This window comes from Psychrobacter sp. AOP7-B1-25 (assembly GCF_052376195.1).
In the GTDB taxonomy this organism is placed as follows: Bacteria; Pseudomonadota; Gammaproteobacteria; order Pseudomonadales; family Moraxellaceae; genus Psychrobacter.
The window spans coordinates 1-115,343 of record NZ_JBQSVK010000006.1; the positions used below are offsets into that span (position 1 = coordinate 1).

Sequence of the window (115,343 nt, forward strand, 5' to 3'; positions counted from 1 at the left end):
CAACTAACCAGATCTTAAAAGCATTTTTAAAATCAAAAGGTGTGGCTGATGAAGATATCATGGAAGAGTACACTCCATTTGGCTTTAGTAACTATCAAACCATCGTCTCCAACGTCAAAAAATTCTCAACGGGCAAAAAGACAGCTGTAATATCGACCATCAATGGCGACTCAAACGTTCCGTTCTATCGTGAGCTTGCCAACCAAGGTATTAACGCCTCAGACATTCCAGTGATGGCATTCTCAGTCGGTGAAGAAGAACTACGCGGTATCGATACCAGCTTGTTGCAAGGTCATTTGGCGGCGTGGAACTACTTTATGTCAATCAAAAATCCAACCAATAACGATTTCACCAAACGCTATAAGCAGTATGCGCTAGACCAAAATCTACCCAATGCTGAAAAAGTCGTAACCAATGACCCAATGGAAGCCACTTATGTCGGTATCAACATGTGGAAGCAAGCTGTTGAACAAGCTGGCACTACCGATGTCGACAAAGTGCGTATTAGCATGGCAGGACAGACGTTCGATGCGCCATCAGGCTACACGCTAAAAATGGATGAAGAAAATCATCATCTATGGAAGCCTGTCATGATTGGCCAAATTCGTGCTGATGGACAGTTTGATACGATTTTTAAAACGCCAGAAGTCATTCAAGCACAACCTTGGAGCGAGTATATTCCTAAATAAACTGTCCTCTAAGTAAGGTGATACTGAAAAATACATGGATAGTAAGTGGGTAGTAGGCGGATGGATAAGCGACACCAATAAAAACTAAGCGCCTACTTTCCACATTTATTTTCAACACTTACTCTCAATTTTTAAATACCTCCAAACCTTATAAATACTTCTGTCATTTATTCTACTAATCAGTGGAGACTAAGGGTTTGTTGTCTGTGAAAAACAGGGAGCCGCACATGCAGCACCATACTTTACGCCCGTTTGTAGAGCCAACATCGTCCAAAAATGGAAATAACCCACAAGCATCAGCCAGTGAAGTCATGCAGCATGCGGCTCGTTTTTCAATTTATTCGCCTCTGCGATTACTTGCATTGATGGCATTATGCATAACAACTTTCACCACCACAGCGTATGCGGATCATAATGGTCAAATACATGACCACGATACAGATATCGCACATAGTGAGCAATCGTTGGTCTCACCTGAGAGCATTACTGCTTCTACTCAAAACATCACAGACACTTCAACAGCAACTATCAACTCAGGCGATTCAATCACGCAGTTTGTGGCAGGTAATTTTAGTAAGCGTCAAGCCATGTTAAGTGAGTGGCCAGGATCAGTTGAGAGTTTAGATAGCTTGGTGGAGTTCATTGCCAATGATGAACTGTATCAAGGCAACAGTGGCCAAGCTTATTTACTCAATGCAGATGATCAACTATTTACTTATCCTGACAAAAAGGAAACTTCAGACTGGCCAAGTGATTTATCACAAGTCACACTGACCAATGCATTACGCTCAGCGCTTATTTTTGGTCAAGCGAAGGTCAAGCTAGCCTCTGACAAGCCAGCACAGCGTTTACAAGCTGTGGAAATTTTGGCTAACAACATCGATCAAGTCGACCCAGCCATTATCACCACTGCAGCAGCAAATGAAGACAATGCCAATGTTCAAAAAGCATTGACGGCTCTACAGGCTCGTATAGATTTCAAAAACGGCGATCTGCCTACTCAGATTGTAGCTGTAAACTTACTCGCAGATAGCGATAGTCCACAAGTATTAGTCGATATTCAGTCCGCCCTTGCCGCTGATAATGTAGATACCACACTGAAAGCGGCGCTTATCGATGCAGAGTCGAGTGTGTCACGCCGTATTGAAATCAGCACATGGACAGGTCATATTTTCACAGGTATGAGCACTGCCAGTATTTTATTGCTTGCCGCTCTTGGCCTTGCGATTACCTTTGGTTTACTTGGCGTGATTAATATGGCGCACGGTGAGCTAATCATGATTGGTGCTTATACCACCTATATGGTGCAAAACTTATTTCAAGCTTATATGCCAGATATGGCGGGCTGGTATCTACTTGCTGCCATTCCAGCGGCATTTTTAGTCAGCGCCATCATCGGTATGATCATTGAGCGCATTGTCATTCGCCCATTGTATGGGCGTGAGCTAGAGACTTTATTAGCCACCTTTGGTGTGAGTCTCATCCTGATGCAATTGGTACGGATGATTTTTGGTGCTCAGAATGTTGAAGTCAGCAATGTGGCATGGCTCAGCGGTGCATATCAAGTATCATCAAGCCTTGTACTTCCTTACAACCGTATCGCCATTATCGTATTTACGGTCATTGTTGTGGCGCTCTTAGTGTACTTACTCAACAAAACACGCTTTGGTTTATTTATACGAGCTGTCACCCAAAACCGTCAAATGGCTCGCTCTGTCGGTATTCCCTCTGCACGTATCGATATGATGGCATTTGGTTTGGGCTCTGGGCTCGCTGGTATGGCTGGCTGTGCACTTGCCCAAGTAGGCAATGTAGGTCCTGACCTAGGTCAAACTTATATCATTGATACTTTTTTAGTCGTTGTGGTGGGCGGTGTCGGACAAGTATGGGGTGCTGTACTAGCTGCCTTGGGACTTGGAGTCAGCGGTACGGTACTTGAGATTGGTATCGGTGCGGTATTGGCAAAGATTGTGTTGTTGGTTCTTGTGATTTTGTTTATTCAGAAACGGCCACAAGGTTTATTTGCACTTAAAGGCCGCTTTGTCGAATAAGGAGACTCCTATGATACTGACCAAATTACTGTCTGATACGCCGCGTAGTGCTGTTTTGATTGGATTATGTTTTGCCGTACTACTAGTACTACCTTGGCTACATCTTATGCCTGAGACTTCGCCTTTTCATCTATCGGCCTACTGGATTACTCTCATTGGCAAAATAATGGCACTGGCCATGGTAGCGTTAGCGCTGGATCTCGTCTGGGGCTATGCTGGCATTTTGAGCTTGGGACATGGCCTATACTTTGCCTTGGGCGGTTATGCATTTGGCATGTACCTCACACGAGAAACAGCAGGCGATGGCTTACCTGACTTTATGCGTTTTTTGAGCTGGACTGAGATGCCATGGTACTGGGCTGGTACGCAGCACTTTTGGTGGGCAGCTGCTCTAGTAGTATTAGTGCCTGGCTTAGTTGCTTTTATTTTTGGTTTCTTTGCCTTTCGCTCCAAAATCAAAGGCGTTTATTTTTCTATTATCACCCAAGCGATGGTCTATGCAGCGGCCTTACTGTTCTTCCGTAATGAGACAGGTTTTGGCGGTAACAACGGTTTCACTGGTTTTACAACGCTTTTAGGCTATGACATTACTGCTGCTTCTACCCGTGCGGTGCTATGCTTTTCTACTGCTCTAGCATTATTGGCATCTTATATTGGTCTGCGTTATTTGATGAATCAGCCTTATGGTCGTGTGCTGGGTGCGATTCGTGATAGCGAAAACCGCTTGCAGTATTTAGGTTATCGTACGTTGTGGTACAAGCTATCTGCTTGGGTATTATCAGCTGTCATTGCTGGCATCGCAGGTGCGCTATACGTACCGCAAGTAGGGATTATTAACCCAAGTGAAATGAATCCTGTGAACTCAATTGAAATAGCCGTTTGGGTAGCGACTGGTGGTAGAGGAAGTTTAATTGGCGCGATACTAGGTACTGGTGTAGTCAATGCTGTAAAAACCTACTTTACGGTCGCCTATCCTGAATTTTGGCTGTTGATACTGGGCGGGTTATTCGTCGTCGTTACGTTATTTTTGCCCAATGGCATTATGGGCTTGTTCGATCGCTTCAAAAAGGAGAAACAGTGATGCTAAGTGATAAACCATCAACGACCGAACAGCTTATCAATGAGTATGGGCGCAACCATGGCGGTACTGGTCGCACCCATCCAAAGCCATCAGGCGTAGACTTTAGCCATGGTATTGCATTGTATTTAGAGGACTTAAGTGTTTGGTTCGATTCGTTTCGAGCACTTAATAATTTATCCCTGTATATCGAAGAAGGTGAGCTACGCTGTATTATCGGACCGAATGGTGCAGGTAAAACCACGCTAATGGATGTCATTACTGGTAAAACCCGTCCTACTGAAGGCAGCGTGTTTTTTGGTCAAACCCACAATCTTGCCAGCTTATCTACTGAACAGATCGCTGAAGCAGGCATCGGACGTAAATTCCAAAAACCGACTGTCTTTGAAAACTTTACGGTGATGGATAACTTACTACTTGCCGCGCCGAAAAACAAACGTGTGGTCAAAAGCTTGTTTAACAAACTCAATGCCGATACTCGCGATACGCTCGACGCTACCCTTGAGCAAATTCGTTTGACGGACAAAATCAATAAGCCTGCTGGACTACTCTCTCACGGTCAGAAACAATGGTTAGAAATTGGCATGCTACTGATGCAAAGCCCAAAACTGATTTTGCTTGATGAGCCTGTGGCAGGTATGACTGACGCGGAAACTGAGCACACTGCCGAGCTGTGTCTACGCCTCAAAAAGAACCATACCTTAGTAGTGGTCGAGCATGATATGACCTTTATTGATGCCATCAGTGAAAAAGTCACAGTATTGGCACAGGGAGCAATATTGGCTGAGGGTACGTTGGCCGAAGTGCAAGCAAACGAGGCCGTGATTGAGTCCTATTTAGGTCGATAATTGCCATAGTACTGCTATCGATATTCGAACCATTTATTCAATTAACAATGAAGCCAATGAACGACTACTTCCTTCAATATATTAGAAAAGTTGAGCGTTTAGGAGACAGCCATGTTGCAAGTTAACAATATCAATCAATATTACGGCGGCAGTCATATTTTGCGAGACGTCTCACTTACAGCACCCATCGGCGAATGCAGTGTGGTACTTGGACGTAATGGTGTGGGCAAAACCACCCTACTTAAATGCCTAATGGGTATCCTACCCATCAAATCAGGACAGATTTTGCTCAATGACAAAGACATCAGTAAAATGTCGCCAGAGCAGCGCGTCCGCTCAGGTTTGGCTTATGTACCACAAGGTCGCGATATTTTTTCGACACTGACCGTAGAAGAAAACATCTTAATCGGCATGGCAAAATTCTCACGTAGCAAGTCAAAACAAGTACCTAAGCATTTGTATGATATTTTTCCAGTACTCGATGAGATGAAACATCGCCGCGGTGGTGACCTATCGGGCGGTCAGCAGCAGCAACTGGCCATCGCGCGCGCCCTAGCATCTGAGCCAACGGTGCTGATTTTGGATGAACCCACTGAAGGCATCCAGCCTTCCATTATCAAAGATATTGGCCGAGTGCTACGAGACTTAGCGGACAAAGGTGACATGGCAATTGTACTGGTTGAGCAATTTTATGAGTTTGCAGAAGAGCTGGCTGACAATTACACCGTGCTATCACGTGGCAAGGTAGTGTCACAAGGCGCAGGCGACACAATGGTCGAAAACAAAGTACAGGATCTGGTCGCCATCTAATATTATTTAATAATACAACTTGGTAGTGAACGATAGATAATAAACTGCATTTTTATCCTAAGCTGCTAGCTACCAAGGTTGCATATCATCACAAAACCTTTTCACGATTACAGTCATTTGTCCTATTTCATTCATTACCTTACTTGCTTCCTACCCTATACATTCCTCACTGTATCAGAAACTCAATTTGTCCATTTCACTGAGTAGCGTCATAGCAATTATGTATGCTGGGCGCATGAAATTTGCTATTATAGTCAGCATTTTAATATCAATATTATGATGCCCTTATGATGATTCATCCTCAGTACGATCCCGTAGCATTAGCCATTGGACCTGTCGAAGTCCATTGGTATGGGCTGATGTATTTACTGGCATTTGCTGCCGCTTACGGCCTAGCATGGTATCGCAGCACCAAACGCGATAATTGGAATACCGACATGGTATCCGATTTGGTCTTCTTTGGTGCGCTTGGCGTCATTTTAGGTGGCCGTGTTGGCTACGTCTTGTTTTATCAATTCGGTGAATTGCTACAAAACCCTGCCTATCTTTTCAAAGTCTGGGAAGGCGGCATGTCATTCCATGGTGGCTTGATTGGTGTCATGCTCGGTATGCTATATTTTGCTCGTAAGTATAAAAAGACACCCTTTCAAGTATTGGATTTTGTCGTGCCATGCGTACCAACTGGCCTATTGTTCGGACGTATCGGCAACTACATAAATGCTGAGCTGTGGGGCCGTGTCTCTGACGGTGGCTATAATTGGCTGACCTACTTCCCGCAAGCAGCGGCAGCTGACATGCAGCAGTTACAGGCCAATCCTGAGCTGCAAGAGCTAATGACTGAAGTTAATGGACAGTATCTGCTGCCTCGTCATCCTTCACAATTGTATGAAGCACTTGCTGAAGGTTTATTACTGTTCTTGTTCTTATGGTGGTACTCCTCAAAACCACGCCCTCGTATGGCAGCAACAGGTGTGTTTATGTTGGGTTATGGCGTTAGCCGTTTCATCATCGAGTTCTTCCGTCAGCCAGATGTTGACCAAGGGTTCATTTTGCTAGGCTGGGTGACCAAAGGGCAAATGCTAAGTGCGCCGATGATAATTATTGGCTTTATCCTACTAGTATATGCTTACAAACGCGGCATCTATGACTGGGGTAAACAGGCTGCTTATTAAGCCCTATATCAAACAGTATATTAAACAATACCGACGAGCATTTTTATGATTAACAGCACTAATGAGCAAGGCTATTTAGACTTGCTCAAACACGTTTTGACCACAGGCACCGAAAAAGGCGATCGTACTGGCACTGGTACGCTCAGTCACTTTGGCGCACAGCTACGTTTTGACTTAGCATCAGGGTTTCCATTATTAACCACCAAAAAAGTCCACTTTAAATCCATCGCTTATGAACTATTTTGGTTTTTGAGCGGTAGTACTCACGTCGATTATCTGCAAGCTAATGGCGTACGCATTTGGAATGAATGGGCTACTGCAGAGCAAACGGCACGCTTCAACCGTCCTGCTGGTGATTTGGGACCTGTCTATGGTCATCAATGGCGTAATTATGGCGCAACTCAAGACAGTGCTGGTAATTACAATGCTGATGGTGTTGATCAAATCACTCAAGTCATCGAACAAATAAAGACCAACCCTAATTCACGCCGTCTGATCGTGTCTGGTTGGAATCCTGGCGAAGCGGACCAAGTTGCCTTACCACCTTGTCATACCATGTTTCAATTCTTTGTTGCAGACAATAAGCTGTCATGCCAGCTCTATCAGCGTTCAGCAGATTTATTTTTAGGCGTGCCATTTAATATTGCCAGCTATGCGCTGCTGACCCACATGGTTGCGCAAATTTGTGGTCTAGACGTTGGTGAATTTATCTGGACCGGTGGTGATTGTCACATTTATCAAAACCACCGTGAGCAAGTTGAGCTACAGTTGACGCGTTCACTATATACACTACCAACCTTGACGCTCAACCCTGATATTGATGATATTTTTGCCTTCACCTATGAAGACGTTAGCGTCGAAGGTTACGAATCACACCCTGCTATTAAAGCGAAAGTTGCGGTATAGTATTTGTCTGATTGACTACTTTACACAAGATTAAAACGTTAAAAGCGAATAAAAAGGACAGATTATGAGTTATGCCCACACCGAAGTTGCCCAAATCGCAGCCATCAGTAGCAACCGCTGTATCGGTAAAAACAATGAGCTACCGTGGCATATCTCAGAAGATTTGCAGCACTTCAAAAAAATGACGACCAAAGAAAATGACGACGGTGTACAAGGCATCGTGATTATGGGCCGCAAGACATTTGAGTCGATGGGTAGCAAGCCATTACCAAAGCGTGTGAGCTTCATTGTCACAACACAAATGGATTATGCTGAGACAAAAGGTCTCGCAGATAGCAGCAATGCTTATGTAGTACACAATCTAGACGACGCACTGACACAAGCGGCTAGCCTTGCTCATGGCGCACACCTCGATACGATATGGGTGATTGGTGGTGAGCGAGTATTTAGCGATGCTTTGATGTATACGGACCGTATTGAGCTGACTCATGTAGATACTGACATCGTTGACGGTGATGCATTTTACCCTGAGCTACCAGAACGATTTAAAGTAGCAGACGAATCTGATCAAATGCACGACGAAAAAAGTGACTTAAGCTTTAAATTTACCACTTACAAAGTAGAAGCCTAGCATCGTTTAGTCTTTATTCAACTTGAGAGGAGAAACCAGATATGCAAAATTAAAAAAGCCCAGCAACGCTAATTGCTGAGCTTAAAAAACATTTAAATAATACAACTGTGGAGTCAGACTCCATTGTTAGCATATTAAAAATATTTTATATACCTGTAGGAAGGTGCCTATATTTTATAGTAAATGCTAATAAGTGTCTATGTCTCCACAGTTATGAATTCCTAATCATAATTATGGAGGTCATCATGGCCATTCAATGCGGTTATCCTAGAGCTGTGCATGTTCGTTGGTATTTACGCTATCGATTCAATCGTTGGGAACGCGTTTGCGAGCACTGCCGCAGCTATCCAAACCAGCAGTTAAGTTTTGATTTTTAGCGATCAGAAAGCTCAACCTGCTAAAAAGTATTAACGTTAAAGCGACAACAGATTTAATTCTGTTGTCGTTTTTTATATGCACCATTGAGCTATATCTATTTACTCGTGCAATACCTTATAAACTGTTTTTGCGAGCACAGGACCAATACCTTGCACGCCTGATAGCTCTTGTTGGGACGCCCCAAGCAATTGCTGCATACCGCCAAAATGATTGAGTAAATCACGACGACGTTTCTCACCCAGCCCAGGTATTACCTCTAGTACCGACGATGAACGGCGTTTATCACGTTTCTTACGGTGAGCGGTAATCGCAAAACGATGCGCCTCATCACGAATATGCATCAGCAAGTGCAATGCTTTGCTATCCATTGGTAGATCTAAGGGCTCATGATCAATAAAGTGTAATACCTCTAACCCAGCCTTGCGCCCTTCCCCTTTTGCCACACTAATGAGCAAGGTATCGCCAAGAATACCCAACTCAGTTAATACTTCTTTGGCAATGCCAAGCTGACCTTTACCACCATCAACCAATAGCAAGTCCGGCAATGGCTGTTTCTTATAACGTCGAGTCAGCACTTGTTTCATCGCTGCATAGTCATCGCCGCCTTGGATGTCATGGATAGCGTACTGACGATAGTCTCGACGACGCGAACCACCTTGATCAAATACCACGCAACTACCGATGGTCGCTTCACCCATCGTATGTGAAATATCAAAACATTCGATGCGATCAATCGTCCGATCTGTGACAGTTGCTAGTACATCTTTTAGTGCGCCAAAGCGTGCATGTAGCTCTAAATAATCGCCAAGCTTGGTTTTTAGTGCATTACTGGTATTGAGTGTTGCTAAGTCCAACCATTCTGAACGATGCTCGCGTACGTTGGTCTTAATGGCTACTTTATTACCAAAATGCGTTGCCAATGCTTCGCTTACTGCTACCTGATCTGGTATCTGATGGCTCAATATTATTTCGGCAGGCAAATCGTCAGTCACTTGGAAGTAAAAGGACGTAATAAAAGCTGATAGATTGTCTGCTAACGACTCACTACTATCAACATCAGGGAAATAATTTTTACCACCTAATACTCGACCGCCACGTACGGTCAGTACGTTGACACAGGTCATACCAGCCTGACTAGCAATGGCAATCACATCTGCCTCACCTTGTACGGTATAGACCGCTTGCCTTGCTTGTACTTCGCGTAGCATGGATAGCTGGTCGCGATAAAATACTGCCTTTTCAAAATCTAATGCTTCAGCAGCACCTTCCATCTTTTCAATCAGCGTACTATGAATATCGCTAGAATCGCCCTTTAAAAAACGAATGGTATTATTCACATCTTCTGCATATTCCTCGGGCGAAACCAAACCCACACAGGGTGCACGGCAACGCTTGATCTGATACTCAAGACAAGGACGCTGACGCTGCTTAAAAAAGGTGTTGGTACATTGACGCATTTGAAACATCTTTTGCATCAATACCAGCGTTTCTTTTGCCGCATGTGCAGAGGGAAACGGGCCAAAGAATCGACCTTTTTGGTGGTTGCCTTTGCCACGACCGTAAGCCAAGCGAGGATAAGGCTTATCGGCTGAGATAAACACATAAAGATACGATTTATCATCTCGCAGAAGCACGTTGTAAGGTGGGCGATGCTCTTTGATTAGGTTCTGTTCGAGCAACAGCGCCTCGGTCTCACTACGCGTTATGATAGTCTCTATATCATGAATACGCGCAACCAATGCTCGCGTCTTTGGATGATCGATTGTTTTGGCGAAATAGCTATTCACTCGGCTTTTAAGCGACTTAGCTTTGCCAACGTATAATATATCGCCGTTCTTACCCAGCATCTTATATACCCCTGGCAAGTTAGGCAGACGCTTAATCAAATGCTTAAGGCGGGCTTTTTTATCATCGACAGGACTCGATTCTGAGACATTAACCATAGAATTTATTGCTCTTAAAAATCTTAGTAATATTGCTAGTTATGGGGCGGTAGTCATTGTTTTACAAGCCAATTATTATCGCAGCGCTACCCACAAAAAAGCCAGCTTTCGCTGGCTTAGTTTGTTCTATTATCGTTTGTTCAGCAACATGCTATCAATGACGGAAGTTAGCCATCAATGCTGGGATACCTGGTAGCATACCAACAATAGCCATAACGCCTGTCAGTACCACAAACATAATACCTGGTATGATCCAGCGGCTCATCTTAGTCAAATTGGCACTACGCTCTTTAGAACCGATCAAGCCTAGGTTATCGAGCAACAACGTAAGCGACCAACCAAAGGCTGGGTTCACCAATGCTGAAGCAAACACTACAATAGCAGCAGACTGCGTCGTTTTACCTTCACGCGTCATCTCCATGCCAGCTTCCAATAACGGAATAAACACACCAACGATCAAGGCCACACACATCACTGGCTGCCAAATGGCCAAATCCATCGGATAACCCCAAACACCTGCGATAATACAAAACAATGCCGTTAATAAAGCACCGGCAGGGATCGGACGTTTAGCAATTGCTGCTGGGACAATGTAAGTACCCCACGATGACGCAAAGTTAGCACCGCCCAATACAGAACCCGCCACCTGACGAATTGAAGCGCTGGTCATTGTATCATCAATATCCATTAGCACTTTTTCAGTACGTTTAGGGTAGCTGATTTTTTGGAATACCTGATGACCTAAGAAATCTGGCGACCACATTGCCACAGCCAAAATAGCAAACGGCAGGACCACAATGAAACTTTCTATCGTAGGCAGACCTAGCATCCAACCTGTGTTTTCACCCCACCAATACATTGGGTTCATGTTTGGTAGACCTGGTGCCGTTTTAAACTCGAAAGGAGCACCCAATGCAAAGGCAAGACCACCACCTAACACACAGCTTAACGGTACAGCTAGCCAGCGTTTTTGCCAATGCTCAAGCAGTGCATATAACAGGATAGTCGCCAGAATAATAAAGAAAGCGATATGCGACATACCAATCCCTTCTGCCCAAGCAAAGAGATTTTTGACCTGTGACGTGGTACCGATAAAGCCCAAGTAAATCAAGAGGCCACCGCACACGCCTTTGCTGGTCAGATTTGCCAGTAGACTGCCCCCTTTACTAATCGCGAGGAGCAAACCAAAAGCACCGATAAGCAAACCAAAAGCCATCGGGTGCCCACCAGCTGCCACTACAATAGGAATCAAAGGAATGAGCGGGCCGTGAGTACCAGCAAGATTGGCAGTCGGAAGTAAAAAACCTGAAAATAAAATAATAAAAAAGGAGACGATCAATAACTCGTAGCGTACGTTTTCTAAAACAAATGCGTCGCCCAAACCAAGTGGACCTGCAAAGGTTGCTGCAATGGCGCCCACCATAACAACTTTACCAATGGTTGCAGCCATCGCTGGGATAGTATCTTCGAACTCAAAACGGTAATCACGGAATGGTAAATTGGGACGCCAGCGTTTCGGCTGCATGATTTGTAGTTCATGGTTTAAATAAGTATCACGGCTGTCAAAACTAGAACTCGGCTTATGTAAATCTACATAACTACCTTGTAGTTGGCTGTCGTGGTTTTTATTCGAGGTCGGCGGATTAGACCCTGAAGAAGGGGTCTGAGGATTACTCATCACATTTCCTTGTGTCGATTACATCTTTGATTGACTATACACGTTCTGACCTAATGTCATAGACCAAAGCGCCTATTACAAACTGCGAACTATTGTATGTCATGACTTGATGAAATGCGAACCTAAAACCACTTAAAGGTACTATGTATCTCATCCCAATCTATAAATTAAAGTTTTCATTTAAGACAAAATTGACTTTAATAGAAAACCATTAGGAAAAAAACTTTCAATATAGGCTGTATATTAAAATAAATGACTATTTTATTGATAATAATTTACATCTAGACAATTTTTTATCAAATAATTGAATAGCAAAGATAATTATAATAAATAGCGTCTGCTATCTATGAGTAGCCATAAATATGTCAATTCAGTTACGCTTTAGCGCTAGCAGGCTGAATAATTTTTAATTATGATAAATACTTTTTATTGGTTTATTTCTAAGTAACACTAGTCAAAACTACATTACTGATAACATTAAAAAATTGAGAAAAGGCAACAGGACAAATTTATGAGTGTATTACCTACCAATCTTGAGACTTTAAAACGTCGGGCAAAGCAAAGCATTATGCCATTGCTGACACCGCATTTATTGAGGTTACGCCTTAATACCTATGCACCATACATTGGCGCTGGTATTAAAATCGAGCATCTCAGTCTCGATCAAGGTTTGTGTGTGGTAAGCATGGGACTAAACACGCTGAATAAAAATATCGTCGGCACTCAATTCGGTGGGAGCTTATATTCAATGGTTGATCCTTTCTATATGCTCATACTGATGCATCAATTGGGTAGCAACTATGTGGTTTGGGACAAAAGCTCACATATCGATTTTGTTGCGCCTGGTAATAGCAAAGTCACTGCTCGCATGAAAATACCTAGTTCTGAAATCATTACTATTCAAGAGCTCGCAAAAGAAGGTGAAGCCGTTTTTCGTGAGTATAAAGTCGACATCTTTGATGAACAGCAAAAGCTAATTGCGACCATTACCAAAATGTTATACATCAGACTACGTAAATACAGTAAGTCCAAAGAGCAAGTAAGCCGTATCGATACACCTACCGCTGAATAGAACTTGTCTTTTAACTGATGATAGATAAGTTATTAAGACTTAAATTTATTGAAGTTCTATATACAAAAACCCCAATCTAGCTTTCGCATAGATTGGGGTTTCGTCTTTTTTGGTATGGCCCGCTTATTTATAAATAAACCTATGAATAAGGGCTTGTATCTACTATTACCTTGTCTTGGACTAACACTAAAATTATAGAATTAGCCCAAAGCGGCAAACTTGTGCTTAGATACCAGGTGCAGTATCAACTGCATCAGGTACGCCAGCGTCAGTCTTTTTCTTAGCTGGACGTGGCGCAAGTTTTTCGCGGATACGTGCTGATTTACCAGAACGCTCACGTAAGTAGTACAGTTTCGCACGGCGAACAGCACCACGACGTTTCACTTCGATGCTATCGATGATTGGAGAATGCAATTGGAATGCACGCTCAACGCCAACGCCGCTTGAGATTTTACGTACGGTAAACGCTGAGTTTAGACCGCGGTTACGCTTAGCAATTACAACGCCTTCAAAAGCCTGTAAACGCTCACGCTCACCTTCACGTACTTTTACTTGTACCACAACGGTATCGCCGGGTGCAAAGTTTGGGCGCTCAAGCAATTGAGCGTTTTCGATGACCTGAACCAATGGATGCTTGTTGCTCATGAGAGTTATCTCCTCACATTAGATAATAGAGGCTTGACGCATATCACCTGTTTGTAATAATTAATCGCATCTCTTTATAGTGAGACACAACGTAAATGGGTTATAACCAACGGCCATTATGCTATGACTCGTTTTATTATTGCTCAAAATTCTATTTCTTAACTGTTTACCCAGCTTACTAACGATAAAACCAGATTTCAAAAATCTACTTTTTATCTGCTTTTGCCAGTGCTTTTAGCCACTTCGTTTGTTCTGCCGTTGGGGTAAACGCTTGCCATAAATCTGGACGACGCGTTTGCGTACGACTGACTTGCTGAGCAAAACGCCACTTGGCAATATTGGCATGATGCCCTGAAAGCAATACTTCAGGAACTGCCATGCCTTCAAACTCATGCGGCTTAGTATAATGTGGACAGTCAAGCAAGCCATCGACAAAAGAGTCTTGCTCTGCTGACTTGTCATCACCCATGATATCAGGCAGACGACGTATCACACTATCCATCAGCACCATTGCTGGCAACTCGCCACCAGTCAACACATAATCACCCAGCGATATTTCCCTATCAACATATTGTGAAAGTAAACGCTCATCGATACCTTCATAACGACCACATAATAAAATCATGCCATCGTAATCAGTCATATTAACGACGCTACTTTCACTAAGCGTCTGTCCTTGTGGTGACATATAAATCATTGGACAGTGCTCACTATCAATACGGCAACCATATTGACTGGCACGCAACCGTGCATCCTCAATGGCTTTCGATAATGGCTCAGCCATCATCACCATTCCAGGACCGCCCCCATAAGGGCGCTCATCAATACGGCGATAGTTGTCGGTGGTATAATCACGTGGATTAATGCATTCAATCGTAACTTGCTCTTGAGTCACTGCCCGGCCCGTGATTCCAAACTCACGAATCGTGGCAAACATCTCAGGAAAAATACTAATTACGGCAAAATACATCTGATGTCTACTTGCGTTAAGGCTAAAACAATCGGTGTGAATATCAAGGGACTCTAGCTAAAAGCTAAAATCGATATTAATAGTCACTTGGCCATGCCACAAGTACTGTTTTTTCAGTCATATCGACCTCTACTACAGTTTGCTTATGCCATGGAATCAGGCGTTCTTCATTGTCTAAACTGTCTGAATTTGCCGTTACACGCATGATGTCATGGGCACCGGTTTCAAACATTTCAGTGATATTACCTAGATACTCATCCTGCTCGTTCATCACGCGCAGACTGACCAAATCCGACCAATAATATTCATCTTCAGCTGTTTCAGGTAGGACGTTTTGTTCGACCCAAACGGTAACACCGTTCATGGTCTCAGCAACATTACGATCAGGAATTTGCTCAAACTGAGCTACAATTCCTGTTCCTTGCTCACGCCAAGCTTTCACAGTCAAAGGTTTCATGCCAGTGGCAGTTTTCATCCACCACGGCTTCATGTCGAATATTGCTGTACGGTCATCCGTATCACTAAATACCCAAAGCCAGCCCTTGATGCCATAAGGCTTCTTAAGCTGACCAATTTTCATAAGGGCACTAGCGTTTGGAGTGGATGACATAGCAGCTAACCTAACAATGGTTAAAACAGCAATTGCAAAAACAATTGCGTTAAAAGCGATAAACAGTTAATGGCGCACCCTGGTCAGACCAGTTACGCTATGTATTCTAAAATCTATAACAACAAAAACTTAAGCAGTTGCTTCAGTTTGAGCTGCAGACTTGTTGTAAGCTTTTACTAATGAAGCAACGCGATCTGAAGGTTGTGCACCTTTTGCGATCCACGCATTGTACGCTTCCATGTTTAGGCGTACTGCTTCTTCAGACTCTTTAGCGAGTGGGTTAAAAAAGCCGATGTTTTCAATATAGCGACCGTCACGCGCGCGGCGTTGATCAGCAACAACTACTTGATAAAATGGGCGTTTCTTGGCACCGCCCCGTGCTAAACGAATAACAACCATGTGAATTCTCTCTTTCGCAGGTATACCAAAAAGGGCATAATTATACCACAGTCTTTATTTGTTGAAAACATAAACTGTGCATATTTAATTATTTATTAACAATAGCTTAAATGTCGAGCTGAGTAAAACATAACCGATGATAGTTGCTCATTTTTAGAGTTTTTCTTTAGTTTCTATGAATCTCTCTGAAGAAACTACAGTGGCTAAATATACTGAACCCAAAGCTTAACTTTATAGCCACTCTAATAGTTATGTAGCTCAATCATTGATTGCATACTGTATCAGTACTATTTATTGGTTATGCTATTCTATGATATGCCGCTTTAAGTTAATGCTCATACTAGCCTTAAGACAACTATATTTAGAGAAACACAAGCTATATCACAATAACTTTTATTTTACTCTGTTGGACACATATGATCTCTCCAAGCTCAAAGCCACGTCGCAAAGGTTGGCTGCCACGCTCTTATTCCAACACTTGGCTAACGACCTTGATGGTTGCCTTCATCGTACTTATCAGTGTAAGCCTATCGATTTTATTTTTTTGGCGCAGTCTTTATTTGCCAGAACTAAAAAATCATGCTCGTTATCTGACAAGTGAGTTACAACTGATCAATAGCGTCAATAAAGATTGGCAAGATCGCCCCGAAGTACGCCAATGGGTTTACCAGCACTCTCATGTCGTCGTAGTAAACAACCCTAGCGACTTTCCGGAAGTTGCTGATAAGCCATTCGTAAGCTTTTTTACTGACGTATTACAACGTGAAATCGGTGCACAGCTTGGTCGACCCGTAGAGGTCTATTTTAAATTTAAGCCAACGCCTCAGCTATGGGTACAAGATAGCCGTGATAACAGCTTTTGGATGCGCGAACCTGTGGTCTATTATTCACAGTATAGCCCGACATTACTGGTTCTATTCTTGATTGGACTGCCTATCCTATCGCTGCTAACAATTATCTTATTGGCACGTCAATTAAATCGTCCTTTACGCTACCTACAGCGAGCAGCTACTAATTATATTCGCCTCGGCCATGCAACCACACTGCCCACTCAGAAAGGCCCTACAGAAATACGTCAGGTTAATATGGCATTTAACCGTCTGTTTACGACATTGAATCAAGCGCAAAAAGAGCGAACAATCATGCTCGCTGGTATATCACACGATTTGCGGACACCGTTAACGCGTATGCGCTTGACGGCAGAAATGCTACCAGATGACTTTTTTCGTGAAGGGCTGATTTATGATATTGAAGACATGGATGCTATTTTGGAGCAATTCATCTCATTTATGAAAGACGGTTCTGATGAGCCAGTCAGTCTGACCAATTTAGACACCATATTTAACGAAGTTATGGTGCAGTTTGCCCCAATGAAGTTTGTATATGAATCAGAATGCGATAAGGTCGTTCCTGTACGTCCGTTATCCATCAAACGTATGATCATTAACTTGGTCAATAATGCTAATCGTTATGGTAAACCACCTATTTATCTCTCGGCAACAGTTGTACCGACATTTATAGAAACTGTTGAGGACGAAAATACAGATGTGGTCAGTGAAAATGTGGTGAATAAAGAAGCACAAGAACAATTAGTAATTTGTGTGCGAGATTGCGGTGATGGCGTCGCTGATGATCAATTAGAACGGATCATGCAACCGTTTGAACGTGGCGAGACTGCACGAACTACTCAAGGTAGTGGATTGGGCCTTGCTATTGTGGATCGTATTGCACGATTACATCACGGTACTGTTGAAGCGATTAACCACCCTGAAGGTGGGCTACAAGTATGCATACGTATTCCCCTACTCTCTAAAGTGGCTGGAGATACCACATTAGCTGCTGACGTAGAGGAAGTGTCTGAAGTAGACTGCACAGCACCAGAGTCAAAATAATGATGAGACTTCAATTTGAATAAGTAAACACGTAAAAACTAATCTTTGCTACCAATCATTGGCGGAATATACTCGGCACTGTTCGTGAAAGCTAGTGGCTGAGTAATCTCGTCTTGAGCTGCTTTTAACGTTTGGGTTGTTGATGGCTGTTTTAAGAATAAGTAATAGCCTAGCGTAATCGCATTCAATACAACCAAGCCACCAAATAAATATGGCATCCTATGCTCTCCTATGACAGTGTTCAACTGTCCTAAAAATAGTGACGAATGCGCTATCGAGTTATAAAGGTATATAGTGTCAAGGCATTAAAATGACACTTATCCTCTTTAATAACATAGTGCATCATTGCGACTTGAACCGATAGCTTACTCTTATGATTTAATCTGACAACTTAGTATCAAAGTCGCGCTCGCTTTTTTCTTGCGTTAATTCATCAGCAGCGAGAATTTGTGTCAACGGCTTAATAGGCCATGTCATCACGAATCTTGCTCCGCCTAACTCACGACTCTCATCCACCTTCATACTACCATTAAACCAAAAGGCAATACGCGATACAATAGACAAGCCTAGACCATAGCCACCTGATGCGCGTGTACGGCTATCATCTAAGCGCGAGAATGGAATAAATACTTTTTCACGATCTGCTTCAGGAATACCATGTCCATCGTCTTCGACACTGACGAAGGCATTGCCTTTCTTGACGCCTGCACTAATGATGATAGTTGTTTCTGCGTAGCGTAACGCATTACCTGCAAGGTTCTGAATCACACGGTGTAAGTAGCGTCTATCTGCCACTGCCGTCACTTTTGCATTTGGTAAACTGGCCACTATTTTGATAGGCTTGCCTAATGCATTGGTTTCGCGTTCGATTTGCTCTAATAGCTCTCTTAGATTTACCGGTTCTAAATCTAACTTTGGCGACCCTTCCTCTAGCTTTGCATAGGTCAAAATCTCATCGATCAAACCATTCAGCGACTCAATATCTTCATCAATATAGTCACGCTGCATAAAGCGTGAGTCTTCATCATCCGTATCAGCAAGCATATCTACCGCAAATCGAATACGAGCCACTGGCGTACGAAGCTCATGCGATACTGCTCTAGTAAGCTCTCGTTGTGACTCGATCAAGCGCTTGATGTGTGAAGTCATGGCATTGAATGTCGCTGATAAGCGCGCTATTTCATCTTGACCTATTACCTGCACTTGAATATCAAGGTTGCCTTGGCTAACCTCGTTCACACCTACCTGAATTAATTGTAGCTTACGTTCGAGTGGGAAGATGAGCGCATACACACCCAAGCTGATTAAGAACATACTGATAAGGATCATACTGATAATTAAGTTGAGCGGAAACCAATTAAATAAAGGTATGGGCCCAATCAGAATTGCCATATCATTGATTTCAGATGGTACCACCACCCTAATAGCAGAGTTACTCGTACTACTGTTAGTATCTTGCAACGATATAACGACTTCGTCACGGCGTAAGCGTGCCATCTGATCTGAATCTAACTCAAGTGTATTTGCCGCTTCAAAAGCTAAAGGAAAAGAGAACTTTTTCTCCAGTTCAGCCAAACGTGTGCGCTTGTCTGATAGCGTCATATGATAAGACAGATCATCTAACAGGAATACCGCAATTGCTCGTACTTGTTGCTCCGTAACCTGTGAGATTCTCGCTGTCAAAACACTTTCGTTACCAGGCAAACGATAATAAACATCTGCATGTACAGGTTGGCTAACATAACGTACAACGGTATTATCATTTTCGAAGCTGCGCAATTCACTAGCACTAAAGTCTACTTCATTGATCGGCAACACCTTAAAGGTAGCACCAAACAAACTACTCGCATCTGATAACCAGTATTCACGTTCTTCTTCACTATTTTGGTGAGAGATTCCCTCACTTACCAAATGAAAAGCACCCGTTGCCATACTTTCACGATAGGACTGTACACGCTCCTTATTGATGGTGTCCATCAATAACTGTGCAAACAACGCCACACATAAGCAGACTATAAGTAGTCCAGCATAAATACGAACAAAAATACTGTGTTTTAAAGAAGAGACTAATGACATACGTGCCGTGACCAACTTAATAAGTAGAGATTACTAATATCATCTAATACATAAACAGTGATATATAACAATATCGAGCATTATTGACTAGAGATAAACTTTAACTACCACATTTTAATTCATATGCAGCAATCGTCCAAAGACTTATATGTATTACATATATTTAGTCAGCGTCTATATAATGGGTTAATTAAACCACATAACACTGCATTTAAGTTCAAAAATTAAAATTTAGCCACAAAAAAACCAGCATCGTTGCTGGTTTTTTCAAATAGTGTTTAATAATTAATCAACATACAAAAGCAAAACTATTAGTTGCCTTCTTTTACGAATAGATAGCCTTTGCTACGTACTGTCTTAATACGTTTTGGATTTTCTGGATCATCACCAATTTTTGGACGAATACGTGAGATGCGTACATCGATTGAACGATCTTGGCCATCATACTCAATGCCGCGTAGACGCTCAAAAATATCTTCACGAGATAGAATACGGCCTGCATTAGAAGCAAGTAGCCATAGTAGATCATATTCAGCGCTAGTAAAATCAACCAACTCTTCACCTAGATGCACTGAACGACCGCCATTGTCGATTACTAACTCACCGAACTCTAGACGTTGTGGCACATCTTCTGAAGGTGCATTTTCTGAGCGGCGCAATAGCGCGCGAATACGAGCAAGCAATACACGTGGCTGAGCAGGCTTGGCAACATAATCGTCAGCACCCATCTCAAGACCCAATACTTGATCCATGTCTTCAGTACGTGCGGTCAACATCAAAATTGGGTTTTGATAATGCGGGCGCACTTCACGGCAAACTGTCAGACCATCACTACCAGGTAGCATGACATCAAGTACAACCATATCTGGTTGCTCATTGACGATACGGCGAATAGCACGATTACCATCAGTTTCAATTGCTACTTCTAAACCATTTTTGACCAAGTAATCTTGAGTCAACATGGCCAGACGTTCATCATCTTCAACAATCAAGATTCGGGGGGTATTGTCTTCTTCAGTCGTTGTCATTGTTATATCCTCTAATACATCTAATTTAAAAGCAGTAAAAGTAAAAGCGGTAAAAATTAATAGCACCCTATAGTGGCACAATTTATGTTCGTATAGCTGTTACAAACTTAGTAGCACAGTATACTATTAAATGGTCAGCTTCCTATACTATAGCTGATAGTCGGTAACAAAACCTATAAACTACCTCTACCAAAACTTTAGTTTACGTCCAAAAATTCTGCTACTTACTTTACTGGTACTTAATAGTTTCTATTATTTATAGCTTGCTAGTTAAATGAACTGTCAAGCTAACATTATCGCGTACAATTACTGCTCGTTACTTATAATACGTTATCTCTAATATAACCATATATTATCGTTGTCGCTAGTGTCTTTTTGAGAAAAGCCTAATAGACAATGATTCATTGATAGTGGCTCATTGATAGTGACGAGGTATTTCCCCACTGATGGTTTAAACGGCCATACGTCACAGCCAAAAATGATCATGTTCATTTACCACGAAACAGTTAATTTCATAATCAATATACATAAAAAAACAGCCCATGATGGACTGTTCATTTATGATTGCTAAAACAATAGCTGTAAGCAACTGTTTAAAGCTATCAGTAATAAATTACGCGCGGTTTTTGTACTTACGAAGGGTCTGTAATTGTCCTACTGACTCTGCAAGTGAGGCCAAAGCCGCATTAGTTTGTAGTGTATCAGATTGGTTAACTAGCATTTGCTCAGCTTTTCTACGTGCTTCAACAATTTTGCTTTCGTCAAGATTGTGTGCACGCATCGCTGTATCAGCCAATACAGTAACCATTTTAGGCTGTACTTCTAGTACACCACCTGAGACGTAAATCACTTCTTCTTCACCGTTTGGCGTTTGCACTCGCATTGCACCTGGCTTTAGCAAAGTAATAAGCGGTGTGTGACCTGGCAATACACCAATCTCGCCTTCGGTACCAGTAGCTATTAACATGCTAATTTCGCCTGAATACAACTCTTCACGAGCACTTACGACGCGACATTGTAACGTTGCCATACTTAATTCCTTACCATCAAAGCGCGATCAAAAAACAGTAAAAACTGCGATGCGTTACTGAAGAGTAGATATAAGATTCATATTATACCTACTCATTAGCTCATACAACTTAAGCTGCAGAAGACTTCATTTTTTCAGCTTTAGCGACTACTTCATCAATGCTACCAGCCATGTAGAATGCCTGCTCTGGTAGGTCATCGTATTCACCAGCGATGATTGCTTTAAAGCTAGCAATGGTATCGCGTAGTGCTACATATTTACCAGGTGCACCAGTAAAGACTTCAGCTACGTGGAATGGTTGAGACAAGAAGCGCTGAATCTTACGAGCACGATAAACAACCAGTTTATCTTCTTCTGATAACTCATCCATACCCAAGATAGCGATGATGTCTTTAAGTTCTTTATAACGCTGTAGAACTTCCTGAACACCACGAGCAACATTATAATGCTCTTCACCAATTACTTGTGGATCTAGCTGACGCGACGTTGAATCGAGTGGATCAACCGCAGGATAGATACCTTGTGAGGCGATATCACGGCTTAGTACGACTGTTGCATCCAAGTGAGCAAACGTTGTAGCAGGTGATGGATCGGTTAAATCATCCGCAGGTACATATACAGCCTGAACTGAAGTAATAGAACCTGACTGAGTTGAAGTAATACGCTCTTGTAGCAAGCCCATTTCTTCAGCTAGTGTTGGCTGATAACCAACCGCTGATGGCATACGACCAAGCAATGCTGATACTTCAGTACCGGCTAGTGTATAACGGTAGATGTTATCAACAAACAGCAATACGTCACGACCTTTACCAGTGGCAGGATCTTTAGTATCACGGAAGTACTCAGCCATGGTCAAACCAGACAGTGCAACACGCAAACGGTTACCCGGTGGCTCATTCATCTGGCCATATACCATTGCTACTTTAGATTTGCTAAAGTCTTCAGTGTTTACAACGCCAGCTTCTTGCATTTCGTGATAGAAGTCATTACCTTCACGAGTACGCTCACCAACACCAGCAAATACTGATAAACCTTCATGTTTTAGAGCGATGTTGTTGATAAGCTCCATCATGTTAACGGTTTTACCAACACCAGCACCACCAAACAGACCAACTTTACCACCTTTGGCGAACGGGCAAAGCAAATCGATTACTTTAATACCAGTTTCTAGCAGCTCGGTGCTGTTTGACTGATCAGCATAGCTTGGCGCATCACGGTGGATAGACCATTTTTCGTCTGCTGCAACAGGACCTTCTTCATCGATAGGACGACCAAGAACATCCATAATGCGACCAAGTGTGCCTGTACCTACTGGTACAGAAATAGCTGCACCTGTATTGGTAACAGGTAGGTTACGCTTTAGACCTTCAGTTGATCCCATAGCAATAGTACGTACGATACCATCACCTAGCTGTTGCTGTACTTCTAGGGTAGTTTCGGTACCATCTACTTCCAAGGCATCAAAAATTTGAGGAACTTCATTACGGTTGAACTCAACGTCAAGAACCGCGCCAATAATCTGTACAATACGACCGCTACTCATTGCGTTCTCCTTGAACTTCTATATATAGGTGTAGTCAATTATGAAACAGCAGCAGCACCGCCAACGATTTCCGAAATCTCTCGGGTAATCGCCGCTTGACGCAGCTTGTTATAAACCAACTGTAAATCGTTAATAAGGTCACCAGCATTATCTGTTGCCGCTTTCATCGCAACCATACGTGAAGACTGCTCAGAGGCGATGTTTTCCATTACCGCTTGATAGACAATCGACTCGATATAGCGACCAAGCAATTCATCAATCAATGTCTTGATGTCAGGCTCGTAGATATAATCCCAGCTAAGTTCTGTCTGTAGACCACTGTCTTCGTCATCAAATGATTGCTCTGGTAGAGGAACCAACTGATTAACCGTTGGTTTCTGGGTCATCGCATTGACGAATCGGTTGTAGACCACATAGATACGGTCAATATTACCGTTTCTATAGTCTTCAAGCATGGCTTGAACCGGTGCATTCAATTGCTCAAATGTTGGTTTATCGCCATAATCAGTCACAGCCGAGGTAACTTTACCACCAAAGTTTTTGAAGAAACTCACACCTTTGGCACCGATGACTGCAAACTCAGCTTGTACAGACTGATCTTGATAATCTTGAATACTTTTAGATAAGGCTTTGAATAGGTTAATATTCAAACCACCCGCTAGGCCACGGTCAGAGGTAATGACAATATAGCCAACCTTATTGACTGGACGCGATACCATATACGGATGTTTATAATCTGATGAGGCATGCACCAAATGTGAAATAACCCGGCGCATACTATCAGCATACGGGCGACCCACTTCCATGCGCTCTTGTGCACGGCGCATTTTACTTGCCGCTACCATTTGCATAGCACGAGTAATTTTCTGGGTGCTTTTAATACTGGTGACTTTGGCACGTATCTCTTTTAAGCTTGCCATAATGATTCCAATATAAGAGGGTTAAAAAGCATTGACGCATGCGACAATCGTTTGATATACAACATCAATTCTATAGAATAACATTTTATATCTTGTGGCATTACGCGATCTAATACCGGTAATGGTTAAAACAGTGGCGCAAATATCTAGTCAGACAACGCGCCACTTTTCAAACGACAGTTATAACCAATTCGGTTTAACCCGTTAAATTAATAACTGTGATTTTGTTTAAAGGTCTCTAAAGCTGACTTTAAACGACCTGCGATATCATCATTGTAGTTCGCAGTGTCATCAATCTCACGCATCAATTCACTTTGCTCATCATGCATATAACGCAAGTATGCTTCTTCAAAAGAACCAATCTTTTCGACAGGAACGTCAGATAAGAAGCCTTCGTTCGAAGCGTAGATAACGGCTGCTTGCTCAGAAATTGACATTGGTTGATACTGTTTCTGCTTCATCAACTCTGTAACACGCTCACCATGATCAAGCTGTTCGCGAGTTGCGTCATCAAGATCTGATGCAAACTGAGCAAATGCTGCTAGTTCACGATATTGAGCTAGAGCAGTACGAATACCACCAGATAATTTCTTAATAATCTTAGTCTGTGCTGAACCACCAACACGAGATACCGAGATACCAGCATTTACTGCCGGACGGATACCTGAGTTGAATAGGCTAGATTCTAAGAAGATCTGACCATCAGTGATTGAAATCACGTTAGTTGGTACGAATGCAGATACGTCACCAGCTTGTGTCTCAATGATTGGTAGTGCGGTTAAAGAACCAGTTTTACCTTTCACTTCACCGTTAGTGAATTTTTCTACATAGTCAGCATTTACACGTGATGCACGCTCAAGTAGGCGTGAGTGTAAATAGAATACGTCACCAGGATAAGCTTCACGACCTGGCGGACGACGTAGTAGTAGCGAGATCTGACGATAAGCAACTGCTTGCTTTGATAAGTCATCAAATACAATCAGTGCGTCTTCGCCGCGGTCACGGAAATATTCGCCCATCGTACAACCTGAGTACGGTGCAATATATTGAAGTGCTGCAGGCTCTGATGCTGAAGCAACCACAACAGTGGTATATTCTAGTGCGCCAGTTTGTTCAAGCTTACGTACTACGTTAGCGATAGTCGAACGTTTCTGTCCGATAGCTACGTATACACATTTAATGCCAGAAGCTTTCTGTGCGATAATCGCATCGATAGCCATCGCTGTTTTACCAGTCTGACGGTCACCAATGATAAGCTCACGCTGACCACGACCGATTGGAATCATGGTATCAACGGCCTTATAACCGGTCATTACTGGTTGATCTACTGATTGACGGTCGATAACGCCTGGAGCGATCTTTTCGACTTTGTCAGTCATCTTAGCGTCAATAGGACCTTTGCCATCAATAGGATTACCCAAAGCATCAACAACACGGCCTAACAGCTCAGGACCTACTGGTACTTCAAGAATACGACCAGTACAATAGGCTTTTTGACCTTCTTGCAGCTTTAGGTAATCACCAAGTACTACCGCGCCAACAGAATCACGCTCTAAGTTTAGAGCCATTCCGTAGATTTCGCCTTCAAACTCAATCATTTCGCCGTACATGGCATCTTCAAGACCATGAATCTGCACGATACCGTCAGATACTTTGACAATCGTGCCTTCATTCTTTGCAGTTGCACCCGCATCAAGGTCTTGAATACGCTGCTTAATCAGGTTACTGATTTCCGCTGGATTCAATTGTTGCATTGCCTTGTTTCCTTTAATTTATGATAACCCGCCCACTGACTTAAATGCTCTTATAATCATACCGTCAATATTTGACTGTATTGATGAATGGCATTAGGCAGTTAGCTGTGTTTTTAACTGTTGTAACTTGCCGCGCATCGAATCGTCAATAACTTTGTCACCGACTTTGATTGTAGCGCCTGCCAATAGACTTGGATCAACTGATTCGTGAATCACGATGCTCGCATTCAACGAGGTAGTCAGACGTGTTTGTATCGTCTGACGCTGTTCATCAGTCAATGGGTAGGCAGAAGTCACGTATGCGTCAAGCTGCTTTAAGCTTATTGCCTTGTGACGGCGATAATGCTCATAAATTTCAGGAAGCAGCGCCAGACGCTCTTGTAGCGCTAACTGCTTAACAAAATTACTGAGCTCAGGTGATATTTTAGGGTAGCTAATACTGTTACCGTAGCGAGAACCTTTGCTCTCGCCTAGTAGCTGTTTAAAAGCAGAGTCGTTATCACCGGCCACTTGTGAGTCATAAAGATCGACCAAAGCAGCTGACTTATGCTCAGCAGAAACAGCTGGATTGTCTAGCCAAGTACTGAACGACTTGTCATTGACAACAGTGCTAGCAACAAGCAAGAAATCTTCCCACTCAGGTACAGCGCCGTTTTCATTGGCATAGTCAAACGCAGCTTTAGCGTACGGTCGTGCTAGGGTTGATAAGTCAGCCATTATATCCTCACAATTACAGCTTCGCCGCCAGTTGGTCTAGCATACTGGCATGTTTTTGTGCATCGACTTTATCTTGCAAAATCTTCTCTGCACCAAGTACAGCCAGTTCAGCAACTTGGGCACGTAATGATTCACGCGCTTGATTGATTTCTTGGTCGATAGATGCTTGCGCTTGTTGACGAATGCGCTCACCTTCCGCTTGGGCTTGTGATTTTGCATCTTCGACTAGCTGATTGGCACTCTTGTTCGCTTGCTCAATTAGAGCAGCGGCCTTGGTCTTTGCAAGATCAAGTTCCTGCTGGACATTTTGCTCCGCGGTCGCCAGATCTGCTTTTGCTTTCTCTGCGGCATTCAGACCATCAGCAATTTTACGCTGACGCTCATTGATGGCACCGATAAGTGGTGGCCACACGAATTTCATGCAGAAAACCACAAATATTGCAAAAGCAATGGCTTGACCGACGAGGGTAAAATTGATATTCACGTGATCACCTCTTTGTTAATGAAAAATCAGTTTCATTGATCATGTTTGGTAGTCAAAATTTGACTATATTTGATAGAAAGCTTCCGAATACCAAACATTTACAACTGAGCTTTCGGATTAACCTGCTAGAGGGTTAGCGAACAACAATAGCATAGCAATACCAACACCGATCATCGGAATAGCATCAAGAAGACCTGCTACGATGAACATACGAGTTTGCAATTGTGAGCCAAGCTCTGGTTGACGCGCAACGCCTTCTAAGAATTTTCCACCTAGAATAGCAAAACCAATACCTGTGCCAAGTGCGCCAAGACCGATAAGTAGTGCTACTGCGATAACTGTGTAACCACCTAATACTGGATCCATTGATGTATCCTCATTTACCTATTGAATGTCTAATTAATGTTCAGTTGATGATGCAAGCGACATATAAACTATCGTCAGCATCATGAATACGAACGCTTGAAGTGTAATAACTAAGATGTGGAAGATAGCCCACGGTACCGATAACGCCCATTGAATCCAAAACGGCATTAGAGCAATCAGTATGAAAATCAATTCCCCAGCATACATGTTGCCGAATAGACGTAAACCAAGTGATACAGGTTTGGCTATTAGAGTAACTGCTTCTAGGATGAAGTTGATGGGAATCAAAATCGCTTGTACGATTGGGTTTTTGGCACCAAACGGATGCAGTGTTAACTCTCCGATAAAGCCGCCTAAACCTTTTTCTTTAATGCTATAAAAGATAATCAGTGCAAAGACAGAGAACGACATGCCAAGCGTAATGTTAGGATCAGTCGTTGGAACAATCTTAAAGAAAACATGGTGTGGATCATGACCCATAGCAGCACCGATTTGCCCAGCAATACCTGGAATGAAATCGACAGGGATTAAATCCATCAAGTTCATCAAAAAGATCCAGACAAAAATGGTCAACGCCAATGGCGCAATCAATTTTGATGTACCACTGTATGAATCACGAACGTTGTTATCAACAAACTCAACGATCATCTCAACTGCTGCTTGAGTTTTTCCTGGCACGTCTGAGGTGACTTTTTTAGCGACCATCCAAAAGACGGTGCAAAACAAAATGCCCAGACCAATTGACCATAGCATAGAATCAAGATGGATAGCATTAAAACCCATTGCCCCTGCTTCTTCAGCAGTATGAGCAACTTTCCAACCTTCGCCCGGCAGATAGCCATACGTCCAATTCGTTAAGTGGTGAGAGATATATTCTGATGATGTTTGCTCGGATGCCATAATGTAAGCTTCTTATTAATCAACGATTTAATCAACTACCAAAAATATGGTTGTCATCTGATGAGGCATAGTATCTGCATCTATTTTGCTATTAAGCCAAAATAAACGGTACTAAATCACTCATGTAACCAACAACATCCAACCCATAGTTCTATTACTAGTATGCAGTATTTGATAGCGTAAGATAAATTTTAGCTATCAAAAAAGGGCTTATGATAACTCAGTAATAGCCCTTGCATTTTTATACGCAAAATTCTTGTATATGTACTTGCCTACTGACCGCTGTTCACGATCGGCGCTTAATGTAGCGCTTATAAGCATAATATTTAGCCGCCTATATTAATGCAGCGTTGTATTCGTGTAAAGTCAATTGTGATTTTTTTATCCGCTGTATGAATAAGTTAGCAACGAGCTTTGTTTATTCATGTAGTCTCTAGCTATGATTAGATAATAATATTCTAAGCATCAACAACACAGGTAGTTTAATAACCCCTACCCTCGCGTTACATCTAACATTGAGACTTATAGTGCGGTCTTTACAATCACTGATGCTATCCTCAGACAGCATTGTACTTCGACTTTTCGAACTAGTCATAGAGAAGCTGGACGGCAGGGTGACTTGCCAGTACTATTAATAAACCATCTGTTTAGCGATCATTTATTAGCGCTAGCGTATATGCCACAACATCCAACTGTGACTAATTTGCATTACCATAAAACCGATAAACAGCGCTAGCGCAGATAGGGGTTGTACGGTAATAAAAATTAGTGCAAAACCAAATACGGTCAATAGCCATTTTGACATTTGACCTCGATATAGCTGGCTAACAATATGTTGGCGCGCGCGATATCCGGTATACCAAAAAATAAAAAACGCAAATACTGCTTGAGTGATAAAACTTAATAGTGCGCCAATGGCGGCGCTTTTTGCTATTGTAAGCTCACTATGTAACCAAATAGTATCTACTGTCCAAGCAATGATAATAAGGATAAATAGTATCCATGCTTGTCGTTTAATATAGATGCCAATTTTGTCTTTTTGCGTGCGTTTAGCAGGCTTGGTCATCGGTATTCCTATAGCTTTTACAGCATTGGGACAATATATCATACTTATGATAATTTTATCCGTGAATGACTTACTTTATCTATAGGTGTTACCTTTCGACTGAAATAAAACGCTACTTATTATAGGTAGGCTGTAACTATTAAGCAAGTAAAATCTGACTTTTATCAGCCACCTAACTCAAACGCTTATGGTAATGGCGTGTGTCCATACGTCATACTCAAATCACACCATTACCTGAGCGCCCCTGCACAGCTTAGAATATAGCCGCTGATATTATATTTACGATGTTATACATTGATTGATTTGCTGAGCCATTGTCTGCCATCCACTGACAAAGTCTTTGCTACTACTCATATCTTCAATTTGTATGGTTGTTTTTACTGGCTGCAATTTAGCAAGTAGGCCTTTTGAGACTGTACCTTGGTTAACCATGCACATTTGATTAGTAGGACGGTTTTCGTTTAACCAACGTAGCTGACTGGCCTTTGGAGAAATATGATGATCAGGGCTCAAACTACCTGCTAACTTTATATGCGTAGCTTTCTCGATATATTGATAAGCGTCATGATAGACCCAGTAAGGACGTACAGTTTGCGAGCTTTGCTGTACATCTGCGACTGCTTTGTCCATACGTTCAGCAAAATTTTTGACATTGGCTTGGTAAGTACTTGTATACTCCGGATTAGCGTGACTATGTATCACTGCCAACGCTCGAGTAATGGCTTTTGCATTTTTAGGATCAAGCCAAACATGTGGATCCATCGTACCTTCAATTGCCGCGCCTTTCACATCACGCAGCGGATAACGGTTAAATGCGTCAAAATCAAACATCGCAATGGCGTTAGGTGCATTTTGCAAACTACCTGTTAGACTGTTTTCTAGTGCCGGTCCGAACCACACGACAAACTTACTATCTTTGATGGCCTTCATATCACTTGGACTGACGCTACCATGATGGCCCACATCGCCTGCCTGTAGGATTCTGTTTGCAGATGGTGTTCCCTCAGTGACTGCTTCACTGAGTAGAAACATTGGATAGTTGCTCACACTTACAGTAGCTGCCTGAGCGCTTAGTGTCAAAAAACCTAGCGCCACTCCAGAGATTAGCAAACGCTTTAGCATGGTGACCGGACGTAATAGATGGTTAAAAACTGAGTTCATAGTAAGTATCTTTGATATATGAGTGATGGTGTTCAGACATCATATTTATTGGAGAGAGATAGTGATAAAAAGCAACCAAAAAACAGATGTAACAAGACGGCTTATCTGTTTCTTCTTTTATTATGTTATACTATAACAACAAAAAAACTAATAAAAAAGTTATTTTATTTTTAGGAGTTCATACCATGTCTATCCATTCATCAACTTGCGAACACTTACATGATGCGCAAGACTTGACGCCACAAGATGTGGTAGAACGCCTAAACACAGCAAGAGAACAATGTCACTTAAATGGCTCACGTTTTACAGCCTTGCGTCAACAAATATACCAATTGATATTAGAAGCCAATAAGCCTATCGGGGCCTATGATTTAATCGCTAAATTACAGAGCATGCGCCTATCAGATACTGACAGTTCTGACGGGGCAAAAGAGCAATCGGGCAACAAACAAACTTCAAAGAACGTTGCTCCGCCAACAGTTTATCGCAGTTTAGAGTTTTTATTGAGTGAGGGCTTAATTCATCAATTAACGTCTATCAATGCCTACGTTCCTTGCTGTCATCCAAGAGCACAGCATACCGCCGCATTTTTAATTTGCGATCAGTGCCATCGAGTAAAAGAATGTAGCAGTTTGCCAGTACAAGAAATGATGAATTTTGCTGAACAAGATATGGACTTTGTTGTTGAACGCAGCGTAATCGAGCTCAGTGGCCGGTGCCAAGTCTGCCAGTAACCTATAGATACCCATCTAACACTTTCCAATGCTTTTTTGGTAGTTTCCGATACCTATATTCTGGTTGTCTACACCTTTTAATTATCTATTCGTTGTCACATTATGAACCTGTCTACTTTATCTTCTAATCAATCGGGCACTCCCATGGCGCATAACAATGCTTCGAATGATGTTAGCCAACTGCTGAGCCTACGCAATATCAGCTACTATATTGGACCGCAACGTCTTCTCTCAAATATCGATATCGACATTGCAGTCAATGAGACAGTAAGTCTCGTTGGGCCTAACGGAGCTGGAAAATCAACATTGGTCAAGCTCATCTTGGGTTTAATTGACCCAACCAAAGGCAGTATCACAGCGCATCAACCGCTTCAGCTTGGGTACGTGCCACAGCGATTTACAGTCCCGCCAATATTGCCATTGCGAGTCAGTGACTTACTGGATCAAGCAGATAAAAAGCGGCTAACCGCTGAACAGCGCCAGTTCATATTTGATAATTTAGCATTGACGCATTTATTATCGCGGCAAATGTTGCATTTATCAGGTGGAGAAGCCCAGCGAGTGTTGCTTGCCCGAGCATTGTTGGATAAGCCCAACTTGTTAATCTTGGATGAGCCTATGCAAGGGCTTGACCCTGATACAGAGGTTTGGCTATATCAATTTATCGATAAGCTACCAGATTTTTTACGTTGTGCCATGTTAGTAATATCCCATGATTTGCACTGGGTTATGAGAGGTAGTCGACGCGTTATCTGTCTCAATAAGCATATTTGCTGCGAAGGACAACCCAGCGAGCTTGCCATTAGTACCGAGTTTAGAAAGCTATTTGGTCATTATTATGAACAACCTTATGTGCATCAACCCCATGCTTGCCAGCATCATGCACCAAACGAGCTCGAACTATAAATCTCAACACCACATATGTCATAGCTGTATTGATTACGATGTTGTGCCCTCTATTAATACAGTATTACGCTTCTACAAAATTTCATGGATATTTATTATGACCTCTTGGTTAGCTATTATCGCTCCTGCTTGGATCGCTGGCAGTATTTTAGCGCTACTATCAGCACCTTTAGGTTGTTTGGTATTGTGGCGCCGTATGGCCTTTTTTGCTGATGCTTTAGCACATGGTACTTTGCTAGGTGTGGCTCTAGCAGCGTGGTGGCAGTTGCCGATGGGGATCGGTGTTGCATTAGTCAGTGTCGTGGTGGTGTTAGGGTTGGTATTGATTGATGATGAGCGTTTACCTGCTGACGCAGTATTAGCCGTCGTTGCAGTGTCATTGCTATGTTTGGGTTTATTGACCCTAACTCAACTAACAGACCAGCAGGCCAATGTACTGGGGTTTTTATTCGGTAATTTATTGGAGCTTGGTTGGGCTGACTTGCCTTTACTGGCAGGCAGCGTTTTAGTTGGTTTAGGCTTACTACGCTATATATGGCCTGCACAGATAAAGCTGGCAACCCATGAGGCACTGGCACGTATTCAAGGCATTAACCCAACACGTCAACGGCTATTCTTTATGGGTATTTTGGCAGGCTTTTGTGCTGTTGCCTTACAGGCTGTTGGTAGTTTGCTAATCAGTGGGTTATTAGTGTTGCCCGCTTTAACCGCACGTTTATGGGTCGCTTCACCAAAACAAATGGTGATTGTAGCTATGATTACTGCGCAATGTGGTGTAACCCTTGGTGTGTGGGGCAGTATTTGGTTTGATATACAAACTGGTCTGTCTATCGTCTTGATATTAGCCGCTTTATTTTTTGTAGCAATGATTTTTTCAAAGCTAATAAAGATAAAATCTTGGTCAGTCAATCGTTAACTGCGCTATAATGTCTATACAATGACTGTTTCTGACGCCTTTCTTATTCAACTTTATTTTACTAACAACGCTAAATTTTTTCGCTATATGTATTGTAAAGTTGTATAAATCAAATACGACTGAGATGGTAACGTCTGATAAATAATCATTCATCAGTAAACGCTATTATCTAGTAAGCGTTGTCAGTGCTAATATCTATAAGTGTCTAATAGATAACAGTCGCTCTATTATCCATACTCGTTCTAACAATACTTGTTGTTTTGATTCGATAAGGGACTGACCCAATGCCAAGCTACCCTGCCAGTAGAATAGAAACACCAAATGACCAGTTAAATATTTTGCAAATTACGGATTTGCATCTATCGACACCCGTTGTGATAGATGTAAATGAGAATGATATTTTGCTTGACGACACGGTCTGTCAGCAAAGTTTTGAAAATGTGCTCAAGCAAGCACTTCAAGAAGATATTCGATGCGACTTGATTGTTGTAACAGGCGACTTGGTTAATAAAGTCAAAGCCACTATTTATGATCATATTTTCGAGACGTTACAAGCGACCCAGATTCCTTTTGCTTGTATTGCTGGTAACCATGATGTGACAGATGAGAATGATAAAGACCTGCCTTTTTTTCAGCGAGAGCTCGTTGCTCGCCCTGCTGACACACGTTTACTCAGTCGACATATCATTGAAACTGACTATTGGCAATTATTGCTCTTGGATTCATCCATTGCAGGAGAAGTAGCAGGAGAGATCACATCTACCGATATTGATTGGCTTTGCAAAAGGCTTAGCACTTGCAACAAACCAGCACTAATCGCTCTGCATCACCATATCATACCTGTGGGATCCGACTGGATTGACACTCACATGGCCGAAAATACTGAGAGTTTCTGGCAGCACATGCAATCATTTAAGCATTTGCAAGTGGTTATCAGTGGTCATATTCACCAAGAGCAGGTTAAATACCGTCAGGGCGTCACTGTCTATAGCACGCCATCTACCTGCTATCAGTTCAAACCTCTTAAAGATGACTTTTCGTATGATGAGAATGCATTACCAGGGTATCGCTGGTTGCAATTGGCCAACAATGGAACAGTTGCAAGCTGGGTTGAAAGACTGGATACTTGATGCCCAGAATTACTGGCACTATTGCTGGTGCTAGCGAAAGTCTTAGCCCTTTGTGCTTATAGCTTTCACCAATAAATTTTGATAAAAAATGTAGTAATGAACAAATAAAAATATGCATTCAATATAAAAAATCACTTCATTATTATTACAAACAATGATACAACTTATGAAATAAAGCAAAGGTGAACTGATATCTAATATCAAAACACTGCACGATAGCTAGGATGGCCCATTAACCACAAGCTCAGTTTTCACAATCAATGACCTGCGGCATGCTTTGAACAGTACAGTATTATTCAAACCGAAGTTTATATAACAACATAACTAACAATCGGTATATTACTGTCAGTATATAAAGTCTACGATATTATTTGATCAGCTGTGTTACTTGTATTACCAAGTGGTGAAACGTTTGATAAAAGGACAAATTGTTGCGTTTGTAGCATTAATAACGTCTTGTCTTTTGATACGTCGTTTTATTGAATTAATTTGAAAAAGTAGGATACCCATATGAGCACCCTGACTACGACTACAAATCCGAGTGAAGTTAAATTTACTCCTTATGTGCCAGCCAAAGACGAAGAGTATATGTCTGATGCGCAGTTGGAGCATTTTAAGACCATTTTATTGGATTGGAAAAACCAACTGATTGGCGAAGCGGATCGTACTAAGAACTATATCCAAGATGAATCCAGTGCTATGCCAGATATCAATGACCGCGCAACTCAAGAAGAAGAGTTCGCACTGGCATTGCGTACTCGTGACCGTGAGCGCAAACTTATCCGCAAAATCGACAAATCGATGTTAGAGATCGAAAACGATGACTACGGATTTTGTGAAACTTGTGGTGTAGAAATTGGATTACGTCGCCTTGAAGCACGTCCAACCGCGACACAGTGTATCGACTGCAAAACCTTATCTGAAATCAAAGAACGTCAAAACCAAGGCGCTTAGATTAGATATTACAAGTATGAATGTAAGCATAAGCGACCTTATAATAGGTCGCTTTTTGCATTTTGGACTTTCACTACTTTGTTAAACTACTCCACTCTGACACATATAATTGCCAAAATAATGACATAACTAACAAAATAATCGTATTTAATGAATATCTTTTGATACTCATATTTATTATTCTATCTCTATTACTTTTATAGACAGCCATTTATTTTGAAGACAACACCTATCCACATGCCAACTCAAACCGAGTCCTCACAGCCTATCGGCCGCTTTGCACCCTCACCAACAGGTGAGTTACATCTTGGCTCTCTGACCACTGCGCTTGCCAGCTTTTGCCATATTAAATCAATCGGTGGTAAATGGCTTTTGCGCATGGAAGATACTGATACTGAACGCTGTGATAGGCAGTTTACGGAGCAGATCCTAATAGACCTTGAGGCACTAGGACTACATTGGGATGGTGATGTTGTTTATCAGTCTGAGCGCATTGATATCTATAATGATTACTTATCGTCATGTTTACAGCCGTTAACGTATGGCTGCCAATGCTCCCGTAAAGACTTAGAACAATACTGGGCGCATAAAGAAATAAGCAGAAACCATAGTCATACTCACCTAGCCGTGCCGATCAATCAAACGGCATTAAACGAGCAAGTTCCATTAATTGAGCAAATACAGCCAAATAGGCAGCGGTATCCGCGTCGCTGTATGGCAGCTGACCTTGATAGACAGCAGCATAAGCTACGTATCCAACTACCAGACTATCGGATTGGTTTCAATGATGGTATTCAGGGCTTACAGTGGGACAATCCACAGCAGACGTTGGGTGATATGGTCGCTCGTCGCCAAGACGGTATGATCAACTATATACTGGCGGCCAGCCTTGACGATGGCCTACAGCAGGTTACTCATATTATGCGCGGCCTTGATATCCTACCCATGACGACTGCACAAATTGGCATCATGCAAGCCGCACGCCTACCCACTATTGATCGGTGGTACCATCTGCCGTTGATTAACAATGCTGATGGTCAAAAGCTCTCTAAGCAAAACCTTGCTCAACCAATCGACACATCAGATCCAAGCCAGCTCATCACTGAAGCCCTGTCACTATTACAGCAACCAAAAGTCGATAGCGATATACCAGAAAACATGCTCAAACAAGCCATTGCTCAGTGGGACAATATTCCACTACAAGGCAAACAGCAGTTAAACCTGACCTATTAATAAGCATTCCAAAATCATAAAACAGACAAAAAAAGCGCCACTACCAGTGACGCTTTCTTATTTTCCAATAATGCTCAGCATTATTTATCGATACTCTAAAGCTATGCAGAGACTATTATGTATAGAACCTATTAATAATAACGGCATTGGCTTTTTTCTATTTCAGGACTTTCTTTATATATCTTTAATAATAGCGCGACCATAACCAAGCTAATCAACATAGACGAACCGCCATAACTAAAGAACGGCATAGTCAAACCTTTGGTTGGAATGGCACCCATATTCATCGCAGCATTAATAATCGTCTGGGCAATAAACACCACGCCAATACCAAAAGCGGTATAGCTCATACGCATTTGACGGCGTTTTAGCGCGTTATAACTGATACGCATCGCACTACCAATAATTAACGCCTCAAGTATCAGTACCATGCTGACACCGACAAAACCTAACTCTTCACCTGTAATAGCCAATAAGAAATCCGTATGTGCCTCAGGTAAATGCGACAGTTTCTGTACACTTTCGCCATAGCCAACACCTGTAAATTGTCCACGACCAAAGGCGATCAAACTACGCGCGAGCTGATAGTCGGTATCCTGTACGTCATCAAATGGATCCATAAATGACATTACACGCACCAATCGGTACTCCGCCGTGGTAACCATTAACACAGCCCCGCCAACAGCAGCAGCGCCCAATGCTAAGAAGTGCTTATAAGGTGCCCCAGCGATATAAAAAATCGCAAACAGTGTACCGATGATAACAACAAAAGAACCAAAGTCTGGCTGCGACAACAACAATATCGTTATCAACGCCACTACCAGCATAATTCGTAAGAAACCATCTAAGCCATTACGAACTTCAAAAGATCGGCGCACCACAAAATCAGATACAAACACGATCATGACCAGTTTAGCCAACTCTGCTACCTGAAAATTAAAGCCACCTACTGTAAGCCAACGTTTGGAACCATTAATTGGCGTACTAAACAATGTAGCAACAAGTAATAGCCCTGTGATACCTAGCAAGGCAAACTGAGTCTCGGTCTTATACAGTGTGCGTAAAGACACGCCGTAATAAGGAATAACCGCAACAATTAAACCAATCGTCATATACAACAGCTGGTTTTTGAAGAAATATAGCTCTGTCATACCGCGGCTAAGCGCAAAAGGGATAGAAGCAGAAGCAACCATCAGTAGACTAAGCACCATCATACAGCCGACGCTTGCTAATAAAATTGCGCGCGCTGACGGCATAGACAGAACACCATCTGAGCCAGAGGTTTGCTTGGTTTGGGGCGAGGAACGAAAAAAAGAAGAGAGCGCCATAATTTTATATACACTAACAAACGAAAAAAACACGGCGTCTATGAAACGCCACCGTTTAAAAAACCATAAAGTAAAACGTAATAGATAGGTGATAAAAACCTTAGCCGTCGGCAAACGTCTTAGCTAACACCTATTTAAGCAATCAGGATTATATGCTTGACAGTAGCAGCAATCTATAAGCAAAACAATCGTTTATCATAAAATACTGACTGTAGCTAGAGACGAGACATCTGTTATACCGATCTATGTAGCTGATTAAAAAATCCAACTACCTATCAAGCCTCTGATTGCGCTGTGCCTAATTGATTGACCAGTTGGCTAAAGTGGTCACCGCGCGCGGCATAACCACTATATTGGTCAAAGCTAGCACAGGCAGGTGACAGCAATACAGCCTGCACTTGCGATAAACTACTGGTAGTGACTTGTTGAATAGTTGCAAACGCATTCTCTAATGTCTGACACTGATGCAGTGCGACATCGTCACTCAATTTCGCATCTCTTAGATGTTGTTCAATCTGCTGACCATCTTCACCAATGAATAAGACTTGGCTGACATATTGATTGATAAAAGGCGTTAATTCACCAAACTGTTGCCCTTTACCTTGCCCGCCTAAGATCAATAGTAGCTTACCGTCCTTCGGTGCATAGACTGCGCCCAAGCCTTCGATAGCGGCTATGGTCGAACCAATGTTGGTGCCTTTAGAGTCGTTAAAATAATCAATGCCAGCAGTATTAGCCACATATTGGCAGCGGTGTTCAAGACCTGCGAACTGCTGCAAAGTGTTCAGCATACTCTCTAGCGGTAATCCTGCAAGCTCACCAAGGGCCAGAGCCGCTTGCGCATTCAGTAGATTATGACGTCCTTTAATCAACAGTTTGTCTGCGGACAGTAATCGTTCTGTACCACGAGCAAGATAAATTTGGCCTTCTACGTCGGTAATAAGCCCGTACTGACCTTTATCAGGGGCATGAATACCGGTACTAATTCTCGGTAGATTGTCTGCGACCAATGGACGAGTAAGTGCATCTTCACGGTTTATCATCACTGACTTGGCACCTTGGAAAATACGATGTTTGGCTTGATGGTAACCTAGCATGTCTCCATGACGATCTAAGTGATCAGGTGACATATTGAGCACAGTCGCTACCTTTGCGCCCAAATTGGTGACGGTTTCTAATTGGAAGCTAGACAGCTCAAGTACCGCAAGCTCCATATCAGAATTATCTAACAACGTTAAGGCTGGTACACCGATATTGCCACCGACACCCACATTAACGCCAGCATCTGCTGCCATTTGCCCAACTAACGTGGTAACCGTACTTTTTGCATTAGAGCCTGTAATCGCGACAATAGGTGCAGTACAGGCTTCACAAAACAGTTGAATATCGCTGACTACAGGAATATTGGCTTGGCGAGCAGCAACCACAGCGGCAGTTTTAAGAGAAATACCTGGGCTAATAATAATGCGTGCTGCTTGTTGTAATAAATCAGAATCTATCGCACCAAACTGACGAACCTCTACTTCAGCTGGCAACTGATCGGCCAGTTTAGGCGCAACTTGAGCATCAGTGACAGCAACTTGATAGCCTTGCTTAGCCAGACAATGCGCAACGGATAATCCAGACTGTCCCAAACCAACCACGACTTGTAGACCACTACCCTTATGAAGTAAGGCTTCTGTTGCTGTATTAGTGGTCATACCTATTCCTTCTATTAAACGAGAAAAGTTGCATTAAAGATATTTACTGTATAACGCCGCTAAGATGTGTAGCATCTTAACGCCATCGTTCAGATTTAGGTACTGATTTTTTATGACTTTATGCTATTATTCGCCTGTTTTTATATTAAGTGGCTAATGCTATAATAGTAAGCTTGACCAATATTTATCAGTATTTTGCTGAGCACATAACTCAAGCATTTTAGTTTAGCATGTTGTCACGTTTATCGCGCTATTGTCACGCTTCTTCATTAACGATTATTGTTGTGATAGAGGTATATCAGACAATTTTGATAATTTGACGAGTGATATATCACCTTCTACTACAGCAAGTGATTGCTGACTCTATATATTATTGTAGGTACATCTATCTAGTCGCCTATTTTAAGCAATCTTTTAAAAAAATATTTTTAGGTACGTTACTACCCTTATCATCGTATTGATTATTGATGAGCGTATCTTTGATACCAAAAAAATCAGTAGATACCTTAGTTATTAGTTAGATATCTTGGTTATTAGTTTCTCACAATCCAACACAGCAACATGCCCTAGTACATGTTGAAGTAAAAGAAAAATGAATAGCTATTATTAGCGACGCGATCATTTTATAAATGAGTAATGATTACTTTTTTTGCCTCTAACCCTATGTAGTTTACTTATGACATCTTTTATTGATAACTTGCGTGACGAGTGGTTTTCCAATGTTCGCGGTGACGTTTTATCGGGTTTGGTTGTAGCACTAGCCCTTATTCCAGAAGCCATTGCCTTTTCTATTATCGCTGGTGTTGATCCAAAGGTTGGCTTATACGCCTCATTTTGTATCGCAGTCGTGATCAGTTTTGTTGGTGGTCGTCCAGGAATGATTTCAGCAGCGACTGGCGCTATGGCACTCGTAATGGTCGATTTGGTTGCTGACCATGGGTTGCAATATTTGCTTGCCGCGACCTTACTTTGCGGTGCCATTCAGATCGTTATGGGCATCCTAAAGCTTGGTAACCTGATGCGCTTTGTCTCCCGCTCCGTAGTTATTGGTTTCGTCAACGCGCTAGCAATCTTGATTTTTGCCGCGCAATTACCAGAACTGAACCCGATGACTGAGCGTGTTGGCATGACGGTTTATATCATGACAGTTGCTGGTTTGGCGATTATCTATCTGTTTCCACTTATCCCTAAAATCGGTCGCATCATTCCTTCACCGCTTATTTGTATTGTGGGTTTGACCGCTGTTGCTATGTATATGAACCTTGATATTCGCAACGTTGGTAGCATGGGTGATTTGCCAGATTCATTACCAGTATTCTTGTTACCTGATATTCCGTTAAACCTAAATACCCTACTGATTATTGCACCATATTCTATCGCACTCGCTATCGTTGGTCTTTTAGAGTCTATGATGACAGCGACTATCGTCGATGAATTAACCGATACACCAAGTGATAAAAACAAAGAGTGTCGTGGTCAAGGTATGGCCAATGTCGTATCAGGTTTCTTTGGTGGTATGGCAGGCTGTGCGATGATTGGTCAATCAATGATCAACGTCAAATCGGGTGGCCGCACTCGTCTATCTACCTTGATAGCCGGTGTTGTCCTTCTTATTATGGTAGTATTCTTAAGCGAATGGGTTAGTCAAATTCCAATGGCAGCCCTAGTTGCAGTTATGATTATGGTATCAATTGGTACGTTTAACTGGCAATCGATTCGCGAGTTTAAGACACATCCAATGTCGTTTAATATCGTTATGCTCGCGACTGTATTGACTACCGTCTTTACTCATAACTTGGCTTATGGTGTTGGCGTAGGTGTCTTACTATCTGCTTTAGCATTTGCCAATAAAATTGGTCAATTCCTAACTATCTTTAGTGAATATGATGACAGTAGTAATACCCGTTACTATTATGTTCAAGGACAGGTGTTCTTTGCCTCTACTACGCAGTTCCTACATAGCTTCGATACCAAAGAAGCCGTGGACAGTGTTCAGATCGATGTAAGCCAAGCACATTTCTGGGATGTCAGCGCTGTTGACACCTTAGACAAGCTAGTGATGCGCTTGCAACGTGAAGGTATTGATGTCAAAGTGGTAGGACTCAACAATGCGAGCCGAACACTGATTGACCGCTTCTCTGTTCACGACCGCCGTGATATTGGCTTATTGGACTAAGCGCATCTACGCGGTTGCCAAGTGGCTATACTGTTAGTCCATGGCTGATGTATCGGATATTAATAGACAGCTATATGGGTAAAAGGGTCAGATAGATTGTTCATACGCTAACCCTAAACCGAGATAGCAGATTTTTATTATTAGAATGATGTGGTCGTTTTATGAGTAATTTAAAACCAGATAGTGTAATTGCTTGCTTAGATTGTCCTGATCATGTTCAAGCCGTACTAGAAGCTAGTATGTGGGCTTCTAGTCGCCTGCGCACACCTGTTGGCTTACTGCATTCGATGCCAAGCTTACAGCAAAAAGCTGCTATTAATTATTCTGGCTGCCTCAATATTGATGACGAAAATGCTTTGCTCGAACAGTTCACATCTAAAGAGCATCTAAATAACTGTGAGTTAAAAGCACAAGGTCGCCTGCTATTATCTCAAGCAACCTCATATTGTGAACAGCAACGCCATAAGCTAAAGACATATACCCTGCACCGTCATGAGAACCTCAACCAAAGCATCGATTATGTCGATGATAAGGCCCAACTGATCGTTATAGGTCATCATGTCACCTGCAAATCGACACTGAGCCAACTTATACGAGTCAGTCACTGCCCCATTTTGGTGACACATGCACCATTTTTGACCCCTTCTACTGCTTTATTTGCGTTTGATAATAGTCCAACGTGCCATAAACTACTAAAATGGTTATGTAAAACGCCACTTGTGCGTGCATTGACGGTTCATATTGTGATGGTTGGGAAAGAGACTTCTGATAATTGTGATGCATTGCGTGAAGCCTATGCCAAACTCAAACAGGCGGGTATCAAATCTAAAAAGACATTGCTGGACTGCCGTGATGTCGCAGCAGCTTTGAACTATTATCAAAACCAACATGATATTGGTTTGCTCATGACAGGGGCTTTTGGCCAATCTCGACTACGCGAATTACTACAAGGTAGCGACACAAAAAAGCTATTGGTCAGTACAAAAACCCCTTACCTACTCTTTCCTAAAGCATAACGATGTATATATAAATACGTCCAAACCCTTTATCTACTTAAGCGCAAGGGTCTGACTACTATGTCAGGCTTTGCCGCTTACTTATACTTTCTATTTATCTTCTCGCCACTCATCTTTGATACGCTTGTATAAAAAGACCAAGCTAACGACCAAACTCAAGTTAGCAAATCGTCACATGAAATAAAGGGATAGCCTCCCCAAGCACTCAAAAAGTTGGTTATAATAAAGTTTTCGTTAACCAAACGCTAAAGATTGATTCACCTTTATTATGCTTGTAGCGATGGCTCTAATCGTTGCACCGTAACCCATATCCTATGTTGCTACTGTCACTACTTTTTAATGAATAACGCCAATTCTACCTCCCCCCTTGAGTAGGTTGGCACAGTTCTTGAATAACATACAGTAAGCAAGGCAGAGATATGATGATGCACCATAGTACTTCTATCAATCTGCGGCATCACACAAATAAGGAATTTTTTATGAAGCTAATCACTGCGATCTTAAAACCGTTTAAGCTCGACGACGTGCGTGAAGCGCTTTCCGACATCGGTGTTAAAGGTGTCACTGTCACTGAAGTCAAAGGTTTCGGTCGTCAAAAGGGTCATACAGAGCTCTATCGCGGCGCAGAATACGTGGTGGACTTTTTACCTAAAGTAAAAGTCGAAGTAGCTGTGATCGATGAGATGGTAGAGCCTGCTATTGAGGCAATCACTCGTATCGCTAGCACTGGTAAGATTGGTGATGGCAAAATCTTTGTCACTGCACTTGAGCAAGTTATCCGCATCCGTACGGGTGAAACGGGGCCTGACGCTATCTAAATTTGAAAACCTACCTACGGGCATAAACTTATAGGTACAGACTCTTATAGCATTTTTATCTATCGGTAATGCCGATATCTATATTACAAATTCAAGGGGGAATTTAAATGGAAAGTCAAATCTTTGAGCTCCAATATGCGCTCGATACGTTTTACTTTTTGATATGTGGTGCGTTGGTCATGTGGATGGCAGCAGGCTTCACTATGTTAGAGGCTGGGCTGGTCCGATCAAAAAATACAGTCGAAATCTTAACCAAAAACGTCGCACTATTTTCAACAGCTAGTATCATGTATATGGTATGCGGCTACGCGATTATGTACGGTGGCGATCTATTTCTAAGCGGAATTGCAGGCGGTGATACACTAGTAGAAGATGCCCTAGCAGCCTCTACTGAAAACGGCTTCGGTGGCGACTCTGTCTACTCTGCCGCATCAGATTTTTTCTTCCAAGTTGTCTTTGTAGCGACCTGCATGTCTATCGTATCGGGTGCCGTTGCTGAGCGTATGAAACTGTGGTCATTCTTATTGTTCGCTGTAGTCATGACTGGCGTTATCTACCCATTAGAAGGTAGCTGGACATGGGGCGGCAATGATGTATTTGGTATGTTCAACCTAGGCGATATGGGCTTCTCTGACTTTGCAGGCTCTGGTATTGTGCATATGGCAGGTGCAGCAGCAGCGTTGGCAGGTGTATTACTTTTAGGGTCACGTAAAGGCAAATACGGTCCTAACGGTGAAATACGCGCCATTCCAGGTGCTAATCTACCACTTGCTGCGCTTGGTACGTTAATTTTATGGATGGGTTGGTTCGGTTTCAACGGTGGTTCTGTTCTCAAGCTTGGCGACATTGCCAGCGCTAACTCTGTTGCAGTAGTTTTCTTAAATACTAATGCGGCAGCTGCCGGCGGCGCAGTAGGCGCTTTATTATTAGCACGCCTCATTTTCGGCAAAGCTGATTTGACCATGCTCCTAAACGGTGCGCTAGCTGGCCTAGTAGCCATTACTGCTGAACCTTCAACACCTTCAGCATTACAAGCCACTATCTTTGGCCTTATCGCTGGTATCATCGTAGTACTATCAATCTTAGCCTTAGACAAAATCAAAATTGATGATCCAGTTGGTGCCATCTCAGTTCATGGTGTGGTTGGTCTATTTGGTCTACTAATCGTACCTATCACCAACCCAGCATCTACCTTTATCGGTCAGATTGTGGGCGCTGCTACCATCTTTGCTTGGGTATTCATTGCCAGCCTAGTGGTTTGGTCTATCATCAAGCTGGTTATCGGTCTACGTATCTCTGAAGAAGACGAGTACGAAGGAGCTGATATTGCAGAGTGTGGTATGGAAGCTTACCCAGAATTTATAAGATAAGCTCTTTTTAAGTAAGCTGAAGATTGCTGTTAAATGCGCCGATACTACCTACTGTAGTATCGGCGCTTATAGTTCTAGTGCTTAAAGAACGCCCCTATTGAAGCTATAAACTTAGATCTAAAACGTAAAAAATCCCGCAAGACCTCTCGGTAACGCGGGATTTTTGTGTATTAATCTGAGACTAATTTTTAGTTTATTTCTTTTTCCATTCTTGGCTACGAGAGAATGGTCCAATATAGCCTTTTAATTTTAATGTATTACCACTTAAACTTGCAGTCATTCGATAGTCTTTGCCTTTCTCAGGGTCAGTAATCGTACCACCACTATATTTACCACCACCATCAGACTTTAGACCTCTAATAACAGTTTTACCAACGTGTTTTTTGCCTGTAGCTGAGTTAGTAGCAACAAGAGTACCTGTTAACACACCATTTGACTCAGTAATTTTTACCGTACCTTTTGGCTTGCCTTCATCATATGTCTGCCATGTAGTATTGGCTAATGGGTCAGCGGCGAACGCCATACTGGCAATACCAATACCAGCAACAGCTAAAGTGGTCTTTGTAAATAATTTCATAAATTGACTCCCTTCATACAATGATTACTAGAAACGTGATGTTTCTGATGTCCTATGCTTATCCTTTGCTAGAACCTTTCATTACGAGCTTTACGGTTTCGACCTTTTCAAATGATAGTTACCATTATAACTTATAATATTTTGGTTAAAGATTCGAGCGACACAAGCGATGTCTTAACTCATTATAAGCAATTTTTAGGCTTTGCCTAGTAGTTTTTTTGCAGTTTCTCATTTCTACAAAAATAAAACCATATCAAAGAGTTACAGGAAAGGGTTGTCGATATTTTTATCTAATTGGTCATCATTTTCCTTTGACTTAGCACTATTCTTGCTATACAGATTTTCATCTTCAAACGCTTGTACAATTTTCCCTGACAGCTCATGTAGCTGTTGGGCTTGCTTATACCCTAACTCGTCAAAAGTGAGATCAATATCACCATATATAATAATCTTGTCTTGTTGGTTTTCAATGACAAGATCACCAATCTGCATACTTTGATGGTCGTTGACAAATGGCTCAATCATTTGATTATCCTTATTATCAGTAACATTTTATTTTTTAAACATTAGGCTATTCTTTGGTTTTACTGCCGGTTTAGGCCTGTAATTGTGTAATCAACCACTCTAAAATAGCCCATACAAACAGCATCCACCCAGGCTCTTCCACTGGCGCCTCCGGTGTATCTGAACTCTCACCTGCTTTCAATGGTAAGTCAAACGCTTGAGATTTGGACTGATTATCTAGCATAGGTAATACATCGATACCAACCTCAGTGGTTAGCTCATCGATGCTGATCACGTCGATGCGTTCTGATTCATCATTTGGTGCGTAATACACGCCCGCTTGATTAGTTGCTGGGATGTATACAGCTTTGAAGAAGTAACTAGGCACAAGGACGCGATTAGCGAGCTGCTTGGTTTTTTTATCGGTAAATGCCACACCTGTAATGGTATATACTTCACCGTATTGCTGCGTTAAATACCGTGTAGCAGACTCAATATTACGCCAAATATAGCGATTGTTACGTGGTGACTGAGGAGCAATATTGGCTAGGCTGAAGCTATCATATTGCTGGCTACGATTAGCCATATCGGCATTAGGTGCCAGATGGCCTCGGTCATAGCCAGAACCTGAATAGTCAGACAGCGAGGCACGTGCTGACTCTGGTAGCTTACTCTCTTCGTGAAAACTGTCTTCACGGTCAATCTGTTTGGCTTGTTGTAGACGCGTGCGATCGAGATATTCTGCTGACCAGAGCGGTGTACGCGAGACCCCCGAGTACATAACTGCAAAGCCATCCATGCATAGCGCTTGTGTGTCTTTCTTTAGCTTGGTATTGGTAAATTCGGGATAAACACCACCATAAAAAGACTGGCTACACTGGGTCAAATCATCAGCGTGAGCTTGTGTGATACCCGTCGCGACAAGCAATATCGCCATCAGCGCATTATTCTTAAATCCGTACTTAAGCCTATTAAAAATTATCATTCAACTTTCAACCATTTATACTTGCCGTTACATACTTGCTATCCTAGCAGGCGCTTGCCAATAAAGAAAGATAGCGCGCAGGTCGTGACATTTTAAATGGTATCCGCTATACTTAGACGTTCAAAAAACGGTGAAGTGGGTGAGTGGCTGAAACCGCACGCCTGGAAAGTGTGTATACGTTCATAGCGTATCGAGGGTTCGAATCCCTCCTTCACCGCCAATCTTATAAAACACTCCTTTTCCCACCTTGTCCTAAACACTCCCATATACCTCTGTAACCCTCTATAAATAACGCGTCTAGCGTTTTTTTTATGCCTAACGTTTTCCTAAGCTGTCCGAGAATAACCCACCTATCCCGTGGCTTGTGTTGGTCTATCTGTTGGTCTATGATTTCATTAGACCTCAAAAAGACCAACATTTAAGCTTTATGATTCAGCTTTAGACCAACGTTTTTATTGTATCTCTTGATTCATATAGCTTGTAGCCATAGGGAATAGACCAACATGTTAAGCGATAGTAAGATACGCAAGCTCAAACCCAGTGAAAAATGCACACCTTCACGTCCTGACAAATACAGTGATCAGCAAGGTTTACAGCTTTTGGTACGCAGTACAGGCACAAAAACATGGATAAGCGCTTATCGCTTTGATGGTAAACAAACACGGCTCACACTTGGCACTTACCCTATCATGTCACTCGCTGAAGCCAGACAAGCCAATACTGAGATTAAAGCGCTACTAGCAGATGGTATCGATCCAAAAAATAAAAAGCGTCAAGATAGGCTCAATAATATTCATGCACAAAAATTCAATGATTATGCATTAGACTGGCTCGCTGAACGTCAGCGTAACGTCAAGCCACGTACCTATCAGCAAGACTATAACCGTATGTATAAAGACGTGTTACCACACTTTGAAGGTATTGCACTAAAAGATGTGAGCTTTGAGGATTGTCGATCTATGGCAGATGAGATCGAAACGCGTGTGAACAAAGATGGTGAGCCTCCACGTGAGGTGACCAGACGCACGATTGATCTAGTAGCTAATGTCTTAAGACGTGCCAAACGTGAGCGCATCATTGAGCAAAACCCAATCGATGATCTAAAGGCGCTCTACCCTAAAGCCAAAAGCCAGCATATGAAGCATGTAGATATCCATGAGCTGCCTGCCCTACTCCAAGCTATTGAGAATTATCATGGTCATGACCAAACCCGCTTAGGTATGAAGTTTTTAGCTTATTCATTTTGCCGCACCATTGAACTACGTATGATGAAATGGGCGCATATCGACTTTACCAACCGTTTATGGCGTGTTGATATCGACAACCTTAAAATTGCACGTAAGCACGTTGTACCGCTGTCAGATCAGATGCTGGCAGTACTAGAGGAGATGAAACCAATCACAGGGCAATATGAATATGTGTTCTATCATACGGGTATGCATCAACCGTATAGTGAGGAGTTTATTAATAACGCGCTTGATATCTTAGGCTACGCAGGTAAACAGACAGGTCACGGCTTTCGACATATCGCCTCAACCAATCTAAACGAGCTTGGCTATATGGGCGATGCGATCGAGAAGCAGATGGCGCATGATAAAAAAAGCAGCATTCGCGCGGTTTATAACCACGCGCAGCATTTAGAAGAGCGCCGTAAGATCATGCAGGTTTGGGCTGACTTTTTAGACTTACTAAGAGACACAGGCGAGGTCGTAGACTTTCAGACAGCGCGGCAGCAAATTGAGCAGTCAAGAGAGCAAGCCGCAAATACAGCATCAGTAGATAACAATGACATGCAAGAACTCATTGATATGATATTGTATAAAGGTATTTCATTAAGTAAGCTAAAAAGTCATTTAAACAATATCTAGTGTTAATCATTACTGAGACCATCCCGAATTCTGTGTAACTGCCATTTAGATTAAATGCCTGCTAATACGATCATCAAACATAATCATAAAGCGATTTAAAGCAGACGTCCAGTTACGGATTGGCATCGACCACTTTTTAGAGGCCTGCTGGGTTGCCAGATATACTACCTTGAATGCTGCCTGATCAGAGGGAAACACCTTACGCTTATTCACCGCCGTTCGAATCACACTGTTTAGCGACTCTATCGCATTGGTGGTATAAATCGCTCTTCTGATGTCTTTAGGATAACCAAAGAACACCGTTAAGCCCTCCCAGTTATTGCGCCAAGACTTGATGACATGCGGGTACTCTTTACCCCATACTTCATCAAAGTGCTCAAGGTTGGCCTCTGCCATCTCAAGCGTATCAGCACCGTAGATGGCCTTTAAATCAGCTGCTACGGCCTTCTTGTCCGTCCAAGGTACGAACTTCATCGAATAGCGCACCATATGCACGATACACAGCTGAACCTGAGCGTTAGGGTAGACCGTATTGATGGCATCAGGGAAGCCTTTTAAACCATCGACACAGGCAATAAGAATATCTTGAACCCCGCGGTTTTGTAGCTCAGTGAGAACACCAAGCCAGAATTTAGCGCCCTCGTTCTCTGATAGCCACATGCCAAGCAGCTCTTTTTTACCATCAAGAGCAACGCCTAAGGCCAGATAGATAGCTTTGTTGATGATCTGCTTGTCCTGACGAACTTTGACGACAATGCAGTCTAAGTAGACGATAGGATAGACGCTGCTCAGTGGCCGGTTCTGCCAAGCGGTGATGTCATCCAAGATGTTGTCAGTGACTCTGGAAACCAAGCTGCTTGAGATGTCGACGTCGTAGATGTCCTTGATGGTTTCGACAATCTCAGTAGTGGTTTGACCTTTGGCGTAAAAGCTGATGATTTTGTCATCAAGACCTGAAATACGGGTTTGATGCTTACTGACAAGTACAGGCTCAAAGCTGCTATCACGGTCTCTTGGGGTGGAGATCTCAAGCTCGCCTGTGTCGCTACGGACTCTCTTTTTAGTGTGCCCATTGCGCTTATTAGGCCTGTCTGCCTTTTCATGCTTGGGGTAGCCGAGATGCTCTTCCATTTCTGCTTCTAAGGCAGTGTCGATGAAGGACTGCATGAGCTGCTTTTGAAAGTCTTTGATGTCATCGAAGCTTTTCATGCTGCTGGCCATTTGCTCAGCCAGTTTCTTGATGTCAGATTGAGTAGTCATTGCTTATTCTCCTGTTAGTGGATTATAAGCAGTTACACACTTTTTAGGAAAGGCTCTCATTACTATAAGCGTCTAGATCATTACTCTCATAATAATCGTTTATGAGAGTCTCAAGTATATCAGCCTGCTTTCTATTTTCAACGTCCGCTATTTTATCAAGTCTCTGCTTAGTCTCGTTTGTAAGGGGTAAATGATACTTCTTTCTCTCTCGACCAGAGTTACGATACACTTTTTGATTCCAAGATCTTTTCATACGATCTATAAAATCAGCCTTTTCACTCGATTCACTATAATCGTAAGAGCCTTTCAAGGTTGACTTAAATTCAAACAAATCTAATGAAGCCAAACATAATGCTTTACGCTGATCAAGCGTGCTAGCAGCTTCGATAGTATCGATATAATAACCCTTTCGATTTAGGTATCTCTCTAACCAACTAATCTTACTCTCATCAGCCTTATTCACCCATTCTGTATAATCACATTTTCGATTTATTGCTGACCATAAAGTCCTGATCTTCTCCATCAAAACTTCTTTATGTGATTTTTCGATGGGAAACCCTTCTATCTGCTCCTTATCAAAAATTTCGTAAACTGCATCGATTATTTCACCTTTATAGTCAATATTGATATTCCTAACCTCAATTGGAAACAAATAGTCTTGTATCTCATTAACACAATTTTTGTTTGCTATTCTTATCTGCTCGCTGTAGTACAACCTCATATATGTTAGGGTGAATATTTGTGCTCTTAAATTCTCATACAACCAATGAAAATTATTCTCATTCAATATATATTGATTAAGTGTATAATCTAGAATTTTAATAGCTTGCTCAATGCCCTTATTATTAACTATTTTTTTAATAAAAGTAGGCTTGTTAACTTTCTCTATATCTAGCTCGTAACCATACTCTTTTGTGTAGATTCTCATGAAACTGAGTAGCTCCCTATCGCTCAATCTCTCTATTTTTTGGATAAATTCTTGCTTATCTTTTTCTGCTAAATCAGCCATAACTTGCTCCTCTCAGTATTAATCCTGTATTATCACGCGTGATAATACAGGATTAATACTGACGAATATACACATATTTAGCTTTAAAATCAATTATTGCTACATAATCTTGGAGAAGGTTTAAATCACTGTCAGCTAAATGCACCAATCACAATATCCTCGATATACACTCCATTCCATACGAATGTAGTCAAATATACTATCGATATTCCAGCAGTATTTATAAGCTACACTAATGGGTTATTTATATTATTATATATAGCAGCGTCACCACGCTGTTTATCAGCCAACCAAATTACCAGCAGAAAGAATTAAAAAAATATGGCATGACTCTACTATGTGCAAGACAAACTACATAGGAGTAATACCATGGAATACATCAACCGCAACCAAACAGAAGTATTTACTAAAGTTCATCAATTAGTAATCAATATTATCTTTCGAGACTTGGATATTGATTCGGTAATGGATAAACTGAACGATCTATATCAATCATTTATGTATCACTACGAGGCTGATGAAGGGCTTGTTTATTTAAAGCCTATTGATATTTTCTTTCGTAATGCGCAGCGTATTGTTGGTGATCAATACCCTGATGAAGTGATTTGGGAACACAACAACGTAAGTGAGCTGATCGATATATTGATGTACTATAAAAGAGAGGTTGAGCGTGAGCGGAGTGTTTTGATATATCAGGAAAGGCAAAACAAGAAGGCTTTGGACGAGTACATCACTAAATTAACCCATCATTATGCGCGGCTGTTATTTGTTCGTATTGATCTAAAATACGCTCAAGGCCACGATCAGCTGATCACCATTGAGGAATTTAACGAACACATAAACAAACTACGTCAGCTGATAAGAAAACAAAGGGCTTGTTTTAAGGATTTAGAAGGTCACGCATGGGCACTTGAGCAAGGTGAGATCAATGGTGGTCTGCATTGCCATTTGCTTTTAATATATGATGGATCAGAAAGACAAAAAGACTGGCACATCGCTAAGGAAGTTGGTGAGAAATGGGTTCAGATAACAGAGGGGTATGGGACTTATTATAACTACCACGAATCTAAGAATAAGCGACGCTATCAGCAATATGACAGACTAGGTATTGGTATGATTCACCGCGACAATGAGCTTGAAGTGGCGAATGCACGTTGTACTGCTTTGTATTTAACCAAGCCTGATAAGTTCGATCAGCATTTAAAAGTGAAAATATTAGGAATGAACACTTTTGGAAAAGGTAGATACCGCACATCCAAACGCCGAGGACTACCACCCATAACAAAATAATCTCAAATATATACTATTACCATGAGATTGAGTACAGCCTGTTTGTGTGTACCTTATTCCTTCATCAAGGTCTGCTTTTTAGCAGGCCTTTTTTATGCTCAAAATAAGGAGTCCTTATGAAAACCCTTTGTCCCAACTGCCATTCCTCAGCCACTTATCAGGTGAGTCATCAAGAGATGACAGATACTATTCACGAGCTGAGCGAGACGACAGCCATTATTGGCATGAGCATTGGCTTGTGTCGATCATTAAAGATTCATACCAGTATCGGCGTCATCGCAGGTGCCATGCTGTCTGTACTCATGCACATGGTGCGATCAGATAACCCCAGAACCTTAGGATACCAACCGTACTGCTGTCAAAACTGTCAGCACATTTTTACCCCTTAATTCATTTAACCCTTCATTCATTATTACTCTTATTTTAAAGGAAAATCATCATGGCACATTTAGTAGAAAGCATGGCATACGTTGGCGAAACCCCTTGGCATGGTCTTGGCAACGAGCTATCTCCCAAGCAACCACTTGAGGTATGGGCACGTGAAGCAGGAATGGATTGGCGTATTGAATCGTCGGACGTCAGCTACATGGCTGAGAACGATCGAGGTCATAATCTCATCTTGCCGTTCGCTGATCAAAAGGTATTGTACCGATCCGACACACTTGATCCGTTATCAGTGGTCAGTCAGCGCTATCAAGAAGTACAACCAGAGGAGATACTTGAGTTTTATCGTGAGCTAACGGAACACTCACACTTTGAGCTTGAGACCGCAGGTGTGTTAAAGGGTGGTCGTAAGCTATGGGCATTGGCACGTACAGGTCAGTCAGCCAGTCTTAGGGGCGGTGATGTTAGTAATGGCTACTTACTGCTGGCAACCGCTTGTGATGGCACGCTTGCGACCACAGCGCAGTTTACCAATATCCGTGTGGTGTGTAATAACACCTTAGCGGTAAGCCTTGCTGATGGTAGCGGCGGCGTGGTGAAAGTCCCGCACTCCACCTCCTTTGATGCTGACAAGGTCAAGCAGCAATTGGGCGTGTCGGTTAAACAGTGGGATGAGCATATCTATGAGATGAAACAGTTGTCTGAGCGACGTGTGACTCAAGCAGAGGCCGCTAATTACCTAAGCCGTGTGTTCAACGATCAGGACAATGACATCATCCTGTTTAACAGCGCTAAGAAAGAAAAAGACGCGGTTCCCAATGCTCGCGCAATGAATAAAGTGATGCAGATGTTTAACGGTCAAGGACGCGGAGCCGATCTTGATGCGGCTAAAGACACTGCTTATGGTTTGCTCTGTAGTATCACTGAATACGTCGATCATGAAAGACGTGCAATGAATACCGACAATCGACTTAATTCAGCATGGTTCGGTGCTGGGGCTAAGCTGAAGGAAAAAGGTCTACAGGATGCGCGAGCCTTAATCGCTTAGCGGTCTTAGTTATTTTATGACACCAACAATAACCACGTCTTAGGGCGTGGTTTTTTTATGCCGATTATTCAACCAATCACATTCACTACCCCATTTATAAGGAATCTATCATGGAAACCATCGCTTTAAACAACACCGCTCAAGCGAGACATCGTAAGCGCTTAACGGTTAAAACCAAAGACCTCAAACCTGCCGCTCAGGTAATTGCAAAGACAACTAAGCCTAGTCCTAGCACTGACACGGCTCAGAAGGATAAAGTCGTCAAAGCGACAGCCAAACGCTTAATCAACACCAAAAACTTAAGCCATGACAAATGGCTTGAAATTCGCAAGCAAGGCATTGGCAGTAGTGATGCTGCCGCCGCCTGTGGTATCCATCCGTATTTATCAATGCTTGAGCTGTGGATGATTAAGACAGGACGTATGGAATCAAACCTTGATGAGAGCATCGAAGGATATTCACCGCTGTATTGGGGCAACACTTTAGAGCCTATGGTGGCTAAATACTACCAAGAACACACGGGTAATAAAGTCAGGCGCGTCAACGCCATCTTGCAGCATCCTGATCCTGACAATCACTTCATGTTGGCGAACTTGGATTACGCTATCACTGGTAGCGATGAAGTACAAATACTGGAATGCAAAACCACAGGTGAACATGGTGCTAAGCTGTGGAAGCATGGCGTGCCGCTATATGTCACTTGCCAAGTGCAGCACCAACTGGCAGTGACTGGCAAAACTGCGGCGCACATCTGTGTATTGCTTTGCGGACACGAAGCGAAGATTTACAAGGTTGAGCGTGATGAGCGTTTGATTGCGTCAATTATGGAGCATGAGCGTCTGTTTTGGCAATACGTAGAAACCGACACGCCGCCAACGCCCGATCATTCAGAGTCAGCCGCACGCGCATTAAAGCAGCTGTATCCGAAACCTGAGCCTGCTAGTAAAATTGATTTCAGCGAAGACGCTGGGGCTAACAAGCTATTTACTAAGTTACTGAGTCACCGTGACTCAATGAGTGAGCTACAAAATCAGCATGACCAAATCAAACATCAACTACAAAGCTTGATCCAAGACAATGAAGTGGCGGTCTTCTCTAGCGGCGCGATCTCATGGAAGAAGAGTAAAGACAGCGTGAGCTTAGATGCCAAAGCGGTGATCAAAGCACATCCTGAGCTGATGGATCAGTTTAGTAAAACCCGTCAAGGCAGTCGTCGCTTCGTCATCTTAAATGACAATTGAACCTAGACAGCTAATCTCATTAACCAAACGCATAAAGCCCACCTATCACAGGTGGGCTTTTTTATGTCGATTTATTCAAATTATTAAACAAATAAGGAATATCATCATGATTAAAGGTCTAACGATTACCCCGCCCGTACTCGGTCGTATCAGCATTGGACGCGTTATCCAAAAGGATGGCAAACGCCTACCTGCCAAAGACGATCAATTCACCATTACCAGCCAAGTGCAAAACAAAGACGGCTGGGTCAATCATCCGCTTGATGAAAAGCTCCGCGCACGTAGTGAAGGTAAGCTCAGACAAATACCCGTTCGTATGCTGTTCAATGATCCTGATCTTAATTTACGAGCTCAGTACACGTTATTCGATCGGCAAACAGGTCGTCCGTTATGCGTGGGCGATGGTGAACACTGTCAGCGTCGTACCAATAATGGCGTTGAGCAACTGCCTTGTCCATCGCCTGATCGCTGTCCGCTAGCACAAGGCGGCGCTTGTAAGCCTTATGGCAGACTGTACGTTAATCTGTCAGAAGACGATGAGCTAGGTACGTTTATCTTTCGAACTACTGGCTTTAATAGTATTCGTACGCTTGCAGCACGGCTGAGCTACTTTGCTGCGGTATCAGGCAATAAGCTGTCCTGCTTACCCCTGCAATTAACGCTTAGAGGCAAAAGCACCACACAGAGCTATCGTACGCCGATTTACTTTGTGGATTTAACCTTGCGTGATGGGGTGACGCTCAAAGATGCGGTACAGCAAGCTAAGGCGATTGATAGGGAGCTTAGCGAGAACGGCTTTGATCAAGCGGCATTGGAGCAAGCTGCCACGCTTGGCTATGCTAATTCGTGCTTTGAAGTTGATGGTGATGAGATGTCTGATGTGGTGGAAGAGTTTTATCCAGTAGCAGACGACAGCAATAAAATGTCTAGTAAGGTAGAGGAAGCGCTGCAGCCAAACACCCGCAGTATCGCGCAAGGCTTACGCCAAAGCGTGACAGCGGTGAGCTAACTCGTGACAGATAAATAATGGCATAAAAAGGAGCTGATAAATCAGCTCCTTTTTTTATTACCTGCATCAAAGGCTAACGCTCGGACTGCATGGGATGCCATAAAAAAATATGGGACTCGGTAAGTATATGAGAGGTGATGCTCTCGTTCACTTACAAGGAGATAATCATGGAAAATTTAAACGCAAACACTCAGCAAAACACATCAACACTAAGCATGCCACAAATACCTCGCATGCTTCCGCTAAAACAGGTCGTACACTACACAGGGCTTAGCAGCACAACGATTTACGATATGCTCGATAAAAGATCGAACCGTTATGACCCCACCTTCCCTATTCAGGTTAAGCTATCTAAAGGGCGTGTGGCATGGGTTGAAAGTGAAGTAGCTCAGTGGATTGAAGGTAAGATAGCTGCTCGTTTTCATTGAGCACTACCTAAAAATAAGCCGCACTGAGCGGCTTATTTTTTTTGCCTAATGATGACACAGAGCTTTATTAATCTAGGTCAACAAAAGCGCCAAAGGGCACATCTCCATCAAAGTCATCATGCATTAGACCCTGCTTTGCCATTTGTTCAGTAATATCATCTTCAAGCTGTTGCTCTTCTGGTGTCAGCTCATCATAATCTTCCATATAGTCGTCACCGCGAGGATCACCCATCGTACTTTCCTTATAACCTGTAATTGAATAATATTATTACGATTTCAATCGCTAAGGCATACATGGGTATAAACCAAGCAAAAATCAACATTTGCTTTACCGCAAGCCAACTCATTATACTAGGCAGTTTGAACATTCCATTATTTAGACTGAGCTATCAATGAGTCAATCCGCGCCCAAACAGCTACAAACCGTCCATAACAAACTGATCTCTTTTATCTGGTCTATCGCTGATGACTACCTGCGAGACGTCTACGTCCGAGGTAAGTACCGTGACGTTATCTTACCTATGGTGGTGCTGCGTAGGCTTGATAGCTTACTTGAGCCGACCAAAGAAAAGGTACTAGAAGAAGTCGCCTTTCAAGCAGAGGCAGGCTTTGAAGAAGTGGACGAAGACGGGTTAAAGGACGCGTCAGGCTATGTGTTTTATAACACCAGCAAATGGACGCTAAAAAGCCTGAGCGAAACGGTCAGTAATAATCAATCCATTTTATTGGCAAACCTTGAAGAGTATCTGCACGGCTATAGCGACAACGTCAAAGAAATCATCCGCTGCTTTGATCTGTTTGCGCAGTTCAAGCATATGGCAAGTAAGCAAGTATTGCTCGGCGTACTTGAGCAATTTGTTTCTCCATATCGCAACTTTTCTCCCAATGAAAAAACAGATCCTGATGGTAATAAGATCCAAGGCTTAAGCAACTTGGGCATGGGCTATGTGTTTGAAGAGCTGATCCGTAAATTCAACGAAGAAAACAACGAAGAGGCAGGCGAGCACTTTACCCCGCGTGAAGTCATTGAGCTGATGACGCACCTTATTTTTGACCCTTTGCAAGGCAACTTACCACCAAGCATTACCGTATATGACCCTGCTTGCGGTAGTGGTGGTATGCTCACCGAATCGCAAAACTTCATCATCGAAAAATACCCAAGCGAAGAGTACAACCGTAGCATCTATCTATACGGTAAAGAAATCAACGATGAGACTTACGCGATCTGTAAGTCGGATATGATGATTAAGGGCAATAACCCTGAAAACATCAAGGTTGGCTCTACCCTATCGTCTAATAGCTTTGCGGGTAAATCCTTTGACTATATGCTGTCCAATCCGCCATACGGCAAAAGCTGGTCAAATGACAAAAAAGACATCATGGACGGCAAAGAAGTGGCTGATAGCCGCTTTTCCGTGGATCTGGCTGATTATTGGGGCGTGGTCAGCACCGAACCTGCCACCCCGCGCTCAAGCGATGGTCAGCTGTTATTCTTAATGGAAATGGTTGATAAGATGAAATCGACCGATAGCGGTAGCCAAGGTTCGCGCATTGCTTCAGTGCATAATGGCTCAAGCTTATTTACAGGGGATGCAGGCTCAGGTGAGAGTAACATCCGCCGTTACGTTATCGAAAACGATTACCTAGAAGCCATTATCCAAATGCCAAACAATCTGTTCTATAACACTGGCATCACTACCTATATCTGGCTGCTATCCAATAACAAACCCAAATCACGCCAAGGCAAGGTACAACTGATCGATGCCAGCCAAATGTATCGCAAGCTTCGCAAGAACTTAGGCGATAAAAACTGCGAGTTTAGCCCAGCCGATATCACCGCCATTACTCAAACCTACCTTGATATGGCAACCGTGACGCGTCAGCCCGATGACTTCAACGACAAAGGCGATCCTATCGGTATCGCCAGTCAGGTATTTGATAACCAAGATTTTGGCTATTATAAAGTAAGTATCGAGCGCCCTGACCGCCGTCACGCGCAAATGCGTGATGATCTCATTGCAAGCTTGCGCTTTGACAATCAAATCCATGAGGCAATGAGCCAAGTGTATGATGAGTTTGGTGACAAGCTCTACGACAAAGCTTTCTTTACCAGTCAAAAAGACGTGCTAAAGGAGTGGTCAGAAAAAGAAGATTTTGGACTGTCTGCCAATCAACGTAAAAAACTGATTAACTTTAGTACATGGCAAGATCAGCGTGCGATACTGGACTATGCCACCGTCATTCGTGATGCGATCAGCGATGATCTAAGTCACGAGTACAGCGCAGATACGCTCTATACTGACTTTAATGTGTTTACTGATTTGATCAAAAGCACGCTCAAAGCCAACGATATTAAGCTTAAAGCCACTGAGCATAAGCAAATACTCAACGCGGTCAGCTGGTACGATGAGAGCGGCGCAAAGGTAATCAAATCTATCAGTACCCTTAAGTCTGACAAGCTTGACGCATTAACCACGCATTTAGGCTGTAGCATCGATGACTTGCCCGACTTTGGCTATTATCCTGCCACAAGCGTAGGGATTGAGGACGCCAAGCCCAACCAGTATGTGATCTATGAGTCAAACTCAGATCTGCGCGATTCTGAATCGATACCGTTTGGTGATAGCATCCATGAGTATTATCTAAATGAGGTCAAGCCACATGTCACTGAGGCATGGATAGACCTTGATAGCGTGAAGATCGGTTATGAGATCAGCTTTAATAAATACTTTTATCAGCATAAGCCCTTGCGAGACTTGCAAACGGTGGCACAAGAGCTGCTTGATCTTGAAAAGCAGGCAGATGGCTTGATTCACACCATATTGTCACATCATTGATTTGCTTGACTGTTGCTTGACTGACAGGGTGTCAATTCATGAAACATGGTTAAGAAAGCCAGTAGTTATAAGGGTTTGCGCTTATCTAACTTGCTTGACCGTTGCTTGACTGACAAGGTGGAAAGTCACTAAATATTAGTGGCAAAGCCTATAAATATAAGGGCTTGCGCCTATCTAACTTGCTTGAGCGCTGCTTGACTGACACCTATTAATAAAGAGAAAACCATGCTTGAAAAAATTGATACATTACAATCTTTGACGGTTGAGTTGGCCAAACTACCGAGTGAGACCGAATGGGTAGAGTTTAAGGTAAACAATGAAGACCCTGATATGATAGGGGAAAACATCTCCGCCTTATCCAACACCTCAGCACTTATTGGCAAAAAACAGTCTTATATGGTTTGGGGACTTGATGACAAAGATCATGAGATTGTTGGTACACGCTTTACGCCAAGCCAAACACGAAAAAAAAATCAAGAACTAGAAAGCTGGCTATTGCAAAAGCTGACACCAAAACTTAACTTTCGGTTTTATGAATTTGAACTTGATACCAAGCCCATCGTTATTCTAGAGATCCAATCTGCCTCAACGACCCCTGTCCGCTTTGATGGTGTGGAGTACGTAAGAATAGGCTCTTACACCAAAAAGCTACGTGAATTTCCCGAAAAAGAACGAGAGCTATGGCGCGTTTTTGATAGGACGCCTTTTGAAGAGCAAATTGCCACGCATCAACAAAGTAAAGAGCAAGTGCTGAGTCTGCTCGATTATGCAAGCTACTTCCAATTGCTTGACGCGCCATTACCAGAAAACCACGACGCTATTATGGAGGCTATTGCTGATGATAGTCTTATCAAAAAAACAGATTCTGGACTGTGGGATATTACCAATCTAGGGGCTGTATTATTCGCCCATAAATTATCTGATTTTAAAGCGTTAGCGCGCAAAGCCCTACGCATTATTGTTTATCAAGGTAATAATAAATTAAAAACCATTCGTGAAATCACTTCAGATAAAGGCTATGCCATTGGTTACGAAGGGGTCATAGAAAGCCTGAAACTGATCCTACCCAGCAATGAGATCATCGGCGATGCGTTTCGCCGTGAAGTGCCCATGTATCCTGAGTTGGCATTAAGGGAGCTGGTCGCCAACGCCTTGATTCATCAAGACTTTAATATTACAGGCACAAGCCCTTTAATCGAAATTTATGAGCATCGCATCGAGATTATCAACCCAGGCTCCTCTTTGATTGCTATAGATCGATTGATGGACAAGCCACCACGCAGCCGTAACGAAGGCATCGCCTCGCTAATGCGGCGCATTGGTATCTGTGAAGAGCGTGGTTCTGGCATTGATAAAGTCGTCGCTGAGACTGAGTTTTATCAACTGCCCGCCCCTTTGTTTGAGATGTCTGAAGAGTTTACTAAGATAACCTTGTTTGCCCATCGAGAGTTTAAGGACTTGGATAAAGAAGAACGTATTCGAGCCTGCTATCTGCATGCGTCATTAAAATATATTAGCCATGAAGCGATGAATAACTCTACGCTACGAGAGCGATTTGGGATTGATGTAAAAAACAGTGCCATGATCAGTCGGGTTATCAAGCAAGCCATCGAAGCTGGCGTGATAAAAATGTATGATCCAACGGCGGGAACTCGGTCTGCCAGATATGTGCCACATTGGAGTTAACCTTGATGACAATAAAGATGACAGACGACTTAACGCAAATGGATTACCCGCGATATGAGAGCTATAAAGACAGTGGCGTGGATTGGTTAGGCGAGATTCCTGAAGAGTGGAGTACTGAAAAAGGAAAGTGGCTATTTAATAAAATGGATCGATCTATTAGAAAAGATGACGGAATCGTTACCTGCTTTCGTGATGGCGAAGTTACTTTAAGGTCTAACCGTAGAACTGATGGGTTTACAAATGCATTAAAAGAACATGGCTACCAAGGCATCCGAAAAGGTGATTTAGTTATTCACCAAATGGACGCTTTCGCAGGTGCAATTGGCGTTTCGGATTCTGAAGGAAAGTCCACACCAGTTTATTCAGTATGCGTTCCTAAAGAGCCTGATCGAATATCACCGCATTATTATATGTATTTTATGCGTAGTATGGCTTTACGTGGTTTCATACTTTCTCTTGCTAAAGGGATAAGAGAACGTTCAACGGATTTTAGATATAACGATTTTGCTAAGTTAGACCTACCTCTGCCGCCTTATGATACTCAGATAAAAATAACTGAATTTATTGAATATAAAACTACCCAAATCGACCAAGCCATCACCCTAAAACAACAGCAGATCGCTAAGCTTGAAGAATATAAGCAAATCATCATTCAAAATGCGGTGACCAAAGGGCTAAACCCTGACGTGCCGATGAAAGACAGTGGCGTTGATTGGATCGGAAATATTCCTGAGCATTGGGTTTTGAAGAGACTGAAGTACATTCTTTCAGAAAGAAATGAACGCTCTAAGAATGGTGAAGAACCTCTGTTTATGATGAGCCAGAAGCACGGTCTAGTGGTTAGATCAGAGTATCACGAAAAAGCAGAAGTGGCTTTGAGTAATATTGACAATAAAATAGTGTATAAAAATGACCTTGTTTTCAATAAACTTAAAGCACATTTAGGCGTTTTCTTTAAAAGCAACATTAACTATAGAGGTCTCGTTAGCCCTGACTACGCTGTATACAAATGCAAAGCGTACATAGATGATGTTAAATTTTTAGAAACTCTCTTCAGAAACCCTGAGTACATCAAGCAGTTTATTATCAGAGCAACTGGTATCGTTGAAGGTTTAATACGCCTTTATACTAGTGAGCTTTTTGATTTACATGTTGCTGTTCCTCCTCCCAAGGAGCAAAAAGAAATCTTATCGTATATAGAAGCCCAAAGCTCAAAAATTGATACTGCTGTAAACATAATTCAGCAGGAAATCAACCGCCTAAAAGAATATAAAACCATCCTGATCAATCAAGCAGTGACAGGTAAGATTAAGGTCAGCTAACATTTATATCACTATACCAAACAGCCAAGTGACCCACATGCCCAATGCCATCAACCAATTGTCCGAGCCGCTTGAGACGCTGCAAGAATCATCTCAAGCTGATTGGAGTCGGCACACCATTTTGGACGCCAGCATTGATGATCTCGACCCTGATGCCATCGCCTTTGCGCGGCTAAGATTTGCTGATAAAAACCCCAAGCTCAAAGAAGACATGTCAGATTGGGACGATCGTAAGTTTTTGGATAAAGCCAAGCTCACCATCAAAGGAAAAATTACCCGCGCCGCTATTTTGTTACTTGGTAAAAGTGAATCAGAGTATTTTATCAACCCTGCTTCCGCAACAGTCACTTGGATACTCAAAGACAAAGACGGCGTTGAAAAGGATTATGAACACTTTGGCTTCCCCCTACTACAGGCAGTCGATGACGTGTTTGGCAAGGTGCGTAATTTAAAGTATCGTTATATGCAAGGCAATACCTTGTTTCCTAAAGAGGTGGATCAGTATGACCCGTATCTCATCAGGGAGTCATTGAACAATGCCATTATTCACCAAGACTATACGCGCGGCGGTCGCGTTAGCTTAGTGGAGTTTGAGGACGGCAGATTAGTCATAAAAAATGAAGGACGTTTTATCCCTGTCAATGTTGAAACGGTGGTCAAACAAGACGCCCCTGAGCATCGTTATCGTAACAAGTTTTTGGTTGATGCGATGATCAACTTAAACATGATTGACACCATCGGCAGTGGCATCAGAAAGATGTTTATCATTCAGCGTAACAAGTTTTTCCCGTTACCTGAATACGACTTGACTAATAATAAAGTTGAGGTGACCATTTACGGTAAGATTATCGATCCCGCTTATACGCAAAAGCTAGCGCAATCGCCTGATCTATCGCTTGAGGAAATTATCCTGCTCGATAAGGTACAAAAGGATAAGCTTTTAGATGACTATGAATTTAAATATCTTAAACGTCGTCAGCTGATCGAAGGCAGGAAACCAAACTTCCATATCGCCAAACATATCGCTAAGCAAACTGACGAGATGGCAAATTACATCAAGAACAAAGGACTTGATAACCAGTATTATAAGGACATGATCTTACAGTGTATTGAGAGCTTTGGAGCCGTAAAACGCTCTGTGATTGATGATCTTCTTTTAGATAGATTACCAGACGTATTGTCAGAGCAGCAAAAAAAAGCCAAAGTTCGGAACCTGCTACAAAGCTTACGCAAAAACAATAAGATCATAGCAGAGGGTAAGACTTGGAAGCTAACAGATGAATAAACGGGTTTTTGTAATTTAGACATTCGGCTTAGCTTTTTAGACATTGAGATATAGTTTTAGACATTCGTAACAACGCACCATCTAGCCACATTGATAATAATAAAAAAGGATCTGCCATGGCAAATCAACCTTCTAATTTTAGTGAACGTGAGCTTGAAGATCATATTGTCAAAAGCATGGTCAGTATGGGCTATATTCAAGGTGCATCCAATGACTTCGATAAGCGCTTCGCTATTGATAAGGTTTTGTTTTGGCAGTTTCTGCAAGACACCCAGCAAGATGAGCTGGATAAAATCATCAAGTTTCATTCTCATGATTGGCAAGATAAAATATTGCATAGGCTTGACCGTGTCATCAAAAACAATGGCATATTGCATATTCTCAAAAATGGACTGCAAGTCGATGACGCCTCATTGAACCTGCTCTACCCCGCCCCGCTTGCTAGCAGTAGTCAAAAGATCAAAGACAACTACCAAAAAAATATATTTAGCGTTACCCGACAGGTGTACTACTCAGCCAATGAGCCGCGTAAATCCATTGACCTTGTGCTGTTTATCAATGGCCTAGCCATTGTTACCTTTGAGCTAAAAAGCACCCACAAGAGCCAAACAGCACGGTTTAACGCCCTCAAACAATATCAAAACGACCGTGACCCAAAAGAGCCGTTATTTAACTTCGCGCGCTGTGCGGTACACTTTGCCTTAGATAACCAAGAAGCCTTTATGACCACACGTCTAGCTGGTGCTAAGACGTTTTTTTTGCCGTTTAACAAAGGCAATAATGGTGGCAGTGGTAATCCGCTGAATCCTAATGGCTTTAAGACCGCTTACTTATGGGAAGAAGTGCTGGCGCAAGACAGCTTAATCAATTTATTAAGCCATTTTGTGCGTTTGGGCTGTGATGATCCTGATATCAAAAACCCTAAGCTCAATGACAAGACGTTGTACTTTCCACGGTATCATCAAATGAACGTGGTCAGAAAACTGATGGCTGACGTACAAGAGTACGGCGTAGGCAAGCGTTACCTTATTCAGCATTCAGCGGGTTCAGGGAAGTCTAACTCTATCACATGGCTAGCGTATCAGCTGATCGAAGCCTACCCTAGCGCAGGCGATGATAACGATACTATCAGCGCGGTAAGTATGCAAAAGCCGCTCTATGATTCGGTTATCGTGGTCACTGACCGTAGGCTACTTGACAAACAAATCCGCGATAACATTAACCAGTTCAGTGAAGTCAAAGGTATTATCGCCCATGCAGAGCGCTCGCGTGATCTGCGTGATGCGTTGGAATCGGGCAAAAAGATTATTATTACCACTATCTTTAAGTTCCCGTGGATACTTGATGAGATCAGCGAAATGGCAGACAAGAAGTTTGCCATCTTGATCGATGAAGCCCACAGTTCACAAGGCGGCACAGTCAGCGATGACATGAACAAAGCCCTTGGCGTAAAAGATGAGAGTGATACTGATAACGCTAATGATGACAAAGAGATAGAAGACAACCAAGATAAAATTAACAAAGCCATCGAAGCCAGAAAAATGCAAGGTCATGTCAGCTACTTTGGCTTTACTGCCACGCCAAAAGACAGCACACTTGAGAAGTTCGGTATCAAGCAAAACGATGGCAGCTTTGAGCCGTTTGATCTGTACTCAATGAAGCAAGCCATTCAAGAAGGTTTTATCCTCGATGTGATTAGCAATTACACTACGTTTAAGTCGTATTATCAGATTCAAAAAACCATCAAAGATGACCCTAAATTTGACACTAACAAAGCACAAAAGGCGCTAAAGGCTTACGTTGAACATACTGAGCAAACCATCAATACTAAAGCTGAAATTATACTTAATCACTTTATGGATAACATCTATGGCAAGAACCGTCTAAACGGTCACGCTAAGGCCATGGTCGTCACGCAAAATATTCCAATGGCGATTCGATATTATCAGGCACTAACCAGACATCTAAAAGAAAAAGGCAGTCCCTTTAAAATACTCATCGCTTTCTCTGGCAGCAAAAAGGTAGACGGTATTGAATATACTGAGCCTGCGATGAATGGCTTTGAAGAGTCTAAAACCAAAGACAAGTTTGATACCGATGAATACCGCCTATTGGTTGTGGCAAATAAATATCTGACAGGGTTTGATCAGCCGAAGCTTACCGCTATGTATGTCGATAAGAAGCTCAAAGGCGTGCAGGCAGTACAAACGCTCTCACGCCTTAACCGCTCAGCACCAAAGTATGGTAAAAAAACTGAGGACTTATTTGTACTCGATTTTTATAACAGCACCTCAGATATAAAAGCTGCTTTTGATAGATACTACACAGCGACCACTTTGTCTGAAGCGACTGACATCAATGTCTTGCATGAGATTAAAGACAATCTAGACAGCAAAGGCGTGTATGAAACGCATGAGGTAATAGAATACGCTGATCTGTTTTTTGGTAATGAGCCTATGGAAGTGCTAGAACCAAAAATAGATGTTTTTGCTGATCGCTTTAACGATGAGCTAAACCTAGCAGATGAAAGCAAGATTGAATTTAAGATGCAAGCCAAGCAATTCGTCAAACTCTACGGTAGAATTGCGGCAATCATCCCATTTAACATGATCGATTGGGAGCGTCTGTATTGGGTATTAAAGCCATTGATACCCAAACTAAACGTTCAAAGCACTGAAGACCAAGCACTAGATGAGCTACTCGAGTCAGTCAATCTCAACACTTACGCGATTGAGCGTACTGCATTAGGGCAAAAAATAACCCTCACCGATGATAAAGGTGAATTAAAACCATCTAACCCTAATCCAATAGGCGTTTACGATCCTGAATCAACACATGAATTATTAGATAAGATCATCGATGATTTTAATCAGCGCTGGTTTGAAAACTGGCACGCAACGCCCGAAGAGCAACGCTTTAAACTCATCAACTTGGTTAAGCGTATTCAAGAGCATCGTGACTTTGAGTATAAGTACAATAATATCGAAGATGAGCAAGCACGCAATATGGAGTTTGCCAATATGGTCAGAGAAATTGTCGTCTCAGACCGCCGCAAAGAAGTGGATTTTTATAAAAAGTTTGTGGGTGATGAGAACTTCCAAATGGCATTTATGCATAGCTTACGAATGCTGGTGGATAGAGAGGCTGGGGAAAAAAGATAAGCATAAAAAATTAATACACTTTGCTTGATTGTTACTGTTATGTTGAATTGTATTATCATCATGATGTATTATAATACAAACGACTACTAGGGCGTGTCCTCATTTTGAAAATGGTGATAAAAATGAGATAAATAGCCGTCAAACAGAGACTATCCGGAATTCTGTGTAACTGCCCTTTAGATTAAATGCTTACTGATACGGTCATCAAACATAATCATAAAACGATTCAGAGCAGACGTCCAGTTACGGATTGGCATCGACCACTTTTTAGACGCCTGCTGGGTGGCTAAGTACACCACTTTGAATGCCGCCTGATCAGACGGGAACACCTTACGCTTATTCACCGCTGTCCGAATCACGCTGTTTAGCGACTCTATCGCATTGGTGGTATAGATCACTCTTCTGATGTCTTTAGGATAACCAAAGAACACCGTTAAGCCCTCCCAGTTATTGCGCCAAGACTTGATGACATGCGGGTACTCTTTGCCCCATACTTCATCAAAGTGCTCAAGGTTGGCCTCTGCCATCTCAAGCGTATCAGCACCGTAGATGGCCTTTAAATCAGCCGCTACGGCCTTCTTATCTGTCCAAGGTACGAACTTCATCGAATAGCGCACCATATGCACGATACACAGCTGAACCTGAGCGTTAGGGTAGACCGTATTGATGGCATCAGGGAAGCCCTTTAGACCATCGACACAAGCGATTAAGATGTCTTGTACCCCACGGTTTTGAAGCTCGGTAAGAACACCTAGCCAGAACTTAGCGCCTTCATTCTCTGAGAGCCACATACCAAGCAGCTCTTTTTTACCATCAAGTCCCACGCCTAGCGCCAGATAGATAGCCTTGTTGATGATCTGCTTGTCTTGACGTATCTTCACGACGATGCAGTCCAAATAGACGATAGGATAAACACTGCTCAGTGGCCGGTTCTGCCAAGCGGTGATGTCCTCTAATATGTTGTCGGTGACTCTTGAAACCAAGCTACTTGAGATATCGACATCGTAGAGCTCTTTAATGCTCTCTACAATCTCGGTGGTGGTTTGGCCCTTGGCGTAAAGGAATATGATTTTATCATCAAGGCCACTAATACGGGTTTGATGCTTACGCACTAAGGCAGGTTCAAAAGCGCCATCACGGTCTCTTGGGGTGGATATCTCAAGATCGCCTGTGTCACTGCGGACGGTCTTTTTAGTGTGCCCGTTGCGCTTATTAGGTTTATCCGCCTTCTCATGCTTGGGATAGCCGAGATGGTCTTCCATCTCAGCTTCAAGGGCAGTATCGATAAACGACTGCATGAGCTGCTTTTGGAAGTCTTTGATGTCATCAAAGCTTTTCATGCTACCAGCCATTTGCTCGGCCAGTTTTTTAAGGTCAGATTGAGTAGTCATTGCTTATTCTCCGGTTATTGGATTATAAGCAGTTACACAGTTTTTGGGAAAGGCTCATTAATAAAGGTGGCGTTATGACCGTTCGTATTTATGTGAGAGCCAGCACTAAGGATCAAGATGCTAAGAGAGCCTTGTCTGACTTGATTAGCTTTAGCCAAAGCTATAATGATAACCATGTTGAGTATGTTGAGCATTTCAGTGGTACAAAGCTCGATAGGCCAGTATTAGCTAAGCTATTAAAGGACGCTGATCAAGGCGATATTCTGCTGGTTGAAAGCGTGGACAGATTAAGCAGGCTATCTCAAGATGATTTTGCAATTCTAAAGCAGCGCATCAAAGACAAGGGCTTGCGATTGGTGGTGGCCGATCTACCAACCACGCATACGGTAAGTAAGGGCATGACAGGTGAGATCCTAGCAGTGATTAACCATATGCTGATCGACTTGTTAGCAACGATGGCAAAGCTTGATAACGATAAGCGTAGAGAGCGTATTAAGCAGGGGTTAGCGAATAGTGGTTATAAGCCCACAGGTAAGAAAGCCAATACAGTGAAACATAATCGTATTAGAGAGTTGGCCAGTCAAAACAATATGACGAAAGAGGAGATTGCTAAGGCGGTTGGTGTTGGGGTGGCTACGGTTTATAGGGTGTTAAAGCAGGGATGATAGCTGAGGTTTTTTAATTGTTTATTTGCCTTCTTATAGACACAATGCGATCAGACATATAATGATTAATCTTATAGATTCTAATCATACATTCTGATTCGAAAAAATTGCCTCCAATATAGCCGGGGCGGTTCACAAATACTTGCACTGGTTCTAGTGGAGTATCAATATTCCTTATAACCCATCCCAGCTTTCATGTTTAAAATTAATCACTCTTGGTAACGTTCCTCGATCACTTTGTTGTTGTAAAGTTTTACTACGATGCAATAAGAAATCAAGTAAGTGGTTGCGAATTTTATAATAGTGGCTATGGTGGTGAATATCATCTCGATGACGTGGCTTAGGAATGGTATTTTCAACAATTTCTGCCAAAAAAGCTCTAGGGCCGTTACTCATCAAAAAAATGCGGTCAGCTAGTAAAATTGCTTCGTCAATATCATGGGTAATCATAAAAACTGTTTGATGGGTTTCATTAACGATATTAACCAGTTCATCTTGAATCACGCCACGCGTTAGAGCATCTAACGCTCCAAACGGCTCATCCATTAAGAGCATTTTGGGCTGAGTTGCAAATGCACGAGCGATACCAACACGTTGTTTCATACCACCAGATAATTCGCTGGGTTTTTTATGCTTGACTCCTGCCAAGCTAACCATACCAAGATAATGGTTTATCTGTTCATCCAAGTATTTGGCAGAGATATTAGGGGTTTTGGCTTTGATAGCAAAGGCGATATTGTCGCTGACGGAGAGCCAAGGAAGTAAGGCATGACTTTGGAACACAACACCACGCTCTAAACCTGGAGCAGTAACCGCTTTGTCCCCCATGATTATTTCGCCACTACTAGCTTTTTCTAGCCCCGCTAGAGCATTTAAAATCGTGGATTTACCACAGCCAGAGTGCCCAATTAGGCAAATAAATTCGTTTTTATAGATATCAAAATTGACGTTTTCAAACACGTTTTCGCCTGTGCCATAGTGTTTGGTTAAATTTCTTAATTCAATCAAATTTTGAGCATCATTATTCGACATAACTCACCTTTTTTTGTAATAACCCAAACAATGAATCCAAAATCATACCTATTACCCCAATAAGCAATACCGCAAAAATCACATTAGCAATTGAAAGGTTATTCCATTGATTCCACACAAAATAGCCAATCCCTGTACCGCCAACGAGCATTTCTGCTGCCACAATGACAAGCCATGCTATCCCCATTGAAATCCGCATTCCTATCACGATAGTCGGTGCAGCCGCAGGAATAACAATTTTGGTCGCTGTTTGCATTGGTGATAACTCAAGCGTACGAGCGACATTGCGCCATTCACGGCGGACATTTGCGACACCAAAAGCAGTATTGGTCAGCATTGGCCAAATTGAACAAATAAAAATCACAAAGATACTTGATGCATCAGAATCCTTGATGGTGTAAAGCGCAATCGGCATCCAAGCAAGTGGTGAAATCGGCTTTAGCAGTTGAATAAACGGCATTAATGCGTAGTTTAATACAGGTGATATACCAATCATATAACCAAGTGGAATAGCAACAATCATTGCTAAGAAAAATCCAAGCAATACACGCCCTATCGAGTAACTAATCTGAATGCCAATGCCTTTGTCATTCAAGCCCCTGTCATAAAATGGGTCAGAAATATGTCCCCAAGAAGTTTTAGCAAAATCAGCTAGACTTGGAAATTCACTCTTCTGTCTTTTGACTACCGCCCCTGCTTCTGTGCCTTCGGGGATATCTCCCATCAGCACACTATATTCTAGTTTGAGTGGGTCAGTCGGTGCATGAAATTGTATTGGTAAAGTGGCCATATGCCAAATACCAAGCGTAGAGAGCAGAATTAATAAGGATAAAAGGTAACCTTTGGTTTTGGTAGAAATGTTTTTCATGTAGCGATTTACCCTTTATGACCGATAGCGAAAGAATTGAGGTACTCATTCGGATTACTAGGGTCAAATGCTTTACCCATCACGCTAAAAGAAGGATAGCCGCTTGCCAAGCCGGATCCATCTTTGCTTAATTTATCTTTAACTGGGTAACCCATCAATTGCATTTGTTTTTTGGCATCAGTGAGCATAAATACTTTTTCGGCAATATCTTGATAGTTAACACTCTCTTTGAGATAACCCCAGCGTTTCATCTGTGTCATCATCCATACAGCCACGCTGTACCAAGGTAATACATCAAAACTCATACGGTCTGGAAAATCTTGAATATTTTCAACACCATCAGCAAATCGACCCATCAGTGACTGACGAAGCACTAATTCTGGTTGATTAAGATAATTTGGTTTTGACAACAAGGTAGAAAGTCCATGCCGAATGGTACGGTCATTTGCCATAATATTCGCTTTTATAATAGCTCGATTCATTGCCAAAAAAGTTTGTGGATTTTCATTGATAAAGCTTTGCGATGTGCCAAACGAACAACACGGATGACCGTTCCAAATATCTTGACTTAACGTATGAATGTAGCCTGCCTTATCCCAAACTGCTCGCTGATTAAATGGCTCAGGTCCAAAAAATCCGTCGATATTGCCTGCCTTAAGATTGGCAATCATATCAGGCGGTGTGGTAAGTCGCAGTTTTACATCTTTATCTGGGTCAAGTCCATGTTCTGCCAAAAAGTAACGCAATAAATAATTGTGCATTGAATGCTCAAACGGAATGGCAAAGGTCATCCCTTTCCAATTTTTTGGGTCACGATTATCCTTGTGCTTGAGCGACATAACAAGGGCTTGACCATTGGTATTTTGAATTGCTGCTACTTTCATATCTTGCTGTGCAGAGCCGAGCCCTAAACTAATAGCAATCGGCATCGGTGCAAGAAAATGGGTCGCATCAAGCTCACGATTTACCATTTGGTCACGCACCAAAGCCCAACCTGCTCGCTTGAGTAAATTTGCCTTGAGGCCTTGCTCTTGGTAAAAACCCATTGGATCAGCCATAATCAAGGGTGTCGCGCACAAAATCGGTAAAAACCCAATATTAACTTGTTTTTTCTCTGGATTAAGTTTATCCAATGCCGCTGCTTCTTGTAGGCTTGCAATTGGCAAAACACTAGCAATCGCCGCCATTGCAGTCCCTGTGCCAACAGATTTTAAAAACGCTCGGCGAGTCGGCTCATGTGGAAACAAGGCTTTTATTGCTACCGCCTCGATAAAATCATGGCTCAGTTGCTCAGTAGTGCTTTGTTCGCCATAGCTTTTTTGCAAATATGTAACTTGCCGTGTTTGCTCATTGCTAAAACTAGCAGTGCATTCCAATTGACTAGTGTGTTTACCACAAGTACAACTACCAAAATGCAATTGTTGATCGCTGTTATAAGGGCGGAAAATATTATTCTGATGGTTGCTCATAAATTTTTACTTTAAAGTTTTTAAAAGATTAGACCGCTGACGATCAGCAAAGCTCAACAAAAATACTTATCATATTTTGATATATCAATATTGTCATTTAACCTATGATTTTTATAATGAAAAATCCATATCCGCCACGATTTCCACTCGTCCATCGCCCGCTTCTATCGCCTGTTGCATAATCAGAGTCTTACCATCATCAACAATCGTTTCCCAATGCGAATTCCTGCATGGACTACCTGTCACTGTCACCGCAACTGATTTGGTTTTTAGCCGAACCACAGGAGTTTGGTGACTATAGCCTTCACTGTCCAGATCCAGTACTTGGTGAGCGATGGTATCTGCTTGCTGGCGTATCGGTGCAACAAAACGACATGCTTGACCATCGATTGCCATACAGTCTCCAATCGCGTAGACATCGGCTTGTGATGTTTGCAAAGTCTGATTATCGACAATAATCCCTTGCTGTGGCGCAAACCTAATTCCTGCACGGTTAGGCAAGCGGCCATCTACAATTAATCCTGTGCTGGCAACCACTTCATCAACTGTAATCGTTTTATCGTTATCGGCAAAGTGAATTTCATATTGACCATTTTCATTTTTATCAATAGAACTAACTGTGTTATTTCCTAAAAAATTGATATTGGTACGCACGAGAGCATCTTTTACCATTTGGCTAGCTTTGGTCGGCAAAATTTCAGCAAGTGGCAATGCGTTACGGTCAATTAAGATGACTTGATGTCCTGCTTTGACAATATCTTCGGCAAACTCACTACCTATCATCCCTGCACCGATAATTGCTACCAACTGATTGGGTTTTACTGCCAATTTTTGTTGCAGTTTAGCAAACATATCGACATGGTTAATTCGCCAAACAAATTTTGGTAGTAAGCTTTTCGGTAAAACAGGTTTTGCCCCTATCGCAAATACCAGTGAGTCATAATTAAAATCACCCCTAGTGGTACGCACTTGCTTGTTAAGGGTGTCAATGTGCATGACAAACGTATTGGCGACCAAACCAATATTTAAACGCTCACTTTCGGCAGTCGCAAGTTGAGTAATCAGATTCTCAGCATTTTTACTTTGGCTAATAGCAATTGATAATTGCGGTTTATGGTATCTATTACCACTGTCTGCGGTAATTAAGGTAATGGGGTAGTCTGCGTCCAAAACACGCACTGATTCAATCACAGCCCAACCTGCTAGACCTGCACCTATTACCACCAATCCCCCTGTGTTACTGATAGGATTAATTTGGGGCTTGACGATGTTAATGGAGCGCGGGATAAATAATTCAAAATCTCGTTTGGTTACACCACACAATGGACATTGCCAATCTTCCGGAATATCTTCATAGCGAGTGCCTGCGGGAAGACCGCCATCTGGGTCACCCAGCTTTTCATCATAAATCCAACCACAGGCACGGCATAAGAACTGCTTCCACTCACCACGTCCGTCAGTTGGATTGTTATCTTTATCTATGTTCATATCTTTCTCTGTTATTAAGTTTTGAGCATATTCAAAACGCCACCACTCATTTTTTAATTAAAAAAAGATAAAATCAATTAGGCGTAATCTCAGTCATTAGTTGATGGGACAAAAAGCGTAAATGCTTAATCGCAGGGGTCACAATCGCCACAAAATGAGCTTCACGGATACGCCGTTGCGGATTAGACGTCATCAAGTAACCTCTTGCACCTTGATGTAAAAGACTTGCTTGCGTAGCATCTAGCGATAATTTGGCACTTTGGATACGTAAATCTAGAACATCTAGCAGATAGTCTTTGCTAGGGTTAAATGGTGTTTTGGCAAGCTCTCGAGTGTGATCCACAGTATTGTCTAATGCCAATTGCAAGCCGCTTGCTTGGTCTTCCAAAAACTGATTGACATGACCGAGTTGCCCTTCAACCGCACGAATATCATCAATTGCCCCTTGGATAATGCCAATACCTATACCCAACTGCATGAGTACAAACGCGCCTCGAATACGCTCGATAAAAGGTTTCGCAGGGTCGGCGATAATATCGTCGGTCGGTACAAAATAATCATTTAGCTCAATTTTCCAAGTGCTAGAACCTTCCATTCCACTAAATGTGGGACATTGGCTTAACCTCCACTCCCTTTTTCTCTCATCATCAAACGCTAGCAAAAAGAAAATATCGAATGGCAAGTCATTGCTGATGTTACTAATAGATTCTACCGTTGCTACCGCACCACAATACTGATGCGGTGCAATATGGCTAATCCAAGGCAAGGTGCCAGACACACGATAACCGCCTTCTACTTTCTTGGCACGTAAAATCATAGGTTCAATATTTGCCCAAGTTTTCATTGGATTGGATAATGCTGTACCGCCGAATGTATTGCCCAATGTGTGATTTGGTAATATACGGTTTTTGAGAGATGTATTCTCAGATTGGTCAAGATAAAAACCCATAACCTGATGACACCACGATAAAAAGCCCGTTGTACCACAAACTTTAGAAATCTGCGCTGTGCTCTCAATAGCTGTCATAAAGCCATTGTTTTGACTGCTCAAATGCGATGCAAACGCTCCAAGTTTAGCCAACTCTCCCATTTCTTTAATAGGATAATAACCTTTGTCAATGGCAATGGGGTCAAGGATTAGCTTTGCTGCATCACCAATGTTTTGCAGCAACCGCGGCCTATCTTTCCACTGTGCTATCAATGGCAATGAAGTATTTGACATAAGAGGTTTATCGTAAAAGGTGGCAAAATTGGTTGAGATTTGATGGCTCATGAGATGAAACAACCTAAATATTGATGGAGGAATAACTAAAAATGCAAAAACCGCTCATCACTTGGTTGAGATGAACGGTTTTATGCAATCAAATATGCAAAATCTCAACGACTTGCTTATTACGTTAGCTTTATTTTTTTGGAGCGAAAGGTTGTAATTCTGGGTTAATATCATTTTTAGCTACATTATTCGCATAGTTACAAAGAGTTGCTAAGGCAATGCCCATCACGATATCAAGAATATTGGTGTCGTTATAACCTGCATCTTTAATGGCTTGTAATTCGCTATCTGAGACTTGACCACGTTTGTCAATTAATTGCATAACAAATTGAGCAATCGCTTGGTATTTAGTATTATCTTCGATATTGGTACGTTCACGTAAGGCGTTTACTACATTTTCTGGCATTTTTAGTTTCGTAGCCACCTTAGTATGACCTGCTATACAGAAGTCGCAACCATTGTGAGCTGCAGCGGTAATCTGTACAACCTCAATTTCTTCAGAAGTTAAGCTATTACGACTATTCATCTTCCCGACTTCTTGGTACATCTCTAACGCTTGGGGTGAATTTGATAATACGCCAATTAAGTTAGGGATAAAGCCGTTTGCTTTTTCGACCGCAGCAATACGCTCTTTGGCTTTTTCTGGAGCAGTTTCAATAGTGTTTACAGTTAGACGCGCCATTGACTTTTCCTTTTTTAGGCAGTTTTAAATTCATGAATATTATTGTAGGTTTTTATCAGCGAAAGACCTAATTCGTAAATAGAATATATAAATCCCAATGTTGAATAAATACTTTTAATAATCTATCGATCTATACCCCACTTTCAACTTTGAAAGTGATTGAAAAAAGAAGAGCAGAGCACTAATCTAGTGTTTTCGACCAAGAATACAACGGAGTCATGAGATGCGCATAGATGAATTTATCATCAATATCTATTTAGATATAGAATGATATTACAAAATAGGGTGGTGACCCCTGCCGTCAAATCCGTATACATAAACTTGGGAGATTTTAGTTACGCAGCTTGACGATAATAATCAAACCACATCTGTCTTGGCGATTTATAGCTCAAGCCCTTTTGAATCCTAGTCTGGTTGTAATATAGCTCGATGTATCTAATGATATCGGTAATGGCGGCAAATCTAGTTTTATAATCCTTATGATATACCAACTCATTCTTCAATATGCCCCAGAAGCTTTCTATTGGAGCATTGTCGAAGCAATTACCTTTAGCGCTCATTGAACCTGTAAACTGATGCTGCTTAACGATCTTGTGGTAGGCATGGCTGCAATACTGGCTGCCTCTGTCAGAGTGAACGATTAGCCCTTTGTTTGGACGTTTATTCCTGATGGCCATGTTCAATGCGCGACAGACCAAATCTGCGGTCATGCGTTTGTTGATCGCATAGCCGACCAGCTCTTTGGTATATAAGTCTTTGACTCCCGCTAAATACAACCAGCCCTCATGTGTCCAGATATAAGTAATATCGCTTACCCATGCTTGGTTAGGGCGACTGGTGTCAAACTTCTGATCGAGCACGTTTGGATAGACCAGTTTGTGATGATTAGAGTCAGTGGTGACTTTAAAGCGCTTATGACGACGGCATTTGATGCCGTGTTCCTCTTTGATGCTTCTGACCATGTATAGACTAATATCATACCCTTGCTCGGTGAGCGTTGCATGCAGACGCTCAACACCATAGCGCTCATGAGTCTCACTATGAGCGGCTTTAACTAGTAGCTCGCACTGATTACGGTGTACCTGCTGACAGCTGATATCACGACTCAGCCAGTCGTAGTAGCTCGATGGTTTAACGCTAAGTACGCGGCACATCCTACTGATGCTAAAGATTTGCTGGTTGTCTTTGATAAAGGCGTACTTTACTAACTGTTTTTCGCGAAGTACGCCGTCGCCTTTTTTAAGATCTCGCGCTCCTCTTCGGCAACTTTAAGCTGTCGCTTTAGGCGTTTTACCTCTTCAAGCGCACTCATAAGTTCAGGGTCATACTGCTTTGTTCCTACAAGCTTGCCTTGATTGGCTTTGTTATGCCAATTTGAGAGCGTTTGCATCTCTATTTCGAGCTGCTGAACAGTTGCACTCAAGTTACGATTGTTGTCTGTTATCTTTTTGACAGCTTCTACTACAAATTGACTGCCATGTTATGCCCTTTTAATGCCATAAATCTGATATCGTTCTCTTAGGCTTATATGTGTGTAGCTCACGGTTGCAATCTTGCTTTGGCAGTGGATAATGATTTTGAGGTTAGGGCATCTATGCCTATTTTTTATCTGCTCAGCCAAATATTTACAATCATCCATTATGGCTACGTTTGATGCCAGCATAATTTTTGATGCACCATCCAATATTTTTTTAATGACAATCAAAGGAGATTTATATGAAAGCGGCACGTTTTTATGACAAAGGCGATATTCGTATTGAAGATATTCCAGAGCCTACTGTAGAGTCGGGTACCGTTGGAATCGATGTCGCTTGGTGTGGCATCTGTGGTACCGACTTGCATGAGTTTATGGAAGGTCCTATTTTTATTCCCCCTTGCGGTCATCCTCACCCAATCTCAGGAGAGTCTGCCCCAATCACTATGGGTCATGAATTCTCAGGCGTCGTTTATGCTATTGGTGAGGGTGTTGATGATATTGAGATCGGTCAGCATGTCGTGGTTGAACCATATATTATCGCTGATGATGTTTCTACCGCGCCTGGTGAGAATTATCACTTATCAAAAGATATGAACTTCATTGGTCTTGGTGGTCGCGGTGGTGGTTTGTCTGAAAAAATTGCGGTCAAGCGCCGCTGGGTACATCCTATCTCTAATAAAATACCATTAGATCAAGCAGCCTTGATTGAACCGTTAGCCGTTGGCTATCATGCTTTTGTGCGCAGTGGCGCCAAAGCAGGTGATGTTGCTTTGGTCGGTGGCGGTGGTCCGATTGGATTGTTATTGGCGGCAGTTTTAAAAGCCAAAGGCATTACCGTCATTCTCACTGAATTGAGTACCAAGCGCAAAGAGAAGGCTAAAGAAAGTGGGATTGCCGATTACATTTTAGATCCGACTGAAGTAGATTTGACTGAAGAAGTCATGATGCTTACGGATAACCGCGGTGTGGACGTGGCTTTTGAATGCACCAGCGTCAATAAGGTATTGGACTCGCTGGTTGAACTTACTAAACCTACTGGTGTGGTTGTGATTGTCTCTATCTGGAGCCACCCAGCTTCCGTAAATGTACATAGCGTAGTCATGAAGGAGCTCGATGTACGTGGGACTATTGGTTATGTAAACAATCATCAAGAAACCATCAAATTGGTCGAAGATGGCTTAGTGAACCTTGAGCCCTTTATTACTCAACGTATCAAATTGGATGACTTGATTGCTAAAGGCTTTGAGACTTTAATTCACAACAATGAATCAGCAGTGAAAATTATTGTGAACCCGAACCTGTAAATAGTAAGGCAAGGGATATCCGGCTAGCTAGGTGGTTTTAATCCGTACGTTAGAATTTACCAAACCTCAAGTTGCCCAAATCTACCTAGGAAGCCTTAGACACACTGATCCCTGCTGTCAATCCCGTACACTTAAACTTGGGAGATTTTAATCAGACAACTGGCGGAAGTTTTTTAGGGTATACCCTAGCGAACCAGTCAAGTGCTTTCACTGGTTCGGTTCCCTAGTGAGGACTTGAATTTTAGACTGTGAGCCATTGGTATCAGTACTCTAATCCATTTATATGAACTCAGTGTACATGGCAGTGTACTTTTAAATATCAAATATCGAGTGTGCCCCAAGAAATTGGAGGATAAAGATGAGAGAAATATTTTTTATTTTAGCAAGCCTTGTAGTAGTAGGTTGTACAACAACCCCTGTAGCAAACCCACCTGAACCATTGACAGTGATAAAACCTGTTCAAGAGATCATAGAGCCTGAGCAAAAAACTAATATTTATTATTATGATGTTGATCAAAACCGTCCTGCTCAACCAGCGGCAGTAGTAAGTGGTAAGTTTGAGTGGAAGGATGGTTGTCTTTATTTAGTAGATAATAATGGAGAGTATATGACACCCTTATTTCCTAAATATCCAAAAGGCTTAGTAAAGTGGGATGAATCTACTAAAATAATAAATCTTGATGGACATATTTTTAACATGGGGGATCCTATCTATACCAACGGTGGATATCAGGATTATGTCCCTAACTCAGTTGGTGATGCAGAATATGAGAAGCAAGGCAACACAAAATGTTTAGCACCCACTCAGGTAAAAGTGGGGACTATGAGTTTGGGGAATAAATAACTTAGTACTGAGCCATTATGTTATGGAGAATAAAAAATGCAAAAGAGCTTATTAGCGTTAGCAAGCCTGTTTTTAGTAGGTTGTACGACAGCTCCTGTAGCTACTTCAGTTGAATCAGTGGTAGTGATAAAGCCTGTTCAAGAAGTCGTAGAGCCTGAGCCAAAAACCAGCATTTTTACTTATTATGTTGACCCCATTCATCAATCTCAAGCTGCCTCAATAGTAAGAGGTAATTTCGTCTGGAGAGACCACTGTCTTTATTTAATTGGCAGTGATCGTAAATTTTATACCGCAGCATTCCCTGAGTTTCCAAAAGGCATCGTTACTTGGGATGAAGCCACCAAAACACTAAATCTTAATGGTCGTATTTTTAACATGGGGGACTATATAAGCACAAATGGTTCATACAAACGCTATGCCCCCAACACAGTGGGGGGTGCAGAATATGAAAAACAAGGTGATAAAAAATGCTTAACGCCATCTATTGCAAAGATAGGTACTTTTTTCGATTAAAAACAAATAAAGTATACCCTAGCGGAACCAGCTATTTCACCCTTCAAACCTATTAACAGACCACTTAAAACAGACTGATATAATGGAACCACTTATAACAGACTATTTTAGGTGTTTATGTTTATCAGAGCGTATCTACGAGCGTCAACCAAAGAACAAGACGCTAAACGTGCCAAAAGCGAACTCATAGCATTTGCCAACGATCATGGCCACAAAATTGCTGCCTTCTATGTCGAAAATGAATCAGGAGCTATCTTGGCGCGACCAAAACTTATGCAGCTGATTGAAGATGCTCATAAGGGCGATGTGATCTTAGTTGAGCAAATTGATCGCTTGGCACGTTTGAATCAAGCTGACTGGGATACGCTTAAAAGAATGCTGTCAGAAAAAAAGCTCTCTATCGTATCAAAAGAGCTGCCGACCTCATATATGGCGCTTCAATCTGAAAGCAGCACTGAATTTATGAGCAGTGTATTGCAGGCCATTAACTCGATGATGCTGGATATGCTCGCAGCCATTGCTCGAAAAGATTATGAGGATCGCCGTAACCGTCAGATGCAAGGGATTGCTCGTGCTAAGGCAGAAGGTAAGTATTCAGGACGCAGGAAAGATATGGAGAAGCGTAAGATTATTGCCAGTCTGCTCAAATCAGGTCATAGCTATTCTGATATTCAAAAAATGACCAAGTGCTCACGGCATCTAATCGCTGATGTAGCTAAGGAAAGACCAAAAATGCTCAGTACTCATTAAGTGGTTCCACTACAGCAGTCTACTATGAGTAGTCTATTAATTGATTAATGAGCCTTTTTAGATAGTTCCGCTGGGATATATCTAAATTACAGCTAAAATTCATTTAAGAAACTTTAGGATTTAAACGCTCAAGATAGGATTTACGGCAAGGACTAGAAGCTGTCCAAGAGACCTGCACGGTCAATAAGTTGCTTCTACCTTTACCTATTGTCGTGTAATCGTTAATTTCATGATTAATAACAAGTCGATATTTACCATAGCAATAATCATACTCACCATACTCTTTCAAATTATTTTTAGTCCAGATATCTTGATCAGAAACATTTTGCATTAATTGGTCAAGTGTTTTCTGTGTTGGATCGCGATATTCCTTTATAGCAGATCGCACCACTAATTTTGATGTTTCATCGTTACGTTCTGCAGGAGGAAGTCCTTTAGTTACGTCATCTAATAATAACGTGACTTCCTCCATTGACGGTCTGTCTTCTCTTGTTGGTATTGTACCGCCAAATCCTAAATCACCTTCTGTATAAAAAGTCCACCAGATTAGTAAAAAAAATGATATCACTATTGTAATAAAGACAGTCCTTATAATAGAAACGATATTTTTCATTTCGTTATGCCCAATGCGTTCAGTATTTTCCGCCGCTTTTCCCCAGAAACTTTAACCATGTTGCCGCCACTCATTCCATCGTAAAAACCATGATAAATCAATACAATCTATTGTTTTACAGGAACAGTGCCAGTTAGATAAAGGTTTTAAATTCTATCCTAGAGGCATTAATAATGACCATCCGACAGTATGCTTTGTTGAGTTAAAGAATAGACCAGGCTGTCAATCAGCTCGTTAAGTTAATCAAAAGGTTGAGTGTCATGCTCAACCTTTTTTGCTAAATTGAAAAGAGATAAAATCTTGTTCAGTACACTCAAAAGTACACCGAGAAAGACCATCAATCAATATTAATTTCTTAATCAATAACATACGTGCTGACCTCAAGTCCTCACTAGGGAACCGAACCAGTGAATGAGCCTGATTGGTTCACAATAGGTATACCCTCATTGAGATAGTTCCTACTAAAGCTTATTTACCTGCCCTAAGAACAATATAGCATCGGTTTTATTGTCTTTAATCATAAATATAAACGGATGATTAGCCTCAAACTCAGCGTTGTATGAAGCAGACGTCACATCTATAACAATGGCTGTAGCCGCAGCCGCTACCGTACCTTTCTCATCAACCTCAACCACCGCTTTATGAATAACAGAGTCCACTACTAACGGCAATCTTTCATTGAATAAGCTGAAATCAGCATGGCTGTCAAATGCTATCGGCATACCCATCTTGGTCAGTAGCGACTCCATCTGATAATTTTCTTCTAATTTAAATTTCGGTAAATATAAGGAAATTTCTTTTTTCTCTAACGTTTCAGTCCATCGGCTAACTTGAGTAGTATTTAAATTCTTAACTAGATTTTGCATAGCAACAGCATCTTTTGATTTTGGTAAGACTACTAGCATCGATAACTCATCGCCCTTGTAGGGTAATTGCAGGACTTGTACTTGCTCATCTTCTACATAACCGAAAGTATCTGTCTCATACATCATATTGATATCAGTCGTTGTGCCATCAAGATTATAAAAAGGTTGAACCCAATTTCTGACTGAAAGCGGCTTTTTCCAATCACCTTTAAAATAGACCGCATTGGTCAATACCGTAGCAGTGCTAGGATCAATACTACCACTTGGTAGCAGCTCAAGAATCATCTGCTTGGTATGTTTGGCAATAGTCTTATTGATAGTCTGACGTGATGGCTCGGGACTGTTCTTGAAATCAAGATTGGTGACTTGACCGCCATAATAACGTTTTACGGTATCCAAATAAGTTTGATTGGGACTCAAGCCTTGACGCATCCACAAGTCATTAACCGTGCTTAACTCATGATTTGGATTGGGTTTATTAAATTGATTGTATAGCGCTGCGCTATTGGGGTTAAGGATAGCTGATGTCGGATAATGAAAGGTCTTTTGAATTTGTTGCTTCGTTTCCCCTTCTGCTGCGGTATAGAGCATTGCCATTGCAGTAGACAAGCTATAGGGTGAGAAAAAGACGTTTTTATTCAACTGATTTGGCTGCTTATTTATTTGCTGATATAGCTCAATGGCAAACTGGTTGTTGGCACTAACCACTTGAGAGATACCATCTGCTGTCGAAGCAGAGTCGTCAGCGGCGATATATTTGTTTTCAGTCTTTGGCGGCGAAGCGTTCTCAGTCTTGCTTGCTATAGGTTTATTATCCACCACTTGCGTCGGTTGCTTATCAACAAGACTGCTATTGCAACCGCTCATGGCGATTAAGCTGCCCAAAGCAAACATACCCATAATGAGCTTACTTGTAGACTTTTCATAAACGTATTGATTATTACCTTTCACGATTTTGTATCCTTTCAAAACTCGAATGATATTCTAAGTATATATAAAGGTTTGGCTGAATCCAGTAAACATATGCTAATACTAATTGGAGCATATCTATGAGCACAATATTTAACTACAAAGAAAATAGCGAAATGGATTTGGTATCTATTAAAAACCTGAGCTATCGTTAAAGCTTCATATAAGCTATACCGACTCTTAGTCCTAATTAAAGGTCTTGTTCAACTCTAAGTGTGGGTATGTAATATAACGTAGGTACATATTTTTTGAGCGTAATAAATATTAGATGGATACTATGAAAAAACTTACACTTGTTCTACCCTTACTAGTAATGATTAGCATCTCAACACATGCAAATTCTAATAACGAAAGTTTTAAAATAGCAACAGTTAAGACGATGTATGACGATGCTATCAGAGCAGCACTTTATAAAGATTCTAGAGCTGATGATCTAGATACCGTATTCGCATATTCAGACAGAGAGCTACAAAACGCGATTGCATTGATCCAATCTGATGCACTCAGTAGATATGAAGGATATGAATACGAAATTTCAAACTGTAGTGATATGCGTTACATACCTAAACTAACTGTAGGTAATGCTTACTCTATCGAAGATGTATCAGAAGTAAGCTATCAACTTCTTAATAATGGTAAAGTAAGAGCAAGTCTTATGGTTCAAGGAAACGAAAATATTAATTCAGCTGATTTCGTGGATTATAAAGATTTTGAGTTAACTTGCCAGAATGCAATATGTAAGATTACAGATGTTTATGACTCTTTTGGTAACTCAGCTAAGTTTTCTGCCAATCAAGCTTGTAGATAATGTGACTTTTTACTCTTTCAAAGCTTACTAGGAGTCCTCAAAAAGCATAAAGCATGTTTACGAGGTAGTGTTCAAAATTCTGTGTCATTCCCCTAAACTATGTAAAAAAGCCGCTAATTTTAGCGGCTTTTTTTGTGGGTATTTGGCTGTGGATAAGCCTATTGATAAGGGAAGTTATCCGTGATCATATTCCTACCAAGCTGTGATCATATTCCTACCGACTGAGGACTTTTCCAAACTCTGTACAACTAGAATTATCCCCGCAAGTCTCTGTTTCAATTGTAAATATTATTCTTATGCTGTAGAAAAAAGCGACTTTATCAAATTAAAATGTAGTGCTCGCAATGCTTGTACATTATGTAAATTAGCAAAACATGCATCTACGTATACTCAATAAAATTCAGAGGAGCAATAGACACTTTAAGAACAGCATGCGTTCCTGCGTCATTTAGTATTTTTAACTTTTTACGCCTGTAGGCTCCAACTGTAAATCCTCGATCTTAGGTTGTTATTAGTAAGGCAGAGGCATAGCTTTTGAAACCATTTTTCTTTATATTGTCACTTAGACAGGCTGGGCATTTGATGTATAGTGTCATTTGCATTTCACTATTTATCAATTTCTCAGCCTGTTTTTTTCCAGCCTACTTTTTGAACCGCCACCCGGATATAAATGTAGCTATGAATAAAACAACTTTTAAAATATCGAAGATGGACTGCCCTTCGGAGGAAAACCTAATCCGAATGAAATTAGAGGGCCACTCGAATATTGAACATCTTGAGTTCGACATTCCTAACCGTCAATTAACTGTGTTTCATAATGACAATATAGAAGGGATAGAGACTGCTATTCATGACCTAAAATTAGGAGACACCCTACTCTCGACCGAAACCATTGACCCCTCTGATCCCAACAATAATTTTAAAATTGATGCTGACTCTAGTCACAAAAAAGATGCTGAGCAAAGAAAGCTACTATGGATAGTGCTGGTCATTAACTTTGCTTTCTTTATTATTGAAATGAGCACGGGACTGATTTCTCGTTCAATGGGGTTGGTCGCCGACAGCTTAGATATGTTAGCAGATAGCTTCGTGTACGGAATTAGCTTATTTGCGGTCGGTGGAACGGTCATTAAGAAAAAACGAATTGCCAGAATTGCCGGATATTTTCAAATTACGCTAGCGATTCTTGGTTTTTTAGAAGTACTAAGACGTTTCTTTGGCAATGAGCAGTTACCTGACTTTTCTACCATGATAGTCATATCGATTCTTGCGCTAATTGCAAACTCGATTTGCCTCTATTTACTACAAAAATCGAAAAGCAAAGAAGAAGCCCATATGCAAGCCAGTATGATTTTCACTTCAAACGATGTGATTATCAATTTAGGGGTAATTGTTGCAGGGATTTTGGTTAATTGGTTACACTCTAGTACGCCTGATTTGATTATTGGTAGCATCGTATTTGCTTTAGTTATTCAGGGCGCCTTTAGAATATTGAAGTTGAGTAAGTAGCCAAGCCTAATAACTGAAGCAAATAGCTCAAGTAAGTAGCTTAATTAAACCGCTAAGTGTAAAGTAACTGGGTTTGAAGCAAATAAACATCATAAGGATATGAGACCTCAAGCAATGATTGAACAAACTTTAAATCTAGTCACCACCAAAGACCATCAGCAAGTTGCCGTTTGGCGAATAATAGATGATGAAGTCTTTGATAAGAATCTGGTGGTGGTCAACTAATTTAGGACACTAATAAAATTCAAACCTACATCGCCATTACTTATAACCCTGAGTCGAGAACGGATAATAATTATAAGCGTTGGGGCAACTTTTATGACCGCCAAGATCTGTTAGTAGGTGACGAGTTGGTGGAGTGTATGTAACAATGGCAATTCTATGGTTATGGGCTGTTGATGGTATTCGACCAACGACATGGGACATATTAGGTACAGCAGTGGCACTTCTAGGTATGGCTATTATTATGTTTGCACCGCGCAATACATAGGATACGGTTGTTTTAACCATCACGTGCTAAAAACTCCAATAGAGTGGGAACATTCTCTCTAGCACTGCGTCCAGCACCAATCAGAGTGGCAGAACCTGGGCTTGCCCAGTCACCATAACCAAATAACCATAACCGAGGCTCCTTGACCGCTTGCCCATCTTTAACTTGCACTTTTCCATCAGCTTCTAAGACATTTAAAGGTGCTAGATGGTCAAGATTTGGTTCAAACCCAGTACACCAAATAACGGCATCTATCGTTTCTTCACTACCATCAGCCCAAATGACGCCTTGTTGAGTAAATTGGCTGAACATAGGTACTGAATGTAAGATACCTTTGTCACGTGCCGCCTTGACGGGAGGCACCATGACGATATCACCGATACCGCCCTCAGGATCACCATTATTGCTGCCAGTAATACGTGCTGTTGCTCTTTCAAACAGGACACGTCCATCGACATCATCGTCTAAAAACAATGGGGGCTCACGTGTTACCCAGCTGGCGTTAGCCACTTCAGCCAGCTCCGCATAGATTTGTGCACCTGAATTACCACCACCTACTACCAATACGCGCTTATTTCTGTAGGCGTCTGGGCCTTCATAATGCGCGGAGTGGCATTGCTCCCCAAGATACGCTTGCTGACCTTTGATAGAAGGAATTATAGGATTGCTCCAGGTTCCCGTTGCGCTCACGACGGTTTTTGCCAACCATGTAAAACTTCCATCAGTCACCCGTAAGCAATTGTTTTCATCATCACGCTGTACGCTTTGGACTTGATAAGGTCGGTAGATTGGTAACTTATAATGTTCTTCGTAGTCAGCAAGGTAATGGATGACCTCGTCTCTATGGGGATACTCTCCATCTTTTGCTTTTGGCATCAAGCGACCTGGCAAGGAGCTCATAAGAGCAGGAGAAAATAGGCGTAACGATGGCCAAGTATGCTGCCACGCGCCGCCACTTTGGTCTTGATTGTCAAGAATGATGAAGTCAAGTTTCGCACGTCTCAGATAGTAGCCAACGGCTAAACCGGCTTGACCACCGCCGATAATGATGGTGTCGAATACTTTAATTGACATAATGCTCCTTAGTGTCTGCTACCAGAAAAATCGGTGGTGTTCTAAAAAGTATTCTGGCATCAGACATAGCCATAATTGACATAGAAGAATACCAAATCAAACACCTTAAAGTGGTTATCAAACTTCTTTGAGAAGCAGCAGGTCTTTCGAACGGCTCGTCGCAATCGGTGCCTAAGGCGACAGTTATTACCTTCTATGCCTACCGTATGCTGCTTGCCGATTTGTTTCTTGTCAGGCTTGAATGCGGTTATAAAGCTATCCCAGTTATCCATGCTAATAGAGCCATAGCTGACTTTCAGTTGTTTAAGACGGGCTCTTAGCTTCTTAGCTGTTTTCAGGTCACGTTTGCCCCAGACATAAGCGACAATCTCATTGGTAGCGCGGTCATAAGCATAAATAAGCCAAACTTTACGCTTCTTGCGATACACGTAAGTCCAAAACTCATCAACCTCTAAGCGTTCATAATAGCGCTTCTTAGGCGCAATCTTATAAACAGATGAGCCTATGGTGCTAAGCACTTTACCAATGCTAACTGAGGCTATAATAGCAATGTCTCTGACGCCACAGCCTCTCACTGTCATTAGCTGTATTTTATCTTCTATTCTAGAGTGACAGCCGTTATAAGTTAGGGCATGATCGCCAAGAAACTGGCGTTTGCAGTCCTTACATTGATAGTTCTGCTTGCCATAGCTTTTTTTGCCGTGTATCGAAAAACTGGGACTGTGACAGTCGGGGCAATTGATCTGTATTTGTGTCTTCATAACCTCAAATATATCATCTTGCTTCGGCTGTCACCCTTCTTTTATTACTCCAGCATACTTTTTGATACACCACCCTTTTTTTATCTTTTTTTGAGCGCTTATCCCGAACTGGGGTTAGATAACTTTGTCCTTATTAAAAGGATTGAAATTGAAGTTCTCTCTTGACAATAAAATGGCTAAATAAAACGTCTTTATCATAAATCTAATCGGCGCAATCTTAGCGCGTTACCAATGACCGATACTGACGATAAACTCATCGCTGCCGCCGCTATCATCGGGCTAAGCAATAATCCAAACGCTGGGTATAGCACGCCTGCGGCAATCGGTACGCCAATCGCGTTATAGACAAAAGCGAAAAATAAGTTTTGTCTGATATTGCGCATGGTCGCGTGGCTGAGCTTATGGGCTTTGGCAATACCCATTAAGTCGCCTTTTAATAACGTCACCCCTGCGCTCTCCATGGCCACGTCCGTACCTGTACCCATAGCAATACCGACATTCGCCTGCGCCAGTGCTGGCGCGTCGTTGATGCCATCACCTGCCATCGCTACCAATTTACCGTGGTCTTGCATCTCTTTGACAATACGGTTTTTGTCCTCTGGTGACACATCGGCATGCACTTCATCAATGCCCAATTTACTCGCGACGGCCTGCGCAGTTTTTTCGTTATCGCCTGTTAGCATGACGACTTTTAGCCCTGCCTTGTGTAGCAGTTCTATGGCATCAGCAGTACTCGGCTTAATCGGATCAGCGACCGAAACCAAACCAGCTGCTTTACCATCTATAGCGACAAACATTACCGTTTCGCCGTCTTTTCTACGGACGTCAGCTTTAGCGGATAGCTCCTGATCAAAACTGTTTAAGCGCTCCATCAGCTTTGAGTTACCGATGGCAACTTGTTTGCCGTTTACTACCGCTTGTACACCCTCGCCCGTGGTTGAATTAAAGTCATGGGCTTTAGCAATGGTCAGCGATTTATCCTGAGCAGCTCTCACGATAGCCTCTGCTAAAGGATGCTCGCTTGCGCTTTCTACCGCAGCAACCAATGCCAAAAACTCGTCTTCATTTTGACCTGCCAGCGCATCAATTGCGGTAAGTGCAGGTTTACCAGCGGTTAGCGTGCCTGTTTTATCGACAACGATGGTATCGACTTTTTCCATCGTCTCTAAGGCTTCAGCGTTTTTGATAAGCACGCCGTTTTGCGCGCCCATGCCCGTACCGACCATGATTGACATGGGCGTCGCCAGCCCAAGCGCACAGGGACAGGCGATGATAAGTACCGCAATCGCATTAACCATGGCATAAGCCATTGCTGGTTCAGGGCCAAATAACGCCCAGACTATAAAGGTGATGATAGAGGCGATAATGACAATAGGCACAAACCAGCCTGCCACTTGGTCAACCAAACGCTGTATGGGCGCGCGGCTACGCTGGGCATCGGCAACCATTTGTACGATTTTGGACAATACCGAATCTGCGCCAACATTGACCGCTTCAACCAATAACGTCCCTGTACCATTTACCGTGCCGCCAGTCACAGTATCGCCCTGCTCTTTAGATACTGGCATCGGCTCACCCGTTACCATGGATTCATCGACGCTACTACTGCCATCGATTACCGTGCCGTCTACGGGTAATTTCTCGCCAGGTCTGACGCGCAACTTATCGCCGCTGACGACTTCATCAAGTGAAACCTCTGTCTCTTCGCCGTTTTCATTGACGCGTCTTGCTGTCGGCGGAGCGAGCTCAAGCAACGCCCGAATGGCCCCTGACGTCTGACTTCTGGCTTTGAGCTCAAGCACTTGACCAAGCAGTACTAAAGTCGTGATTACCGCTGCTGCTTCGTAATAAACGCCGACTTGTCCAGCGCTATCTCTAAAGCTATCTGGGAATATACTGGGAAAGAAAGTTGCCACAATACTAAAACCGTAAGCTGCGCCGACGCCAAGCGCAATCAAGGTAAACATATTTAGATTGCGGCTTTTAATAGACTGCCAACCACGTACAAAAAAGGGTGCTGCGCCCCAAACGACAACGGGAGTCGCCAGTACCAATTGTATGATTTGACCAAGTTGCCCTGAGATATCAAACGAGCCAATTTGATCGAGATTTATCCCAACCATATCGCTCATGGCATAAATGAATAGCGGTAAGGTCAGCAGCGTACATATCCAAAAGCGCCGCGTCATATCGTCGAGCTCTTCGGTATCTTCTTCACCTATGGCGACCGTTTCTGGCTCGAGTGCCATACCGCAAATCGGACAGCCACTATTTCTAACGTCTCTGACCTCAGGATGCATCGGACAAGTATAAACTGTGCCATCGTAATCTTCGGGCACTTTGTCGTATTTACCGCCTTTGACCGACTTGACTTCAACGCTGCTTTCGTTACTCCCGTGACAATGCGTCTGGTTGTGTTCATGGTTATGATTGTTTTCATGGTGATGATTTTGATGACTTTGATAATTGTCACTGTGGTTATGCTCCACGTGGCTTGCGCCATCTATCTCGTCTTCAGGCTGCAAAAACATACCGCATATCGGGCAATCACTTTTTTCAACATCTCTGACTTCAGGATGCATCGGGCAAATATAGACCGTACCGTTATAATTTTCTGGCACTTTGTCGTATTTGCCACCTTTGATCGTTTTTTTATCAACCGTATGTTTCATAAAATCCTTCCTTGAAGACGCTAAGCGCAGATGACAAGCAAAGCTTCTGCTCACTTATCATCAACTCTTGGCTATATCATCAACCTTTAACCAATGTTTCTAACTTTTACTTATTACGTAGGTACTTAAGCAGCCCCATAATCGTCAGTATCAGCACTATAAAAATCAGTAGCATAAACAATCCATAAACGAGAGACCCGCCCTAGCCCATAGCGTGCATTATGAGAATCATTACAGGCTCTCCTTATTTCATTACTTTATAATTAGTCATCATAGAGCGATACAGGACAAAAGTCACCTTTTCAGCTATAGCTGGGCGTTGGCACTATCAATCTCAGCATATACCGCTGTGCTACCGTCTTTATTGATTTGCATCACTTGATAGGGTGTAAATTTATTTTGGTACTCCATCCCGGGGCTACCCATCGGCATACCGGGTACGGCAAGGCCAATAGCTTCGCTTGGCGGATTGGCTAAAAACTGGGCTATATATTTGGCAGGCACATGACCTTCGAATACATAACCATCGGTCGTGACCGCCGTGTGACAAGAGCGCATATTGCTCGGAACACCATAGCGTTCTTTAAAAACTGCTAAGTCGGCGACATCTTGTCCCGTCGCAGTCATACCGTGATGTTCGGCATGGCTAATCCACTCTTTACAGCAGCCACAATTGGCATCTTTATAAACCGTCGCAGAGACGTTTCTCAGCGCATCACTGTTACTGCTAGCGCTCGGAGTCACCGTTTTAGGCGTTTGGACTTTTGAATTCTGGCTGTCTGTTGCCGTCTCTACAGTCGCTGTGGTTGCAGCAGTGGTATTGGTTTCGCTACAAGCAAATAACGACGATGTCACTGTCAGTAGGATAAGCGCACCAAACAATTTATGCTGCTTAAAAGTTAAGTTATGGTTATAAGGTTTCATACATACCCTCTCGTCATTTATTGTTTAATGTCGCATGTGATATTTATAATCAAAAAGAGCTGTCTTTCATTTTTAAATTTGGAGCAATACGTTAAGCGTTTGACCCGATATTACGACACTATCATCATACATGCATGATACATGAAGCCTTCTGACTAACAGATGACGTTAAGATTACAATATTGTCATTCTCCCACTTTGAAATTTTCACAGATAATTTATTTGACAATTTTTAAGAAGAAACAAAAGGGCAGTACTAAAAACAATCGTAAGCATCCGACCATCCCATCTTTCCCTCACTTAAAAAATACGAGATAGTGTCCATGAACAAATAATCGTGGACACTAACATGACAACACAATGCTTCATTGTAGGCTAGATAGGTGTTGTATAATGATTGACGCTACTGATTTGACAAGCCAGTAATGGCATAAAGATGAAAAAAAGGTTTTTTGATGATAATATATACCTCAGCTGAATTTATAACGATGCTATGCAAGGCTGGATGTTAAGTAACATTTTGATACAATTAATTATGGGAAAAATCCCGTTATCTGCCTTGCCTCCAACACTGTGGCGCTGTTGGTCTATTTGATGGTCTAATATGTATTTAGACTATTTTAATTATAAGTAAATCAAGAACTTACATATAAAGTTAGACTTCCTCCTTCACCGCCAATCTTATTCTGCTCAAGCAAAACCTAGTTCTCCTATCTTATACTACCCTTATTAAAACTTCCCTGAACTATTTAATAGTAGGACTTTAAGTCTAGACTCATTCTCTACTGCTGCCTGAAATATTCCTGTGTAACCTCAATTCCTAATCGAATAACATATTAATTGACCGAACTAAAAGATTCGTGCTATGAGCTGAGAGTGACTCATACAAAGGTTATAACGCAAGATAACTATCTGCTCTTCTGTAGGATTAAACAATAAAAAACCCCAGTTTATAAACTAGGGTTTTTTATTGTCTTTAAATACCAATCTGAGTTTTAGAGCATAGCTTGCGCAATCATTGCTGATCCGATAAACGTACCTGTAAAGGTCAAGACCGCAACAATAGCAATTTTAAAGCCAGACTTCTTAAACAGGTCAACTTCCACTTGCGAAATAGCAAAACCAGCGTAAGCAAGTACTGGCGTTAATAATTGCAATACGCCCAGTTTGGCAGTTTCTTCTAAAACATAAGCGTTAAATGGAAACTGTGGTAGAGAGATTAAAATGGCTACAATAGATATCCAAGCAATCGCAGGTACATTGACTGGAATAAAGCGTTTTAACAGCATACCAATCACACAACATGCAAATAAAATGAGCATGGCAGGTAGTGCTGATAATGGGTTTACACCTTGCCCTACCCAGTTGCTCAGTAGCAAGACCACACAAATCACAGCTAATAGAATAAAAGACTGCATGATAGACAGACTGGCAGGCTCTTCCATGACTGCATCAAGATTGGTTTCTGTCGTAGCAACAGTCTGTTGGTTCTTCTTAAACTTACTAACCACTTTATACAGAAACTCTGTAAAAGGCAGCGCCACAAATAAACTAACAAATAAACCAGTGGCGTACGTTAGCAGGTTAGAAGTCGCTGCAAATGCCGTAATCGTCTCTGCTTGAGCAGGCACTGTCTCTGCCAATGCTGCTGAACAAGCACCCATCATACTACCACTACCAATACCGCAAGCCATAGCAAGTGCGCGTACATCCATGACATCCATTGAGGCGATGATACCAGCCATTAATGAGAAGTAAATCGCACCAAATAAAGTACCCATGACATAGACGCCCATTACACCGATGCCTTCTGGACTTTGTAGCCCATATTTATCAGCAATCAAGGCGACGTTAGGTTCACGAGCAACGGAGTGCGTGGCACCGATGGCTTCTCGGCCCATACCAAAAATGAGCACTGCAACGGGTAGCGCAATCAGAACGGTCGCTACATTACCTAACTCTTGCAATAGTAGTGCTGGACCAGCGGCAATGATTTCTTCGATATTGGGACCAACACCGACACCAAATTTGGCAATGAAAGGCATAATACTTAATAGAATGGCATAACTGGCAAACTTGGCTCGTTTTTTAGTTATAACAGCCTTCATCGAGGGCACGACATTGGGGTTTAATACAATCGCAAAGATAAAGGCATAAAGTAATGGTAGTAAAACTAAAATACCGATGCCGATAGGAATTTTTATAATGCCTATCCATTCTGCTAATAACGACGCAGCGATCACTAATAAATGCAGCTTCCAATCAAGCAGGTGCTTCGTCATGGTAGGTGACAGCACGCTATTGTTGTTCATATAAATTCCCTTTGAGTTTGATAATGACTCTATTGATTGAACTTAGTCTGTTAAACTTTATCTCCTGATAATAAATGTTATTTATTCAGCGTTCTTTGGTAACTCTGACTTAACCAAAGAAACCCATACTTTGATACCTGTCTCGATAGCATCATCATTGAAGTCATAAGAGGCATTATGCAGCGGCTTAGAAGGTGTGCTGCCATCAACGCCCAACCAAAAATAGGCGCCTTTAACTACCTGACTCATAAATGAGAAATCTTCAGAAGCCATCGAAGGTTCTACATCAGTATTAACTTTATCGGCGCCAAGCGCCTTAGTAGCCGCTTCTTTAATCTCAAGGTAAGCCTGACTGTCATTGGTGGTTACTGGATAACGGATATGGTAATCCATCTCGCTTTTGACACCATATAAAGGTGGCAAGGTGGCAACCATTTCTGTGAGCACTTCTTGCATCGATTGGCGTACATCCATATCAAAGCTACGAACCGTACCTTTTAATATGGCGACATCTGGAATCACGTTGGTAGTGTCGCCGCTGTTCATTTGCGTCACGCTAATAACGCCCGACTGCAATGGCGAGACGCGTCGAGAGATAATAGATTGGATATTAGTGATTAGCGCAGCACCAGCAGCTATAGGATCGGCACCCAAATGCGGCATAGCAGCATGCGTGCCTTTGCCCGTTAATGTAATCTCAAAAGTATCAAAAGAAGCCATCATAGGGCCATTGTTTACAGCGATTTCCCCTACTGGCAGCCCAGGCCAGTTGTGTAAACCGTAGACAGCATCCATCGGAAACTTATCAAACAAACCATCATCAATCATGGCTTTGGCACCGCCCAATACCTCTTCTGCAGGTTGAAAAATAAAGTGAATAGTACCGCTAAACTCTTTATGTTGACTTAGGTGTTTTGCAGCTCCTAACAGAACAGAGGTATGACCATCGTGACCACAGGCGTGCATACAGTTTGCGTGAGTCGATTTATGCTCAACGTCGTTTTGTTCTGTGATTGGCAATGCGTCAATATCTGCTCTTATACCAATAGTAGGGCCTGCACCGTTCTTCAAAGTGCCAACCACACCAGTGCCGCCCAAGCCCTGATGAACTTCAATACCAAAAGATTGTAATTTATCTACGATAAATAAAGAGGTTTTAAATTCTTTGAATCCAAGCTCAGGCTGGCTGTGAATTTGTTTACGCCACTGTTTGACTTCATCTAATAATGCTTGATTAACTGACATTTATTTCTTCCTTTGAGAGTATGTATTGATATACCGTAATTGGCATTGATACGTGCTATCAACCTTTGGAAAGCGGAAAATCATCTAATATTTTTGCACTCTTTTATTTTTACCAAATAAATAAGCCACTTAAAGTGGCTTATTTATGACGTACTAGAGATAGATTTACTTGAACAACTATTGTAACCTATTTTCACACATTCGAATAAAGCCAAGCCATATTATCAGGCGCTGCTTTCATCTTTTTTTGAATAAATTTTTTTATCGTAGTGCACATTATAGATGTTTTTTCAGTCGGGCTTAGCAGTATCAAACTACCTTTCGATAACTAAATACTCTACTGCTTTTCATGTTATTAATAGCTCCTTTTACTTTATAACCCTTATACAGTAATACTTTTAGTTTTTATTTAACGTTTAATTTATCTTTATATCTATACTTGGCCTCATTCTTATTCAACATAAGAATGGAATAACAACAGAGTCTATGTGCTCGGCAGATGCCATTGTCCAAAAATTGGATTATAGTAGATATCGATAGTATTTTATTTAAATAAACTAAAGGATATAACGATGAAAACACTAGGAATGTGTATCGTAGCAGGACTCGGATTGAGTGCTTGTGCTACTGGTATGGGTGGCGTGACAACAGGTACGGCTAATCAAAATAACAACACTGATAAAGTGGTCACTCAATACCCAGTTGAGACTGCCATACTCAATATCTATACCAAACAACGTAGTGAAAAATTGGTCGCTACTGTCGATGGATATAGCGTAGCTGTCGACATTAAAACCACTCCAAAAGGTAACTCACGCTTTAATAATAAAATGGTACAAGGCGCAGAAGTCAGGACAATCAACACAGTGAATCAGCAGATCACAGATCAGTCAGTCGCTATCAATTATTTTACGCTAGATCCATTGGTATTCCATGGTTTTACGGATAGTACGGGGGAGTATTCAGTCGCTAACCAAACGACGAGTATCCCCAAGGTAGCTACTGTAGGCGACTCAAATCAACTCATCACTGAAAACGTATATGCTGACAGTAGTATGCGCCAAAAAACTGCTATTTATAATCAGGCATGGTCCCTCACCCGAAACACTAATGATACGGCGTGGCTCTGTATAGAAAACTCAAGCAACTTACTACTAAGCTTTGACCCAGCAGGCACTTCTTCAGAATGCTATAAGATAAATCCCAAAGGTGATATTTTGAGTAGTAAAGTGATACTCACTCAGCCTAATGAAAGTGGTATGTCCAAACCAATAATGTTTAATAGTCAGTAGCCTTTGCTCGATTAGGAACAACCAATAGTGTCATATAAGAACAAAAAAATAGCGCCTTAATTAGGCGCTATTTTTAGATGGTAAAATCGAGTTTTTACGAGCGACGGTCATGGTTGTTTTTGTCGTGGCTGTTTTTAGCATGGACATTTTTGGCTGTTGCTTTGTGTTTAGCAACTACTACCCGTGCTTTGTGATGTGATTTCGCTGCCTTAATTTTGGCTTGCTTATATTTATTACTCGCTTTATTGCTGCTGTATTTTTGATGCTGTACTTGAGCTGAATGATGCTTATCAAAATTAGGTGCAGCATTGGCTTGACCCACCATCGACAAACAAGCAGTAGCGGCTAAAATTGAGCTAACTAGTATTTTTTTCATTATTTTATTCCTCTGAATTTATATTTAGAGTAGTTATAGATAGTTCACTTAGTGTTGAATAAACTATCGTGATAAAGCTTTACTCTATCGACAAAGAGAATGATAAATGATTCTAGTATTAAGTAGCTTTATAAAACTTGAAGAAAGGTTGCGATTGTTACGAGGCCATGCGCAATTAAGGACATGTTAGGTATTGGCGTAATGTTTGGTTAAATGACAGTCTATTTACGATTCATCGGTAAGCATCATAAACAGGATTTTTATAAAAATGCGAATGACTATCTACTTAATGAAGAATATGGTTACGGTTAAGCCAAATTTCCTAATATCAATATTTCTGCTGTTCGAAAAAACTAACTCACTAGAAGTTGCTGGCTAATATTTAACACGAGCATAGCAATACTCTATACTGCTATGCTCTAAATGTACTAAACAGACGTTTTCTGCAAAATATAAACCACAAACTTCGCCTCTGTGCTAAATGCTGCTGTTTCTACGGCGGTCAATAATGCTTGCCTTTTTTCACTGCGGGCACGGTAAGCATAAGGCGTCATCGTCATCAAATCAGCCACATCACCTGCGGATAACGTCAACTCTGTACTGACACGGTAGGTCTCAACCAACGTAAAGTATGGTGCCAATTCTTGCAAAAACTTATCAGAATCGTGCTCACGTACATCATCAAATAACGCATCACGCATCGTTGCCAAATGCCCGACATCAGGTTTGGCAATGATCAGATAGCCAGTATCCATCAATACATTATCAAACGCCTCGGGCAAAATAGGACTAAAGATACTACTAATACCCGTCATACTGTGCGGGCGTAATGGTAGATGTGCAGCACTAGTCACTAATGGATAGACTGCTGTCGTCTTGGCAGTATTTTCTTGACGCAGCTGATACCATAGATGACCTGCTACTTTGCTGACCTTAGCCAACTCAACCACTGCAGGCTTACTAATATCAGCGGCTATCAGCAGGTCTATAGCATCTGGTCCCATTTGCGCCATTGCTTGCGTGTAGTAGCCTTCTCCACAACCAATGTCAAGCCAACTGACAGGCGCGCTAGCTTGCTCATTTATTAGCTCATCGTTAGACAGCAATTCTGCCATTTTTTGACTAATTAGCTTTTGGAGCGGAGCATAGTGCCCATGATTTAAAAACCGCTTACGCGCATCGATAGACTCTTGGCTATCCCCAGGTGCTTTGGATTTTTTTTGCTGCACTGGCAATAAGTTGACATAGCCTTGTCGCGCCACATCAAAGGGGTGTGAAGTTTGCTTAGAGTGCAAACTACCATCACAACGCCAAGTATCTGCGGCGGGCTGTAGCGGTGACTGACAAATCGGACAAATAAATAACGACACGGGCATCTCAAAGTGATGTTGATATATTTCGCATTTTAACAAAATTCATGAGTCTTGAGCGACAAAAAGCCGCCTCAATAATGATTGAAACGGCTTTTTAGAGTCTCGCAAATTGATATCTATATAGATATTCGGCGGTTATAGCTTAACGCAGTTTTAGCGTCATTAACCCAAGAATGACAAGAATAATGGCAATAATCCAAAATCTCGCCACCACTTGTGTTTCTTTCCAACCAATTTCCTCAAAGTGATGATGCAGTGGCGCCATACGGAATACGCGTTTTTTACGCAGCTTATACGAGCCAACTTGCAACATAACTGATAGCGCTTCAGCAACGAATAAACCACCCATAATAGCAAAAGCAATCTCTTGGCGAGTCATCACGGCGATAGTACCTAACATCGCGCCCAATGCTAGCGCACCAACATCACCCATAAATACTTGTGCTGGATGCGCATTAAACCATAAGAAACCAAGACCTGCGCCAACCATTGAACCACAGACGATGATGACTTCGGAGTTGTAAGGAATATAAGGAACATGTAAGTAATCAGCAAAGCGTACATCACCTGATACATAAGCCATCGCGCCCAAACCTGCAGCAACAAGAACGACTGGCAGAATCGCCAAACCATCTAAACCATCGGTTAGATTGACTGCGTTAGAAGCGCCATTAATCACAAAATAAGTAAAAATGATAAAGCCAATACCAAATGGCACCGCTGAAAATGGAATCATCCAGTCTTTGAATACTGGCAATAGCAGATCCTGCATTTCACGCGTGGTATTGATATCGGGTTGTAACGTGGCGATATAATACAACGACACACCGACAAATAACGCGCCCATCGACAGCCAAAAATACTTTTTGCGAGCGATTAAGCCTTTTGGATCTTTGTACTTAATTTTTAGCCAATCATCAGCCCAACCTACGGCACCGAAGATAACCATAACCACGAGCAAAATCCAAACATAAGGATTGTTTAATCTTGCCCACAGTAGCGTCGATATACCAATCGCACTTAGGATCAACACCCCGCCCATGGTTGGCGTACCAGTCTTGACCAAATGCGATTGAGGCCCATCGTTACGAATGGCCTGACCATATTTGAGCGAGCGTAGGTGCCTAATAACACGACCACCAAACATCATACTAAATACAAGGGCGGTAACAACAGCGAGCAATGCTCGTAGCGTCAACGAAGAAACCGCAGAAAACGGCGTATAATACTGGCCAAGCCAGTTGAACAACCAAACTAACACCGCCTACTCCTCGACTAGCGCATTTATAAGAGTTTCCATTCCCATGGAACGAGAGCCTTTGAACAACACAGTACAAGGCTTGGCTTGTTGCGCTTGCAAATACGGCTGTAAATACTGTAATAAACTTTCTTTATCGGCAAAAGCATGAGCACTGATATCAGATACCTCTTGCGCTCCCGCGACGGTATAAGGTGCAAACTCACCAACACAAAGCAGCACATTGATACCCGTGGTCGCAATAGTACGGCCTAAGCTTTGATGCTCACTAATAGCCGCCTCACCTAACTCACCGATGTCGCCCAGCACCATGACTTGCGTGCCTGTTTGCGCAGCCAATACTTTGGCGGCAGCACGTACCGAATGAGGATTGGCATTGTAAGTATCATCAATGAGACGATGCATACCAAGTATCTGGCTATTTAAACGACCTTTAGCAGGACGCGCGTTTTCTAGCCCAACAACAATATCACTCACTTCAATGTTTAGCGCATGCGCACAGGCAGCAGCAGCCAAGGCATTATTGACATTGTGCTCACCTGCCAATGGTAAATTGATGTCATGGATTTGGTTGCCAATATGTAGCTTAAATTCGCTGCGTTCAGGCTCTACGTCTAAATGGCTTGAACTCACATCCGTATTACCGAAACCAATCACATGAGACGTGTGTTTTTCAGCGATACGGCGTAGTTGGTTGGTAAAATCATCTCTATCAGGAACAATCGCAAACTGTGCGTCTGTCAACGTATGATAAATCTCTGCCTTGGTTTGGCAGATACCTTCACGGCTACCAAACTCACCCAAATGTGCCGTTCCAATGTTTAAGATACAAGCTACATCAGGCTGAACAATTTCAGTTGTATAAGCAATCTCGCCAATATGGTTTGCGCCTAACTCCAGAATGGCATAGCGATGATGATCTGATAGTTCAAGCAACATCATTGGTACACCCAAATCGTTGTTGAGGTTGCCACGAGTGATCAATGTCGGTGCCAATCTACCAAAAATACTGCCTAGCATTTCTTTACAAGTAGTCTTGCCACTAGAGCCTGTAATAGCAATCACGGTTAAATCTGTATGTTGCTGACGACGATACGCTGCCAGCTGGCCTAGCGCCAAACGGGTATCACTGACCACCAATTGCGGAATAGCATTTGAACCGGACAACGAGATAGGACGTGAGACAACAGCGGCAATAGCTCCTTTCGACATTGCTGTCTCGATGTAATCGTGACCATCGAAATTATCGCCGCTTAGCGCCAAAAATATATCACCGGGCTTTATCGTGCGGGTATCAGTGGCTATACGCTTACTGGTTAAAGCAGTCTGCTCTGCTGCACTGCCTTGTGGTAGCTGCCAACGTCCATCGAGCGACGCATTTGCTGCAAGTAGATTGTCCATTTGCCAGACATAGAGCCCTTGCGACTGGGCAGTATTATCGGTGTCGGCTGTCATAATGATTACCTTATATGATGACTACTTAATTTTTATATTTAATGATCAGTTTTTTACTAATGCGTGTGTAGATAGCCAATCAATTACACACGACCAGCTTGATTCAATGCCTGCTGCAAAACAACACTGTCATCGAAATCATAGCGAACGTTGTTTATTTCTTGATAGGTCTCATGACCTTTGCCTGCGATGACCACGATATCGTCGGGGCCAGAGTAACTAACTGCATACTCAACGGCGGTTTGGCGGGCAGGCTCGATATGGGTTCGTTGATATTGCTCAGCTGTCATACCAGCCTGCATATCTTGCAAAATCACATTGGGATCTTCGGTACGTGGATTATCCGCAGTCAAAACAACTCGATCAGCACCTGCCAGACCTGCTTGCGCCATCAATGGTCGCTTGCCTGCATCACGATCTCCGCCGCAACCAAATACCGCCCATAATTGTCCTTTACAGTGAGTCTTAAGACTGGCCAGCACTTGGCTTAGAGCATCTGGGGTATGCGCATAATCAACGATAAAACAACCATCATTTGACGGTACGCGCTGCATACGTCCAACAGCACCTTGCAACTGTGCAACAGCAGGCGCAATACGCTCAATATTTATGGCCAAGTCATCATCAAGTGCTACGACGGCTGCTATCGCTGCGAGCAAATTAGCTACATTGAAGCGACCTAATAATGGACTGACAATCTCTATGTTGTCAGCTTTCTCATCGCCAAAATCAGTACGCAGATTTATTTTGACGCCTTGCAGACTGGGTGTGATATCAGTGGCAACAAAAGTGGCTGCTTTTGATGAATCCAAACTGTATGTCCATACCGTCAAATCGCTAGCGTTTGCCGTATCTAATATCACCTGAGCGTGCTCATCATCAATATTGATAATGGCATGGGTCAAATCTGGGAAATGGGCTTTATCAAACAGCTTGGCTTTGGCAGCAGCATATTCTGCCATATCGGCATGATAGTCTAAATGGTCACGGCTCAAATTGGTATAAATCGCTACAGTGATTGGCATACCTTGTAGACGTTGCTGGTCTAACCCGTGAGAACTAGCTTCTAATGCCAATATCTCAGCATTTTCTGTTCCCATTTGATATAAGAACTGTTGAACAGCTAAAGCATCACCCGTGGTATGGCTAGCTTGCACCAGCGCACCGAGCCTACCATTACCTGCAGTACCCATCACTGCGCTACTCTGACCCATCAATTGAGTAAGCTGTGCTACTAATTGACTGATGGTCGTTTTGCCATTGGTACCAGTCACCGCAACCACAGTCGGTAGAGTCACTGTCTGCTGATATTGTAGGCGCGCTTGAATCAAACTACCTAAAAAATCGCGTATATTGGGAACGTATAAGACAGGGCAAGATGACGCTGCTAATTGCAGCTGCGTATCAGCGATATCACCTGTCGTCGATTCACTACTAGTACTTGAAGGATTATTTGCTTCGCTAAGCAAAACAATAGGGTCAATTTCTGAGAGAATAAACGCGGCTTGCTCAGCTGCTTGCAGTAAATAGTCGCGACTTTTTTGAGGGTTTGCCGTTTGGCTTTTTAGAAGGACAAATACATCATTCGCTTCTAGTTGACGACTGTCTAATCGAAACTGTTGGAATGGAGTATGAGCAACAGATTGATCTTGACCTGAATCTGCCTGATTGGATGCTTTCTGAATCGATGTTGCTACCATCGCTGTCAGCTGCTGGCTTTTATTAGTATCTACAAGCTGTTGTAAAGTAACAGTAGCGCTATCTAGCGATGACATAGTCATAGATAAATCCTAAACAGTTAAGACGTGTCAGCTCAATAGAACTGGACATTTAAAATAATTGAACGCTTACTGCGCTTCCGTTTTCAGTGGCTTATCCAAAGGCACATTGTACAACCGTAACGCTTCTTTCATCACATTATGGAAGACAGGTGCAACTGTTAGACCAGCATAAATCTGACCGCGCGGGTCTTCGATTAGCATCACGCCCACCAATCTTGGATTGGATGCAGGTGCCATCCCAGCAAAGACGTTACGATACTGGTCAGTATAATAGCCACCGTCTGGATTGATGCGGCGCGATGTACCTGTCTTACCTGCTACACGATACCCGTCAATAGCGGCGGCTTTCGCCGTACCACCAGGCTCAGTCACGCTCTCGAGCATCTGTACGATAGACATTGCTTGCTCATGCGCCATGATGCGTTTGCTTGGCTGCGGCTTGTCAGTTTTGGTTAAGGTAAGTGGGTGCATGACACCACCTGCTGCTAGCGCTGAGTAAGCTTGTGCGACTTGCGCCAATGTCACTTGTAGACCATAGCCATAACTGACGGTTGCACGCCGTGCTGTTTCTTTTTCTTTTGGTGTCACGACCAGCCCACTACCTTCACCTGGGAATTGTAAAGGTGTCTTTGCACCAAAGCCAAATTGTTTTTGCATGTTAGTAATAGCATCTGCAGGCAATGATAAGGCAATCTTGGTCGAGGCAACGTTACTAGATTTTTGTAGTAGCGTTGCCATGTTAATCATACCCAAATTATTATGATCTCGAATGGTATAGCCACGTACGCGAATCGAACCAGGGTTGGTATCAATTAAAGTCGTTGGCGTATACTTGCCCGAGTCTAACGCTGTGGCAACGGTAAACGGTTTCATCACTGAACCTGGCTCAAACACATCTAACAGTGCGCGGTTACGCTGGTTTTCACCCGTCATCTCATTAAGGTTGTTCGAGTTAAACGACGGCCATGTTGATAATGCAAGTACTTCGCCCGTTTGTACATCCACGATCATACCCGTTGACCAGCGTGCTTTTTGCAAGCGACCAGCCTTTTCCAGCTCTTTATAGAGCAGGTACTGCAAGCGCGAATCAATCGTCAACGCCACATCTTTACCCGGTACTTCTGGCTCAATTTGTTTGATCTCTTTCAGACTGTTCTGTTTAGCATCTTTTAGAACTAGCACCTTACCGTCATCACCCGCCAGATCTTTTTCATATTGGCGTTCGATACCAGCACGGCCTTCGTAGCCACCTTCAGGATCGTTGGCGTTTTGACCCATAAAGCCCAGCAACTGAGCGTTAGACTGTGGCTGTGGGTAATAGCGCTGAAAGAAGTTCTTTTCATAGACGCCAGGAAAGTCAAGCGAGCTGACGCTTTGAGCAATCTCAGGTGTAACCTTATTAAGTAGTGGCAGATAGTGCGAGCCTGCACCAGATGGCAAAGCTGCTTTTACCGCCTTCTCATCGGTCACATCAATACTGTCATCAATGGCCGTGACTTTTTTCAACTCATCAACCGAGATATTGGCAGCAGCGGCTAGCTTTGTCAGGTCCATATTATCTAGACGCTTTTGCATACGCGCCTGTAATTGTGGACTACTAGGGTTGGTAATGATAATACGCTTTAGCTCATAATATTCACGCGAATAATCATGCGGACTAAATGAGACAGTCGCGAGCGGCGCGCTGACTGCAAGCGGTAGATTATTGCGATCAGTAATCATGCCGCGATAAGATTTTTGGGTACGCTCACTGGTGATGAGTTGATTACCTTTGTCTTGATAAAACTGTGCGTTGGCAACCTGAATATAATAGGCGCGGCTAATCAATAGCGCTAATATAACCAGCGCTAAACCCCATACCATACGAAAACGGTTTTTGTCTTGTTCGAAACCCCCGAGAGCAGAAGCGCCTGAAGCTTTACTCGAAAAAACCATTTTGCTCTTGCGGTTTTTTACACTGGTATAAGCGCCTTGAGTGTCGCTTTTTTTGATACGACCAAATAGTTTTGCCTTACGATTATTTGCGGTCTTATCAGGCTTGCTACTCGTCTGACCAGATTTAGCAGCACTGGCTCGGCGTAGAGGTTTGGTTACCTTGCCGCTGGCTGGCTTCTTGTTGATTTTTTTTGCGGTGGATTTAGGCTTCTTCTCACTCATTGTCCTGCCTCCATCGCTGGCTCTTCAGGAGAGATATCCGTAGAGGCACGTGGCCCAATAACGTCAGATGTATCTTCATCTGAATCTTCTGTAACCACTGGCACCAATGCAGTTGCGACACCAGGTTGGATAATTAACTTATCCTTTAATGTTGGTGAATACATACCCAATTCAGCAACCGCCCGACTGGCAATCTGCGGTGTTGCACTAAAAGTTTGTTGCTCAATCAATAGACGTTGATGCTCTACTTGTAGCTTACGTTCTTGTTTTTTCATATCTTGCAAGGTTTTATAGTCCTGATGATATTGCTGAACTTCTTCGGCAGTTTTGATACCACTCCATACAATCGTGGCTGCCAATAGTAGTAGCACGACCACATAAATACTCACCACATTAAACCGGCGCACGAACAGCTCGCCGACATCGGTGTTATAAGGTGTAGCAGTGCGGCGATTCGCAGGTTTGTCAGATATTGCCATGACGATCTCAAAAAGGTGAACGTAAACGATAGAGTAGATAACGGACTGCGAAAGATGAACGTGTCATTATGCGGTCATACCTCAACCAAATACGTTGAGTGACTGTAGAGCATATCAAGCCCTTCAACTATTAAGCAGATAAAAACGAACTGCTGAGCCTAACAGACAATATTTACAGCTTTTTAACAGTGGCGTAGCCATTAGGACATTTGAGCATCATTTAGACAAACATTAGCAACCTTAATCAAATCACTAATCATATTTATCTATGACTTGTGGCGTCATAACATTCTATAGTGCAGTTTTCTGCTCATAAGCTGTGTCAGTACGCGTTGCCATGCGCAGCCATGCACTACGCGCGCGCGGGTTTTGACTTGTCTCAGCTTTGCTTGGACCGACACGTTTTGGCTTACTAAAGTAACGCGGACGGTTGGGCGGCATCGGCAGGTTTTCGTCTTCTGGATACTGACCTTTACTATGGCGCTGCAAAAACTGCTTGATACGGCGATCTTCTAATGAATGAAAACTAATCACCGCCAGCTGTCCGCCCGACTTCAAAATCGGAATGCTTTGTTCTAAAAAAGCATCAACATCACCAAGCTCATTATTAATAAAAATCCGCATGGCCTGAAAGCTCTGGGTCGCTGGATGCTTACCGCGCTGCCAATTTGGATGCGCAACTTTGATGACTTCTGCTAGCTCAAGTGTTGACTCATAACTTTCCATCTGTTTGATAGCACGGGCAATACGGCGACTGTGGCGTTCTTCGCCAAATTCATAAAGTACATTAGCCAACGTTTCATCATCGACTGTTTCTAGCCATTCAGCAACTGACTGGCCACGACTGGTATCCATACGCATGTCTACTGCACCATCGCGCATAAAGCTAAAGCCGCGACTACCATCATCGATTTGCGGTGAGGAAATGCCCAAATCTGCCATCAATCCGTCAACTTCAGTAATGCCCATGGCTGCTAAGTTGTCTGTCAACGTCGCAAAGCTGTCATGAACCACTTTCACGCGGCTATCTACACTTGCCAGCTCTTGCGCCACGCTGATAGCTGTCGGATCTTTATCAAAGACAATCAACTGCGCATCATCAGCAAGTTGACTTAATAATAGTCTGCTATGACCACCGCGCCCAAAGGTGGCATCGACGTAAATACCGCTTACTTTTAAGCTATTTTGGTCGTCATTGCTTTTATCGTCACTGCCTTTACCCTCGCTGCTTGCTTGCTTAGGCAGAGATTTGACACCCAGCACTGCCGCAACTGTCTCTGGTAGGAGTACGGCATCATGAACAAAACTTAATTCGTCAGAGTGGGTATCGTCAGCAGTTTCAGAATGATTTACGTTAGATAGTGGCTTTTTTTCTGGCTTATTATTTAATAGTGACACAAACGACTCAGTAGATGGCGACCATATTGGCCAGTAATAGTAAAAAATCAGATGAAAATAAACAAGTTATGCCTTGGTTAGCATTATTATCGCAAGGATACACCTGTAGTCAAGCGCTAGACGGGCTTTTCATTAAAAATATCCCATCTCTCTGTTATACTAGCGCTATATTTTACGCTATTTTTCTACCTTGACGACGATTGTTTCAGCCGTATTTTTTATTCGAATATTTCGTTCGTATTTGTCATGGCAGTTTTTCACTACCCTCTTTCATTGCTAGACTCATTAACAAACACATTCATCAACAAACACACTTTGAGATTCTTATGACGCAACCATCGACCCAAGCATCAACGCGCCCTATTCGTACTCGTATCGCGCCTTCACCGACTGGCTTCCCACACGTAGGTACTGCCTATATTGCCCTGTTTAACTTGGCTTTTGCCAAAGCTCACGGCGGCGAATTCATCTTACGTATCGAAGACACTGACCAAACGCGCTCAACTGAGCAGTCAGAGCAAATGATTTTAGATGCCTTACGTTGGGTAGGGCTCGATTGGAGCGAAGGTCCAGACATTGGCGGCCCGCATGCCCCATACCGTCAAAGCGAGCGTGGCGATATCTACAAAAAACACGCTGAGCAACTGCTAGATAGTGGTCATGCCTTCCGCTGTTTTTGTACCAGTGAAGAGCTAGATGCGATGCGTGCAGCACAAATGGCCAATGGTGAGACCCCGCGCTACGACGGTCGCTATGCCAACTTATCACGCGAAGAATCAGACAAAATGGTCGCCGATGGCAAACCATACGTCATTCGTATGCATGTACCAACCGAAGGCACTTGCCAAGTACATGACATGCTGCGCGGTACGGTTGAGATTCCTTGGGCACAGGTAGATATGCAAGTGCTGCTCAAAACTGACGGCATGCCTACTTATCATCTGGCCAACGTCGTCGATGACCATTTGATGGAAATCACCCACGTTATGCGCGGTGAAGAATGGCTGAACTCTGCGCCTAAGCATCAACTGCTGTATGAGTATTTTGGTTGGGAGATGCCGACCCTTTGCCATATGCCACTATTGCGTAACCCTGATAAATCAAAGCTATCTAAGCGTAAAAACCCAACCTCTATCACCTATTACCGTGACGCAGGTGTGTTGCCTGAAGCGCTGCTCAACTATCTCGGGCGTATGGGCTACTCAATGCCTGATGAAGCAGAAAAATTCACCTTAGATGAGATGATTGCCAGCTTCGATATTCAGCGTGTATCACTTGGTGGCCCTATCTTCGATATCGAAAAGCTCAACTGGGTAAATAGCGAATGGCTACGTGCGCTCACCCCTGAAGAGCTAAAGAACAAAATCCTTGAATGGGCTAGCAATAGCGACAAGCTAACGGCTATCGCAGCCGCGATTCAGCCACGTATCGAGCTATTGTCTGATGCGGTAAACTGGGGTGGTTTTTACTTCCAAAACCTACCTGATATCACTGCTGAGAGCTTTACGCATAAATCACTCGCACCTGAGCAAATCATCGAGATGCTGCAATTAGCGCTTTGGCAGTTAGAAGTGCTGCCAACGTGGTCAGAAGAAAACATCTATGCCACGCTAAAAGGCCTTGCCGCTCACCTTGACATTAAGATGCGTGACTTTATGGCGCCATTCTTTATCGCTATCGCTGGTAGCACCTCATCGACGCCAGTGATGAACTCTATGGCGATTATCGGTGCTGATATGACCTTGACTCGCTTGCGTCATGCAGTCGATGTATTAGGCGGCCTCGGTAAAAAGAAACTGAAGAAGTTAGAGAAACAAGCGGCAGAATTGCCAGATTTTTTAGCTGCTGCTGAATAGCTTATAAACTGAACAACTTATCTGCTAAATAACCAATGAACTAAACTTGTCATATTTAGAAGGGTCAGGCCAGTTCTGACCCTTTTTTATTCTTAATCAATATCGCTACTCTCATACGATCAAACCTCTTAATTGGAGTAAACATGGCTGCCAAAAACGTCACGATAGAAAGCAAAGACTATGTCTTTAACACGCTAAAAGAAGCGCAGAAATACTATGATGCGATCGCAAAAGAGCTTTTTGACGCAACTTTGACCCTGACAACGGGTCAAGATTTTGACGATTTAAAATGGATCTATAGCACTTACTGTGGCTACACCAAGCATAATCTGGATAAATTGAGCGAATATGACATCATCGGCGTCAAAGGTATAAGAACGATCCGCGAAAAAGGTGGTCAATATGTGCCAACTGAGTGCTGTGCGATTATCTTTTCTGATGGTAGCGAAGAAGAGTTTTATACCGATAAAGCCATCAAAGAGATTGCCATCAAGCAAAATCCACGCTAATTTGGGCTTATTGAGCCTTTAAAATAGGTTAAAACGCTTTTTTTTGCATATTTATGAATTATTTTTAAAATAGTTGTTGACAAGACTGCCGCTCTTACATAAAATACGCACACTCTTAGCGAGGGGCTATAGCTCAGTTGGTAGAGCACTTGCATGGCATGCAAGGGGTCAACGGTTCGACTCCGTTTAGCTCCACCATACTTATTTATAGCAACGCTCAGTATTACTGAAACGTAATAATAAATACTCGCTAGTAGGACAATATCAGCACCTAGGCAATGCTTATTTATAATAAGCCATCTGATATTGTGAAGTACCGTTGTAACCATTGGTTATAACACTCTATGCGTCCCCATCGTCTAGAGGCCTAGGACACCGCCCTTTCACGGCGGTAACGGGGGTTCGAATCCCCCTGGGGACGCCACTATTCGGCGTCACTTATTAGCACTTTTGCTTAGCATTAGATCAGACTAATAAGCGAACAATAAAAAATCCCAGTCATCATACGATGACTGGGATTTTTTATGTCTATCGTTTCTCAAAACCCTCTATTCTACTGTCGCTAGCTTATTGTTGATAGCACTATTGCCAACCTATTTAATAATCGTTAATATCGACCTGACAAGCGTTTTTATAACGTGTACCCACATGCCATATATAATGGGCTTAGCGTGATTAAAGGGAAGTGATTGCTATGTTTGGTATCGAGAATTATCTGGGATTTATCTTAGCGGCTATTTTATTAAACCTAACGCCAGGTACTGATAGTATCTACATTATTACTCGTAGTGTTTCACAAGGACAGACCGCTGGGTTTCATTCTGTACTGGGCATTACCTCAGGAATTTTGGTACATACGCTACTGGCATCCTTAGGGTTATCAGTATTGCTCGCCAGCTCACCGATGGCATTTATGATCGTTAAATACATTGGTGCGGCTTACTTATGCTATTTAGGTTTGAAAATGTTGCTCAGTAAAAACTCAAACTCGATAGCCAGTAGCCTAGCTAGTGATCAAAGCGTTGCCAACAAACATGGCAAAGAAGGTTGGCAGACTTATAAGCAAGGCGTATTGACCAATGTGTTTAATCCAAAGGTCGCGCTATTCTTTCTAGCCTTCCTCCCTCAGTTTATCGACTCTAGCTATGCTTATGGTATGTTGTCATTTCTAATGCTGGGCATTACCTTTGCTATTACTGGCTTTATCTGGTTCTCCTGTCTGTCTCTGTTATCGTCACGCTTTAGCAAAAGTCTGCGCGAAAAGCCATCTGTTGAGACAGTATTGAATAAAGTCAGTGGCGTTGTTTTTTTTGGCTTAGGTATTAAGCTGTTGACTGAGAAGGCGTAGAGTAAATATGCTTAAATTATTAAGTCAGATTAGACTAGGATATATTTATATTAATACCTACTGTATCATTCATCTTTGATAACTATGAAGGTGTAAGTTTATATTTACTTCAAAAACATAGTTTTATCAGTCGGTATAGCATGGCCTAATCAGTTTGCATTCCTTTTGAGATCATTAGATAGTATTGAAGGCAGATGAATAAATGTTAACATTCTATTTAACGAACAGGAGTTCAATTGATGTCTCAAAAAAGAGTAAGGCAAAAACAAAAGAATAAGAGCAAAGGGAAAATTGATTCTCATAAAAGGGAAGGTTCTAAACTAATATCTCCTTTTAATCAGATTCCAAATGCGGCTTATATCTCTTGGATGAATGATAGGCTTCCCTGCATGATTTGGGCTGCATTGCTAATGAATACAATAGGTAGAGACCAAGCGATTGAAACCTTTAGACAAATAGGACTACATGTTGGAAAGTTATTTCAGGAGATAGAAAATAGGAATTGTAGTTTACCTCGTGTAGGGATATATGGTTTATCTATTCTAGATTGTGATCTGCAAGATAAATTTTTTGAAGTGCTTTTTTCAGATAAAAGAGTAGTTAATGCTTTAAAGCCATTAATATTGTTTAAAGATTTACCTTTATCCAAAAAGTGGGGCGAATATCTTGGAGAAGTGCCGGAAAATGAAGGAGAATTTTGGACTAATCTAGCGGATGCAGTCGCAATTCTTTTAGATCATCAATCTCAAGAAGCTACTGATTGTCGTTGGGCTTATATGATACCCATTATTTATTCTGGAAAGCTTCAACTCCAAACTGGAGAGCAGTATAGAGAGTATACCGAATATCCCAATTACGAAGACCAACGAAAGGTTAGGCCGTTTATTCGAGCAACTGAAATGCAATTTGGCGGTGACACGTTGGATAAAGATTACTCTCAAGGAAAAAAGGCTTGGACAGAAAAATTCTGGAATGAATGCAAAGGTAATACAGAGTGTATTTCGCCCGCACCAAACAAAAGCAGTGTTGATTTTGATTTAATGGAAACTGTCTCTTTAGTCCGAGACATTTGGAATGATTTATTTGATCATTTCTTAAAAACTGATAAATTCACCCATATTCAGCCCAAACGTGATGCATCCTTTGGTTTTTGTTTTTATGCTCTCACTGTAACACAAGAAGGGTTGGCATCATCAGGGAAGTTAGTAACTGCAAAGTTAGCTTTAAGAATGCTGGCTGAAATCTATATCACTTTTAATTACCTAATAAGTGTAAGAGATGAAAAACTTTGGGACATTTATAGAAGCTATGGTTCAGGACAAGCAAAGCTTACATTTCTAAAGTTGGAAGAGATTCTAGAAAACCAACCTGGCTACCTTAAGAAAGAAAATGTTGAAGCATTAGCGAATGAAGATATCTACATGGACTTTCAAAACATTAGTTTAGGTAATTGGGCAAACATAGACTTACGTAAAATGTCTCAAGTTGCAGGCTGTAAGAGTATATACGATGCTTATTACGCTTGGCCTTCTTCATATGTACATGGTCAATGGTGCGCAATTAGGGATGTTGTTTTTACTACTTGCCATAACCCACTTCATCGGCTTCATAGAATTCCAAGACTAGCACCACGATATGAAGATGGTGCAGAAAGTGACCTAATTCTTCTATTCAATAAAGTCTTAGATTTATTAAATGAGGTTTATCCAAGCTTCGATAAACGAGCAGAGTTGGTTGAGAAACCTTAGGCTAGTGCTAAAAATGTGTTTCAATTGAACTTTTCAAAAGAACACTAATGAAACGCGACTCACCAGTTTGAATAGTTATTCCTGCTTATTGAGCCGGTTACGTTTGCACTATCCCAAACTTGTATTTTGTCTTGATGTTCAAGCAGCTAAATTTTCAAAATGCCACATAGAAAAGCCCAATCCCCTACTTTGAAGGAAACTGGGCTTTTTTCATACCAAGTCTAGTACATTACTAGCCTGCTTCTTTGCTCTCAGCGGCCAATTGACGTAATACATAGTGCAATACACCACCATGACGCACATACTCACGCTCTTTTGGCGTTTGTAGACCGACATTTACCTCAAAGGTCTCGCTTGACCCATCAGCACGTGTAGCCGTAACGTTGGCAGTTTTACTCTCGCCATTGTCTAAACCTGTGATGCTCAATACTTCTGAACCATCTAATTTATAGGTCTCTGCATTTTGACCATCTTTGAACGTCAATGGGAGCACGCCCATGCCGACGAGATTCGAACGGTGAATACGCTCAAACGAGCTGGTCAATACAGCTTTTACACCTAGCAAGATAGTACCTTTTGCTGCCCAGTCACGGCTCGAACCAGAGCCATACTCTGCCCCACCCAGTACAACAAGCGGACGCTTATCTTCTTTATACTTCATCGCCGCATTATAGATTGGCATTTCTTCACCATCCTGTAGCGTAGCACTGTCATCTTTGAAGTAGTAGGTATAACCGCCTTCCTTACCGCCCATCATGGTATTTTTGATACGGATATTGGCGAAAGTACCACGAGTCATGACTGCATCGTTACCACGGCGTGAGCCATAGCTGTTGAAGTCTGCTTCCATGACACCGCGCTCTTGCAAGTACTTGCCTGCTGGTGAGTCTGGATCGATATTACCTGCTGGTGAGATATGATCGGTCGTGATTGAATCACCAAACAGACCAAGAATACGCGCGCCTTCAATATCAGGGATGCCTTCTGGCTCCATGGTCATACCATCAAAGAACGGTGGATTCTTAATGTAGGTCGATTCTTCATCCCATGGATATAGCTGGCTATCCGCTGAGCTGATTGCGTTCCATGCGGCACTACCGTCGAACACTTCACCGTAGTTTTTGCGGAACATATCCGCATCGATATTGTTGGCAATCAGCTCGTTAATCTCTTCCGAGGTTGGCCAGATATCTTTTAAGTAGACATCATTACCATCTTGATCTTGTGCTAGTGGGTGGGTCGTTAGGTCAATATCGACCGTACCTGCCAATGCATAGGCTACTACTAACGGTGGTGACGCCAAATAACTGGCTTTCACATGTGAATGAATACGACCTTCAAAGTTACGGTTACCCGACAGTACTGCAGAAGCAACCAAATCATTTTCTTCGATACCTTTTTCAATCGCTTCAGGGAGTGGGCCTGAGTTACCGATACAAGTCGTACAGCCATAACCTACTAGATAGAAGCCTGTTTTTTCTAGCTCATCCATGAGGTTGGTTTTCTCTAGGTAATCAGTCACCACTTTTGAACCTGGAGCCAATGAAGTCTTGACCCATGGCTTGGCTTTAAGCCCTTTAGCAGCGGCTTTTTTGGCTACTAGACCTGCACCAATCATAACTGCTGGATTTGAGGTATTGGTACAAGAAGTAATGGCGGCAATAACCACAGAACCATCTCTTAGTTTGTGCTGTTTGTCATCGATACTGACATTTGAGAAAACATTATTTGCCGGAGCATGCTGAAAATCATCATCGCTTGTATCGACTTCGATCTTTGGTTCAGCCGCGAGATCATCTGCCTGTTCTTGCTCACCGCCTTCTTGATCAAAACGTATCTTACCATCCGCTTCTACTTTACGGTCTTTGTTCATCTTCTCTAGCGTTTCGCCAAACTTTTCATGCATATCTGATAAGTTGATACGCTGCTGAGGTAAGTTAGGTCCAGCCAGTGCTGGTTGTACTGAAGATAAATCCAACTCTAACTTGCTCGAATAAGTCGCAGCTGGTGTATCGGCATCATGCCATAAGCCTTGCGCCTTAGCATATTTTTCAACCAACTCAATCTGCTCTTCGTCACGGCCTGATAGACGCAGGTAATCAATTGCCATTTGGTCAATCGGGAAAATACCACAAGTCGCACCGTACTCTGGTGACATGTTAGCAATGGTCGCGCGATCAGCGAGCGGCATACTATGTAAGCCCTCACCATAAAATTCAACAAACTTACCGACCACACCATGTGCACGTAGCATCTCTACCACACGGAGTACCAAATCGGTTGCGGTGACGCCTTCAGTTAACTTGCCTTTTAGCTCAAACCCGACCACTTGCGGAATCAGCATCGATGACGGTTGACCTAGCATCGCCGCTTCGGCCTCTATACCGCCCACACCCCAACCAAGCACGCCGATACCATTAATCATCGTGGTATGACTATCTGTACCAAATACAGTATCTGGATAAGCCATCAGTTCACCATCAACATCTGCTGCCATCACAACACGGGCTAAATACTCAAGGTTAACCTGATGCACGATACCTGTCGCTGGTGGTACCACGACGAAGTTTTCAAAAGCTTGTTTTCCCCAATGTAAAAACTCATAGCGCTCGTTGTTACGCTTGAATTCAATCTTTTCATTAAGATCTAGTGCGTCTTCGCGACCATAAGCATCAACCTGTACAGAGTGATCGACGACCAGCTCACTAGGGATAAATGGGTTAATCTGCTCAGCTTTACCGCCCAGCTCGACCACCGCATCGCGCATCGCAGCCAAATCGACCACTGAAGGTACACCTGTGAAATCTTGCAAAACCACACGCGCTGGCATGAAGGCAATCTCTTTTGACGCCTCGGCGCCTGCATCCCAGTTGGCAACCGCTTCGATATGGTTTTTTCCAACTGACTGACCACCGTCTTCGTTGCGTAGTAGGTTCTCTAGTACTACTTTCATACAAAACGGTAGCGTCTTAATATGCTCGTAAGTTTCGGTCAGCTTTGGCAGGCTGTAGTAGGCATGTTCCTTGCCAGCGACTGAAAGGGTGTCTTTTACATCAAAAATATCACTCATGATAGCTTCCTTATCGTTGTTATAAATCCTAAACATAAATTATTATAAGTTTATGTGTGACTGGTGGCTCGATAAATGATTGATCTGTTCTGTATCAACAGAGCAGTTTCGCGAAACTGTCTGATATAAGTCAGTGTTAACAAAAGAGATAATCATATCTATAGTAGTTAACAGAAACTCCCTTTTACCATAACAAACATACAAGGCTTTGTTAACGTCTGGACGTTGTCGAATCGTGGGACAAACGTAAAC

At 42.3% G+C, this 115,343-nt stretch carries 97 protein-coding genes, 3 tRNA genes and 2 pseudogenes; 49 read left to right on the forward strand and 53 right to left on the reverse strand.

From position 1 onward, the window contains the following. The 9 genes from ACT3QR_RS06910 to ACT3QR_RS06950 form a co-directional block, all read left to right on the forward strand. Positions 1-689: transporter substrate-binding protein (locus ACT3QR_RS06910; protein ID WP_444520643.1), on the forward strand; the 689-nt coding region annotated here is incomplete at its 5' end. Positions 690-916: 227 nt separating this feature from the next. Continuing rightward, positions 917-2,740 (forward strand): urea ABC transporter permease subunit UrtB, encoded by a 1,824-nt coding sequence (gene urtB, locus ACT3QR_RS06915; RefSeq protein ID WP_444520644.1) that lies wholly within the window; start codon positions 917-919, stop codon positions 2,738-2,740. Positions 2,741-2,750: 10 nt separating this feature from the next. Then, complete coding sequence (urtC, locus tag ACT3QR_RS06920; RefSeq protein ID WP_444520645.1) at positions 2,751-3,821, forward strand: urea ABC transporter permease subunit UrtC; 1,071 nt, start codon at positions 2,751-2,753, stop codon at positions 3,819-3,821. After that, on the forward strand, positions 3,821-4,666 hold the full coding sequence (urtD, locus tag ACT3QR_RS06925; protein WP_444520646.1) for an urea ABC transporter ATP-binding protein UrtD: 846 nt from the start codon (positions 3,821-3,823) through the stop codon (positions 4,664-4,666). Before urtC ends, urtD begins: the two co-directional genes overlap by 1 nt. A 111-nt stretch (positions 4,667-4,777) precedes the next feature. Then, entirely contained in the window at positions 4,778-5,476 is a 699-nt protein-coding gene (gene urtE / locus ACT3QR_RS06930) for an urea ABC transporter ATP-binding subunit UrtE (RefSeq protein ID WP_444520647.1), read from the forward strand. A gap of 287 nt (positions 5,477-5,763) precedes the next feature. Beyond that, on the forward strand, positions 5,764-6,648 hold the full coding sequence (lgt, locus tag ACT3QR_RS06935; protein WP_444520648.1) for a prolipoprotein diacylglyceryl transferase: 885 nt from the start codon (positions 5,764-5,766) through the stop codon (positions 6,646-6,648). Between the two features lie 45 nt (positions 6,649-6,693). Continuing rightward, positions 6,694-7,554, forward strand: a complete 861-nt coding sequence (locus tag ACT3QR_RS06940; protein WP_444520649.1) for a thymidylate synthase — start codon at positions 6,694-6,696, stop codon at positions 7,552-7,554. Positions 7,555-7,618: 64 nt separating this feature from the next. Continuing rightward, positions 7,619-8,185, forward strand: coding sequence for a dihydrofolate reductase (locus ACT3QR_RS06945; RefSeq protein WP_444520650.1), 567 nt, complete (start codon positions 7,619-7,621; stop codon positions 8,183-8,185). Between the two features lie 245 nt (positions 8,186-8,430). Next, positions 8,431-8,562 carry a hypothetical protein gene (locus tag ACT3QR_RS06950; RefSeq protein ID WP_444520651.1) on the forward strand — a complete coding sequence of 44 codons (132 nt, stop codon included), beginning with the start codon at positions 8,431-8,433 and terminating at the stop codon, positions 8,560-8,562. Positions 8,563-8,661: 99 nt separating this feature from the next. Here ACT3QR_RS06950 and uvrC read toward each other — a convergent pair whose 3' ends face one another. Both uvrC and ACT3QR_RS06960 read right to left on the reverse strand, forming a co-directional pair. Beyond that, a complete protein-coding gene (gene uvrC / locus ACT3QR_RS06955) occupies positions 8,662-10,506 on the reverse strand; it encodes an excinuclease ABC subunit UvrC (RefSeq protein WP_444520652.1) in 1,845 nt (614 codons plus the stop codon). 154 nt (positions 10,507-10,660) lie between these two features. Beyond that, complete coding sequence (locus ACT3QR_RS06960) at positions 10,661-12,184, reverse strand: DUF3360 family protein (RefSeq protein ID WP_444520653.1); 1,524 nt, start codon at positions 12,182-12,184, stop codon at positions 10,661-10,663. Between the two features lie 511 nt (positions 12,185-12,695). On the opposite strand from ACT3QR_RS06960, the gene ACT3QR_RS06965 reads away from it, so the two are divergent. Continuing rightward, on the forward strand, positions 12,696-13,256 hold the full coding sequence (locus tag ACT3QR_RS06965; RefSeq protein ID WP_444520654.1) for a DUF4442 domain-containing protein: 561 nt from the start codon (positions 12,696-12,698) through the stop codon (positions 13,254-13,256). Between the two features lie 225 nt (positions 13,257-13,481). On the opposite strand, the gene rplS is transcribed toward ACT3QR_RS06965, so the two are convergent. The 4 genes from rplS to rpsP form a co-directional block, all read right to left on the reverse strand. Next, positions 13,482-13,901 carry a 50S ribosomal protein L19 gene (rplS, locus tag ACT3QR_RS06970; protein ID WP_444520655.1) on the reverse strand — a complete coding sequence of 140 codons (420 nt, stop codon included), beginning with the start codon at positions 13,899-13,901 and terminating at the stop codon, positions 13,482-13,484. Positions 13,902-14,106: 205 nt separating this feature from the next. Continuing rightward, on the reverse strand, positions 14,107-14,871 hold the full coding sequence (gene trmD / locus ACT3QR_RS06975; RefSeq protein WP_444520656.1) for a tRNA (guanosine(37)-N1)-methyltransferase TrmD: 765 nt from the start codon (positions 14,869-14,871) through the stop codon (positions 14,107-14,109). Between the two features lie 76 nt (positions 14,872-14,947). Continuing rightward, positions 14,948-15,481 carry a ribosome maturation factor RimM gene (gene rimM / locus ACT3QR_RS06980; RefSeq protein WP_444520657.1) on the reverse strand — a complete coding sequence of 178 codons (534 nt, stop codon included), beginning with the start codon at positions 15,479-15,481 and terminating at the stop codon, positions 14,948-14,950. 129 nt (positions 15,482-15,610) lie between these two features. Then, positions 15,611-15,880: a 30S ribosomal protein S16 gene (gene rpsP, locus ACT3QR_RS06985; protein WP_068038349.1), complete on the reverse strand. Its 270-nt coding sequence runs from the start codon at positions 15,878-15,880 to the stop codon at positions 15,611-15,613. Between the two features lie 416 nt (positions 15,881-16,296). Here rpsP and ACT3QR_RS06990 point away from each other — a divergent pair, with 416 nt between their 5' ends. Then, positions 16,297-17,772, forward strand: coding sequence for an ATP-binding protein (locus ACT3QR_RS06990; RefSeq protein ID WP_444520658.1), 1,476 nt, complete (start codon positions 16,297-16,299; stop codon positions 17,770-17,772). Positions 17,773-17,810: 38 nt separating this feature from the next. Here ACT3QR_RS06990 and ACT3QR_RS06995 read toward each other — a convergent pair whose 3' ends face one another. The 13 genes from ACT3QR_RS06995 to ACT3QR_RS07055 form a co-directional block, all read right to left on the reverse strand. Next, positions 17,811-17,990, reverse strand: coding sequence for a hypothetical protein (locus tag ACT3QR_RS06995; RefSeq protein ID WP_444520659.1), 180 nt, complete (start codon positions 17,988-17,990; stop codon positions 17,811-17,813). A 160-nt stretch (positions 17,991-18,150) separates the two neighbouring features. Next, positions 18,151-19,848, reverse strand: a complete 1,698-nt coding sequence (locus tag ACT3QR_RS07000; protein ID WP_444520660.1) for an ATP-binding protein — start codon at positions 19,846-19,848, stop codon at positions 18,151-18,153. Positions 19,849-20,159: 311 nt separating this feature from the next. Continuing rightward, positions 20,160-20,876: a response regulator gene (locus ACT3QR_RS07005; protein WP_444520661.1), complete on the reverse strand. Its 717-nt coding sequence runs from the start codon at positions 20,874-20,876 to the stop codon at positions 20,160-20,162. Between the two features lie 613 nt (positions 20,877-21,489). Beyond that, positions 21,490-21,906 (reverse strand): F0F1 ATP synthase subunit epsilon, encoded by a 417-nt coding sequence (locus ACT3QR_RS07010; RefSeq protein ID WP_444520662.1) that lies wholly within the window; start codon positions 21,904-21,906, stop codon positions 21,490-21,492. Between the two features lie 109 nt (positions 21,907-22,015). Further along, positions 22,016-23,449 (reverse strand): F0F1 ATP synthase subunit beta, encoded by a 1,434-nt coding sequence (atpD, locus tag ACT3QR_RS07015; protein ID WP_444520663.1) that lies wholly within the window; start codon positions 23,447-23,449, stop codon positions 22,016-22,018. A gap of 38 nt (positions 23,450-23,487) precedes the next feature. Next, a complete protein-coding gene (atpG, locus tag ACT3QR_RS07020; protein ID WP_444520664.1) occupies positions 23,488-24,369 on the reverse strand; it encodes a F0F1 ATP synthase subunit gamma in 882 nt (293 codons plus the stop codon). A 209-nt stretch (positions 24,370-24,578) separates the two neighbouring features. Next, positions 24,579-26,123 (reverse strand): F0F1 ATP synthase subunit alpha, encoded by a 1,545-nt coding sequence (gene atpA, locus ACT3QR_RS07025; protein WP_192518627.1) that lies wholly within the window; start codon positions 26,121-26,123, stop codon positions 24,579-24,581. 93 nt (positions 26,124-26,216) lie between these two features. Beyond that, positions 26,217-26,840: a F0F1 ATP synthase subunit delta gene (locus ACT3QR_RS07030; RefSeq protein WP_444520665.1), complete on the reverse strand. Its 624-nt coding sequence runs from the start codon at positions 26,838-26,840 to the stop codon at positions 26,217-26,219. 13 nt (positions 26,841-26,853) lie between these two features. Then, positions 26,854-27,324, reverse strand: a complete 471-nt coding sequence (locus ACT3QR_RS07035; RefSeq protein ID WP_319052000.1) for a F0F1 ATP synthase subunit B — start codon at positions 27,322-27,324, stop codon at positions 26,854-26,856. Positions 27,325-27,441: 117 nt separating this feature from the next. Next, positions 27,442-27,690, reverse strand: a complete 249-nt coding sequence (atpE, locus tag ACT3QR_RS07040) for a F0F1 ATP synthase subunit C (protein WP_010197960.1) — start codon at positions 27,688-27,690, stop codon at positions 27,442-27,444. A gap of 33 nt (positions 27,691-27,723) precedes the next feature. Beyond that, the gene (gene atpB / locus ACT3QR_RS07045; RefSeq protein WP_444520666.1) at positions 27,724-28,590 is read right to left on the reverse strand and encodes a F0F1 ATP synthase subunit A; all 867 of its coding nucleotides are present in this window, start codon (positions 28,588-28,590) and stop codon (positions 27,724-27,726) included. A 667-nt stretch (positions 28,591-29,257) separates the two neighbouring features. Continuing rightward, positions 29,258-29,656: an ATP synthase subunit I gene (locus tag ACT3QR_RS07050; protein ID WP_444520667.1), complete on the reverse strand. Its 399-nt coding sequence runs from the start codon at positions 29,654-29,656 to the stop codon at positions 29,258-29,260. Between the two features lie 279 nt (positions 29,657-29,935). After that, positions 29,936-30,817 carry a metal ABC transporter solute-binding protein, Zn/Mn family gene (locus tag ACT3QR_RS07055; RefSeq protein WP_444520668.1) on the reverse strand — a complete coding sequence of 294 codons (882 nt, stop codon included), beginning with the start codon at positions 30,815-30,817 and terminating at the stop codon, positions 29,936-29,938. A gap of 185 nt (positions 30,818-31,002) precedes the next feature. Between ACT3QR_RS07055 and ACT3QR_RS07060 the strand changes: the two genes are divergently transcribed. The 6 genes from ACT3QR_RS07060 (at position 31,003) to gluQRS (ending at position 36,690) form a co-directional block, all read left to right on the forward strand. Continuing rightward, positions 31,003-31,551, forward strand: coding sequence for a Fur family transcriptional regulator (locus ACT3QR_RS07060; RefSeq protein WP_444520669.1), 549 nt, complete (start codon positions 31,003-31,005; stop codon positions 31,549-31,551). A 144-nt stretch (positions 31,552-31,695) separates the two neighbouring features. Then, positions 31,696-32,457, forward strand: a complete 762-nt coding sequence (locus tag ACT3QR_RS07065; RefSeq protein ID WP_444520670.1) for a metal ABC transporter ATP-binding protein — start codon at positions 31,696-31,698, stop codon at positions 32,455-32,457. Positions 32,458-32,554: 97 nt separating this feature from the next. Further along, positions 32,555-33,373, forward strand: a complete 819-nt coding sequence (locus ACT3QR_RS07070) for a metal ABC transporter permease (protein ID WP_444520671.1) — start codon at positions 32,555-32,557, stop codon at positions 33,371-33,373. Between the two features lie 284 nt (positions 33,374-33,657). Next, a complete protein-coding gene (locus tag ACT3QR_RS07075) occupies positions 33,658-34,503 on the forward strand; it encodes a metallophosphoesterase (protein WP_444520672.1) in 846 nt (281 codons plus the stop codon). A 510-nt stretch (positions 34,504-35,013) separates the two neighbouring features. Further along, positions 35,014-35,457 carry an RNA polymerase-binding protein DksA gene (gene dksA / locus ACT3QR_RS07080; RefSeq protein ID WP_444520673.1) on the forward strand — a complete coding sequence of 148 codons (444 nt, stop codon included), beginning with the start codon at positions 35,014-35,016 and terminating at the stop codon, positions 35,455-35,457. A 237-nt stretch (positions 35,458-35,694) separates the two neighbouring features. Further along, entirely contained in the window at positions 35,695-36,690 is a 996-nt protein-coding gene (gene gluQRS, locus ACT3QR_RS07085; RefSeq protein ID WP_444520674.1) for a tRNA glutamyl-Q(34) synthetase GluQRS, read from the forward strand. 131 nt (positions 36,691-36,821) lie between these two features. On the opposite strand, the gene ACT3QR_RS07090 is transcribed toward gluQRS, so the two are convergent. Further along, on the reverse strand, positions 36,822-38,018 hold the full coding sequence (locus tag ACT3QR_RS07090) for an FtsW/RodA/SpoVE family cell cycle protein (protein ID WP_444520675.1): 1,197 nt from the start codon (positions 38,016-38,018) through the stop codon (positions 36,822-36,824). A 275-nt stretch (positions 38,019-38,293) separates the two neighbouring features. Further along, on the reverse strand, positions 38,294-39,718 hold the full coding sequence (gene murD, locus ACT3QR_RS07095) for a UDP-N-acetylmuramoyl-L-alanine--D-glutamate ligase (protein WP_444520676.1): 1,425 nt from the start codon (positions 39,716-39,718) through the stop codon (positions 38,294-38,296). A gap of 676 nt (positions 39,719-40,394) precedes the next feature. Here murD and ACT3QR_RS07100 point away from each other — a divergent pair. From ACT3QR_RS07100 to ACT3QR_RS07115, 4 genes are all read left to right on the forward strand, one after another. After that, entirely contained in the window at positions 40,395-41,894 is a 1,500-nt protein-coding gene (locus ACT3QR_RS07100) for a SulP family inorganic anion transporter (protein WP_444520677.1), read from the forward strand. A 161-nt stretch (positions 41,895-42,055) separates the two neighbouring features. Next, positions 42,056-42,910, forward strand: a complete 855-nt coding sequence (locus ACT3QR_RS07105; RefSeq protein WP_444520678.1) for a universal stress protein — start codon at positions 42,056-42,058, stop codon at positions 42,908-42,910. A 479-nt stretch (positions 42,911-43,389) separates the two neighbouring features. Beyond that, on the forward strand, positions 43,390-43,728 hold the full coding sequence (locus ACT3QR_RS07110) for a P-II family nitrogen regulator (RefSeq protein WP_010197981.1): 339 nt from the start codon (positions 43,390-43,392) through the stop codon (positions 43,726-43,728). A 107-nt stretch (positions 43,729-43,835) separates the two neighbouring features. Continuing rightward, positions 43,836-45,098: an ammonium transporter gene (locus ACT3QR_RS07115; RefSeq protein WP_444520679.1), complete on the forward strand. Its 1,263-nt coding sequence runs from the start codon at positions 43,836-43,838 to the stop codon at positions 45,096-45,098. 193 nt (positions 45,099-45,291) lie between these two features. Here ACT3QR_RS07115 and ACT3QR_RS07120 read toward each other — a convergent pair whose 3' ends face one another. From ACT3QR_RS07120 to ACT3QR_RS07130, 3 genes are all read right to left on the reverse strand, one after another. Then, positions 45,292-45,675, reverse strand: a complete 384-nt coding sequence (locus tag ACT3QR_RS07120) for a DUF2147 domain-containing protein (protein WP_444520680.1) — start codon at positions 45,673-45,675, stop codon at positions 45,292-45,294. Between the two features lie 261 nt (positions 45,676-45,936). Beyond that, positions 45,937-46,200 carry a hypothetical protein gene (locus ACT3QR_RS07125; RefSeq protein ID WP_444520681.1) on the reverse strand — a complete coding sequence of 88 codons (264 nt, stop codon included), beginning with the start codon at positions 46,198-46,200 and terminating at the stop codon, positions 45,937-45,939. Between the two features lie 70 nt (positions 46,201-46,270). After that, complete coding sequence (locus ACT3QR_RS07130) at positions 46,271-47,164, reverse strand: DNA/RNA non-specific endonuclease (protein ID WP_444520682.1); 894 nt, start codon at positions 47,162-47,164, stop codon at positions 46,271-46,273. Between the two features lie 129 nt (positions 47,165-47,293). Here ACT3QR_RS07130 and ACT3QR_RS07135 point away from each other — a divergent pair. Both ACT3QR_RS07135 and ACT3QR_RS07140 read left to right on the forward strand, forming a co-directional pair. Next, positions 47,294-47,384, forward strand: a tRNA-Ser gene (locus ACT3QR_RS07135). 283 nt (positions 47,385-47,667) lie between these two features. Beyond that, complete coding sequence (locus tag ACT3QR_RS07140; protein ID WP_444520683.1) at positions 47,668-49,032, forward strand: tyrosine-type recombinase/integrase; 1,365 nt, start codon at positions 47,668-47,670, stop codon at positions 49,030-49,032. Positions 49,033-49,077: 45 nt separating this feature from the next. Here the strand turns inward: ACT3QR_RS07140 and ACT3QR_RS07145 are convergent, their stop codons facing one another. Both ACT3QR_RS07145 and ACT3QR_RS07150 read right to left on the reverse strand, forming a co-directional pair. Next, positions 49,078-50,292, reverse strand: coding sequence for an IS256 family transposase (locus tag ACT3QR_RS07145; protein ID WP_443522354.1), 1,215 nt, complete (start codon positions 50,290-50,292; stop codon positions 49,078-49,080). A 43-nt stretch (positions 50,293-50,335) separates the two neighbouring features. Then, complete coding sequence (locus ACT3QR_RS07150) at positions 50,336-51,301, reverse strand: hypothetical protein (protein ID WP_444520684.1); 966 nt, start codon at positions 51,299-51,301, stop codon at positions 50,336-50,338. 369 nt (positions 51,302-51,670) lie between these two features. Here ACT3QR_RS07150 and ACT3QR_RS07155 point away from each other — a divergent pair, with 369 nt between their 5' ends. The 6 genes from ACT3QR_RS07155 to ACT3QR_RS07180 all read left to right on the forward strand — a co-directional run bounded on the left by ACT3QR_RS07155 (position 51,671) and on the right by ACT3QR_RS07180 (position 56,701). Further along, entirely contained in the window at positions 51,671-52,591 is a 921-nt protein-coding gene (locus ACT3QR_RS07155) for a YagK/YfjJ domain-containing protein (protein ID WP_444520685.1), read from the forward strand. A gap of 116 nt (positions 52,592-52,707) precedes the next feature. After that, on the forward strand, positions 52,708-52,980 hold the full coding sequence (locus ACT3QR_RS07160) for a hypothetical protein (protein ID WP_443552597.1): 273 nt from the start codon (positions 52,708-52,710) through the stop codon (positions 52,978-52,980). Positions 52,981-53,030: 50 nt separating this feature from the next. Further along, on the forward strand, positions 53,031-54,023 hold the full coding sequence (locus ACT3QR_RS07165) for a DUF932 domain-containing protein (protein WP_192522962.1): 993 nt from the start codon (positions 53,031-53,033) through the stop codon (positions 54,021-54,023). A gap of 110 nt (positions 54,024-54,133) precedes the next feature. Beyond that, positions 54,134-55,264: a YqaJ viral recombinase family nuclease gene (locus ACT3QR_RS07170; protein ID WP_444520686.1), complete on the forward strand. Its 1,131-nt coding sequence runs from the start codon at positions 54,134-54,136 to the stop codon at positions 55,262-55,264. A gap of 106 nt (positions 55,265-55,370) precedes the next feature. Next, the gene (locus tag ACT3QR_RS07175) at positions 55,371-56,273 is read left to right on the forward strand and encodes a recombination directionality factor (protein ID WP_443552601.1); all 903 of its coding nucleotides are present in this window, start codon (positions 55,371-55,373) and stop codon (positions 56,271-56,273) included. Positions 56,274-56,440: 167 nt separating this feature from the next. After that, positions 56,441-56,701 carry a helix-turn-helix transcriptional regulator gene (locus ACT3QR_RS07180; RefSeq protein WP_443552603.1) on the forward strand — a complete coding sequence of 87 codons (261 nt, stop codon included), beginning with the start codon at positions 56,441-56,443 and terminating at the stop codon, positions 56,699-56,701. Positions 56,702-56,768: 67 nt separating this feature from the next. Here the strand turns inward: ACT3QR_RS07180 and ACT3QR_RS07185 are convergent, their stop codons facing one another. After that, positions 56,769-56,933 (reverse strand): hypothetical protein, encoded by a 165-nt coding sequence (locus tag ACT3QR_RS07185; protein WP_443520927.1) that lies wholly within the window; start codon positions 56,931-56,933, stop codon positions 56,769-56,771. 160 nt (positions 56,934-57,093) lie between these two features. Here ACT3QR_RS07185 and ACT3QR_RS07190 point away from each other — a divergent pair, with 160 nt between their 5' ends. From ACT3QR_RS07190 to ACT3QR_RS07210, 5 genes are all read left to right on the forward strand, one after another. After that, positions 57,094-59,538: a type I restriction-modification system subunit M gene (locus tag ACT3QR_RS07190; RefSeq protein ID WP_443552605.1), complete on the forward strand. Its 2,445-nt coding sequence runs from the start codon at positions 57,094-57,096 to the stop codon at positions 59,536-59,538. A gap of 225 nt (positions 59,539-59,763) precedes the next feature. Continuing rightward, a complete protein-coding gene (locus tag ACT3QR_RS07195) occupies positions 59,764-61,224 on the forward strand; it encodes an ATP-binding protein (RefSeq protein ID WP_443552607.1) in 1,461 nt (486 codons plus the stop codon). Positions 61,225-61,241: 17 nt separating this feature from the next. Continuing rightward, positions 61,242-62,546, forward strand: a complete 1,305-nt coding sequence (locus tag ACT3QR_RS07200; RefSeq protein ID WP_444520687.1) for a hypothetical protein — start codon at positions 61,242-61,244, stop codon at positions 62,544-62,546. Between the two features lie 37 nt (positions 62,547-62,583). After that, positions 62,584-63,831 (forward strand): ATP-binding protein, encoded by a 1,248-nt coding sequence (locus ACT3QR_RS07205; protein ID WP_443552611.1) that lies wholly within the window; start codon positions 62,584-62,586, stop codon positions 63,829-63,831. Positions 63,832-63,947: 116 nt separating this feature from the next. After that, entirely contained in the window at positions 63,948-66,992 is a 3,045-nt protein-coding gene (locus ACT3QR_RS07210) for a type I restriction endonuclease subunit R (RefSeq protein WP_443552613.1), read from the forward strand. 176 nt (positions 66,993-67,168) lie between these two features. Here ACT3QR_RS07210 and ACT3QR_RS07215 read toward each other — a convergent pair whose 3' ends face one another. Beyond that, the gene (locus ACT3QR_RS07215) at positions 67,169-68,383 is read right to left on the reverse strand and encodes an IS256 family transposase (RefSeq protein WP_443552615.1); all 1,215 of its coding nucleotides are present in this window, start codon (positions 68,381-68,383) and stop codon (positions 67,169-67,171) included. 74 nt (positions 68,384-68,457) lie between these two features. Between ACT3QR_RS07215 and ACT3QR_RS07220 the strand changes: the two genes are divergently transcribed. Continuing rightward, complete coding sequence (locus tag ACT3QR_RS07220) at positions 68,458-69,048, forward strand: recombinase family protein (protein ID WP_144296423.1); 591 nt, start codon at positions 68,458-68,460, stop codon at positions 69,046-69,048. Positions 69,049-69,222: 174 nt separating this feature from the next. Here ACT3QR_RS07220 and ACT3QR_RS07225 read toward each other — a convergent pair whose 3' ends face one another. The 7 genes from ACT3QR_RS07225 to ACT3QR_RS07255 form a co-directional block, all read right to left on the reverse strand. Then, a complete protein-coding gene (locus tag ACT3QR_RS07225; protein ID WP_192519725.1) occupies positions 69,223-70,080 on the reverse strand; it encodes an ABC transporter ATP-binding protein in 858 nt (285 codons plus the stop codon). Further along, the gene (gene ntrB, locus ACT3QR_RS07230) at positions 70,070-70,948 is read right to left on the reverse strand and encodes a nitrate ABC transporter permease (protein ID WP_192519724.1); all 879 of its coding nucleotides are present in this window, start codon (positions 70,946-70,948) and stop codon (positions 70,070-70,072) included. The genes ACT3QR_RS07225 and ntrB overlap by 11 nt, the downstream gene beginning before the upstream one ends. A gap of 8 nt (positions 70,949-70,956) precedes the next feature. After that, positions 70,957-72,417, reverse strand: coding sequence for a CmpA/NrtA family ABC transporter substrate-binding protein (locus ACT3QR_RS07235; RefSeq protein WP_192519723.1), 1,461 nt, complete (start codon positions 72,415-72,417; stop codon positions 70,957-70,959). Positions 72,418-72,528: 111 nt separating this feature from the next. Next, positions 72,529-73,905 (reverse strand): FAD-dependent oxidoreductase, encoded by a 1,377-nt coding sequence (locus tag ACT3QR_RS07240; RefSeq protein WP_192519722.1) that lies wholly within the window; start codon positions 73,903-73,905, stop codon positions 72,529-72,531. 73 nt (positions 73,906-73,978) lie between these two features. Continuing rightward, positions 73,979-75,178: an acyl-CoA dehydrogenase gene (locus ACT3QR_RS07245; RefSeq protein ID WP_443512918.1), complete on the reverse strand. Its 1,200-nt coding sequence runs from the start codon at positions 75,176-75,178 to the stop codon at positions 73,979-73,981. A gap of 130 nt (positions 75,179-75,308) precedes the next feature. Further along, complete coding sequence (locus ACT3QR_RS07250; protein ID WP_192519720.1) at positions 75,309-75,860, reverse strand: carboxymuconolactone decarboxylase family protein; 552 nt, start codon at positions 75,858-75,860, stop codon at positions 75,309-75,311. A 335-nt stretch (positions 75,861-76,195) separates the two neighbouring features. Next, positions 76,196-77,304 (reverse strand): IS3 family transposase gene (locus tag ACT3QR_RS07255; RefSeq protein WP_443552629.1). Its coding sequence is split into 2 segments (ribosomal slippage): positions 76,196-77,106 and positions 77,106-77,304, totalling 1,110 coding nucleotides; the frame shifts between segments, so codons are not numbered across the junction. Between the two features lie 272 nt (positions 77,305-77,576). On the opposite strand from ACT3QR_RS07255, the gene ACT3QR_RS07260 reads away from it, so the two are divergent. From ACT3QR_RS07260 to ACT3QR_RS07275, 4 genes are all read left to right on the forward strand, one after another. Further along, positions 77,577-78,641, forward strand: coding sequence for a 2,3-butanediol dehydrogenase (locus ACT3QR_RS07260; RefSeq protein ID WP_058023639.1), 1,065 nt, complete (start codon positions 77,577-77,579; stop codon positions 78,639-78,641). 358 nt (positions 78,642-78,999) lie between these two features. After that, a complete protein-coding gene (locus tag ACT3QR_RS07265; RefSeq protein ID WP_444520688.1) occupies positions 79,000-79,485 on the forward strand; it encodes a hypothetical protein in 486 nt (161 codons plus the stop codon). A 36-nt stretch (positions 79,486-79,521) separates the two neighbouring features. Then, the gene (locus ACT3QR_RS07270) at positions 79,522-79,998 is read left to right on the forward strand and encodes a hypothetical protein (RefSeq protein WP_444520689.1); all 477 of its coding nucleotides are present in this window, start codon (positions 79,522-79,524) and stop codon (positions 79,996-79,998) included. 117 nt (positions 79,999-80,115) lie between these two features. After that, positions 80,116-80,748 (forward strand): recombinase family protein, encoded by a 633-nt coding sequence (locus ACT3QR_RS07275; protein ID WP_443552619.1) that lies wholly within the window; start codon positions 80,116-80,118, stop codon positions 80,746-80,748. 103 nt (positions 80,749-80,851) lie between these two features. Here ACT3QR_RS07275 and ACT3QR_RS07280 read toward each other — a convergent pair whose 3' ends face one another. Both ACT3QR_RS07280 and ACT3QR_RS07285 read right to left on the reverse strand, forming a co-directional pair. After that, positions 80,852-81,361, reverse strand: a complete 510-nt coding sequence (locus ACT3QR_RS07280) for a hypothetical protein (protein ID WP_443552617.1) — start codon at positions 81,359-81,361, stop codon at positions 80,852-80,854. A gap of 461 nt (positions 81,362-81,822) precedes the next feature. Next, on the reverse strand, positions 81,823-83,178 hold the full coding sequence (locus ACT3QR_RS07285; RefSeq protein ID WP_444520690.1) for a serpin family protein: 1,356 nt from the start codon (positions 83,176-83,178) through the stop codon (positions 81,823-81,825). Between the two features lie 295 nt (positions 83,179-83,473). Between ACT3QR_RS07285 and ACT3QR_RS07290 the strand changes: the two genes are divergently transcribed. Next, positions 83,474-84,004, forward strand: a complete 531-nt coding sequence (locus tag ACT3QR_RS07290) for a hypothetical protein (RefSeq protein ID WP_367111850.1) — start codon at positions 83,474-83,476, stop codon at positions 84,002-84,004. 527 nt (positions 84,005-84,531) lie between these two features. Here ACT3QR_RS07290 and ACT3QR_RS07295 read toward each other — a convergent pair. Then, positions 84,532-84,606 (reverse strand): annotated as a pseudogene (locus ACT3QR_RS07295) (IS1 family transposase); the annotation flags it as partial. A 76-nt stretch (positions 84,607-84,682) separates the two neighbouring features. Here ACT3QR_RS07295 and ACT3QR_RS07300 point away from each other — a divergent pair. Continuing rightward, entirely contained in the window at positions 84,683-85,513 is an 831-nt protein-coding gene (locus ACT3QR_RS07300; RefSeq protein ID WP_444520691.1) for a cation transporter, read from the forward strand. A gap of 352 nt (positions 85,514-85,865) precedes the next feature. After that, positions 85,866-86,003 (forward strand): annotated as a pseudogene (locus ACT3QR_RS07305) (YnfA family protein); the annotation flags it as partial. Between the two features lie 12 nt (positions 86,004-86,015). Here ACT3QR_RS07305 and ACT3QR_RS07310 read toward each other — a convergent pair. The 6 genes from ACT3QR_RS07310 to ACT3QR_RS07335 all read right to left on the reverse strand — a co-directional run bounded on the left by ACT3QR_RS07310 (position 86,016) and on the right by ACT3QR_RS07335 (position 94,991). After that, a complete protein-coding gene (locus ACT3QR_RS07310; protein ID WP_444520692.1) occupies positions 86,016-87,077 on the reverse strand; it encodes an ArsO family NAD(P)H-dependent flavin-containing monooxygenase in 1,062 nt (353 codons plus the stop codon). A gap of 59 nt (positions 87,078-87,136) precedes the next feature. Beyond that, the gene (locus ACT3QR_RS07315) at positions 87,137-87,838 is read right to left on the reverse strand and encodes an IS1 family transposase (protein WP_444520693.1); all 702 of its coding nucleotides are present in this window, start codon (positions 87,836-87,838) and stop codon (positions 87,137-87,139) included. A gap of 194 nt (positions 87,839-88,032) precedes the next feature. Then, positions 88,033-90,510 (reverse strand): copper-transporting P-type ATPase, encoded by a 2,478-nt coding sequence (locus ACT3QR_RS07320; RefSeq protein ID WP_443553110.1) that lies wholly within the window; start codon positions 90,508-90,510, stop codon positions 88,033-88,035. Positions 90,511-90,816: 306 nt separating this feature from the next. Next, positions 90,817-91,434 (reverse strand): DUF411 domain-containing protein, encoded by a 618-nt coding sequence (locus tag ACT3QR_RS07325; RefSeq protein WP_443552821.1) that lies wholly within the window; start codon positions 91,432-91,434, stop codon positions 90,817-90,819. A 995-nt stretch (positions 91,435-92,429) separates the two neighbouring features. Further along, entirely contained in the window at positions 92,430-93,746 is a 1,317-nt protein-coding gene (locus tag ACT3QR_RS07330) for a DUF3100 domain-containing protein (protein ID WP_444520694.1), read from the reverse strand. A gap of 81 nt (positions 93,747-93,827) precedes the next feature. Then, positions 93,828-94,991 (reverse strand): M20 aminoacylase family protein, encoded by a 1,164-nt coding sequence (locus tag ACT3QR_RS07335; protein ID WP_444520695.1) that lies wholly within the window; start codon positions 94,989-94,991, stop codon positions 93,828-93,830. 572 nt (positions 94,992-95,563) lie between these two features. Between ACT3QR_RS07335 and ACT3QR_RS07340 the strand changes: the two genes are divergently transcribed. Beyond that, the gene (locus ACT3QR_RS07340) at positions 95,564-96,283 is read left to right on the forward strand and encodes a hypothetical protein (RefSeq protein WP_444520696.1); all 720 of its coding nucleotides are present in this window, start codon (positions 95,564-95,566) and stop codon (positions 96,281-96,283) included. A gap of 94 nt (positions 96,284-96,377) precedes the next feature. Here ACT3QR_RS07340 and ACT3QR_RS07345 read toward each other — a convergent pair whose 3' ends face one another. The 8 genes from ACT3QR_RS07345 to rsmH all read right to left on the reverse strand — a co-directional run bounded on the left by ACT3QR_RS07345 (position 96,378) and on the right by rsmH (position 106,560). After that, positions 96,378-96,659, reverse strand: coding sequence for a hypothetical protein (locus ACT3QR_RS07345; protein ID WP_444520697.1), 282 nt, complete (start codon positions 96,657-96,659; stop codon positions 96,378-96,380). Between the two features lie 428 nt (positions 96,660-97,087). After that, entirely contained in the window at positions 97,088-98,035 is a 948-nt protein-coding gene (locus tag ACT3QR_RS07350) for a putative RNA methyltransferase (RefSeq protein ID WP_444520698.1), read from the reverse strand. 139 nt (positions 98,036-98,174) lie between these two features. Beyond that, positions 98,175-99,293 carry a phospho-N-acetylmuramoyl-pentapeptide-transferase gene (gene mraY / locus ACT3QR_RS07355; RefSeq protein WP_444520699.1) on the reverse strand — a complete coding sequence of 373 codons (1,119 nt, stop codon included), beginning with the start codon at positions 99,291-99,293 and terminating at the stop codon, positions 98,175-98,177. Between the two features lie 3 nt (positions 99,294-99,296). Beyond that, the gene (locus tag ACT3QR_RS07360) at positions 99,297-100,745 is read right to left on the reverse strand and encodes a UDP-N-acetylmuramoyl-tripeptide--D-alanyl-D-alanine ligase (protein WP_444520700.1); all 1,449 of its coding nucleotides are present in this window, start codon (positions 100,743-100,745) and stop codon (positions 99,297-99,299) included. Positions 100,746-100,828: 83 nt separating this feature from the next. After that, on the reverse strand, positions 100,829-102,526 hold the full coding sequence (locus ACT3QR_RS07365) for a UDP-N-acetylmuramoyl-L-alanyl-D-glutamate--2,6-diaminopimelate ligase (RefSeq protein ID WP_444520701.1): 1,698 nt from the start codon (positions 102,524-102,526) through the stop codon (positions 100,829-100,831). A gap of 66 nt (positions 102,527-102,592) precedes the next feature. Beyond that, positions 102,593-104,683: a peptidoglycan D,D-transpeptidase FtsI family protein gene (locus tag ACT3QR_RS07370; protein WP_444520702.1), complete on the reverse strand. Its 2,091-nt coding sequence runs from the start codon at positions 104,681-104,683 to the stop codon at positions 102,593-102,595. Beyond that, the gene (gene ftsL, locus ACT3QR_RS07375) at positions 104,680-105,162 is read right to left on the reverse strand and encodes a cell division protein FtsL (protein WP_444520703.1); all 483 of its coding nucleotides are present in this window, start codon (positions 105,160-105,162) and stop codon (positions 104,680-104,682) included. The genes ACT3QR_RS07370 and ftsL overlap by 4 nt, the downstream gene beginning before the upstream one ends. A 291-nt stretch (positions 105,163-105,453) precedes the next feature. Then, positions 105,454-106,560 (reverse strand): 16S rRNA (cytosine(1402)-N(4))-methyltransferase RsmH, encoded by a 1,107-nt coding sequence (gene rsmH, locus ACT3QR_RS07380; RefSeq protein WP_444520704.1) that lies wholly within the window; start codon positions 106,558-106,560, stop codon positions 105,454-105,456. A 326-nt stretch (positions 106,561-106,886) separates the two neighbouring features. Between rsmH and gltX the strand changes: the two genes are divergently transcribed. From gltX to ACT3QR_RS07410, 6 genes are all read left to right on the forward strand, one after another. Continuing rightward, positions 106,887-108,416: a glutamate--tRNA ligase gene (gltX, locus tag ACT3QR_RS07385; protein ID WP_444520705.1), complete on the forward strand. Its 1,530-nt coding sequence runs from the start codon at positions 106,887-106,889 to the stop codon at positions 108,414-108,416. A gap of 143 nt (positions 108,417-108,559) precedes the next feature. Further along, positions 108,560-108,925 carry a hypothetical protein gene (locus ACT3QR_RS07390; RefSeq protein ID WP_444520706.1) on the forward strand — a complete coding sequence of 122 codons (366 nt, stop codon included), beginning with the start codon at positions 108,560-108,562 and terminating at the stop codon, positions 108,923-108,925. 122 nt (positions 108,926-109,047) lie between these two features. Then, positions 109,048-109,123: transfer RNA gene (locus ACT3QR_RS07395), tRNA-Ala, on the forward strand. A gap of 150 nt (positions 109,124-109,273) precedes the next feature. Next, positions 109,274-109,349, forward strand: a tRNA-Glu gene (locus ACT3QR_RS07400). Positions 109,350-109,619: 270 nt separating this feature from the next. Further along, a complete protein-coding gene (locus ACT3QR_RS07405; RefSeq protein WP_444520707.1) occupies positions 109,620-110,273 on the forward strand; it encodes a LysE family translocator in 654 nt (217 codons plus the stop codon). Positions 110,274-110,512: 239 nt separating this feature from the next. Then, the gene (locus ACT3QR_RS07410; RefSeq protein WP_444520708.1) at positions 110,513-112,021 is read left to right on the forward strand and encodes a DUF5677 domain-containing protein; all 1,509 of its coding nucleotides are present in this window, start codon (positions 110,513-110,515) and stop codon (positions 112,019-112,021) included. A 232-nt stretch (positions 112,022-112,253) separates the two neighbouring features. Here ACT3QR_RS07410 and acnA read toward each other — a convergent pair whose 3' ends face one another. After that, positions 112,254-115,091, reverse strand: a complete 2,838-nt coding sequence (gene acnA / locus ACT3QR_RS07415; protein WP_444520709.1) for an aconitate hydratase AcnA — start codon at positions 115,089-115,091, stop codon at positions 112,254-112,256. Between the last annotated feature and the right edge of the window lie 252 nt (positions 115,092-115,343).

Bases quoted from the DNA above. Each gene is read 5' to 3' on its own strand.
- ACT3QR_RS07030 (WP_444520665.1), bottom strand. From the start codon at position 26,840: ATGGCTGACTTATCAACCCTAGCACGACCGTACGCTAAAGCTGCGTTT.
- ACT3QR_RS07225 (WP_192519725.1), bottom strand. From the start codon at position 70,080: ATGTCGAATAATGATGCTCAAAATTTGATTGAATTAAGAAATTTAACC.
- ACT3QR_RS07315 (WP_444520693.1), bottom strand. From the start codon at position 87,838: ATGAAGACACAAATACAGATCAATTGCCCCGACTGTCACAGTCCCAGT.
- ACT3QR_RS07210 (WP_443552613.1), top strand. From the start codon at position 63,948: ATGGCAAATCAACCTTCTAATTTTAGTGAACGTGAGCTTGAAGATCAT.
- atpA (WP_192518627.1), bottom strand. From the start codon at position 26,123: ATGCAACAATTGAATCCAGCGGAAATCAGTAACCTGATTAAGCAGCGT.
- gluQRS (WP_444520674.1), top strand. From the start codon at position 35,695: ATGCCAACTCAAACCGAGTCCTCACAGCCTATCGGCCGCTTTGCACCC.
- ACT3QR_RS07145 (WP_443522354.1), bottom strand. From the start codon at position 50,292: ATGACTACTCAATCTGACATCAAGAAACTGGCTGAGCAAATGGCCAGC.
- ACT3QR_RS07290 (WP_367111850.1), top strand. From the start codon at position 83,474: ATGAAAAAACTTACACTTGTTCTACCCTTACTAGTAATGATTAGCATC.
- ACT3QR_RS07090 (WP_444520675.1), bottom strand. From the start codon at position 38,018: ATGGCGCTCTCTTCTTTTTTTCGTTCCTCGCCCCAAACCAAGCAAACC.
- ACT3QR_RS07110 (WP_010197981.1), top strand. From the start codon at position 43,390: ATGAAGCTAATCACTGCGATCTTAAAACCGTTTAAGCTCGACGACGTG.
- ACT3QR_RS07155 (WP_444520685.1), top strand. From the start codon at position 51,671: ATGGAATACATCAACCGCAACCAAACAGAAGTATTTACTAAAGTTCAT.
- gltX (WP_444520705.1), top strand. From the start codon at position 106,887: ATGACGCAACCATCGACCCAAGCATCAACGCGCCCTATTCGTACTCGT.
- ACT3QR_RS07005 (WP_444520661.1), bottom strand. From the start codon at position 20,876: ATGACAACGACTGAAGAAGACAATACCCCCCGAATCTTGATTGTTGAA.
- ACT3QR_RS07320 (WP_443553110.1), bottom strand. From the start codon at position 90,510: ATGAAACATACGGTTGATAAAAAAACGATCAAAGGTGGCAAATACGAC.
- urtD (WP_444520646.1), top strand. From the start codon at position 3,821: ATGCTAAGTGATAAACCATCAACGACCGAACAGCTTATCAATGAGTAT.
- ACT3QR_RS07060 (WP_444520669.1), top strand. From the start codon at position 31,003: ATGTCTATCCATTCATCAACTTGCGAACACTTACATGATGCGCAAGAC.
- ACT3QR_RS07405 (WP_444520707.1), top strand. From the start codon at position 109,620: ATGTTTGGTATCGAGAATTATCTGGGATTTATCTTAGCGGCTATTTTA.
- ACT3QR_RS07165 (WP_192522962.1), top strand. From the start codon at position 53,031: ATGGCACATTTAGTAGAAAGCATGGCATACGTTGGCGAAACCCCTTGG.
- ACT3QR_RS07325 (WP_443552821.1), bottom strand. From the start codon at position 91,434: ATGAAACCTTATAACCATAACTTAACTTTTAAGCAGCATAAATTGTTT.
- ACT3QR_RS07160 (WP_443552597.1), top strand. From the start codon at position 52,708: ATGAAAACCCTTTGTCCCAACTGCCATTCCTCAGCCACTTATCAGGTG.
- lgt (WP_444520648.1), top strand. From the start codon at position 5,764: ATGATGATTCATCCTCAGTACGATCCCGTAGCATTAGCCATTGGACCT.
- ACT3QR_RS07180 (WP_443552603.1), top strand. From the start codon at position 56,441: ATGGAAAATTTAAACGCAAACACTCAGCAAAACACATCAACACTAAGC.
- ACT3QR_RS07170 (WP_444520686.1), top strand. From the start codon at position 54,134: ATGGAAACCATCGCTTTAAACAACACCGCTCAAGCGAGACATCGTAAG.
- ACT3QR_RS07115 (WP_444520679.1), top strand. From the start codon at position 43,836: ATGGAAAGTCAAATCTTTGAGCTCCAATATGCGCTCGATACGTTTTAC.
- ACT3QR_RS07120 (WP_444520680.1), bottom strand. From the start codon at position 45,675: ATGAAATTATTTACAAAGACCACTTTAGCTGTTGCTGGTATTGGTATT.
- ACT3QR_RS07370 (WP_444520702.1), bottom strand. From the start codon at position 104,683: ATGAGTGAGAAGAAGCCTAAATCCACCGCAAAAAAAATCAACAAGAAG.
- ACT3QR_RS07275 (WP_443552619.1), top strand. From the start codon at position 80,116: ATGTTTATCAGAGCGTATCTACGAGCGTCAACCAAAGAACAAGACGCT.
- ACT3QR_RS07185 (WP_443520927.1), bottom strand. From the start codon at position 56,933: ATGGGTGATCCTCGCGGTGACGACTATATGGAAGATTATGATGAGCTG.
- ACT3QR_RS07345 (WP_444520697.1), bottom strand. From the start codon at position 96,659: ATGAAAAAAATACTAGTTAGCTCAATTTTAGCCGCTACTGCTTGTTTG.
- ACT3QR_RS07195 (WP_443552607.1), top strand. From the start codon at position 59,764: ATGCTTGAAAAAATTGATACATTACAATCTTTGACGGTTGAGTTGGCC.
- ACT3QR_RS07310 (WP_444520692.1), bottom strand. From the start codon at position 87,077: ATGTCAATTAAAGTATTCGACACCATCATTATCGGCGGTGGTCAAGCC.
- ntrB (WP_192519724.1), bottom strand. From the start codon at position 70,948: ATGAAAAACATTTCTACCAAAACCAAAGGTTACCTTTTATCCTTATTA.
- rpsP (WP_068038349.1), bottom strand. From the start codon at position 15,880: ATGGTTGTTATTCGTTTAGCACGGGGCGGTGCCAAGAAACGCCCATTT.
- atpB (WP_444520666.1), bottom strand. From the start codon at position 28,590: ATGGCATCCGAGCAAACATCATCAGAATATATCTCTCACCACTTAACG.
- atpE (WP_010197960.1), bottom strand. From the start codon at position 27,690: ATGGATCCAGTATTAGGTGGTTACACAGTTATCGCAGTAGCACTACTT.
- ACT3QR_RS07260 (WP_058023639.1), top strand. From the start codon at position 77,577: ATGAAAGCGGCACGTTTTTATGACAAAGGCGATATTCGTATTGAAGAT.
- ACT3QR_RS07125 (WP_444520681.1), bottom strand. From the start codon at position 46,200: ATGATTGAGCCATTTGTCAACGACCATCAAAGTATGCAGATTGGTGAT.
- urtC (WP_444520645.1), top strand. From the start codon at position 2,751: ATGATACTGACCAAATTACTGTCTGATACGCCGCGTAGTGCTGTTTTG.
- atpG (WP_444520664.1), bottom strand. From the start codon at position 24,369: ATGGCAAGCTTAAAAGAGATACGTGCCAAAGTCACCAGTATTAAAAGC.
- ACT3QR_RS07055 (WP_444520668.1), bottom strand. From the start codon at position 30,817: ATGAACTCAGTTTTTAACCATCTATTACGTCCGGTCACCATGCTAAAG.
- ACT3QR_RS07010 (WP_444520662.1), bottom strand. From the start codon at position 21,906: ATGGCAACGTTACAATGTCGCGTCGTAAGTGCTCGTGAAGAGTTGTAT.
- ACT3QR_RS06960 (WP_444520653.1), bottom strand. From the start codon at position 12,184: ATGAGTAATCCTCAGACCCCTTCTTCAGGGTCTAATCCGCCGACCTCG.
- ACT3QR_RS07100 (WP_444520677.1), top strand. From the start codon at position 40,395: ATGACATCTTTTATTGATAACTTGCGTGACGAGTGGTTTTCCAATGTT.
- ACT3QR_RS07330 (WP_444520694.1), bottom strand. From the start codon at position 93,746: ATGAACAACAATAGCGTGCTGTCACCTACCATGACGAAGCACCTGCTT.
- ACT3QR_RS07050 (WP_444520667.1), bottom strand. From the start codon at position 29,656: ATGACCAAGCCTGCTAAACGCACGCAAAAAGACAAAATTGGCATCTAT.
- ACT3QR_RS07190 (WP_443552605.1), top strand. From the start codon at position 57,094: ATGAGTCAATCCGCGCCCAAACAGCTACAAACCGTCCATAACAAACTG.
- ACT3QR_RS07200 (WP_444520687.1), top strand. From the start codon at position 61,242: ATGACAGACGACTTAACGCAAATGGATTACCCGCGATATGAGAGCTAT.
- ACT3QR_RS07175 (WP_443552601.1), top strand. From the start codon at position 55,371: ATGATTAAAGGTCTAACGATTACCCCGCCCGTACTCGGTCGTATCAGC.
- ACT3QR_RS06990 (WP_444520658.1), top strand. From the start codon at position 16,297: ATGATCTCTCCAAGCTCAAAGCCACGTCGCAAAGGTTGGCTGCCACGC.
- ACT3QR_RS07250 (WP_192519720.1), bottom strand. From the start codon at position 75,860: ATGGCGCGTCTAACTGTAAACACTATTGAAACTGCTCCAGAAAAAGCC.
- ACT3QR_RS07335 (WP_444520695.1), bottom strand. From the start codon at position 94,991: ATGTCAGTTAATCAAGCATTATTAGATGAAGTCAAACAGTGGCGTAAA.
- ACT3QR_RS07280 (WP_443552617.1), bottom strand. From the start codon at position 81,361: ATGAAAAATATCGTTTCTATTATAAGGACTGTCTTTATTACAATAGTG.
- ACT3QR_RS06940 (WP_444520649.1), top strand. From the start codon at position 6,694: ATGATTAACAGCACTAATGAGCAAGGCTATTTAGACTTGCTCAAACAC.
- acnA (WP_444520709.1), bottom strand. From the start codon at position 115,091: ATGAGTGATATTTTTGATGTAAAAGACACCCTTTCAGTCGCTGGCAAG.
- ACT3QR_RS07300 (WP_444520691.1), top strand. From the start codon at position 84,683: ATGAATAAAACAACTTTTAAAATATCGAAGATGGACTGCCCTTCGGAG.
- rimM (WP_444520657.1), bottom strand. From the start codon at position 15,481: ATGTCATCCACTCCAAACGCTAGTGCCCTTATGAAAATTGGTCAGCTT.
- ACT3QR_RS07270 (WP_444520689.1), top strand. From the start codon at position 79,522: ATGCAAAAGAGCTTATTAGCGTTAGCAAGCCTGTTTTTAGTAGGTTGT.
- ACT3QR_RS07340 (WP_444520696.1), top strand. From the start codon at position 95,564: ATGAAAACACTAGGAATGTGTATCGTAGCAGGACTCGGATTGAGTGCT.
- urtB (WP_444520644.1), top strand. From the start codon at position 917: ATGCAGCACCATACTTTACGCCCGTTTGTAGAGCCAACATCGTCCAAA.
- ACT3QR_RS07105 (WP_444520678.1), top strand. From the start codon at position 42,056: ATGAGTAATTTAAAACCAGATAGTGTAATTGCTTGCTTAGATTGTCCT.
- ACT3QR_RS07360 (WP_444520700.1), bottom strand. From the start codon at position 100,745: ATGACAGCCGACACCGATAATACTGCCCAGTCGCAAGGGCTCTATGTC.
- ACT3QR_RS06965 (WP_444520654.1), top strand. From the start codon at position 12,696: ATGAGTGTATTACCTACCAATCTTGAGACTTTAAAACGTCGGGCAAAG.
- ACT3QR_RS07215 (WP_443552615.1), bottom strand. From the start codon at position 68,383: ATGACTACTCAATCTGACCTTAAAAAACTGGCCGAGCAAATGGCTGGT.
- ACT3QR_RS07240 (WP_192519722.1), bottom strand. From the start codon at position 73,905: ATGAACATAGATAAAGATAACAATCCAACTGACGGACGTGGTGAGTGG.
- ACT3QR_RS07265 (WP_444520688.1), top strand. From the start codon at position 79,000: ATGAGAGAAATATTTTTTATTTTAGCAAGCCTTGTAGTAGTAGGTTGT.
- ACT3QR_RS07220 (WP_144296423.1), top strand. From the start codon at position 68,458: ATGACCGTTCGTATTTATGTGAGAGCCAGCACTAAGGATCAAGATGCT.
- ACT3QR_RS07390 (WP_444520706.1), top strand. From the start codon at position 108,560: ATGGCTGCCAAAAACGTCACGATAGAAAGCAAAGACTATGTCTTTAAC.
- ACT3QR_RS07065 (WP_444520670.1), top strand. From the start codon at position 31,696: ATGGCGCATAACAATGCTTCGAATGATGTTAGCCAACTGCTGAGCCTA.
- ACT3QR_RS06995 (WP_444520659.1), bottom strand. From the start codon at position 17,990: ATGCCATATTTATTTGGTGGCTTGGTTGTATTGAATGCGATTACGCTA.
- ACT3QR_RS07150 (WP_444520684.1), bottom strand. From the start codon at position 51,301: ATGGCTGATTTAGCAGAAAAAGATAAGCAAGAATTTATCCAAAAAATA.
- murD (WP_444520676.1), bottom strand. From the start codon at position 39,718: ATGACCACTAATACAGCAACAGAAGCCTTACTTCATAAGGGTAGTGGT.
- ACT3QR_RS06945 (WP_444520650.1), top strand. From the start codon at position 7,619: ATGAGTTATGCCCACACCGAAGTTGCCCAAATCGCAGCCATCAGTAGC.
- ACT3QR_RS07130 (WP_444520682.1), bottom strand. From the start codon at position 47,164: ATGATAATTTTTAATAGGCTTAAGTACGGATTTAAGAATAATGCGCTG.
- ACT3QR_RS07000 (WP_444520660.1), bottom strand. From the start codon at position 19,848: ATGTCATTAGTCTCTTCTTTAAAACACAGTATTTTTGTTCGTATTTAT.
- ACT3QR_RS07410 (WP_444520708.1), top strand. From the start codon at position 110,513: ATGTCTCAAAAAAGAGTAAGGCAAAAACAAAAGAATAAGAGCAAAGGG.
- ftsL (WP_444520703.1), bottom strand. From the start codon at position 105,162: ATGGCAATATCTGACAAACCTGCGAATCGCCGCACTGCTACACCTTAT.
- ACT3QR_RS07205 (WP_443552611.1), top strand. From the start codon at position 62,584: ATGCCCAATGCCATCAACCAATTGTCCGAGCCGCTTGAGACGCTGCAA.
- rplS (WP_444520655.1), bottom strand. From the start codon at position 13,901: ATGAGCAACAAGCATCCATTGGTTCAGGTCATCGAAAACGCTCAATTG.
- dksA (WP_444520673.1), top strand. From the start codon at position 35,014: ATGAGCACCCTGACTACGACTACAAATCCGAGTGAAGTTAAATTTACT.
- ACT3QR_RS07245 (WP_443512918.1), bottom strand. From the start codon at position 75,178: ATGAGCCATCAAATCTCAACCAATTTTGCCACCTTTTACGATAAACCT.
- ACT3QR_RS07075 (WP_444520672.1), top strand. From the start codon at position 33,658: ATGCCAAGCTACCCTGCCAGTAGAATAGAAACACCAAATGACCAGTTA.
- ACT3QR_RS07365 (WP_444520701.1), bottom strand. From the start codon at position 102,526: ATGACTATGTCATCGCTAGATAGCGCTACTGTTACTTTACAACAGCTT.
- atpD (WP_444520663.1), bottom strand. From the start codon at position 23,449: ATGAGTAGCGGTCGTATTGTACAGATTATTGGCGCGGTTCTTGACGTT.
- ACT3QR_RS07350 (WP_444520698.1), bottom strand. From the start codon at position 98,035: ATGCCCGTGTCGTTATTTATTTGTCCGATTTGTCAGTCACCGCTACAG.
- ACT3QR_RS07235 (WP_192519723.1), bottom strand. From the start codon at position 72,417: ATGAGCAACCATCAGAATAATATTTTCCGCCCTTATAACAGCGATCAA.
- urtE (WP_444520647.1), top strand. From the start codon at position 4,778: ATGTTGCAAGTTAACAATATCAATCAATATTACGGCGGCAGTCATATT.
- ACT3QR_RS07140 (WP_444520683.1), top strand. From the start codon at position 47,668: ATGTTAAGCGATAGTAAGATACGCAAGCTCAAACCCAGTGAAAAATGC.
- ACT3QR_RS06950 (WP_444520651.1), top strand. From the start codon at position 8,431: ATGGCCATTCAATGCGGTTATCCTAGAGCTGTGCATGTTCGTTGGTAT.
- ACT3QR_RS07070 (WP_444520671.1), top strand. From the start codon at position 32,555: ATGACCTCTTGGTTAGCTATTATCGCTCCTGCTTGGATCGCTGGCAGT.
- uvrC (WP_444520652.1), bottom strand. From the start codon at position 10,506: ATGGTTAATGTCTCAGAATCGAGTCCTGTCGATGATAAAAAAGCCCGC.
- trmD (WP_444520656.1), bottom strand. From the start codon at position 14,871: ATGTATTTTGCCGTAATTAGTATTTTTCCTGAGATGTTTGCCACGATT.